The following is a 115,343-nucleotide window of genomic DNA, read 5'->3' as shown; positions in this document are numbered from 1 at the left end:
AGCCGCAGCAGCAGCTCGATGACCTGCGCCTGCACGGTGACGTCCAGCGCGGTGGTCGGCTCGTCGGCCACGATCAGCCGCGGGTTACGGGACAGCGCCATGGCGATCAGCACGCGCTGCCGCTGCCCGCCGGAGAGCTCGTGCGGATAGCTCCGGAGCGTGCGGCGCGGGTCGAGGCCGACCAGCTCCAGCAACTCGGCCGGGCTCCGCCTGCCGCCGCGCCGCACCAGCTGCCTGAGCTGGGCGCGGATGGTCATGGCCGGGTTCAACGAGGACAGCGCGTCCTGGTAGACCATCGCCATCTCGTGACCGAGCAACCGCCGCCTGGCCCTCCGGGAGATGCCCAGCAGCTCGCGGCCGGCGAAGCTGACGCTGCCGCGGATCCGGGCGCCGCGCGGCTGCAGGCCCATGATGGTGAGCGCGGTGAGCGACTTGCCGCAGCCGGACTCGCCGACCAGACCGAGCACCTCGCCGGGCCGGGCGTCGAAGCTGATGCCGTCCACGATGTCGGTGCCGTGGTGGTGCCGGTCGAACCCGATCCGCAGGTCCCGCACCGCCAGCACGGGGTCGCCTTCGGCGACGGGGCGCGCTCGCTCGCGCAGCCGCGTGGCCGCTTCCCGCAGGGCTGCCTCCGGCAGCGGCGTTCGTGCCTCCGGCACGGTTGCCGGCGCCTCCGGTGCCGCTTCCGGCGGCTCCGCCGCCGCGCCTCCGGCGCCCACAGCGTCGTTCCGCGCCTCCGGCGCGGTGGCGGGGACCTCGCCGTCCTTGGCGAGCACCGACGCCTCCGGCGCGGTGGAGCCGGGGTCGGTGGGCACAGCGGGGGTGGGGATCTTGGCCAGGGGTTGGGCGGCGGGGGCGTGGGCCGTGCCCGGGGTGAGGGGGCGGGCGGCGGGGGCGGCCCAGGCGTCGGAGATGCCCTCGGAGAGCACGTTGAGCGACAGCACCGTGATCATGATCAGCAGGCCGGGGAAGATGGTCGCCCACCAGCCGCCGAGCAGCACCATGTTCTTGCCGTCGGCGATGACGCTGCCCCAGGACGGGTCGGGCGGCCGCACGCCCGCGCCGATGAACGACAGGGACGCCTCGAAGACGATCGCCTCGGCGACCTGCACGGTGCAGAACACCAGGATGGGCGCGGCGCAGTTGATCGCCACGTGCCGGATCACGATATGCGGCGTGCGCGCGCCGATGACGCGCTCCGCCGTGACGTAGTCCTCCCCGTACTGCGCCATCACGTTCGCGCGCACCACGCGCGCGATGGGCGGCGTGTAGAGGAAGGCGATGGCGCAGATCAGCACCGGGAGGCCGCCGCCGAAAACCGACACCAGGACGGCGGCCAGCGCGATGCCGGGGAACGCCATCACCACGTCGAGGCAGCGCATCAGCCCCTCGTCGATCGCCCGGCGGGAGGTGGCCGCGATCGCCCCGAGCACGCCGCCGACCAGCAGCGCGAGCAGCGTCGCGCCCAGGCCGATGGCGAGCGACCAGCGCGCGCCGTGCATCAGCCGGCTGAGGATGTCCCGGCCGAGGCTGTCCTGGCCCATCCAGTGGCTGCCGGAGGGCCCGTCCGACTCGCCGGACTGCTCGTAGGGGTCGTGCGGCGCCAGCAGCGGGGCGAGCAGCGCCAGCAGCACGACGAGCAGCAGCACGCCCAGCGCCACCTTGGACAGCAGGGGGAGGCGGCGCAGCGAGCGCAGCCGCACGCCGGGCCGGGCCAGCCGCTCCGTCAGCTGTTTCCGCGTCAGCAGCGAGGCCATCAGTCAGCGCTCCTCAGCCGGGGGTTGACCAGCAGGTAGAGGACGTCGATCACGAGGTTGACGACGACGAACCCGAGGGCGATGGTCAGCACCACGCCCTGGACGACGGCCGGATCGCCGTTGCGCACCGCGTCGATCATCAGCTTGCCCATGCCCGGCAGGTTGAACATGGTCTCGATGACGACGGCGCCGCCGAGCAGGTAGCCGACCCGCAGGCCGAGCACCGTGAGCGGGTTGATCAGCGCGTTGCGCAGCACGTTGCGGCCGACCACGACGACCGGCGGCAGGCCGCTGCCGATCGCCGTGCGCACGTAGTCCTTGTCCAGTTCCTCCACCACCGCGGTGCGCACGATGCGGGCGAGTTGCGCGGCGACGGGCGCGGAGAGCGCCAGGGCGGGCATGGTCATGGTCTCCAGCCAGCCCGTGAACGAGTCGTTCGGGTTGGTGTAGCCGCTGGTGGGGAACCAGCCGAGCTCCACCGCCAGGTACTGGATCATCAGCAGCGCGATCCAGAAGCTGGGCGCGGCCACCCCGGTGACCGAGACCACCCGGATGATCTGGTCGGGCAGCCGGTCCCGGTAGATCGCGGCGGTGACGCCGAGCAGCAGCGCCAGCAGCACGCCGACGGCCAGACCCAGGAAGGTCAGCTGCATGGTGAGCGGCAGCGCCGTGGTGACCTGGTCGAGCACGGGCGAGCGGGTGAGCACGCTGGTGCCCATGTCGCCCTGGACCAGGTCACCGACGAAGGCGAAGTACCGCACGGGCAGGGGGTCGAGCAGGCCGTTCTCCTCCCGGAACTGGTGCAGCTGGTCCTGGGTGGGGTTGCCACCCATGAAGTACGCGGCGGCGGGGTCCGTGTCCGAGAACTCCATGACCAGGAAGACGAACAGGACGATGCCGAGCGTCAGCGGGATCAACAGGAGAACGCGGCGGACGAGCATTCTGACGACGACGGCCACGGTGGGGCTTCCGAATCTGACGGGATCTGGGGAGCGCTGGCGAGAGCTTGGTGGCTAGGCGGGATCGGCCTTGAGCAGGTTGATACCCGGGTAGGGCAGGGACTCGACACCGGAGAGCCGTTCGGGGTCCCAGGCCGTCAGCAGTTCGTTGTGCACGGTCGGGTAGAGCACCGCCTGCTCGGCGATGACGTCCAGGTACTCGTGGGTCAGCTGGAGCTTGCGCTCGGGGTCCTGCTCCTCGGTCGCCTCGTCCATCATGGCGAAGAGGTCCTGCGCCTCGGGGGTGCCGTCCCATCCGGTGTACGCCATCCAGCCGCCGCCGGCCGTGTAGTTGTAGCGCAGGATCAGGTCGGCGTCGAGGCCGAACTGGTTGGGGTTCGAGGCGGCGGCGACCACCTGGTAGTCCTGGTCCTGGTCCATCTTGGTGAAGAGCGCGGAGGTGTCCTGCGGCTCCAGCGTCGTGGTGACGCCGATGGCGTCCCAGGACTCCTTGATGGTGGGCAGGCAGTCCACGATCCAGCTGACGTTGACGGCCATCAGGTTGACCCGCAGGTCGGTCACGCCGGCCTCGGCCAGCAGGTCGCGGGCGCGGTCCGGGTCGTAGGTGTAGACCGTGCCGGCCTCCTGGTGCGCCTCGTTGCCCTCGTTGAGGAACGAGGTGGGCGCCTTGCCGTAGCCGCGCAGCCCGACCTCGATCATCTGGTCGGTGTCGATGGCGTAGAACAGCGCCTGCCGGACTCGGACGTCGTCGAACGGCGGGTTCTCCGTGTTGAACATCAGGAACATGTGGTTCATGCCGGCGCCGCCCTCGACCGTGAGGCCGTCGCCCTCCAGCTGCTCCACGTTGTCGTACGGGATGTTGTCGGCGATCTGCGCGTCCGCGCTGTCACCGGAGATCGCGGCGACGCGCGGCGCGGCCTCGACGACGGTCAGCCAGTTCATCTCCTTGAAGGAGGCCGGGCGGGGCCCGTTGTACTCGGGGAACTCCTCCATGGAGCTGTTCGACTTGGGCTGGTGCGAGACCAGCCGGTACGGGCCCGAGCCCAGCACCAGGCGTCCCGCGGTGGCCTCGTCCCAGGCGCCGTCCGCGCTGTACGCGTGCCGGGGCAGGATCTTCGCGATGGTCAGCCGCTGCAGCGCGTCGGGGAAGGGGAACCTGAAGTCCAGCTCGACGGACCGATCGCCGGTCTTGCGCACCCCGTCGAGCCAGGTGACGAAGAAGCTCCGGACCAGCACCTGGGCTTCCGGGTCGAGGATCCGCTCGAAGGTGAACACCACGTCGTCCGCGGTGACCGGCTCCCCGTCGTGGAAGGTGGCGCCGTCCCGCAGGGTGAAGGCCCACGTGGTGGCGTTGGTGTCCTCGGGCAGCGCGGTGGCCAGCGCGGGGTAGGGCTCGCGGGTCACCGGGTCGGTGTCCACCAGCCCTTCGAAGATGTGCTGGATCGCGGCCATCGAGAACGCCGAGGCCGTCATCGTCGGGTCCCAGCTCTGGTCGTTGCCGTACCCGATGACGGCGGTCAACGAGTCCAGCGACCCGCCGCCGTTGTCGCTGGTCGTGGACTCCGGGCCGCCCGAACAGGCGCTCAGGCCGCCGGTGACCGCCCCGGCGAGGCCGAGGGCCCCGGAGTACTTCAGGAATCCCCTACGACCGAAGCCGCCGTTCGCCTCGCTCACGCTGCCGCCTCCACAACTGGGCCCGTCCCGTGCCGTCCTCCCCATCCCCCGGCGGGCACTTCTCGTGCACACTGGGGAGGGAGGTCCTACGTTCTACGTCCTATGTGCTGGAACCGTAAGAGTCACCCTCCGCACTGGTCAATACCTGTGCGACGGACTATCCGGGATAGTGGGACATCCCATGTCCTATCTCCGCTGGCAGAATGTGAACTCGAGGTCAAGAGACGGTGCAGGCGGTAGCTGACGGCCGGTGTCCGCACGGGTCCTTACAGGAAGGGGCAGCGATGGCACGCCGCATGATGTCCGACGAGGTGCAGGAGCGGATCAAGCAACTGATACTCCGTCGACGTCTGGCCCCCGGCGACCCGCTGCCCACGGAGAGTGAGTTGATGCGGCTTTTCGGCGTCAGCAGGAACTCGGTCAGGGAGGCGCTGAAGGCGCTCCAGGCGGTGAACGTCGTCGACATCCGGCACGGCTTCGGCACCTACGTCGGCTCGCTGAGCCTGGACTCCTTCGTCGAGGGCGTGGTGTTCCGCGCGGCGGTGCGGCACCGGCGCGGCGAGGCCAGCCTGTACGAGCTGCTGGAGGTCAGGGAGGCGCTGGAGGGCGGGCTGATCGGCAGCGTCGCCGGCAAGGTGCCGGAGGCGGATCTGGAGACGCTGCGCGAGCTGGTGCGGCAGATGGAACGGGAGGCCGCCGAGGTGGGCCGGGTGACCGCGGCCACCGACCGGGCCTTCCACCTCGCGCTCTACCGCTCGCTCGGCAACCATCTGCTCAGCGAGGTGCTCGACGCCTTCTGGGCGGCGCTGCACCGGGTCCGGGAGGAGCTCAAGGAGGGCCATCTGGACCCGCACGTCACCTGCGCCCGGCACCAGGACATCCTGGCCGCCCTGGCGGCCGGCGACGGGCCCCGGGCGGCCGCCGCCATGCACCGGCACTTCGCCGGCATCCGCCAGGTCCTCAGCCCGGCGCCCGCCGCCACGGAGCCGGCGGACGGGACCCCGAACGGGTCCGGCGCGGACGAGACCGGCCCCGGCGGGGCGGACTCGCCGTCCGGCGCCTCGGCAGCCTCCGGGACCAGCCGCGGCACCGGCACCGGCGGCGCCTGACGCGGGGCCGTTCGACGGGCCGAATTCGGTCAGGCGTTCGGCAGGCCATCCGTCCGTCAACACTTATCCATGAATCACTCTTTTGGGCTAAGTGTTACTACTTTGGCCAAATAAGGTGACGATGAGTCATATTCTCGCCTCAGCGAGCGGCCCGTGGGTGGTCGCATGAGGCCGGGAGGGGACCCCGTGGCTCTCCGACAGTGTGAGTCCGCGCACTGCAGCGGCGCGGACGCCGAGATCGACGAGATCTGCAGGCAGGAGGGGTGGGCGGTCGGCCATCCCGTGCTCACCCGGGACAGCCAGGGGGCGTGCGTCTGCACCTGCTCCTGCCTCGCCTTCGGGACGCCGGTCGAGGACGGCTCGGGTCAGGCGAAGGCCGTCGAGGCGTACGTCGTCGGCGACGAGGTGATGACCGCGGGATCGGACCTCGACTGGACACCGGGTCCGGTCGTCTACAGTGACGGCACGCCGGGGGCGTCACTGCAGAAGTTCGCCGTCCTGGTGACGTATCTGGACACCGCGCTCGTGGTGACGAGCGACCACCTCTTCCTGCTGGCCGGCGAGGCCGGGGCGTTGCGGCGAGCGGACCGGCTGACCACCGGGGACCGGCTCGTGGCCCGCGACGGCAGCCCGGTGGAGATCACCGGCGTACACGTCGGCGACTACGTGGCGGGCTTCCACCACATCGCGGCGACCGCCAAGAACCGCGTCGGCGACGACCTCACCGGCCACCTGCTGAACACCAACGGAGTCGTCAGCGCCGACTACGCGGCGCAGCTCTCGGCCCGGACGGATGGGGTGGCGGGCCGCGGTGTCCCGGCGGCCGACGACCTGCCGGCGGTCGGATCCGCGGAGTACGTGCAGCGGCACGGCGCCGCCTGCCTCGGCGCGCCCACCCTGTCGGCCACCCTCGACTCCGCGCTGTCCGTGCGGTCCACCGCCGCCGGCGCCGCGGAGGCGGTGCGGGACCTCACGGGGCACACGTTCATCCCGGTCACCGCGACCAAGCGCCGCATCCCGCCGGATGCGTGCGCCTTCCTGCCCCCCGACCTCGCCGAGGCGAAGCTGGCCCGCGCTCGCCCGGTGGGCGCGCTCCGGCTTCGTCCGGGTTCCGGACGACGACTACCGGGCGCGGCTGGCGACCTGTCAGGGCTGCCCGCACCTGACCGGAGCAGGGCGGGGCGCGCTGCACCGGCTCACGGGCACCGGCCAGCGCGCCGGCGTCTGCGGCCTGTGCGGCTGCGACGTCGCGCGCAAGGCACGCCTCGCCACGGAGGAGTGCCCGGACGGGAGATAGGAGACAATCGAGCCATGACCGACGGCACGGTGGAGCGGCCGGTACGCGTCGTCGACAACGGCAGGCGCAGCTTCATCCCGCCCACCTTCTGCTTCGAGCTTCGGGACGCCGAGTCCGACGTCGTGGTGACGACCGTCTCGCACGTCATCCTCGCCTCCCCGCCGCGCGGCGACTTCGACGCCGTCCGGCACCTCGCCGACGCGGGTCTGGCCGCCACGGGGGAGCTCTCCCGCTACGACGCCGGCCCGCAGGCCCGCGAACCGGGTCTCCGCTTCGTCATCCGGACCACCACCCCGGCCTGACCGGACGACCCGGACCCGACCGCACCGGCGCCGGCGGCCGACGGCTCGCCGGGCCGCCCTCGCGGAGGCCCTCTGTGTTTCGGCGGGGAATCGCGAAACAATAGGTCATCTGCCGTACACATGCCCGAGGCGCGTGCCCCGGGACGAGGCCGGAGGGCGAATGGACGAGCACGGGCCGCCAGGTGACGAGGTTCTCCCAGAGCCCGGAGGTCCGGGGAAGCCGGCGACGGTCCCCGGGCGGGCCCGCGTCCCCATGTCCCCTCCCCCACGCCGGGGAGCCCAACGGCCGGTCTCCGTCGTTCACATGCCCCGGACCGCCGGCCTCCCGCGGGCTTCGCGCGCTCCGGCGGCCGACCGGGCGCTGAACCAGGGACGTGAGGTTCGACACACGGCACGGCCCGGACGACGCCCGTCGGACACTTCGTGACACCTCGTCAGACTGGCGGAATCCGGACGTAGTTGGTGGCTCCTCCCCGAATCCGCGGATCCGGCGCTCTTCGGACCATCGAGCGCCGGCGCGGGAGGGCGAACGGGCCCCCGGCAGTCCCCCAACGCGAGCACCCACACGCCGATTCGAACGTTTTTCACCACCGCACGCCGAGTGCGTTCAGAACGCGGACGCCGAACGCCGCCTCTCGTTCGCCGTCTGTTTGCCGCGAAAGACATGAACCCGCCGGTCAGGGAGGTGATCACGACCACGTCCGAGCATGGTCAGGGGTGTCCACCCCGGCAATGTGCGGGGCCCTTCGCCCGCTGCTAACCGCATTGCAAGGCCACGGTCACGGCGATACCGTAAGGTGCGGATCGGTTCGAATGTGAGAACTTCGGATCATTCGCGGATGACTGCAGGAGGCAGGGACGACCAGCGAGCGAGCGCCGGTAGAATCCTGCAGTCGACATGTGACGTGACCAAGGAAGACGTCCCCGGCAGATCTCCCAGAGGGGCGAGGGGAGAAGCAGGAAGCAGGAAAAGAGGAAGCGGACGATCCCATTCCGGCTGGACCAACCGGAACAGGTCACTCAGGGACATCACCCAGGCTCGGTCGACGACACGGGGTGTGTGATGTCCTGCCCCAGACCGAGTTCGGCACGAGGCGGACCGAACTCGCCCTGGTGGCATTACCGAGCCTGACCGAAGGGGTAACGCGCGCGAGCGCCTGCGTGAGCGTGCCCAAAAGCGGGGATGGGGCCACACCTGATTCGTTAAGGAGCTGGAGTGGAACCAGGACGAGGGGAAATCGACGACCAGCCGATCTTAGAGGTCGATGTCAGTGCGCTTTCGGCAACTGACTCGCCGCGGTCTTCGGGGGAGGACGCGGAGCACGTACAGGCGCTCGCTGCCGCGGATACGGAGCTGCCGCCCATCATCGTGCACCGAGCGACCATGCGCGTGATCGACGGCATGCACCGGTTACGAGTAGCGAAAATCAGGGGCCAGAAAAGGATCGCGGTCAGGTTCTACGAGGGGGACGAGGCCAACGCCTTCGTACTGGCTGTGAAAGCAAATGTCACGCACGGTCTGCCGCTTTCACTCGCGGACCGTAAACGAGCGGCGGGACGCATTACTCTGTCACATCCCGAGTGGTCGGACCGCATGGTGGCGGCGGTCACCGGATTATCCGGTGGAACGGTTGCGGAGATCCGGCAACGAGTCGCAGGGAAACCGAGTGCGACCAGCATCAGGATCGGTCAGGACGGTCGGGTTCGCCCTCTCGACCGCACCAAGGGCCGGCTCCTGGCGTCGGAACTGATCTCCGAGGATCCCACGCTCTCGCTGCGGGAGATCTCCCGGGCGGCGGGCATCTCGCCCGAGACGGCCCGGGATGTCAGGAACCGCCTCCGCCGGGGCGAGGATCCGCTGCCGAACGGGCGGAAGACGCCGAAGGACCTGGTCACGGAGCTGCGGCCGAGCCAGGAGTGGTCCCAGCAGAGCGCCGCGATCGTCGAACGGCTCAAGGCCGACCCCGCCCTGAGGTTCAGTGAGACCGGACGGAACCTGCTCCGACTCCTCACCGTCGCCACCCTGCGGGCGGAGGAATGGGACGAGATCATCGAGAACGTCCCCCCGCACTGCAGCAGCATCGTCGCGCAACTGGCGAAGGTGTGCGCCGGGGTCTGGGAGGAGATCGCGGCCCGCACCGAGCGCCGAGCGGCCGACGCCGCCTGCACGGTGTAGCGGGCGACGGCCGCCGGGACCGTCGAGGTCAGCGCCTGGTCGAGCCCCGCGACGGGCTCGACCAGGCGTGACGGTGGCGCGTCCGGGCCGCACCGGGCAAGCTGATGACGAGCGATCCGCCGGCCCGTGTGGGCGCCCGCGATCGCCGCCGTCCAAGTGTGGAAAACCGACACTTGGACATCCGCTCGCGGCCCGCGCGGCGGCACTCGCGCATTCCCCTCCGTCCGCTCCCTTTGTTCCTCTGTTCCGGCCGCGCGAATGGCCCCGTTGGCGGGCCCCTGCCGCCGTCGGTAGAGCCGGCCACAACCCGGTCGACGAGCTGCCGCCGCGTAGTCCCCGGGCAGGTGTCGCGCGTCACACTTCTTCGTCGCCGAGGAAAGCCACTGTCACCAGGTATGGCTTCCCTTTATGCGGATCAGATGCCATGTTGATAGGTGGCGGATGCACGCCTGCCGGGAATCCCGAGCGGGCCGGACGGCAGACCCGCCGACTTCGCCGTGCGTGAACGACGGGGCGCTCGGTTATCCATGGAGAGGGGAACATGAACAACCACGCCAACGACGCTCTGCCCCTTTCCGAAAGCCAGCGGGACATCTGGCTGGCGCAGCGCATCGAGGGCGCCGGCAGCAGTTACAACATAAGCAAGCGCGTGGAGATTCTGGGCCCCGTCGACACGAATCTCCTCCAACGCGCGCTGCGGCAGGTCGTCGCCGAAACCGAGATTCTGCACGTGCATTTCGAGGACGGGCCGGACGGCGCGTCACAGGTTTTCGGACCGGTACCGGAATGGGATCTGCCGGTCCTGGACGTGAGCGCCGAGGACGAGCCTTTGTCCGCGGCGCAGGCGCGCATCCTGGCCGAGTTGGCGCGGCCGGTGGATCCCGCCAGGGATCGGCTGTTCACCTTCCTCCTCTTCCGCCTGGCTCCCGACCGTTTCGTGTGGTTTCAGCAGTTCAACCACCTGCTGATGGATGGCGTGGGACAGGCGCTTTTCAGCCACCGACTGGCGGCGGTCTACACCGCGCTGGTGGCCGGTCAGGCTCCCCCGCCCTCGGGGTACGCGCCGCTGCGGGTGTTGTTCGAGCAGCAGGCCGCGTACCGGGGTTCGCCGCGGTACGCCGACGACCGGGACTACTGGCACGAGCGGTTCGCTGACCGGCCCAACCTCCCGGCCGTTCCCGGCTACCGCTCCGCCGCGGCCGCGGCCGCGGGGCCCGGTGGGGGGATGCTGTCCGGGACCGGTCACCTCCCGGCCGACGTCGCGGCGGCGCTGCGGGCGACGGCCCGCGAGGTGGGCACCAGCGCCTCCCGCCTGATGATCGGCGCGTTCGCGGCGTTCGTGGCGCGGCTGACCGGGGCGCGGGAGACGGTCCTGAGCCTTCCGGTGACCGGGCGGGTCACGGAGGAGGAGCGCGGCACGCCCTTCGTGTTGTCGAACGTGCTGCCGGTCCGGTTGCGCGTCGACGCCGGCACGACGGTGGCGGAGTTGGCGGAGCGGGCGCACGGCGAGGTGGCGGGCCTGCTGGGCCGTCAGCGGTTCCGGGGCGAGCAGCTGCGCCGCGATCTCGGCTGGCCGGGCGGGCAGCGGCGGTTGTTCGGTCCCGACGTGAACATCATCCCCACCGGCGGCGATCTGGACTTCGCCGGGCACCGCGGGATCGTGGCCGACTTCGCCAACCGGCACGTCGATGACCTGGGGTTGATGGTCAACGGCTGGTCGGGGGCGGGTGAGCTGCGGGTCGCGGTGGAGGCCAACCCGGCGCTCTACGACCAGGACTGGGCCACGGGCGCCGGGCGTTCCTTCCACACCCTGCTGACGCGGATCGCGGAGGACCCGGCCGTCCGGCTGGGCGAGATCGACGTCCTGGCGGAATCCGACCACGGCCGGGTCGTCCAGGGCTGGAACGCGCCCGCCTCAGCGACCTCCTCGTCGCTCGCCTCGCCGGTCGCCTCGTCGCTCGCCTCGTCGGCCCAGGACGACCCGCACGACCCGTGGTTGGGGGTGTTCCGGGCCCGCGCCGGCCGGTCTCCCGAAGCGGTGGCCGTGCGCTGCGGTGACCGCGCCCTGTCCTACGGGGAGTTGGACGCCCGCTCCAGCCGGCTGGCCCGTCACCTGGCCGGCCTGGGAGTGGGCGTCGAGTCCCGGGTGGGCCTGTGCCTGCCGCGCGGCGTGGACATGATCGTCGCGATGCTGGCGGTGTGGAAGGCCGGGGCCGGCTTCGTGCCGCTGGACCCGGAGTACCCGGCCGAGCGGCTGGCCTACATGGTCGCCGACAGCGCGGCCACCGTGGTGCTGGGCGACGCGGACAGTCTGGCCCCACTGCCGGTGGACCCGTCCCGGCTGGTGGTGCTGGCGGAGGCCGAACACGCGGCGGTCGACGAGCCGGCCGAGCCCTCGGACGTGGCGGTCCGGCCGGACCAGTTGGCGTATGTGATCTACACCTCGGGCTCCACCGGGCGTCCGAAGGGCGTGGCGGTCTCGCACCGGGGTGTCGTGCGTCTGGCCGAAACCATGCGCCCGGTGCTGGGGATGGACGAGGGCGTCACCGCGCTGCAGTTCGCCTCGTTCAGCTTCGACGCCTCGATCCTCGACGTCGCCACGACGCTGGCGGCCGGCGGCACCCTGGCCATCGCCACCAGCGAGGAACGCGGCGACGCCGAGGCGTTGGCCCGGATGATCCGCGACGCGGGCGTTTCGGTGGCCAGCGTCGTGCCCTCCCTCCTCGGCGTCCTGGACCCGGAGTCGGTGCCGGGGATCACCAACTGGGTCCTCGGGGCCGAGCGGTTGACCGCCGACCTGGCGTCCCGCTGGGTCGGACGGGCGCGGGTGTGGAACACCTACGGCCCGACCGAGGCCACCGTCATCACCACCGCCGTACCGGTGGAGTCCGGCATCACCCCGCGGGACGCGGCCCCGGCGATCGGCCGGCCCCTGGATCACGCCCGGGTCTACGTCCTCGACGAGTTCCTGCGGCCGGTCGCCCCCGGTGTGGTGGGCGAGTTGTACGTGGCCGGTGCCGGGCTGGCGCGCGGTTATGTCGCCCGTCCCGGCCTGACCGCGGAGCGGTTCGTCGCCTGCCCCTTCGCCCCCGGCGAGCCGATGTACCGGTCCGGGGACCTGGCCCGGTGGACCGAGGCGGGAGCGCTGGAGTTCGCCGGCCGGGCCGACGCCCAGGTCAAGGTCCGCGGCTTCCGTATCGAACTGGGCGAGGTCGAGGCCGTCCTGGCCGCCCACCCGGCCGTGCGCGAGGCGGTGGTGGTCGTCTCCCACGGCAGCCTGGTCGCGTACCTCGTCGCGGACGTGACGGACGTCGACACCCAGGAGATCCAGGGCCACGTCGGGGAGTCGCTGCCCGAGTACATGGTCCCGGCGACGATGGTGGTGCTGGACGCGCTGCCGCTGACCCCCAACGGGAAGGTCGACCGGGCGGCGCTGCCCGCACCCGAGTCGGGCGACCGCCGCGCCGCCGGACGCGCGCCGGCGACGCCGACCGAGGCGGCGGTCTGCGGACTGTTCGCCGAGGTGCTGGGCCTGGACGAGGTGGGCGCGGACGAGTCGTTCTTCGCGCTCGGCGGCGACTCGATCATGTCGATGCTGCTGGTGTCGAAGGCCCACCGGGCCGGGCTGGCGATCGCCACCCACCAGGTGTTCCAGCTCCGCACCCCCGCCGCGCTGGCGGCCGTGGCGGTCGCGGCCGACGACACCGCCGCCGCGGCCGGCGAGTCGGGCGTCGGCGTGGTCCCGTTGACGCCGGTGATGCACGAGGTCCTCGACCGGGTCGGGCCCGACCGGGTGGGCGAGGTGGTCCAGCCCACCCTCGTCGCCACCCCCGCCGGCCTGACGGCCGACGCCCTGATCCGCGCGGTGCGGGCCGTGCTGGACCGCCACGACATCCTGCGCGCCCGCCTCGACACCCGGGCCACGCCCCCCGTCCTCGTCGTCGACGAGCCGGGCACGGTGGACGCCGCCGGCCTGGTCACCCACGTCACGACGACGGATCTCACCGGCCAGCACCTCGACCAGGCCACCCGCGAGGCCGTGGACCGGCTGGACCCGCGAGCGGGCTCGATGCTCCAGGCGGTGTGGTTCGACCACGGGCCCGAGCGGCCGGGCCGGCTGTTGCTGGTCGCCAACCACCTGGTCGTCGACACCGTCTCCTGGCACGCCATGCTCGCCGACCTCGCCCAGGCCCACGACGATCTGGTCGCCGGACGGGACGTCGAGCTGGACCCGGTCCCGACGTCGTTCCGGCACTGGGCCCGCGAACTGGCCGCGCAGGCCGGCAGCGAGGAACGCCTGGCCGAACTCCCGGCCTGGCGTCGGATGCTGGAGGATCCCGAACCCCTGCTGACCGACGCGCCCGTCGATCCGACCAGGGATCGGGGCGACACCCTCGGCCGGCTGTCGGTCACCGTCCCCGCCGACGTGACCGCCGCCCTGCTCACCGAGGTGCCCGCCGCGTTCCACGCCGGCATGGACGACGTCCTCCTCGCCGGGCTGGCCGCCGCCGTCACCACCTGGACCGGCCAGAGGACGGATCGGGGCTTCCTGGTCGATGTCGAGGGCCACGGCCGGCAGCCGCTGAGCGACACCGACGACCTGACCCGCACGGTCGGCTGGTTCACCGACGTCCACCCCGTCCGGCTCGACGCCGGCGGGATCGACCCGACGGAGGTCGGGGCCGGCGGCCCGGACGCCGGACGGGCGTTGAAGCGCATCAAGGAACAGCTCCGTTCGGTTCCCGCTGACGGTCTGGGCTACGGCATGCTGCGCCGCCTGAACCCCGACACCGCCGCCACCCTGGCCGCCCTGCCCGGCGCCCAGATCGGGTTCAACTACCTCGGCCGCGGCGCGGCCGCCCGGGCGGGCGACTGGCAGCCGGCCAGCGACGCCGGACTGGGCGAGGGCGTGGCCAACGCCCTCCCCGTGATGCACGCCCTGGAGGTCATGGGCTTCGTCAGCGAGCGGTCCGAAGGCCCGCGCCTGGTCCTGAGCCTGGCCTGGCCCGAGCGGCTGCTCGACGCGGAGCGGGCGCGGGAGTTGCTGGACGGCTGGGCGACGATGCTGGCCGGTCTGGCCGGCCACGCGGCCCGCCCCGGCGCCGGCGGCCACACCCCCTCCGACTTCCCGCTCGTCGCCCTCGACCAGCACCACGTGGCGGAGTTGGAGGCCCAGCCCGCCGGGCTGGCGGACGTGCTGCCCGTCGCGCCGCTCCAGGAGGGCTTCCTCTTCCACTCCCTCTACGACGAGGACGGCACCGACGTCTACGTCGAACAGCTGGTCCTGGACATCGAGGGCTCGCTGGACGCGGCGACGCTGCGCGCCTCCTGGCAGACGATGCTCGACCGGCACCCCAGCCTCCGGGCCGGGTTCCGGCAGCTGCCCGGGGTGGACCAGCCCGTCCAGGTCGTTTCCGCGACCGCGGAGCTGCCCTGGCGCGAGGTGGACCTCGCCGGGCCGGACCGGGAAGCCGCCGCCCCGGAGGCCGAACGCCTCGGCGGCGAGGAGCGTGCGCGGCGGTTCGACCTGGCCCGGCCGCCGCTGCTGCGGGTGATGCTGCTGCGGCTTGGCGCGCGCCGGCACCAGATGGTGGTGACGCTGCACCACATCCTGCTGGACGGCTGGTCGCTGCCGATCCTGCTGCGCGAGCTGTGGACCTGCTACGAGGCGGGTGGCGTCGGGCACGGTCTGCCCGCGGTGGTCGGACACCGGGACTATCTGGCGTGGCTGGGCCGCCAGGACGCCGATGCCGCGCGCCAGGCCTGGCAGGCGGCGCTGGCCGACGCGGAGGAGCCGACCCTGGTCGCGCCGCAGGCGCCGAGCGCCGCGTCGGTCCTGGCCAGGACGGTGGTCGCGGAGCCGGGTGAACGGCTGGCCGAGGCGCTGCGGGAGGTCGCGCGGCGGCAGGACGTGACGTTGAACACCGTGTTCCAGGTGGCCTGGTCGGTGGTGGTCGGTCAGCTGACCGGGCGCCGCGACGTGGTCTTCGGGGCGACCGTGGCCGGACGGCCGGCGGAACTGCCCGGTGTGGAGGAGATGCTCGGGCTGTTCATCAACACCGTCCCGGTGCGGGCGCGGCTGAACCCGGCGCGGACCGTCGCCGAGATGCTGGCCGAGGTCCAGGCCGAGCAGTCGGCGCTGCTGGACCACCAGCATCTGGGGTTGAGCGACATCCAGCGGCTCGCCGGTCCTGGCGCGACGTTCGACACGCTGGTGGCGTTCGAGAGTTTCCCCGTGGCGCCGCAGGAGGCGCTGGGCGCCGGCGCGGACGGGCTGCGTTTCTCCCAGGCCCCGATGCGGGAGTCGACCAACTTCGCGTTGGCGTTGGGCGTCGACCCGGCGCACGGCCTGCGGCTGCGGGTGGACTACCGGCCCGACGTGTTCGACGACGATGCCGTGCGGGCGCTGTCCCAGCGGCTGGTGCGGGTGCTGGAGCAGATCGCGGCCGAGCCGTCGCTGCCGATGAGCCGGATCGCCACGGTGGACGCGGTGCAGCACCGGCGGCTGGTGGAGGGTTGGAACGACACCGCCCACCCGGTCCCGGCGGGCACGCTGCCCGAGGCGATCCGGGCGCAGGCCGCGCGGATCCCGGCGGCGGTCGCGGTCCGCTCCGGCGGGCACGCGGCGTTGACCTACGCCGAGTTGACCGAGCGCGCCGACCGGCTGGGCCGGCACCTCGCCGCGCTGGGCGTGGGCCCGGAGTCGCGGGTGGGCCTGCTGCTGCCCCGCGGCGTGGACGTGGTCGTCGGGATGCTCGCGGTCTGGCAGGCCGGCGGCGCGTTCGTGCCGCTCGACCCGGACCATCCGGCCGACCGGCTCGCCTACGTGCTGGACGACAGCGACGCCACGGTCGTGCTCGGCACCGACGCGACGCTGTCGGCGCTCGCGACCGTGGACGTACCGATGGTGTCGCTGGACGCCCCGGCGACCCGGGCCGCGGTCGCGGCCGAGCCGGCCGCTCCCCTGGGCATACCGGCGGATCCGGAACGACTGGCGTACGTCATCTACACGTCGGGATCGACCGGCCGCCCGAAGGGCGTCGCGGTCTCGCACCGTGGCCTGGTGAACCTGGCCGAGGCCATGAAGCCGGTGCTCGGCATGGACGAGGGCGTCACCGCCCTGCAGTTCGCCTCGTTCAGCTTCGACGCCGCCATCCTCGACGTCGCCACCACCCTCGCCGCCGGCGGCACCCTCGCCATCGCCAGCGAGGAGGAACGCACCGAACCCGACAGGCTGGCCGGCATGATCCGCGACGCGGGCGTGTCCGTGGCCAGCGTCGTGCCGTCGCTGCTCGGCGTGCTCGACCCGCGGACCGTGCCGGGGATCGCGAACTGGGTGCTGGGCGCGGAGCGGCTGACCGCCGACCTCGCCTCCCGCTGGGCCGGCCAGGCCAGGGTGTGGAACACCTACGGCCCGACCGAGGCCACCGTCATCACCACCGCCATGTCCGCCCCCATCAGCCCGACCATCACGCCGGGCGACCAGGCGCCCGCCATCGGTCGCCCCCTCGCCAACACCCGGGTCTACGTGCTGGACGGCTTCCTGCGGCCGGTGCCGGAGGGCGTGACCGGCGAGATCTACGTGGCCGGTCCCGGCCTGGCCCGCGGCTACGTGGGGCGCCCCGACCTGACCGCCGAACGGTTCGTCGCCTGCCCGTTCGGCGGCGAGCCGGGCCTGCGGATGTACCGTTCCGGCGACCTGGCGCACTGGGACGCCGAGGGGCAGCTGCACTTCGCCGGCCGGGCCGACGCCCAGGTCAAGATCCGCGGCCACCGCATCGAACTGGGCGAGATCGAGGCCGTGCTGACCGCCCACGAGGCCGTGCGCGAGGCCGTCGTCGTCGCCCGCGAGGACCGGCCCGGCGACAAGCGGCTCGTCGCCTACCTCGTCCCCGAGAGCACGGACGGGGCCGCCCTCGACACCGGCCGGGTGGTCGACCAGGTGGCCGCGGCCCTGCCCGAGTACATGGTCCCGTCGGCCGTGGTCGTGCTGGACGCGATGCCGCTGACGGTCAACGGGAAGGTGGACCGGGCCGCGCTGCCGGCCCCCGACCTGTCGGGACAGGTCACCGGACGGGAACCCCGCACCGAGGCCGAGGCCACGCTGTGCGCCCTGTTCGCCGACGTGCTGGGCCTTGGGGGCACCTCCCAGGCCGGCAAGGCCTGGGGGAAGGTCGGCGCCGAGGACTCGTTCTTCCAGCTCGGCGGCGACTCCATCATGTCCATGCAGCTGGCGTCCCGGGCCCGGCACGCCGGGCTGGCCATCACGCCGCGGCAGGTGTTCGAGGAGAAGACCCCCGAGCGGCTGGCCCTGGTCGCCGAGCCGGTCGAGACGGACCTCGCCGCCCCCGTCGACGGCGAGGGCGACGCGGTGGGCGTGGTGTCCCACACCCCGACCCTGCTGGCGGCGGGCCCGTCGGCCACCGCTCCCGGTTTCGCGCAGTGGGTCGTCGCCGGCGCCCCGGCCGACCTCGAACGGGAGACCCTCGCCCGGGCCGTGGGCGCGCTGCTGGACACCCACGCCATGCTCCGGGCCCGCGTCCAGGACGCCGAGGACGTCCAGGACACCGACGACGCGCGGCCGTCGTTGGTCGTCGGCGAGGCCGGCAGCGTGGACGCCGCCAGCCTGATCGCCCGGGTGGAGGCCTCGCACGTTCCGGACGAGGGTCTGGACGAGTTCGCCGGGCGGGCCGCCCGCGAGGCCGCCGAGCGTCTGGACCCGCGGGCCGGCGCGATGCTGAACGTGGTCTGGGTGGACGCCGGGCCCTCCCGGGTCGGACGGGTGGCGCTGGTCGCGCACCACCTGGTCACCGACGGCGTGTCCTGGCGCATCCTGCTCCCCGACCTGGCCGCCGCCTACGACGCCGCCGCGGCCGGCCGGCAGCCCGCGCTGGACCCGGCGGGCACCTCGTTCCGCCGCTGGGCCGAGCTGCTCACGAGCCACGCCTACGGCCCCGAGCGGCTCACCGAACTCGAGGCCTGGACCGAACTGCTCGGCCAGCCGGAGGAGCCGCTGGGCGGCCGGGCCCTGGACCCGGCCCGCGACACCGCGCGCACGGTCGTCACGCGTTCCTGGACCCTGCCGGCGGCCCAGGCGGCCACCCTGGTCAACGCGACGCCGGCGGCGTTCCACTGCGGCGTGCACGAGGTGCTGCTGGCCACCCTGACCGGCGCCGTCGCGCGGTGGCGCCCGGCGACCGCCGAAACCGGCGTACTGGTCGACATCGAGGGCCACGGCCGCGAGGCCCTCGACGGCGCCGACCTCTCCCGCACCGTCGGCTGGTTCACCAACGTCCACCCCCTCCGCCTCACCGCCGCCACCACCGACCTCGACGACGCCCGCACCGGCGGACCCGCCGCCGGACACCTCCTCAAGACCATCAAGGAGCAGTCCGGACACATCCCCGGCGACGGCCTCGGCTACGGCCTGCTCCGCCACCTCAACCCCGACACCGCCCCCCGCCTCGCCGCGCTCCCCACCCCCCAGATCGGGTTCAACTACCTGGGCCGGTTCCCCGGCGGCCTCGGCCAGCAGGCCGTCGCCCCGTGGGAGATGGCCGGCGACACCGCCGTCGGCGGGTCCGCCCACCCCGACATGCCGGCCACCCACCCGCTGGCCGCGAACGCCGTCGTCCAGGACACCCCCGACGGGCCCCAACTCACCCTGACCCTCGCCTGGCCCGGCGGCCTGTTCGACGCCGCCGACATCGCCGGTCTGGGCGCCGGCTGGCTGGAGACCCTGGCCGGCCTCGCCGCCCACACCGCCCGGCCCGGCGCCGGCGGCCACACCCCCTCCGACTTCCCCCTGGTCGGCCTCACCCAGGAGGCCGTCGAGGAACTCGAGGCCGCCGTCCCCGGCCTGGTCGACGTCTGGCCGCTGTCGCCGCTCCAGGAGGGCCTGCTGTTCCACGCGGCGTTCGACGCCGAGGACGTCGACGTCTACGAAGGCCAGCGCACCCTTGCCCTGGACGGGCCGCTGGACGCCGCGCGGCTCCGGGCCGCGTGGCAGACGCTGCTGGTCCGGCACCCGATCCTGCGGGCCAGCTACCACCAACGGCCCTCCGGCGAGGCCGTGCAGGTGCTCGCCGGCAGCGTGGAGCTGCCCTGGCGCGAGGCCGACCTGTCCGAGCTCCACGCCCGAGACAAGGCGGAGGCGCGGGCCGAGATGGCGCGCCTGGCCCGCGCGGAGATGGCCGACCGGTTCGACGTCACCCGGGCGCCGCTGCTGCGGCTGCTGCTGGTCCGGCTCGGCGCGAACGAGCACCGCCTGTTCTTCACCAGCCACCACCTGCTGATGGACGGCTGGTCCCTGCCGGTCCTGATCAACGACCTGTCCGCCGTCTACGCGGCGGGCGACGATCCCCGCGGCCTGCCCCCGACCACCTCATACCGGGACTACCTGGCCTGGCTGGGCCGGCAGGACAAGGCCGCGGCCCGCGCCGCCTGGCGCGCGGAACTGGCCGGGGCCGACGAACCCACCGTGGTCGCCTCGGCGGACCTCACCCGGGCGGCGACCCGGCCGCAGTCGGTCCAGGTCGAGCTGACCGAGGAGCGGACCCGGGCCCTGGCCGATCTGGCCCGCGCGCACGGGCTGACCACCAACACCCTGGTGCAGGGCGCCTGGGGCCTGGTGTTGGCCCGGCTGGTCGGGCGCCGGGACGTGGTCTTCGGCGCCACCGTGGCCGGCCGGCCCACCGATCTGCCCGGCGCGGAGTCCACGATCGGCCTGTTCATCAACACCCTCCCGGTCCGGGTGACGTTGGACGCCGACCGGCCGATCATCGAGCTGCTCACCGACCTGCAACGCCGCCAGGTCGCGCTGATGAGCCACCAACACCTGGGCCTGTCCGAGGTCCAACACCTCGCCGGCCCGGGCGGCACCTTCGACTCCCTCGTCGTCTACGAGAACTACCCCCGCCCGGCGGGCCGTTCGGGCCCGGAAGCGGTGTCGATCCGCTTCGCCGGAACGCCGGACGACGCCAGCCACTACCCGTTGAGCCTGATCTTCAGCCCGGGCGACCGGCTGCACGGCGAACTCGCCTACCAGCCGGACGTGGTGGCACGCCCGCTGGCCGACGAGATGCTCACCTCCCTGGTCCGGGTGCTGGACCAGATCGCCGCCGACCCCACCCAGCCGACCGCACGCGTCGACATCACGGACGCCGCGCGCCGCGCCCGGGTGATCGAGCGGTGGAACGACACGGCGCGGCCGGTGCCGGCCGGCACGCTGCCCGAGGTGATCCGGGCCCAGGCGGCGCGGATCCCGGCGGCCGTTGCGGTCCGGTGCGGCGGCGAGGCCCTGTCCTACGGCGAGTTGGCCGAGCGGGCCCACCGGCTCGCCCGGCACCTGACCGGCCTCGGCGTGGGCGTCGAGTCCCGGGTCGGCCTGCTGCTACCGCGCGGGGCGGACATGATCGTCGCGATGCTGGCCGTCTGGCAGGCCGGCGGCGCGTTCGTCCCGCTCGACCCCGACTATCCGGCCGACCGGCTCGCCTACGTCCTGGACAGCAGCGACGCGGCCGTCCTCGTCGGCACCACCGAGACCCTGTCCCAGCTGACGCCGGGAACCACCCGCGCGGTGGCCCTGGACGACGCGGAGACCCGGGACGCCATCGCCGCCCAGCCGGCCACCTCCCCCGAGCTGACCACCGACCCCGCTCAGCTGGCGTACGTCATCTACACCTCCGGATCCACCGGCCGCCCCAAGGGCGTCGCCGTCTCGCACCGGGGTCTGGTGAACCTGGCCGAGGCCATGAGGCCCGCGTTGGGCATGGACGAGGGCGTCACCGCGCTGCAGTTCGCCTCGTTCAGCTTCGACGCCTCGATTCTCGACGTCGCCACCACGCTGGCCGCCGGCGGCACCCTCGCCATCGCCACCGCCGAGGAGCGCACGGAGTCCGAGGCCCTCGCCCGCATGATCCGCGAGGCCGACGTCACCGTCGCCAGCGTCGTCCCGTCACTGCTCGGCGTGCTCGACCCCGACACCGTTCCCGGCGTCACCACCTGGGTGCTGGGCGCCGAGCGGCTCACCGCCGACCTCGCCTCCCGCTGGGCCGGCCGGGCCGAGGTCGTGAACACCTACGGGCCCACCGAGTCGACCGTCATCACCACCGCCATGCCCGCCCCGATCAGCGCGGACATCACGCCGCAGCACCCGGCGCCGCCGATCGGCCGGCCCATCGGCAACACCCGCGTCTACCTGCTGGACACCTTCCTCCGCCCGGTGCCTCCCGGCATCACCGGCGAGATCTACCTCACCGGACCCGGCCTGGCCCGCGGCTACGTCGGCCAGCCGGGCCTGACCGCCGAACGCTTCGTCGCCTGCCCGTTCGGCGACGAGCCGGCGGGCGGCACGAGGATGTACCGCTCCGGCGACCTCGCCCACTGGGACGCCGAGGGACAGCTGCACTTCGACGGCCGCGCCGACGCCCAGGTCAAGATCCGCGGCTTCCGCATCGAGCTGGGCGAGATCGAGGCCGTCCTCACCGCCCACGACGCCGTGCATCAGGCCGCCGTCATCGTCCGCGACGAGCCGCTGAGGGGCGATATGGGGGCACCTCCCGGGCGCCCTGGCGCCCGGGGGAGGCTGGTCGCCTACGTCGTGCCGGAGGGCGCCGGCGTCGACCAGGTCCGGCTGCGCGACCACGCCGCCGCCGAACTGCCCGACTACATGGTGCCCGCCGTCTTCATGGTCGTGGACGCGCTGCCGTTGACCGTGAACGGGAAGGTGGACCGGGCGGCGCTGCCGGCCCCGGACCTGGCCGCCCAGACCACGGGACGCGAGCCCCGCACCGAGGCCGAGGCCACCCTGTCTGGCCTGTTCGCCGAGGTGCTCGGCCTGGAGAAGGTCGGCGCCGACGACTCGTTCTTCGAACTCGGCGGCGACTCCATCATGTCCATGCAGCTCGCCTCCCGGGCCCGCCGCGCCGGCCTGGTCATCACCCCCCGCCAGATCTTCGAGGAGAAGAGCCCCGAACGGCTGGCCCTGGTCGCCGACGCGGCCGGGGCGGCGGAGGCCGGCGCCGCCGCCGCCGACGTGCCGGTCGGCGAGGTGGCCTGGACCCCGGCGCTGCTGGCGACCGGCCGGCAGGCGACCCGGATCGCCTTCGCGCAGTGGGTGGTCGCCGGCACGCCGGCCGGGCTGGTCCCGGACGCCCTGATCGCGGCCGTCCGCGCGCTGCTGGACACGCACGCCATGCTCCGGGCCCGCGTCCAGGACGCCGAGGACGTCGAGGACACCGACGACGCGCGGCCGTCGTTGGTGGTCGGGGAGCCCGGCAGCGTGGACGCCGCCGGGCTGATCACCCGCGTCGACGCGGCACACGTCCCGGACGAGGGCCTGGACGAGATCGCCGACCAGGCCGCCCGCCAGGTCGTGGAGCGGCTCGACCCGAGGACCGCGATGCTGCGCGCGGTGTGGCTCGACGCCGGCCCCGACCGGGTCGGACGGGTGATGCTGCTCGCGCACCACCTGGTCATCGACGGCGTGTCCTGGCGCATCCTGCTCCCCGACCTGGCCGCCGCCTACGACGCGGCCGCGGCCGGCCGGCAGCCCGCGCTGGACCCGGCGGGCACCTCGTTCCGCCGCTGGGCCGAGCTGCTCACGGCCCAGGCACGGAGCGCCGAGCGGCTCGCGGAACTCGACGCCTGGACCGAACTGCTGGGCCAGCCGGAGGCCCCGCTGGGCCGCCGGGCCCTGGACCCGGCCCGCGACACGGTGGCCACCCTCCGGGCGCTGGACTGGACGGTGCCCGCCGACCAGGCCGCCGTCCTCACCGGCACGACGCCGGCGGCGTTCCACTGCGGCGTGCACGAGGTGCTGCTGGCCACCCTGACCGGCGCCGTCGCGCGGTGGCGCCCGGCGACCGCCGAAACCGGCGTACTGGTCGACATCGAGGGCCACGGCCGCGAGGCCCTCGACGGCGCCGACCTCTCCCGCACCGTCGGCTGGTTCACCAACGTCCACCCCCTCCGCCTCACCGCCGCCACCACCGACCTCGACGACGCCCGCACCGGCGGACCCGCCGCCGGACACCTCCTCAAGACCATCAAGGAGCAGTCCGGACACATCCCCGGCGACGGCCTCGGCTACGGCCTGCTCCGCCACCTCAACCCCGACACCGCGGCCGTGCTCGAACAACTGCCGTCGGCGGAGATCGGGTTCAACTACCTCGGCCGGTTCGCGACCGGGCCGGCGGAGACCGCGGTGGCGGCCTGGCAGATGGCCGGGCAGACCGCCGTCGGTGGCTCCGCCCACCCCGACATGCCGGCCACTCACCCGCTGGCCGCCAACGTCGTCGTCCAGGACACCCCCGACGGGCCCCAGCTGTCCCTGACCCTGGCCTGGCCCGGCGGCCTGTTCGACGAGGCCGACATCGAACGCCTCGGCAGCGCCTGGCTGGAGAACCTGGCCGGCCTCGCCGCCCACACCGCCCAGCCCGGCGCCGGCGGCCACACCCCCTCCGACTTCCCGCTGGTGCGGGTGGCGCAGGAGCACGTGGACGAGCTGGAGGAGCAGGTCCCGGGCCTGGCGGAGGTGCTGCCGGTCTCGCCGCTCCAGCAGGGCATGCTCTTCCACGCCCTCTACGACGAGGCGGGCACCGACGTCTACGTCGAGCAGCTGAACCTGGCCCTGGACGGGCCGCTGGACGCCGCGCGGCTGCGCGCCTCCTGGCAGGCGATGCTGGACCGGCACGGCAGCCTGCGCGCCGGCTTCCGGCAGCTGGCCGGCCTGGAGCAGCCGCTCCAGATCGTTCCGGGGACCGTGGAGCTGCCCTGGCGCGAGGAGGACCTCTCCGGGCTCGACGAGGACGAGGCCAGGGAGCGGGCGGAGGCCCTGGAGACCGGGGAGCGCTCGCGGTTCGACCTGGCCCGGCCGCCGTTGCTGAAGGTCCTCCTCCTCAGGCTCGGCGAGCGCCGGCACCGGATGGCGGTCACCGTCCACCACCTGCTGATGGACGGCTGGTCGCTGCCCATCCTGATGCGCGAGCTGGAGCTCTGCTACCGGGCCGGCGGGACCGCGCACGGCCTCCCGGCCGTGACCCCGCACCGGGAGTACCTGGCCTGGTTGGCCCGGCAGGACACCGAGGCGGCGCACCAGGCCTGGCGGCTCGCCCTGGCCGGGGCGGAGGAGCCCACCCTGGTCGCGCCGCAGACGGTCAGCGCCGAGGCGGTTCTGGCCGACTCGGTCACCGCCGAGTCCGGCCACCACCTGGCCAACGCGGTGCGGCAGACGGCCCGCGCGCACGGCGTGACGGTCAACACCGTCATCCAGGCCGCCTGGGCCACCGTGGTCGGCCAGCTGACCGGCCGCCGGGACGTCGTCTTCGGCGCGACCGTCGCCGGCCGGCCCGCCGACCTGCCCGGCGTGGAGAACATGCTGGGGCTGTTCCTCAACACCCTGCCGGTCCGGGTGACCCTCGATCCGGCACGGACCGTCGCCGAGTTGCTGGAGCGGCTCCAGGCCGAGCAGACGGCGCTGCTGGACCACCAGCACGTGGGCCTGTCCGACATCCAGCGGCTGGCCGGCGCCGGCGCCACCTTCGACACCCTGATCGCGTTCGAGAACTTCCCCACCGGGCCCCCCGAGCCGGAGCCCTCGGACCTGCGGATCACCCCGGCCGGGATCCGGGAGTCGACCAACTTCGCCCTGGCCCTCGGCGTGAACCCGGACGGCGACCTCAGCCTCCGCCTGGACTACCGGCCCGACGTCTTCGACGCGGCCAGCGCCCGCGCCCTGTCCGGGCGGCTGCTGCGGGTCCTGGAGCAGTTCACGGCGGATCCGTCGCTGCCCGTGGGCCGGATCGAGCTGCTGGACGACGCCGCCAGGGCGCGCGTCGTCGAACGGTTCAACGACACCGCCCGACCGGTCGGGACCGGGTCGTGGATGGACGCCTTCCAGGCCCGGACGGACGCCACACCGGACGCGCCGGCGGTGTGCTCCGGCCCGGACGACGCCCTGACCTACCGGGAGCTGGAGTGGCGCGCCGACCGGCTGGGCCGCTACCTCGTCTCCCAGGGCGTGCACGCCGAGTCGCGGGTGGGCCTGCTGCTGCCGCGCGGCGTGGACATGGTCACCGCGATGCTGGCGGTGTGGATGGCCGGCGGCGCGTTCGTGCCGCTGGACCCCGACCACCCGGCCGACCGGCTCGCCTACGTGCTGGACGACAGCGCGGCCACGGTGGTGCTGGGCGTGTCCGAGACGCTGGCCCAGCTGCCGGCCGACAGCGGCACGCCGGTGGTCGCGCTGGACGACCCCGAGGTGCGCGACGCCGTGTGGCGGCGCTACTACCCGGGTCTTGACCGCCTGACGGACCTGTCCCGGCTGGCGTACGTCATCTACACCTCGGGATCCACCGGGCGCCCGAAGGGCGTCGCGGTGTCGCACCGGGGTCTGGTGAACCTGGCCGAGGCGATGCGCCCGGTGCTGGGCGTGGACGAGGGCGTGACGGCGCTGCAGTTCGCCTCGTTCAGCTTCGACGCCTCGATCCTCGACGTCGCCACCACCCTGGCGGCCGGCGGCACCCTGGCCGTCGCGACCGCCGACGAACGCACGGAGCCCGACGCGCTCGCCGCGCTGCTCCGGCGCCGGAACGTGTCGGTGGCCAGCGTCGTCCCGTCGCTGCTGAACGTGCTGGACCCGGACGAGGTGCCGGGCGTCACCAACTGGGTGCTGGGCGCCGAGCGGTTGACCGCCGACCTGGCGTCCCGCTGGGCTGGACACGCCGCGGTGTGGAACACCTACGGGCCGACCGAGGCCACCGTCATCACCACCGCCGCGCCCGCCCCCATCAGCGCGGTCCTCTCCCCCGCCGACCCGGCCCCGGCCATCGGCCGACCGATCGGCAACACCCGGGTCTACCTGCTGGACAGCTTCCTGCGGCCGGTGCCCGAGGGCGTGACCGGCGAGATCTACGTGGCCGGTCCCGGCCTGGCCCGCGGCTACGTGGGCCGTCCCGACCTGACCGCGGAACGGTTCGTCGCCTGCCCGTTCGGCGACGAGCCGGCGGGCGGCACGAGGATGTACCGCTCCGGCGACCTGGCGCGGTGGACGGCGGACGGCGAGTTGGACTTCGTCGGCCGCGCCGACGCGCAGGTCAAGATCCGCGGCCACCGCATCGAACTGGGCGAGATCGAGGCCGTGCTGACCGCGCACGAGGCGGTCCGCGAGGCCGTGGTCGTCGCCCGCGAGGACCGGCCGGGTGACCGCCGCCTGGTCGCCTATCTGGTCCCCGAGGGCACGGACGGCACCGAGGTCGACACCCGGGCGGTCCAGGACCACGTGGGCGCGTCGCTGCCGGACTACATGGTGCCGGCCGCCGTGCTGGTGTTGGACGCGCTGCCGTTGACCGTGAACGGGAAGGTGGACCGGGCCGCGCTGCCGGCTCCCGACCTCTCGGCGCAGGTCTCCGGACGCGAGCCCCGCACCGAGACCGAGGCGACCCTGTGCGCCCTGTTCGGCGAGGTGCTGGGCCTTGGGGGCACCTCCCAGGCCGGCAAGGCCTGGGGGAAGGTCGGCGCCGAGGACTCGTTCTTCGAGCTCGGCGGCGACTCCATCATGTCCATGCAGCTCGCCGCGCGGGCCCGTCGTGCCGGCCTGGTCATCACGCCCCGCCAGATCTTCGAGGAGAAGACCCCCGAGCGGCTGGCCCTGGTCGCCGAGTCCGCCGAGGGCACCGAGCGGGAGGCGGACGCGGGCGTCGGTGACGTGCCCCGGACGCCGGTGATGCGGGAGATGGGCCGGGAGGCGGTCGCCGCTGGCTTCGCGCAGTGGGTGATCGCCGGCGCCCCGGCCGGACTCGGCCTGGACGTGCTGGCCACCGGGCTCGGCGCGCTGCTGGACACCCACGCCATGCTCCGCACCCGCGTGGCCGGCACCGACGACGAGCCGACGCTCGCCGTTCCGGAGCCCGGCGCGGTGGCCGCGGCGGACCTGGTCATCCGCGTCGACGCCGGGGACGTTCCGGACGACGCGCTGGACGAGACCGCCGACGCGGCGGCCCGCCGCGAGGTCGAGCGCCTGGACCCCGGCGCGGGCGTCATGGTGCGGGCGGTCTGGGTGGACGCCGGACCCGACCGGGTCGGCCGGGTCGCCCTGGTGGCCCACCACCTCGTCATCGACGGCGTGTCCTGGCGCATCCTGCTCCCCGACCTCGCCGCCGCCTGCCAGGCCGCGGCCGTCGGCGAGCAGCCGGCGCTCGACCCCACGGGCACCTCGTTCAAGCGGTGGGCCGACACGCTGGCCGCGCAGGCCACGGCCCCCGAACGGATCGCGGAACTGGACGCGTGGACCGCGCTCCTGGGGCGGCACCGGCCGCCGCTGGGCAACCGAGCCCTGGACCCGGCCAGGGACACCGCGCGGACGGTCCGGGTCCGCTCCTGGACGGTGCCCGCCGCCGAGGCGGTGACCCTGACCGGCGCGACGCCGGCGGCGTTCCACTGCGGCGTGCACGAGGTGCTGCTGGCGACCCTCACCGGCGCCGTCGCGCACTGGCGCCCCGGCACCGCCGCCGACGGCGTGCTGGTCGACATCGAGGGCCACGGCCGGGAGCCGCTGGGCGACGGCGACGACCTGTCCCGCACGGTGGGCTGGTTCACCGGCGTCCACCCCGTGCGGCTCTCGGCGGCCGACGCCGGCCCCGAGCAGCTCGACGACCCGCTGAGCGGCGGCCCAGCCGCCGGGCGGCTGCTGAAGGCCGTCAAGGAACAGCTCCAGGCCATCCCCGGCGACGGGCTCGGCTACGGCCTGCTGCGCCACCTCAACCCCGACACCGCGGCCGTTCTGGAACAACTGCCGTCGGCGGAGATCGGGTTCAACTACCTCGGCCGGTTCACGGCCGGTCCCGCGGAGGCGGCGGTCACCCCCTGGGAGCTGGCCGGCCGGACCGCGGTCGGCGGCTCCGCCAACCCCGACGCGCCCGCCACCCACGTGCTGGAGGCCGGCGCCGTCGTCCAGGACACCCCCGACGGGCCGCAGCTGACCCTCACCCTCGGCTGGCCCGGCCAACTGCTGGACGAGGCGGACGCCGAAGGTCTGGGCCACGCCTGGCTCGCGGCGCTGACCGGCCTCGCCGCGCACACCGCGGACCCGGACGCCGGCGGCCACACCCCGTCCGACTTCCCCCTGGTCGACCTCACCCAGCAGTCCGTGGACCAGCTGGAGGCGGCGGTGCCCGGCCTGGTGGACGTCTGGCCGGTGTCCCCGCTCCAGGAGGGCATGCTCTTCCACGCCGCCTTCGACGACGAGAGCCCCGACGTCTACGAGAGCCAGCGGTCGGTCTCCCTGGACGGGCCGCTGGACGCCGCGCGGCTCCGGGCCTCCTGGGAGGCGCTGCTGGCCCGGCACCCCATCCTGCGGGCCAGCTATCACCAGCTCCCCTCCGGGCAGACCGTGCAGGCCGTCGCCGACACGGTGGACCTGCCGTGGCGCGAGGCCGACCTGGCCGAACTGCACGCGAGCGACGAGACAGCGGCGTTGGCCGAGACCGCGCGCCTGGCGCGGCAGGACACGGCGGGACGCTTCACCCTCACCGAGGCGCCGCTGCTGCGCCTGCTGCTGGTCCGGTACGGCCCGGACCGGCACCGCCTGGTCCTCACCAGCCACCACATCCTGATCGACGGCTGGTCCCTGCCCGTGCTGTTCGGCGACCTGTCGGCGATCTACGCCGCGGGCGGCGACGCCCGGGCCCTGCCGGCCGCCGCCACCTACCGGGACTACCTGGCCTGGCTGGGCCGGCAGGACAAGGCCGCGGCCCGCGCCGCCTGGCGCGCCGAACTGGCCGGCCTCGACGAGTCGACGCTGGTGGCCCCGACCGACCACGCCACGGACGCGGCCCGGCCGCGACCGCTGCGCTTCTCGTTCAGCGAGGACCTCACCCGGGCCCTCGTCGAACTGGGCCGGAGCCACGGCCTGACGGTCAACACACTGCTCCAGGGCGCCTGGGCGCTGCTGCTGGCCCGGCTGGCCGGCCGCAACGACGTCGTCTTCGGCAGCACGGTGGCCGGACGGCCCACCGACCTGCCGGGCGCCGAGGCGGCGATCGGCCTCTTCATCAACACCCTCCCGGTGCGGGCCCGCGTCGCCGGCGCGCAGCCCGTCCTGGAGATGCTCACCGACCTGCAGCAGCGCCAGGTCGCGCTGATGAACCACCAGCACCTGGGCCTGCCGGACCTCCAGCAACTCGCTGGCGCGGGCGCCACCTTCGACACGCTGGTGGTCTACGAGAACTACCCGCACAGCCCGGGCGCGGCGGACCCGACCGGGCTGGCCATCCGCCCGGTCGACGCGCCGCAGGACGCCACCCACTACCCGCTGTGCCTGGTCGTGAGCCCGGTCGGCGACCGGCTGGAGGGCGAACTCGCCTACCGGCCCGACGTGTTCGAGCCGGCCCAGGTCGAGACGGTGTGCGCCGCCCTGATCCACGTGCTGGAACAGCTGGTGGCCGACCCGTCGCTGCCGACGGGCCGGATCGACCTGCTGGACGACGTCGAGCGGACCCCGGTCGTCGCGGAGTGGAACGACACCGCCCGGCCGACCGCCACCGAGACGGTGCCCGAGCTGTTCCGCGCCCGCGCGGAGCGGTCCCCCGACGCGGTGGCCGTGATCGACGGCGACCGGAGCTGGACGTACGCCGAACTGCTGCGCGCCGCCGACCTGGTGACGTCAGGACTGGTCGCCCGCGGCGTGCGCCGCGGCGACCTGGTCGGCGTCGTCATGGAGCGCTCGGCCGAGCTGGTGGCCGTGCTGCTGGGCGTGCTCGGCGCCGGGGCCGGCTACCTGCCGGTGGACGCGAGCTGGCCCGCGGCGCGCCGGCAGCTGGTCCTGGAGGGCACCGCGCTGCTCGTCGCCGACCGGGAACTGACCGACCAGCCGGTGGAGGTGCTGTCGGCCCGGGCGATGCTCGCCGGCACCCCGGGCTCCCCGGACACCGCAGCCGTGCGGGTGTCGCTCGACGCCACCGACGCCGCGTACGTGATTTTCACCTCGGGATCCACCGGCCGCCCCAAGGGCGTCCTGGTCTCCCACGGCGACATCGTGGCCCTCGCCCGGGACAGCCGGTTCGCTCGCCGGCACGAGCGCGTGCTGGTGCACTCCCCGCAGACCTTCGACGCCTCGACGTACGAGTGGTGGACGCCGCTGCTGGCCGGCGGCACGGCCGTGGTCGCGCCCCAGGGCGCGCTCACCACCGAGCGGATCCGGGACCTGGTCGGCCGGCACGGCGTCACCGCGGTGTTCATGACGGCCGCGCTGTTCCACCTGTTCGCCCAGGACGACCCCGGCTGCCTCGCCGGGCTGCGCGAGGTGTGGACCGGCGGCGACGCCGTGAGCGCCGACGCCGTGCACCGGGTCCGCCAGGCCTGCCCCGGCCTGGTCGTGGTGGATGTCTACGGCCCCACCGAGGCCACCACCTACGCCACGGCCTACCGCATCGAACCCGACGCGGACGTGCCGGCGTCGGTGCCGATCGGGCGGCCGCTGGACAACATGCGCGCCTACGTCCTCGACGGTTTCCTCCGCCCCGTGCCCCCCGGCGTCACCGGCGAGTTGTACATCGCCGGCGCCGGCCTGGCCCGCGGCTACACCGACCGGCCAGGACTCACCTCGGAACGCTTCGTCGCCTGCCCGTTCGGCGACGCGCCCGGGGAGAGGATGTACCGCACCGGCGACGTGGTCAGTTGGACGGCGGAGGGCCAGCTGGCGTTCGTCGGCCGCGCCGACACCCAGGTCAAGGTGCGCGGTTTCCGCATCGAGCCGGGCGAGATCGAGGCCGTGCTGACCGAGCACCCGCTGGTCGGCCAGGCCGCGGTCGTGGCCCGCGAGGACCGGCCCGGCGACAAGCGCCTGGTCGCCTACGTCGTGCCCGACGGGCAGACGGACGCCCGGGACGTCGGGCCGGACGCGGTGCGCGACCACGTCGCCGAGACGCTGCCGGGCCACATGGTGCCCGCCGCCGTCGTGGTGCTGGACGCGATGCCGCTGACCCCGAACGGCAAGATCGACCGCAGGGCGCTGCCGGCACCGGACTTCGCCGCGCAGACGTCCGGGCGGGAGCCCCGCACCGAGACCGAGACCGCGCTGTGCACCCTCTTCGCCGAGGTGCTGGGGCTCGACCAGGTCGGGGCCGAGGACGGGTTCTTCGACCTCGGCGGCGACTCCCTGCTGGCGATGCGGCTGCTCGCCCGCGTCCGGGCGGTGCTGGGCACCGAGCTGAACATCAGGGAGCTCTTCACCGAGCCCACCGTGGCCGGACTGGCGCAGCGGATCGACGGCGCCCGGCAGGGGGACGGCGAGGACGCCACCGGCGACCCCGCCGCCACCCGGGCCGCGCTGCGGGCCGGGCCGCGACCCGAGTCGCTGCCGCTGTCCTTCGCCCAGCAGCGGATGTGGTTCCTCAACCTCCTGGACGAGGAAAGCACGGACGAGGAAAGCACGGACGAGGAGAGCCCGGAGGAGAACGGGAACGGGGACGGCCCGCGGGACGGCGAGCGGTCGGGACGTGGAGCGGCGGCGGCGTACAACCTGCCGCTGGCGCTGCGGCTGTCCGGCGAGCTGGACGAGGCGGCGCTGGAGGCCGCGCTGGGCGACCTCGCCGACCGGCACGAGACGCTGCGCACCGTCTACCCCGACAACCAGGGCGTCCTGGTCCAGCGGATCCTCCAGGGCGACGACGCCCACCCGGACCTGACGGTGGTCGAGGAAACGGAGCGGGGCCTGCCCGCCAAGCTCGCCGAGCTGGTCGGCCGCGGCTTCGACCTGCGCTCCGAACTGCCCTGGCGCGCCTGGCTGGTGCGGCTCGCGCCGACCGAGTCGGTGCTGCTGGTGGTCACCCACCACGTCGCCTCGGACGGCCTGTCCATGGGCGTACTCGCCCGCGACCTCAGGCTCGCGTACACGGCCCGCTGCCAGGGCCAGCCGCCGGAATGGGCGCCACTGAGCGTGCAGTACGCGGACTTCGCGCTGTGGCAGCGCGAGGTGCTCGGCGAACTCGACGACCCCGACAGCCTGATCAGCACCCAGCTCGCCTACTGGAAGAACGCCCTGGCCGGCATCGCGCCCGAAACGGCGCTGCCCACCGACCGCACCCGCCCCGCGGTGCCCTCGTTCCGCAGCGACAGCGTCTCCGTCGAGGTGGACGCCGCCACCCACGCCCGGCTGACGGACATCGCCGCGGCGGGCGGGGCCACGATGTTCATGCTGGTCCACGCGGCGCTCACCGCGTTGCTGTCCCGGATGGGCGCCGGGGACGACGTCCCCGTCGGCACCGCGATCGCCGGCCGCCCGGACGCGCAGCTGGAGGAGTTGGTCGGGCTCTTCGTCAACACGCTGGTGCTGCGCACCGACCTCGGCGGCAATCCGACCTTCGCCGAACTCCTCGCCCGGGTCCGCGAGGCCGACCTCGCCGCCTACGCCCACCAGGACATCCCGTTCGAACGCCTGGTGGAGGAGATCAATCCGGACCGCTCCCTGTCCCGCAACCCGCTCTTCCAGGTGATGTTCGCCCTGCAGAACATCCCTGAGGCGCGGTGGGAGCTGCCCGGTCTGGACGTGGCCGACCTGCCGCCGATCGACAAGCCGTCCGCCCGCTTCGACCTCTCGGTCGACCTGGGCGAACAGCGGGATCCCGACGGCAACCCGGCCGGGATCGACGGCTCGATCCTCTACGCCACGGACCTGTTCGACCACGACACCGTCGAGAAGCTGTCGGCCCGCCTGACCCGGATGCTGCGCCAGATCGCCGCCGACCCGGACGTCCGACTCGGCGACCTCGACGTGCTGGACGACGCCGAACGCGCGCGGGTGACGCGGGACTGGCACGGCCCGGCGCGGTCCTTCTCCCCCGGCACGCTGCCGGACCTGGTTCGCCGCCAGGCCGAGCGGATCCCGGCGGCGACGGCGGTCCGCTGCGGTGACGACGCGCTGTCCTACGGCGAGGTGGCGGAGCGGGCCAGCCGGCTCGCCCGGCACCTGGTCGGGCTGGGCGTGGGCGTCGAGTCCCGGGTGGGCCTGTGCCTGCCGCGCGGCGTGGACATGGTCGTCGGGATGCTCGCGGTCTGGCAGGCCGGCGGCGCGTTCGTCCCGCTCGACCCGGAGTACCCGGCCGACCGGCTCGCCTACGTCCTGGAGAACAGCGACACGGCCGTTCTGGTGGGCACCACCGCAACGCTGTCCCAGCTGACGGTGGACGGCACCCCCACGGTGGCCCTGGACGACGACCAGACCCGGGCCGCGATCGCCGCACATTCGCCCGCACCTCCCCCAGGCCCTGGCGGCCTGGGAGGTGCCCCCACGGTGGCGACCGACCAGGCGCAGCTTGCCTACGTCATCTACACCTCCGGATCCACCGGCCGCCCGAAGGGCGTCGCGGTCTCGCACCGGGGTCTGATGAACCTGGCCGAGGCCATGAAGCCGGTACTGGGCATGGACGAGGGCGTCACCGCCCTGCAGTTCGCCTCGTTCAGCTTCGACGCCTCGATCCTCGACGTCGCCACGACGCTGGCGGCCGGCGGCACCCTCGCCATCGCCACGCCGGACGAGCGCGCCGAACCGCAGGCGCTGGCGGGAATGATCCGTGACGCGGGCGTTTCGGTGGCCAGCGTGGTGCCGTCGCTGCTCGGGGTGTTGGACCCGGAGACGGTGCCGGGCGTGACGAACTGGGTGCTGGGCGCCGAGCGGTTGACCGCCGACCTGGCGTCCCGGTGGGCCGGCCAGTCGCGGGTGTGGAACACCTACGGCCCGACCGAGGCCACCGTCATCACCACCGCCACCCCGACCCCGCTCGACCCGAACCAGACCCAGGCCCCGCCAATCGGACAACCGCTGCCCAACACCCGGGTGTTCGTACTCGACGGCTTCCTGCGCCCGGTGCCTCCCGGGGTGAGCGGCGAGATCTACATCACCACCCCCGGCCTGGCCCGCGGCTACGTCAACCAACCGGGCCTGACCGCCGAACGGTTCGTCGCCAACCCCTTCGCCGCAGGCGAGAGGATGTACCGCTCCGGCGACCTCGCCCACTGGGACACCGACGGACAGCTCCACTTCGACGGCCGCGCCGACACCCAGGTCAAGATCCGCGGCCACCGCATCGAACTCGGCGAGATCGAAGCCGTCCTCACCACCCACGAGCATGTCCGCCAGGCCACCGTCATCGCCCGCGAAGACCGCCCCGGCGACAGGCGCCTGGTCGCCTACCTGGTGCCACACGGGGAGAGCCTCGACCAGGCACAGGTCCGCGACCACGTCGCCGACGCCCTGCCCGAGTACATGGTCCCCACGGCCCTCGTCGTGCTGGAGACCATGCCGCTGACCCCCAACGGCAAGATCGACCACAAGGCCCTGCCCACCCCCGACACCGCCGGACAGACCACCAGCCGCGAACCGGCCACCGAGACCGAAGCCACCCTCTGCACGCTCTTCGCCGAGGTGCTCGGCCTGGAACAGGTCGGCGCCGAGGACTCGTTCTTCGAACTCGGTGGCGACTCGCTGCTGGCGATGCGGCTGATCGCGCAGGTGCGGTCGGCGCTGGAGGCCGAGCTGAGCATCCGGGAGCTGTTCGCCGAGCCGACCGTCGCCGGACTGGCGCGGCGGATCGACGGCGCCGCCCAGCGCGACGCGGACGAGGACGGCTCCCGAACGGCGTTGCGGGCCGGGCCGCGTCCGGAGACGGTGCCGCTGTCCTTCGCCCAGCAGCGGATGTGGTTCCTCAACCGGCTGGACGAGGACGGTCCGCGGGACGACGCGGAGCGGGCCGGCTCGAACGCGGCCGCGGCGTACAACCTGCCGCTGGCGCTGCGGCTGTCCGGCACGTTGGACGAGGCGGCGTTGGAGGCCGCGCTCAACGACGTCGCCGACCGGCACGAGAGCCTGCGCACCGTCTATCCCGACGTCGACGGCATCGCCCACCAGCGGATCCTGGACGGCGCCGAGGGACGCCCGACGCTGGTCGTGGAGGAGACCAGCGAGGACCGGCTGCAGGCGACGCTGGCCGAGTACGTCGGTCGCGGCTTCGACCTGCGCACCGAACTCCCCTGGCGGGCCTGGCTGCTGCGGCTCGCGCCGACCGAGTCGGTGCTGCTGCTGGTGACCCACCACGTCGCCTCGGACGGCTGGTCGATGGGCGTGCTCGCCCGCGACCTCCGGCTCGCCTACACCGCCCGCTGCCAGAGTGGCGCCCCGGAGTGGCTGCCGCTGAGCGTGCAGTACGCGGACTTCGCGCTGTGGCAGCGCGAGGTACTCGGCGAACTCGACGACCCCGACAGCCTGATCAGCACCCAGCTCGCCTACTGGAAGAACGCCCTGGCCGGCGTCCCGCCGGAGACGGCGCTGCCCACCGACCGCACCCGCCCCGCGGTGCCCTCGTTCCAGGCCGGGGGCGTGCCGCTCCGGGTGGACGCGGCCGTCCACGCGGGACTCGCCGACGTGGCGGGGCAGCGCGGGGCCACGATGTTCATGGTGATCCACGCGGCGCTCACCGCGCTGCTGTCCCGGATGGGCTCCGGCGCCGACATCCCGATCGGCACCGCGATCGCCGGCCGGGGTGACGCGCAACTGGAGGAACTGGCCGGGCTCTTCGTCAACACGCTGGTGCTGCGCACCGATCTCAGCGGCAACCCGACCTTCGCCGAACTCCTCGCCCGGGTCCGCGAGGCCGACCTCGCCGCCTACGCCCACCAGGACATCCCGTTCGAACGTCTGGTGGACGAGATCAGCCCGGACCGCTCCCTGTCCCGCAACCCGCTCTTCCAGGTGATGCTGGGCCTGCAGAACGTCCCCGAGGCGCAGTGGGGACTTCCGGGCCTGGACGTCTCCGAGGTGGCCCCGGTGGAGCAGCCGCCCTCCCGGTTCGACCTGTCGGTGGGGCTGGCCGAGGAGCGGGACGCGGACGGCTCCCCCGCCGGCCTGGGCGGCGGCATCCGCTACGCGACCGACCTGTTCGACCACGACACCGTCGAGAAGCTGGCTGGCCGGCTGATCCGGGTGCTGCGCCAGATCGTCGCCGACCCGGACGTCCGGCTCTCCGACCTCGACGTGCTGGCTGACGGCGAACGGTCGTTGGTGGTCGAGGAGTGGAACGACACGGCCCGGCCGATCCCGGCGGTCACGCTGCCGGAGGCGATCAGCGCGCAGGCCGCGCGGATCCCGGCGGCGCTGGCGGTCCGGTGCGGTGACCAGGTCCTCAGCTACGGCGAGGTGGCGGAGCGGGCCAACCGGCTCGCCCGGCACCTGGTCGGGCTCGGCGTGGGTGTCGAGTCGCGGGTGGGCCTGTGCCTGCCGCGCGGCGTGGACACGATCGTCGGCATGCTGGCCGTCTGGCAGGCGGGCGGCGCGTTCATCCCGCTCGACCCGGACTACCCCGCCGACCGGCTCGCCTACGTCCTCGACAACAGCGGTACGGAGGTCGTCATCGGCGTCGCCGAGACGCTGACCCGCCTGGCGGTGGACGGACCCCGGACGGTCGTCCTGGACGACACCGGGACCCGGGCCGCTATCGACGCCGAACCGGCCACCTCGCCCGACGTGACGACGGATCCGGCGCAGCTGGCCTACGTCATCTACACCTCCGGATCCACCGGCCGCCCGAAGGGCGTGGCGGTCTCGCACCGGGGTCTGGTGAACCTGGCCGAGGCCATGAAGCCGGTACTGGGCATGGACGAGGGCGTCACCGCCCTGCAGTTCGCCTCCTTCAGCTTCGACGCCTCGATCCTCGACGTCGCCACCACCCTGGCGGCCGGCGGAACCCTCGCCATCGCCACGCCGGACGAACGGACCGAACCCGAGGCCCTCGCCCGGATGATCCGCGAGGCGGACGTCACCGTGGCCAGCGTGGTGCCGTCCCTGCTCGGGGTGTTGGACCCGGAGACCGTGCCGGGCGTGACCAACTGGGTGCTGGGCGCGGAGCGGCTCACGGCCGACCTGGCGTCCCGGTGGGCCGGCCAGTCGCGGGTGTGGAACACCTACGGCCCGACCGAGGCCACCGTCATCACCACCGCCACCCCGACCCCGCTCGACCCGAACCAGACCCAGGCCCCGCCAATCGGCCAACCGCTGCCCAACACCCGGGTCTACGTACTCGACGGCTTCCTCCGGCCGGTGCCTCCGGGCGTGAGCGGCGAGATCTACATCACCACCCCGGGGCTGGCCCGCGGCTACGTCAACCAGCCGGCGCTCAGCGCCGAACGGTTCGTCGCCTCCCCGTTCACGGCGGGCGAGCGGATGTACCGCTCCGGCGACCTCGCCCACTGGGACACCAACGGACAGCTCCACTTCGACGGCCGCGCCGACACCCAGGTCAAGATCCGCGGCCACCGCATCGAACTCGGCGAGATCGAAGCCGTCCTGACGACGCACGAGATAGTCCGCCAGGCCACGGTCATGGCGCGCGAGGTGCGGTCCGGCGACAGGAGGCTGGTCGCCTACGTCGTGCCCGACGGCACGGACGGTTCGGACGGCACGGACGGGGTGGACACCGGTGCGCTGCGGGAGTTCGCCTCCTCGCGGCTGCCGGACTACATGGTCCCCGCGGCCGTGGTCGTGCTGGACGCGATGCCGCTGACGCCCAACGGCAAGATCGACCACAACGCGCTGCCCGCACCGGACTTCGCCGGCCAGACCACCAGCCGGGAGCCGGCCACCGAGGCGGAGGCGGCGCTGTGCTCGCTGTTCGCGGAGATGCTCGACCTGGAACAGGTCGGCGCGGAGGACTCGTTCTTCGAGCTCGGCGGCGACTCCATCATGTCGATCCAGCTCGCCACCCGGGCGCGGCAGGCCGGGCTGGAGATCACGCCCCGGCAGATCTTCGAGGAGAAGACGCCCGAGCGCCTGGCGGCGGTCGCGGTCGTCGCCGAGGGCGGGATCCGCGCCGGCGGCGCGGGCGACGGGATCGGCGAGGTGCCCTGGACCCCGGCGATGCTGGACTCGCCGGAGCGGGCGACCGCCGTCGGCGCGGCGCGGTGGGTCGTCCTGGGCGCCCCGGCCGGCCTGGCGCACGACGCGCTGACCACGGCCGTCGGCGCGCTGGTCGACACCCACGACATCCTCCGCGCCCGGGTGACCGACGGCGAGGACGGGGAAGCCGGGCCGACGCTGGCCGTCGGCGAACGCGGTGCGGTGGAGCCAGCCGGCCTGGTCGTCCGGGTCGACGCGGCGGACCTGGCCGACGAGGAGGATCTGGAGCGGGCCGCGAACGAGGCGGCCGGGGAGGCCGCGGAGCGGCTGGACCCGCGGGCCGGCGACGTGCTGCGGGTGGTGTGGCTGGACGCCGGGCCCGACCGCGTCGGGCGGCTGGTCCTGGTGGCGCACCGCCTGGTGGTGGACGAGGAGTCCTGGCCGATCCTGGTGACGGACCTGTTCGCCGCGTACCAGGCGGCGGCCGCGGGCCGGGAGCCCGAGCTCGAACCGGTGCCGACGTCGTTCCGGCGGTGGGCGCAGGCGCTGACCGGCCAGGCCGGCGGCGCGCGGCGGGCGGAGGAGCTGGACGCGTGGACGGCGTTGCTGGGCGAGCCCGAGGCGCCGCTCGGCGAACGGGACCTGGATCCGACCCGGGACACCGCGCGGACGGTGGTGGAGGAGACCTGGACGGTGCCCGCCGAACAGGCGGCCACGCTGACCCGGCGGACTCCGCTGGTCTTCCACTGCGACGTGCGGGAGGTGCTGCTGGCCGGGCTGACCGCCGCGGTCGCGACCTGGCGCCCGGCCGCCGCCGACGGCCTGCTGGTGGATGTGCAGGGACGGCGCGGCGAGTCGGTGGACGCGACCGGGCTCGACCTGTCGCGCACGGTGGGCTGGTGCACCAGCACCCATCCGGTTCGACTGACCGTCGGGGAGCTGGACCTGGACGACGTCCTCGCGGGCGGTCCGGACGCGGGTCTGCTGGTGAAGGCGGTCAAGGAGCAGGCGAGGTCGGTGCCCGGCGACGGGTTCGGCCACGGCCTGCTGCGCCACCTCGACGCCGAGACCACCGCCGCCCTGGCCGACGCCCCCTCGGCGCAGATCGGCTTCAGCTACCTGGGCCGGCCCGAGGACGGCACCGACACCGACGTCGAGGCCCCGACCGAGCCGATCGCCCCCTGGGAGACGGCCGGACAGTCCGCCGCGAGCGGCCGGATCGACCCGGACACGCCGGCCGGCCACCCGGTGGAGGCGGACGTTCGGGTGCGGAACTCCCCGGACGGGCCCGAGCTCACGTTGACGTTGCGCTGGCCCGGCGAGCTGCTGACGGCCGCCGACGTCGAGGAGCTGGGTGAGTGCTGGTTGGAGGCCCTGGAGGGCCTGGCCGGCCACACCACCGACCCCACCGCCGGCGGACACACGCCGTCCGACTTCACCCTCCTCGACCTCGATCAGGACGAGGTCGACGAACTCGACAACTTTTAGCCGACTGGAACCACGTCGCCGTAAGGAGAAGAAACGCGATGACCCGATCCCGTGTCGAGGACGTGTGGCCGCTGTCGCCTCTGCAGGAGGGGCTGCTGTTCCACGCTGACTTCGACGACCAGGGTCCCGACGTCTACCAGCAGCAGCGGACCTACGAGCTGCGCGGGCCACTGGACGCGGAACGGATGCGGGCGTCGTGGCAGGCCCTGCTGTCGCGGCACGCGGCGCTGCGGGCGTGCTTCCGCCGGCGCAAGTCGGGCGAGGCGGTCCAGGTCATCGCGCGCAAGGTGGAGCTGCCGTGGCGGGAGGGGGACGTCTCCGGGCTGCCGGAGGCCGAGGCCCGCGCCGAGATCGACCGGCTCTCCGCGGAGGAGGTGGCGGAGCGGTTCGACCTGGCGGTGCCGCCGCTGATGCGGCTGCTGCTCATCAGGGTCAGCGAGCAGCACCACCGTCTGGTGTTCACCAGCCACCACGTCCTGACGGACGGCTGGTCGCTGCCGGTGCTGACCAACGAGCTGTCGGCGATCTACGAGGCGGGCGGCCACGCCCGCGGGCTGCGCCGGGCGACCTCCTACCGGGAGTACCTGCGGTGGCTGGGGCGGCAGGACAAGGACGCGGCGCGCCAGGCCTGGGAGGAGGAGCTGGCCGGCGTCGAGGAGCCGACGCTCGTGGCGGGTGGTGCCGCGGCCGACGCGGAGCGGACCTTCGGGAATCTGGTCACCGAGTTCCCCGAGGAACTGGCCGAGGGTCTGGTGCGGTTCGCCCGGAGTCGGGATCTGACGGTCAACACGGTGATCCAGGGCGCGTGGGGCATCGTGCTCGCGCAGCTGGTCGGCCGTGACGACGTGATCTTCGGCGCCACCTCCGCGGGCCGGCCTCCCGAGCTGCGGGGCGTGGAGTCGATGGTCGGGCTCTTCATGCACACCCTCCCGGTGCGGGTGGAACTCGACGCGGCCGAACCGGTGTCGCGGATGTTGGCCACGCTGCAGGCGCGCCAGTCGGGTCTGATGGCGCACCAGCACCTCGGGCTGCCGCAGGTGCAGCGGCTCGCCGGCGTGGGGGCGCTGTTCGACACCATCGTGATCTTCGAGTCCGCGCCCAAGCTGCGCACCGGGGACGCGAACCCGGACGCCCTGCGCATCCTTCCCGGCGGCGGGCAGGGCGTCGCGCACTACCCGCTCACGCTGGTGGTGGGCGGCGAACGCCTGATGTGCCGGTTCGACTACCGGTCCGACCTCTTCGGCGAGGACACCGTCCGGGCCCTGGCGCAGCGGCTGCTGTGGGTGCTGGAGCAGGTGATCGCGGACCCCTCGCTGCCCGTGGGCCAGATCGGCGTCGCGAGCGAGGCCGAGCGGTCGCTGGTGGTGTCCGAGTGGAACGCCACCGACCGGCCGATCCCGTCCGACACCCTGCCGGAGGCGATCCGGGCGCAGGCCGCGCGGATCCCGGAGGCGGTGGCGGTTCGTTGCGGTGCCGACGCGCTGTCGTACGGCGAGGTGGCGGAGCGGGCCAACCGGCTGGCCCGGCACCTGGTCGGCCTGGGCGTCGGCGCGGAGTCGCGGGTGGGCCTGTGCCTGCCGCGCGGCGTGGACATGATCGTCGCGATGCTCGCGGTCTGGCAGGCCGGCGGCGCGTTCATACCGCTGGATCCCGACTATCCGGCCGACCGGCTCTCGTACGTGCTGGAGAACAGCGACGCCACCCTGGTGCTGGGCGTCGCCGAGACCCTCGCCGAGATTCCCGCCGACGCCGCGCGCGTGGTGATCCTGGACGACGCCGGGACGCGGGCCGCGATCGCCGCCCAGCCGGCCACCCCTCCCCCAGGCCCTGGCGGCCTGGGAGGTGCCCCCACGGTGGCGACGGATCCGGCGCAGCTGGCGTACGTCATCTACACGTCGGGGTCGACCGGCCGCCCGAAGGGCGTCGCGGTCTCGCACCGGGGTCTGGTGAACCTGGCCGAGGCCATGAAGCCGGTGCTCGGCATGGACGAGGGCGTCACCGCCCTGCAGTTCGCCTCGTTCAGCTTCGACGCCTCGATCCTCGACGTCGCCACCACGCTGGCCGCCGGCGGCACCCTGGCCATCGCCACCGCCGAGGAGCGCACCGAACCGCAGGCGCTGGCGGAGATGATCCGCGAGGGCGACGTCTCCGTCGCCAGCGTCGTCCCGTCCCTGCTCGGCGTGCTGGACCCCGACACCGTTCCCGGCATCACCACCTGGGTGCTGGGCGCCGAGCGGCTCACCGCCGACCTGGCGTCCCGCTGGGCGGGACAGGCCACGGTGCGGAACACCTACGGCCCGACCGAGGCCACCGTCATCACCACCGCCATGTCCGCCCCGATCAGCGCGGACATCACGCCCGCCGACCAGGCCCCGGCCATCGGCCAGCCCCTCCCGAACACCCGGGTGTTCGTGCTGGACGGCTTCCTGCGGCCCGTTCCCCCGGGTGTCACGGGAGAGCTCTACGTGTCGGGCCCCGGCCTGGCCCGCGGCTACGTCAACCAACCGGGCCTGACCGCCGAACGGTTCGTCGCCTCCCCCTTCGACGACGAGCCGGGCCTGCGGATGTACCGCTCCGGCGACCTCGCCCACTGGGACACCGAAGGGCAACTGCACTTCGACGGCCGCGCCGACACCCAGGTCAAGATCCGCGGCCACCGCATCGAACTCGGCGAGATCGAAGCCGTCCTCACCACCCACGAGCATGTCCGCCAGGCCACCGTCATCGCCCGCGAAGACCGCCCCGGCGACAGGCGCCTGGTCGCCTACCTGGTGCCACACGGGGAGAGCCTCGACCAGGCACAGGTCCGCGACCACGTCGCCGACGCCCTGCCCGAGTACATGGTCCCCACGGCCCTCGTCGTGCTGGAGACCATGCCGCTGACCCCCAACGGCAAGATCGACCACAAGGCCCTGCCCGCCCCCGACACCGCCGGACAGACCACCAGCCGCGAACCGGCCACCGAGACCGAAGCCACCCTCTGCACGCTCTTCGCCGAGGTGCTCGGCCTGGAACAGGTCGGCGCCGAGGACTCGTTCTTCGAACTCGGCGGCGACTCCATCATGTCCATGCAGCTGGCCTCCCGCGCCCGCCGCGCCGGCCTGTCCATCACCCCCCGCCAGGTCTTCGAACACCGCACCCCCGCCGCCCTGGCCACCCTGGCCAGCAGCGCCGGCGACGAGCCCGAGACGCAGGGCGAACCCGGGGTCGGCCAGATACCGCTGACCCCGGTGATGCACGAACTGATCGAACGGGTGCGCCCGGACCAGGTGGCCCAGGTCGTCCAGGCCCACGTGGTCACCACCCCGACCGGGACCGACCTCGGCGTGCTCACCCGCGCGCTGCAGTCCGTCGTCGACCACCACGACATCCTCCGCGCCCGCCTCGACATCGACGAGGCGCAGTCCGTCCTGACCGTCGACGAACCGGGCTCGCTGGACGTCGCGACCCTGCTCACCCGCGTCGACGCCTCGGGCGCCGCCTCCGAGGCGGAGGTGCGCACGCTGGTGGAGGACCAGGCCCGGCTGGCCGTGGAACGGCTGGACCCGCGGGCCGGGGTGATGCTGCAGGCCGTCTGGCTCGACCGCGGGCCCGACCTGTCAGGGCGGCTGCTCCTGCTCGCCAACCACCTGGTCGTGGACACCGTCACCTGGCAGGTCCTGCTGCCCGACCTGGCCGACGCCTACGCCGACATCGCCGCCGGCCAGGGCCCCTCGTTCGACCCGGTCCCCACCTCGTTCCGGCACTGGGCGCGCGAGCTGGCCGCCCAGGCCGCCAGCGACCAGCGCCTGGCCGAACTCCCCGACTGGACCCGGCTCATCGACGGGCCCAACCCCCTGCTGACCGCCGAACCGGCCGGTCCCACCCGGGACGTCGGCAACACGGTGCGGCAGCTCACCGTCACCGTGCCGGCCGAGGTCACCGCCAGCCTGCTCACCGAGGTCCCCACCGCGTTCCACGCCGGGATCGACGACGTGCTGCTGACCGGCCTGGCCACCGCCGTCGCCGACTGGACCGACCAGGACACCACCGGTGGGTTCCTCGTCGACATCGAGGGCCACGGCCGCGAACCACTCAGCGAGACCGACGATCTGACCCGGACCGCCGGCTGGTTCACCAACCTCCACCCCGTCCGGATCGACGCCTCGGGCCTCGACCAGGCCGACGTCCGCGCCGGCGGCCAGGCCGCCGGACAGGCCCTCAAGCGGGTCAAGGAACAGCTCCGCGCCGTGCCCGGCGACGGCCTCGGCTACGGCATGCTCCGGCGCCTCAATTCGGAGACGGCCGCCATCCTGGCCGCCCTGCCCACCGCCCAGATCGGCTTCAACTACCTCGGCCGGATGCCCGCACCCGGCGGCGCGGCCCCCGAAGCCCCACCCTCCGATGTCTGGCCACGTTCCGGTGAGCCGGGACCCGACGGTGGGGCCCAGGGCGAACTCCCGGTCATGCACACCCTGGAGGTCATGGGCGTCGTCCGGGACCTGCCCACCGGGCCGGAGCTGACCCTCAGTCTGGCCTGGCCGGAACGGCTCCTCGACGAGGCCCGGGCGCGCGGCCTGCTGGACGGCTGGGCGGCCACGCTGACCGGTCTGGCCACCCACACCGCCCGGCCCGGCAGCGGCGGCTTCACCCCGTCCGACTTCCCCCTCGTCAGCCTCGAACAGCAGCACGTCGACGACTTCGAGGCCCAGGTCCCCGACCTGGAGGAGGTGCTGCCGGTCTCGCCGTTGCAGGAGGGCATGCTCTTCCACGCCCTCTACGACGAGGACGGCACCGACGTCTACGTCGAGCAGCTCGTCCTCTCCGTGGACGGGCCGCTGGACACCCCGGTGATGCGGGCCGCCTGGCAGGCGGTGCTGGACCGGCACGCCAGCCTCCGCGCCGGCTTCCAGCAGGTGGCCGGCACCGATCAGTCGGTGCAGGTCATCGCCCGGCACGCCACCCTGCCCTGGCGCGAGGAGGATCTCTCCGCCCTCGACGAGACCGCCGCGCAGGCCGAGGCCGAGCGGCTGGGCATCGAGGAACGCGCCCGGCGCATGGACATCGCGCGGCCGCCGCTGCTGAAGATCCTGCTGATGAAGCTGGGCGAGAACCGGCACCAGATGGCCGTGACCATGCACCACATCCTTCTGGACGGCTGGTCGCTGCCCATCCTGCTGCGGGAGCTGCGCGCCTGCTACGACGCCGGCGGCAGCGGCCGCGACCTGCCTCCCGTCACCCCGTACCGCGAGTACCTCGCCTGGCTGTCCCGCCAGGACACGAACGCCGCCCACCAGGCGTGGCAGCAGGCGCTGTCGGGGGCGGACGAGCCGACCCTGGTCGCGCCCCAGGCGTCGAGCTCCGCGCCCGTCCTGGCCAACACCGTCACCACGCAGGCGGGCGAGGCGCTCACCGAGGCGCTGCGGGAGGTGGCCCGCCGGCAGGACGTCACGCTGAACACCGTCTTCCAGACGGCGTGGGCCGTCATCGTCGGGCAGCTGACCGGGCGGCACGACGTCGTCTTCGGCGCCACCGTGGCCGGGCGGCCCGCCGACCTGCCGGGCATGGAGGACATGCTCGGCCTGTTCCTCAACACCGTCCCGGTGCGGGTGGCGTTCGACCCGAAGCAGACCGTCGCCGAGACGCTGACCGCGCTGCAGGCGCAGCAGCTGGCCCTGCTGGACCACCAGCACATCGCGCTCAGCGACATCCAGCGGCTCGCCGGCGCCGGCGCCTCGTTCGACACGATGGTCGCCTTCGAGAACATGCCCTCCGCCCCGTTCGCGGCGGCCGACCCCGGCGGGCTGCGGATCACGCCGGTGGGCATGCGGGAGTCGACCAACTTCGTGCTCGCGCTGGGCGTGGCGCCGGCCAGCGACCTGCAACTGCGCCTGGACTACCGGCCCGACCAGTTCGACGAGGCCGCCGCGCGCGTGCTGTCGAGCCGTCTGGTGCGCGTGCTGGAGCAGATCGCCCAGGACGCGGAGATCAGGCTCACCGACATCGACGTGCTGGACGAGGCCGAGCGGTCGCTGGTGCTGTCGGAGTGGAACGACACGGACCAGCCGGTGCCGTCCGGCACGCTGCCGGAGGCGATCCGGGCCCAGGCCGGCCGGACGCCGGAGGCGGTGGCCGTCCGCTCCGGCCCCGACGCGCTGACCTACGGCGAGCTGGAGGAGCGGGCCGACCGGCTCGCCCAGCACCTGGTCGGTCTCGGCGTCGGCGTCGAGTCGCGGGTGGGCCTGTGCCTGCCGCGCGGCGTGGACATGATCGTCGGGATGCTGGCCGTCTGGCAGGCCGGCGGCGCGTTCATCCCGCTCGATCCCGACTACCCGTCGGACCGGCTCTCGTACGTACTGGAGAACAGCAACGCCACCCTGGTGCTCGGCGTCGCGGAGACCCTCGCCGAGATTCCCGCCGGCACGACCCGCGTGGTGCTGGACGACGCCGGGACGCGGGCCGCGATCGCCGCCCAGCCGGCCGGGCCTTTCGGCAGGCGGACGGACCCGGCGCAGCTGGCGTACGTCATCTACACCTCGGGTTCCACCGGCCGCCCCAAGGGCGTCGCCGTCTCCCACCAGGGCCTGGTCAACCTGGCCCAGGCCATGCGCCCGGTCCTGGGGGTCGAGGAGGGCGTGACGGCGCTGCAGTTCGCGTCGTTCAGCTTCGACGCCTCGATCCTCGACGTCGCCACCACGCTCGCCGCCGGCGGCACCCTCGCCATCGCCACCACCGAGGAGCGGACCGAGCCCGACGCGCTGGCGGAGATGATCCGCGACGCCAATGTCACCGTCGCCAGCGTCGTGCCGTCCCTGCTCGGCGTGCTCGACCCGGACGCCGTGCTCGGCGTGGAGAACTGGGTGCTGGGCGCCGAGCGGCTCACCGCCGACCTGGCCTCCCGCTGGACCGCCCAGTCCCGGGTGTGGAACACCTACGGCCCGACCGAGGCCACCGTCATCACCACCACCACGCCCGCGCCGATCAGCGAGTCCATCAACCCCCAGGACCAGGCCCCGGCCATCGGCCGACCGCTGGCCAACACCCGGGTGTTCGTGCTGGACGGCTTCCTGCGACCCGTTCCCCCGGGTGTGACGGGAGAGGTCTACGTGTCGGGCCCCGGCCTGGCCCGCGGCTACGTCAACCAACCGGGCCTGACCGCCGAACGGTTCGTCGCCCGGCCCTTCAACGACGAGCCGGGGCTGCGGATGTACCGCTCCGGAGACCTGGCCCACTGGGACACCGACGGACAGCTGCACTTCGACGGCCGCGCCGACACCCAGGTCAAGATCCGCGGCCACCGCATCGAACTCGGCGAGATCGAGGCCGTGCTCACCACCCACGAGGCGGTGCGCCAGGCCGTCGTCATCGCCCGCGAAGACCGCCCCGGCGACAAGCGACTCGTCGCCTATCTGGTGCCGGACGGGGAGAGCCTCGACCAGGCGCCGGTCCGGGCCCATGTGGCCGGCGCCCTGCCCGAGTACATGGTGCCCGCGGCCTTCGTCGTGCTGGAGACCATGCCGCTGACGCCCAACGGGAAGGTGGACCGCAAGGCGCTGCCCGCGCCCGACACCGCCGGGCAGGTCACCAGCCGGGAGCCGGTCACCGAGACCGAGGCCACCCTCTGCACGCTCTTCGCCGAGGTGCTCGGCCTGGAACAGGTCGGCGCCGAGGACTCGTTCTTCCAGCTCGGCGGCGACTCCATCATGTCCATGCAGCTGGCCTCCCGGGCCCGCCGCGCGGGACTCGCCATCACTCCCCGCCAGGTCTTCGAACACCGCACCCCCGCCGCCCTGGCCGCGCTCGCCGGTATCGCCACCGACGCCGCCGCGGCCCAGGGCGAGCCGGGCGTGGGCGAGGTGCCGCTCACCCCGGTCATGCACGAGATCCTGGAGCGGCTCGGCCCGGACCGGCTCAGCCGCGTCGTCCAGTCCAACGTGGTCGCCACTCCCGCCGACCTGGACGTCGAGATCCTGGTCCAGGCGCTGCGGGCGGTCGTCGACCACCACGACATCCTCCGCGCCCGCCTCGACGCAGAGGCGACGCCGGCCGTCCTGACGGTCGAGGGACCGGGCTCGCTGGACGTCGAGGGACTCGTTCGCCGGGTGGACGCCTCCGCCCTGTCCGACGCGGACCTGCGCGAGGAGACGTTCCGCTCGGCGGGAGACGCGGTCGCCCGGCTGGATCCGCGGGCGGGTGTGATGCTCCAGGCCGTCTGGTTCGACCGCGGCCGCGACGTGCCCGGTCAACTCCTGCTGATCGCCAACCACCTGGTCATCGACACCGTCTCCTGGCAGGCCCTGCTGCCCGATCTGGCCGACGCCTACGCGGCCCTGGCGGCCGGGGGCACCGTCACCCTCGACCCGGTCCCCACCTCCTTCCGGCACTGGGCCCGCGAGCTCACCGCCCACGCCGGCAACGAGGAACGCCGCGCGGAACTGGCGGCGTGGACCGGCATGCTGGACGGCGCCGACCCGCGCCTGACGGACGAGTCGCTGGACGCCGCCCGGGACGTGGGCCGCACGGTGCGGCAGGTCTCGGTCACCGTGCCGGCCGAGGTCACCTCGGCGCTGCTGACCAGCGTGCCGACGGCCTTCCACGCCGGGATCGACGACGTGCTGCTGACCGGCCTGGCCACCGCCGTCGCCGGCTGGAGCCGTCAGGACGCCACCGGTGGGTTCCTGGTGGACATCGAGGGCCACGGCCGGGAGCCGTTGAGCGAGACCGACGATCTGTCCCGCACCTCCGGCTGGTTCACCAACCTGTACCCGGTCCGGATCGACGCCTCGGGCCTCGACCAGGCCGACGTCCGGGCCGGCGGCGACGCCGCCGGACGGGCCCTCAAGCGGGTCAAGGAACAGCTCCGCGCCGTCCCCGGCGACGGCCTCGGCTACGGCATGCTCCGCCACCTCAACCCGGAGACGGCCGCCACCCTCGCCGCCCTGCCCACCGCCCAGATCGGCTTCAACTACCTCGGCCGGATGCCCGCCCCCGGCGGCGCGGGCGGGGCGGCCGACGCGCCGAAGCCGAAGCCCTGGACGCCCGTGGGCGGTCCAGGGCCCGACGGCGGCGCGCAGGAGGAACTGCCCGTCGGCCACGCCCTGGACGTGATGGGCATGGTCCGCGACCTGCCCACCGGACCCGAACTGGTGCTGAGCCTGGCCTGGCCGGAGCGGCTCCTCGACGAGAGCCGCGCCCAGGAGCTGCTGGACGGCTGGGCGGCCACGCTGGCCGGGCTGGCCAGCCACACCGAGCGTCCCGGCAGCGGCGGCCACACCCCGTCCGACTTCCCGCTGGTCGCCCTCGACCAGGCCCAGGTCGAGCAGTTGGAGGCGGCCGTTCCGGCGCTGGAGGAGGTGCTGCCCGTCTCGCCGTTGCAGGAGGGCATGCTCTTCCACGCCCTCTTCGACGACGAGGACGGCACCGACGTCTACGTCGAGCAGCTGATCCTGGCCGTGGACGGGCCGCTGGACCCGGCCAGGCTCCGCGCCTCGTGGCAGGCGGTGCTGGACCGGCACGCCAGCCTCCGCGCCGGCTTCCGCGAGATACCCGGCACGGAGCGGCCGGTCCAGGTGATCGAGCGGAACGTCAGCGTGCCGTGGCGCGAGGAGGACCTCTCCAGCCTGGACGAGGACGCCGCGCTGGCCCAGGCCGAGCGGCTCGGCGCCGAGGAACGCGCCCGACTGGACCTGACCGAGCCCCCGCTGCTGAAGGTGCTGCTGCTCAGGCTCGGCACCGACGAGCACCGGATGGCGGTCACGCTGCACCACATCCTGCTGGACGGCTGGTCGCTGCCGCTCCTGATGCGGGAACTGCAGGCCTGCTACGAGGCCGGCGGCACCGCGCAGGGCCTGCCCCCGGTCACCCACCACCGCGAGTACCTCGCCTGGCTGGCCCGGCAGGACGCCGGCACGGCCCAGCAGGCCTGGCGCGACGCCCTGGCCGGCACCGAGGAGCCGACGTTCGTCGCCCCGCAGGCGTCCAACGCCGGGTCCGTCCTGGCCAAGGCGGTCACCGCCGACGCGGGCGGCGAACTGACCGAGTCGGTACGGGAGATGGCCCGGCGCGTCGGGGTGACGGTCAACACCGTGCTGCAGACCGCGTGGGCGACCGTGGTCGGTCAGCTCTCCGGACACCGGGACGTCGTCTTCGGCGCCACCGTGGCCGGACGGCCCGCCGACCTCCCCGGCGTGGAGGACATGCTCGGCCTGTTCCTCAACACCATCCCGATCCGGGTGACCCTCGACCCGTCCCGGACCGTCGCCCAGACCCTGGAGTGGCTCCAGGCCGAACAGACGGCGCTGCTGGACCACCAGCACGTGGGCCTGGCGGAGATCCAACGCCTGGCCGGTGCCGGAGCGTCCTTCGACACCCTGGTCGCCTTCGAGAACTTCCCCACCGGACCCGAACAGCGCCCCGGCGACTCCTCCGGCCCACGGTTCACGCCCATGGGCATCAGGGAGTCGACCAACTTCGCGCTGGCGCTGGGCGTCAACCCGGCCGGCGAGCTCAAGTTCCGCATGGACTTCCGCCCCGACCTCTTCGACGAGGCCACCGCCCGGACCATCGCCGGGCGCCTGGTCCGGGTCCTGGAGCAGATGACGGCCGACCCGCAGTCCCGGATCAGCGACATCCACGCGCTGGACGAGGCCGAACGGTCGCTGGTGGTCGAGACGTGGAACGCCACCGACCGGCCGATCCCGGCCGGTACCCTGCCGGAGGCCATCCAGGCCCAGGCGGCGCGGATCCCGCAGGCCCTGGCCGTCCGGTGCGGCAGGAACGACGCGCTGTCCTACGGCGAGATGACGGAACGGACCCACCGGCTCGCCCGGCACCTGACCGGGCTGGGCGTGGGCGCCGAATCGCGGGTGGGCCTGTGCCTGCCGCGCGGCGTGGACATGATCGTCGGGATGCTGGCCGTCTGGCAGGCCGGCGGCGCGTTCGTGCCGCTCGACCCGGACTATCCGGCCGACCGGCTCGCCTACGTGCTGGAGAACAGCGACGCGGGCGTCGTCCTCTGCGTCGCCGAGACGCTGACCCGCCTGCCGGCGGACACCATCCGCACGGTGGTCCTGGACGACGCGGAGACGCGGGCCGCGATCGCCGCCCAGCCGGCCGCCCCTCCCCCAGGCCCTGGCGGCCTGGGAGGTGCCCCCACGGTGGCGACGGATCCGGCGCAGCTGGCGTACGTCATCTACACGTCGGGGTCGACCGGCCGCCCGAAGGGCGTCGCGGTCTCGCACCGGGGTCTGGTGAACCTGGCCGAGGCCATGAAGCCGGTGCTCGGCATGGACGAGGGCGTCACCGCCCTGCAGTTCGCCTCGTTCAGCTTCGACGCCTCGATCCTCGACGTCGCCACCACCCTCGCGGCCGGCGGCACCCTGGCCATCGCCACCCCCGACGAGCGGACCGAGCCCCAGGCCCTCGCGGGGATGATCCGCGAGGTGGGCGTTTCGGTGGCCAGCGTGGTGCCGTCGCTGCTGAACGTCCTCGACCCGGAGACGGTGCCCGGGATCACCACCTGGGTGCTGGGCGCGGAGCGGCTGACCGCCGACCTGGCGTCCCGCTGGGCGGGACAGGCCACGGTGCGGAACACCTACGGCCCGACCGAGGCCACCGTCATCACCACCGCCATGTCCGCCCCCATCAGCGCGGACATCACGCCCGCCGACCAGCCCCCGGCCATCGGCCGTCCCCTGGCCAACGTCCGGGTGTTCGTGCTGGACGGCTTCCTGCGGCCCGTTCCCCCGGGTGTCACGGGAGAGCTCTACGTGTCGGGCCCCGGGCTCGCCCGCGGCTACGTCAACCAGCCGGCGCTCAGCGCCGAACGGTTCGTCGCCAACCCGTTCGCCCCGGGTGACCGCATGTACCGCTCCGGCGACCTCGCCCACTGGGACACCGAAGGGCAACTGCACTTCGACGGCCGCGCCGACACCCAGGTCAAGATCCGCGGCTTCCGGATCGAGCTGGGCGAGATCGAGGCCGCGCTCTCCACGCACGAGTCCGTGCGCGAGGCGGCGGTCGTGGTCCGGGAGGACCGGCCCGGCGACCGGCGACTCGTCGCCTACGTCGTCCCGAACAGTCCGGACGGCGCGTCCGGTGCGGAAGGCGCGGCCGGTGCGGAGATCGACGCCGAACCGCTCCGCGCCCATGTCGCGCTGACGCTGCCCGAGCACATGGTCCCGACCGCGATCGTGTCGCTGGAGACCATGCCGCTGACGCCCAACGGCAAGGTGGACCGCAAGGCCCTGCCCGCGCCGGCCCTCACCGGCCAGGTCATCAGCCGCGAACCGGTCACCGAGACCGAGGCCACCATCGTCACCCTCTTCGCCGAGGTGCTCGGCCTGGAGCAGGTCGGGGCGGAGGACTCGTTCTTCCAGCTCGGCGGCGACTCCATCATGTCCATGCAGCTGGCCTCCCGGGCCCGCCGCGCGGGACTCGCCATCACTCCCCGCCAGGTCTTCGAACACCGCACCCCCGCCGCCCTCGCCCTCGTGGCCGGCGTCGCCACCGGCGAGGCCCAGGGCGAGCCGGGCGTGGGCGAGGTGCCGCTCACCCCGGTGATGCACGACGTGCTGGAGCGGGTCGGCGAGGACCGGATGGGCCTGGTCCTCCAGTCCAACGTGGTCACCACCCCCGCCGGCATGGAGCGCGACCATCTGGACCGCGCGCTGCAGGCCGTGGTCGACCACCACGACATCCTCCGCGCCCGCCTCGACGCCGAGGCCGAACAGCCGGTCCTCCAGGTCGGCGAACCGGGTTCGGTGAACGCCGCCGACCTGGTCACCCGCGTCGACACGACCGGGCTCACCGGACAGGACCTCGACCAGGCCATGGAGCGGGCGGCACACGAAGCCGTGCGCCGGCTCGACCCGCGGGCCGGGGTCATGCTGCAGGCCGTCTGGCTCGACCACGGGCCCGACGCCCTCGGCCGGCTGCTGCTGATCGCCAACCACCTGGTCATCGACACCGTCTCCTGGCAGGCCGTGCTCCCCGACCTGGCGCAGGCCTACGCGGCCGCGGCGCAGAACGCCGAGGACGCGGCGCTGGATCCGGTCCCCACCTCCTACCGGCACTGGGCGCGCGAACTCGCCGCGCAGGCCGGCAGCGAGGAGCGGGTGGCCGAACTGGCGGCGTGGACCGGGCTCATCGAGGGCAGCGACCCGCTGCTGACCGCGCAGCCGGTGGATCCGGGCCGGGACGTGGGCGCGACGCTGCGTCAGGTCGCGGTCACCGTGCCGGCCGAGGTCACCGCCGCCCTGCTCACCGAGGTCCCCACCGCGTTCCACGCCGGGATCGACGACGTGTTGCTGACCGGCCTGGCCACCGCCGTCGCCGGCTGGACCGACCAGGACACCACCGGTGGGTTCCTCGTCGACATCGAGGGCCACGGCCGCGAACCACTCAGCGAGACCGACGACCTGTCCCGCACCGCCGGCTGGTTCACCAACCTCTATCCGGTCCGGATCGACGCCTCCGGGATCGGCCTGGCCGAGGTCCGCGCCGGCGGCGACGCCGCCGGACGGGCCCTCAAGCGGGTCAAGGAACAGCTCCGCGCCGTCCCCGGCGACGGCCTCGGCTACGGCATGCTCCGCCACCTCAACCAGGAGACGGCCGCCACCCTCGCCGCGCTTCCGACGGCCCAGATCGGCTTCAACTACCTGGGCCGGATGCCGGCCCCGGGCGGGCAGGCCGGCGCGCCCGAGCCGAAGCCGTGGACGCCGGCCGGCGGTCCAGGCCCGGACGGCGGCGCGCAGGCCGAGCTCCCGGTCGCGCACGCGCTGGAGGTCATGGGCATGGTCCGCGACCTGCCCACCGGACCCGAACTCGTGCTCAGCGTCGCGTTCCCGGGGCGCCTCCTCGACGAGGACAGGGCGCGGGAGCTGCTGGACGGTTGGGCGGCCATGCTCACCGGGCTGGCCAGCCACACCGCCCGGCCCGGCAGCGGCGGCTTCACCCCGTCCGACTTCTCCCTCGTCACCCTGGACCAGGGGCAGGTCGACCAGTTGGAGGCGGCCGTTCCGACGCTGGAGGACCTGCTTCCGGTGTCGCCGTTGCAGGAGGGCATGCTCTTCCACGCCCTCTACGACGAGGAGGGCACCGACGTCTACGTCGAGCAGTTGCTCCTCGCCGTGGACGGGCCGCTGGACCCGGCCCAACTGCGCGCCTCGTGGCAGGCGGTGCTGGACCGGCACGCCAGCCTCCGCGCCGGCTTCCGCGAGATACCCGGCACGGAGAAGCGGGTGCAGGTCATCGCGCGGGACGTCGTGCTGCCCTGGCAGGAGGAGGACCTCTCCGGGCTCGACCAGGCCGCGGCGGAGGAGCGGGCGGAGCAACTGGGCGTCGAGGAGCGCGCGCGGCGCCTGGACATCGCGCAGCCCCCGCTGATCCGGGTCCTGCTGATGAAGCTGGGCGAGGACCGGCACCAGATGGCCGTGACCATGCATCACATCCTGATGGACGGTTGGTCGCTGCCGCTCCTGATGCGCGAGCTGCAGGGTTGCTACGAGGCCGGCGGCACCGCGCAGGGCCTGCCCCCGGTCACCCCGCACCGCGAGTACCTGGCGTGGCTGGCCCGGCAGGACGCGGACTCGGCGCAGCAGGCCTGGCGGGACGCCCTGGCCGGCACCGAGGAGCCGACCCTGGTCGCGCCGCAGGCCGCGCGGACCGCGCCGGTCCTGGCCGAGACCATCAGCGGCGAGGGCGGACAGCAACTCGCCGAGGCGATGCGGCGGATGGCCCGCCGGCACAGCGTGACGGTGAACACCATCATGCAGACCGCCTGGGCGACGGTGATCGGCCAGCTGACCGGACACCGGGACGTCGTGTTCGGCGCGACGGTCTCCGGCCGGCCCGCCGACCTCCCGGGCGTCGAGGAGATGCTCGGCCTGTTCCTCAACACCGTCCCGGTCCGGGTGAGCCTCGACCCGTCCCAGGAGATCGCGCAGACGCTGGAGGCGCTCCAGGCGCAGCAGACCACGCTGTTGGACCACCAGTACCTCGGTCTGGCCGACATCCAGCGGCTCGCCGGCCCCGGCGCCACCTTCGACACCCTGGTCGCGTTCGAGAACTTCCCCACCGGACCCGAACCGCGTCCCGGCGACTCCTCGGGCCCACGGTTCCGGCCGATGGGCATCAGGGAGTCGACCAACTTCGCGCTCGCCCTGGGCGTGAACCCGGGCGGCGAGCTCCGGTTCCGGCTGGACTACCGCCCCGACCTCTTCGACGAGGCCACCGCGCGGTCGATCGCCGACCGCCTGGTCCGCGTCCTGGAGCAGATGACGACCCAACCGCAGGCGCGGAACAGCGACATCGAGGTGCTGGACGCCGCCGAGCGGTCCCTGGTGGTCGAGACGTGGAACGCCACCGACCGGCCGATCCCGGCCGGCACGCTTCCGGAGGCCATCCGGTCGTGGGCCGAACGGACCCCCAGGGCGGTGGCCGTCCGCTGCGGCAGGGACAACGCGCTGTCCTACGGCGAGGTGGCGGAACGGGCCAACCGGCTCGCCCGGCACCTGGTCGGGCTCGGCGTGGGCGTCGAGTCCCGGGTGGGGCTGTGCCTGCCGCGCGGCGTGGACATGGTCGTCGGGATGCTCGCGGTCTGGCAGGCCGGCGGCGCGTTCATACCGCTCGACCCGGAGTACCCGGCCGACCGGCTCGCCTACGTCCTGGAGAACAGCGACACGGCCGTCCTCGTCGGCACCACCGCAACGCTGTCCCAGCTGACACCAGGAACCACCCGCACGGTGGCCCTGGACGACGCCGGGACCCGGGACGCCATCGCCGCCCAGCCGGCCACCTCCCCCGAGCTGACCACCGACCCCGCTCAGCTGGCGTACGTCATCTACACCTCCGGATCCACCGGCCGCCCGAAGGGCGTCGCCGTCTCGCACCGGGGTCTGATGAACCTGGCCGAGGCCATGAAGCCGGTGCTCGGGATGGACGAGGGCGTCATCGCCCTGCAGTTCGCCTCCTTCAGCTTCGACGCCTCGATCCTCGACGTCGCCACGACGCTGGCGGCCGGCGGAACCCTGGCCATCGCCACGCCGGACGAGCGCGCCGAACCCGAGCGGCTGGCCGCCATGGTCAACGACGTGGGCGTCAGCGTCGCCAGCGTCGTGCCGTCCCTGTTGGGCGTCCTGGACCCCGACACCGTTCCGGGGATCACCAACTGGGTGCTGGGCGCGGAGCGCCTGACCGCCGACCTGGCGTCCCGCTGGGCCGGACGGGCCAGGGTGTGGAACACCTACGGCCCGACCGAGGCCACCGTCATCACCACCGCCACCCCGACCCCGCTCGACCCGAACCAGACCCAGGCCCCGGCCATCGGACAACCGCTGCCCAACACCCGGGTCTACGTGCTCGACGGCTTCCTGCGGCCCGTTCCCCCGGGTGTGACGGGAGAGCTCTACGTGTCGGGCCCCGGCCTGGCGCGCGGCTACGTCAACCAGCCGGCGCTCAGCGCCGAACGGTTCGTCGCCAACCCGTTCGCCCCGGGTGACCGCATGTACCGCTCCGGCGACCTCGCCCACTGGGACACCGAAGGGCAGCTGCACTTCGACGGCCGCGCCGACACCCAGGTCAAGGTCCGCGGCTTCCGGATCGAGCTGGGCGAGATCGAAGCCGTCCTCACCACCCACGAGTCCGTGCGCGAGGCCGTGGTCATCGCCCGCGAGGGCCGGCCCGGCGACAAGAGGCTCGTCGCCTACGTCGTGCCCGACGGCACCGCCGGCACGGACGGCACGGACGGCACGGACGGCACCGACACCTCAGACGCGTCCGAGGACGTGGACACCGGCGCGCTGCGGGAGTTCGCGGCCGGCCGGCTCCCCGAGCACATGGTCCCCGCCACGATCGTGTCTCTGGCGGCCATGCCGCTGACCCCGAACGGCAAGGTGGACCGCAAGGCCCTGCCCGTTCCCGACACGGCCGGGCAGGTCACCAGCCGGGAGCCGGTCACCGAGACCGAGGCCACCCTGTGCGACCTGTTCGCCCAGGTGCTCGGACGGGAGAGGGTCGGCGCCGAGGACTCGTTCTTCGAGCTCGGCGGCGACTCCATCATGTCCATGCAGCTGGCGTCCCGGGCCCGCCGGGCCGGGCTGGTCATCAGCCCGCGCCAGGTTTTCGAGCTCCGCACCCCGGCCGCCCTGGCGGCCGCGGCCGGCACCGCCGCCGACGCGCTCGTGCAGGGCGAGCCGGGTGTGGGCGAGGTGCCGCTGACCCCGGTGATGCACGAGGTGCTGGAGCGGCTCGGGCCGGACCGGCTGGGCCGCGTCGTCCAGTCCAGCCTGGTGGCCACGCCGGCCGGGATGGACCAGGACGCCTTCACCCGCGCGTTCCAGGCCCTGCTCGACCACCACGACATCCTCCGCGCCCGCCTCGACGTCGAGGCGGAACAGCCGATCCTCCAGGTCGACGAGCCGGGTTCGGTGAACGCCGCCGACCTGATCACCCGCGTCGACGTCGCCGCCGCACTCGGTGCCGCCGAGGGCGGGGCGGCCGGCGACGGTGCGGGCGAGGACGTGCGGCGGCTGGTCGAGGACCAGGCGCGGCAGGCCGTGCGCCGGCTGGATCCGCGGGGCGGCGTGATGCTCCAGGCCGTCTGGCTCGACCACGGGCCCGACGATCCGGGTCAACTCCTGCTGATCGCCAACCACCTGGTCATCGACACCGTCTCCTGGCAGGCCCTGCTGCCCGATCTGGCGCAGGCGTACACCGCCCTGGCCGCCGGGCAGGAGGAGGCCGTCCTCGACGTGGTTCCGACCTCGTTCCGGCACTGGGCCCGCGAGCTCGCCGCCGAGGCGAGCAGCGAGAAGCGGCTGGCCGAACTGCCGGCCTGGACCGGGATCCTGGAGGGTGCGGACCCGGCGCTGACGCCGGAACCGCTCGACCCCGGCCGGGACCTGGGCGCCTCGCTGCGGCAGGCGTCGGTGACGGTGCCGGCCGAGGTCACCTCGGCGCTGCTCACCGAGGTTCCCACCGCGTTCCACGCCGGGATCGACGACGTGCTGCTGACCGGCCTGGCGGTGGCCGCCGCCGGCTGGGTCGAGCAGGACGCGGACGACGGCTTCCTCGTGGACCTGGAGGGCCACGGCCGGGAGCCGTTGAGCGATTCCGACGACCTGTCCCGTACGTCCGGCTGGTTCACCAACCTCCACCCGGTGCGCGTCAACGCCGCGGGGCTCGACGCCGCCGACGTCAGGTCCGGCGGCGACGCCGCCGGGCAGGCGCTCAAGCGGGTCAAGGAACAGCTGAGGGCGATCCCGGGAGACGGGTTGGGCTACGGCGTGCTCCGCCGCCTCAACCAGGAGACGGCCGCCACCCTCGCCGCCCTGCCCACCGCCCAGATCGGCTTCAACTACCTGGGCCGGATGCCCGCCCCGGGTGCGGGTGCCGCGGCCGACGCGCCCAAGCCGAAGCCGTGGGCGCCGGCGGGCGGTCCCGGGCCTGACGGCGGCGCGCAGGCCGAACTGCCCGTCGCGCACGCGCTGGAGGTCATGGGCATGGTCCGCGACCTGCCCAGCGGACCCGAGCTGGTGCTGAACCTGGCCTGGCCGGAACGCCTGCTGGACGAGGCCGCGGCCCAGCGGCTGCTCGAGGAGTGGGCGGCGGTGCTGTCCGGGCTGGCCAGGCATGCCGCCCAGCCGGGCGCCGGCGGCCACACGCCCTCCGACTTCCCGCTGGTGGAACTCGGCCAGGGGCACGTGGAGCAGCTGGAGGAGGCCATGCCGGGCCTGGAGGAGGTGCTGCCCGTCTCGCCGTTGCAGGAGGGCATGCTCTTCCACGCCCTGTTCGACCAGGACGGCACCGACGTCTACGTCGAGCAGCTGGTGCTCGCCGTGGACGGGCCGCTGGACCCGGCCCGGATGCGCGCCTCGTGGCAGGCGGTGCTGGACCGGCACGCCGGCCTGCGCGCCGGGTTCCGCGAGATCCCCGGCACCCAGCAGCCGATCCAGATCGTGGCGCGGGACGTCGTGCTGCCCTGGCGGGAGGAGGACCTCTCCGGGCTGGACGAGGAGGCCGCGCTGGCCGAGGCCGAGCGGCTGGGCGTGGAGGACCGCGCCCGGGGCCTGGACCTGGGTCAGCCGCCGCTGCTGCGGGTGCTGCTGATGAAGCTGGGCGAGGACCGGCACCAGATGGCCGTGACCATGCACCACATCCTGCTGGACGGCTGGTCGCTGCCCCTGCTGATGCGGGACCTCCAGGGCAGTTACGAGGCGGGCGGCAGCGGCCAGGGCCTGCCCCCGGTCACCCACCACCGCGAGTACCTGGCCTGGCTGGCCCGGCAGGAGAAGGACGCCGCCCAACGGGCCTGGCAGGAGGCGCTGGCCGGCACCGAGGAGCCGACGCTCGTCGCGCCGCAGGCCGCGCGGACCGCGCCGGTCCTGGCCGAGACCATCAACGGCGAGGGCGGCGAGCGGCTGGCCGGTGCGCTGCGCGAGGTCGCCAGGAACGCCGGTGTGACGGTCAACACCCTGTTCCAGACCGCCTGGGCGACGGTGATCGGCCAGCTGACCGGGCACCGCGAGGTGGTGTTCGGCGCGACGGTCTCCGGCCGGCCCGCCGACCTCCCGGGTGTGGAGGACATGCTGGGCCTGTTCCTCAACACGGTCCCGGTCCGGGTGAGCCTCGACCCGTCGCTGGACATCACGCGGACGCTGGAACGGCTGCAGGAGCAGCAGACCACCCTGCTGGACCACCAGCACCTGGGCCTGGCCGACATCCAGCGGCTCGCCGGTCCCGGCGCCACCTTCGACACCCTGGTCGCGTTCGAGAACATGCCGACCGCGCCGCAGGGACCGCCGAAGCCGGAGGGCCTGCGGATCAGCCCGGTGGGCATCAGGGAGTCGACGAACTTCGCGCTCGCGCTGGGCGTGAACCCGGGCGGCGAGCTGCGGTTCCGGCTGGACTACCGCCCCGACCTGTTCGACGAGGCCACCGCGCGGTCGATCGCCGACCGCCTGGTGCGGGTCCTGGAACAGATCGCCGAGGCGCCCGAACGCCGGCTGCCCGCCGTCGTCCTGTCGGACGACGGCGAGCGGACGCTGGTGGTCGAGACGTGGAACGACACCGACCGGCCGGTCCCGGCGGGCACGCTGCCGGAGGTGATCCGGGCCCGGGCGGCGCGGATTCCGGCGGCGCTGGCGGTCCGGTGCGGCGACGAGGCGCTGTCCTACGGCGAGGTGGCGGAGCGGGCCAACCGGCTCGCCCGGCACCTGGTCGGCCAGGGCGTGGGCGTCGAGTCCCGGGTCGGCCTGCTGCTGCCGCGCGGCGTGGACATGATCGTCGGAATGCTGGCGACCTGGCAGGCGGGCGGCGCGTTCGTGCCGCTGGACCCGGACTATCCGGCCGACCGGATCGGTTACGTGCTGGACAGCAGCGACGCGGCCGTCCTCGTCGGCACCGCCGAGACGCTGTCGCGGCTGACGGTGGACGGCCCCCGCACGGTGGTGCTGGACGACGCCGGGACCCGGGCCGCGATCGCGGCCCAGCCGGCCACCTTCCCCGAGGTGACCATCGATCCGGCGCAGCTGGCGTACCTCATCTACACCTCGGGCTCGACGGGTCGCCCCAAGGGCGTGGCCGTCTCGCACCGGGGTCTGGTGAACCTGGCCGAGGCGATGAAGCCGGTGCTCGGGATGGACGAGGGCGTGACGGCGCTGCAGTTCGCGTCGTTCAGCTTCGACGCGTCCATCCTCGACGTCGCCACGACGCTGGCGGCCGGCGGCGCCCTCGCCATCGCCACGGCGGACGAGCGGACCGAGCCCGAGGCGTTGGCGGAGACGATCCGCGACGCGGGCGTTTCGGTGGCCAGCGTGGTGCCGTCGCTGCTCGGGGTGTTGGACCCGGAGACGGTGCCGGGCGTGACGAACTGGGTGCTGGGCGCCGAGCGGCTCACGGCCGACCTGGCGTCCCGCTGGGTCGGACAGTCGAAGGTGTGGAACACCTACGGCCCGACCGAGGCCACCGTCATCACCACGGCGACGCCGACCCCGATCAGCGAGTACATCAACCCGCGGGACGAGGCGCCGGCCATCGGCCAGCCGCTGGCCAACACCCGGGTCTACGTGTTGGACGGCTTCCTGCGGCCCGTTCCCCCCGGCGTGACGGGAGAGCTCTACGTGGCGGGCCCGGGGCTCGCCCGCGGCTACGCCGGCCAGCCGGGCCTGACGGCGGAGCGCTTCGTCGCCTCGCCGTTCGTCGAGGGCGACCGGATGTACCGCTCCGGCGACCTCGCGCACTGGGACGCCGAAGGGCAGCTGCACTTCGACGGCCGGGTCGACGCCCAGGTCAAGATCCGCGGCCACCGCATCGAACTCGGCGAGGTGGAGGCGGTCCTGGCCGCCCACGAGACGGTCCGCCAGGTCGCCGTCGTGGCCCGGGAGGACCGGCCGGGCGCCAGGCGGCTGGTCGCCTACGTCGTGCCGGAGGGCGGCGACGGCGCCGAGGCCGACACCGGCGCCCTGCGGGAGTTCACGGCCGGCCAGCTGCCCGACTACATGGTGCCGACCGCGATCGTGTCGCTGGAGACCATGCCGCTGACCCCCAACGGCAAGGTCAACCACCGGGCGCTGCCCGCGCCCGATCTGGCGGGGCACGTCATCAGCCGGGAGCCGGCCACCGAGACCGAGGCCACGCTGTGCACCCTGTTCGCCGACGTTCTGGGCCTGGAACGGGTGGGCGCGGAGGACTCGTTCTTCGACCTCGGCGGCGACTCGCTGCTGGCGATGCGGCTGATCGGCCGGGTGCGGTCGGCGCTGAACGCCGACGTCAGCATCCGGGAGCTGTTCGCCGAGCCGACCGTGGCCGGGCTGGCGCGCCGGGTCGAGGAGGCCGGGAGCGGCGGCCGGGTGCCGTTGCGGCCCCGGCCCCGGCCCCAGCGGGTGCCGCTGTCGTACGCGCAGCAGCGGATGTGGTTCCTCAACCGCCTGGACGGGGACGGCAAGGAGGGCGCCGGCGCCGGTCCCGGTGGCGGCGGCAAGCAGCGCAGCACCGCCTCGTCGGCGTACAACCTGCCGTTGGCGCTGCGGCTGACGGGCGAGCTGGACGTGGCGGCCATGAAGGCGGCGATCCACGACGTGGCCAACCGGCACGAGAGCCTGCGCACGGTCTACCCCGACGTGGAGGGCACGCCGTACCAGCGGATCATCCAGGGCGACGCCGGCCGACCGGCGGTGCCGGTGGTGGACGTGCCGGACGAGGCCCGGTTGCGGCGGCGGCTGGCCGAGTTCGGCGGTCGCGGGTTCGACCTGGCCAAGGACCTGCCGTGGCGGGTGTGGCTGCTGCGACTGTCCCGGTCGGAGTACGTGCTGCTGGTGGTGATGCATCACATCGCCTCCGACGGCACGTCGATGGGCGTGCTGGCGCGCGATCTGGCCACCGCCTACACGGCCCGGCGGCAGGGCCGGGTGCCCGGCTGGCCGCCGCTGCCCGTCCAGTACGCGGACTTCGCGCTGTGGCAGCGGGAGGTGCTGGGCGAGCTGGACGATCCGGACAGCCTCGTCAGCACCCAGGTGGCGTACTGGAAGGACACGCTGGCCGGTCTCGAACCGGAGACGCGGCTGCCCGCGGACCGGCCGCGGCCGGCGACCTCGTCCTTCCGCAGTGGCGAGGCGGCGGTCCGGGTGGACGCCGAGACGCACGTCCGGCTGGCGGAGCTGGCCGGGCGGGGCAGGGCGACGATGTTCATGGTCGTCCACGCCGCGCTGGGCGTGCTGCTGTCCCGGATGGGCGCCGGGGCCGACGTTACGGTCGGCACGGCGATCGCCGGCCGCGCGGACAGCCAGCTGGAGGACATGGCGGGCTTCTTCGCCAACACCCTGGTGCTGCGCACCGATCTGAGCGGCAACCCCACCTTCGAGGAGTTGCTCGCCCGGGTGCGGGAGGCGGACCTGGCGGCGTACGCCCACCAGGACGTGCCGTTCGAGCGGCTGGTGGACGAGATCAACCCGCCGCGCTCGCTGGCCCGCAACCCGCTATTCCAGGTGATGCTGTCGCTGGCCAGCGCGCCGCAGGTGCAGCGCTGGGACCTGCCGGGACTGCGGGTGGATCCGGTGCCGCCGGCGGAGGAGCTGCCGGCGCGGTTCGACCTGTCGGTGGACCTGGCCGAACAGCGGGGCCAGGAGGGCGCGCTGACCGGCATGGACGGCGTCATCCGGTACGCCACCGACCTGTTCGACCAGGGGACCGCCGAGAAGCTGGCCGTGCGGCTGGCCCGGGTGCTGGAGCAGGTGGCCGGCGATCCGGGGGTGCGGCTGCGGGACGTCGAGGTGCTGGAGGACGCCGAGCGTTCGCTGGTGGTCGACGAGTGGAACGACACCGCCCGGGCGCTGCCGCCCGGGACGTGGCTGGCGGCCTTCGAGGAACGGGCCGAGCGCTCGGGCGACGCGATCGCGGTCCGCTCCGGCGAGGACGGGCTGTCGTACGCCACGCTGGACACGCGGGCGAACCGGCTCGCGCGGTACCTGCGGGGCCTGGGCGTGGGCCCGGAGACCCGGGTCGGCCTGTGCCTGCCGCGGAACGTCGAGATGGTGACCGCGATGCTCGCCGTGTGGAAGGCCGGCGGCGCGTTCGTGCCACTGGACCCCGGCTATCCGGCCGACCGGCTCGGCTACGTGATCGCCAGCAGCGCGCCGAAGGTCGTGCTGGCCAGCACGAGCAGCGCCGACGCCCTGCGGGACGTGCCCGTGGGCGACGCGCGGCTGGTGGTGACCGGGGACCCCGGCACCCGGCGGGAGATCGCCGACCAGTCGGCCGAACCGCTGCACCTGCTCCCGGCGCCGGAGCAGTTGGCGTACGTGATCTACACCTCGGGTTCGACCGGGCGCCCGAAGGGCGTCGCGGTGTCGCACCGCGGTCTGGTGAACCTCGCCGAGGCCATGCGTCCGGTGCTGGGCGTGGCCGAGGGCGTGACGGCGCTGCAGTTCGCGTCGTTCAGCTTCGACGCGTCCATCCTCGACGTGGCCACGACGCTGCTGGCCGGCGGCACGCTGGCCATCGCCGACGGGCCGGAGCGCGAGGATCCGCAGGCGATGGCGGATCTGATCCGCGACGCCGGGGTGTCGGTGGCCAGCGTGGTGCCGTCCCTGCTGAGCGTCCTGGACCCCGACGCGGTGCCCGGGATGACGACCTGGGTGCTGGGCGCGGAGCGGCTCACGGCGGACCTGGCGGCCCGGTGGGCCGGCCGGGCGCGGCTGTGGAACACCTACGGCCCCACCGAGGCCACCGTCATCAGCACCGCGACGCCCGCCCCGATCAGCGGGGACATCACGCCGCAGGACCAGGCGCCGGCGATCGGCCGGCCCCTCGCGAACACCCGGGTGTTCGTGCTGGACGAGCTGCTGCGGCCGGTGGCCCCCGGCGTGACGGGCGAGGTGTACGTGACGGGTCCGGGCCTGGCCCGCGGGTACGTCGGCCAGCCGGGCCTGACGGCCGAGCGGTTCGTGGCCTGCCCGTTCGCCCCGGGTGACCGCATGTACCGCTCCGGCGACCTGGCCCGCTGGGCCGCCGACGGGCAGCTGCACTTCGTCGGCCGGGCCGACGCCCAGGTGAAGCTCCGCGGCTTCCGGATCGAGCTCGGCGAGATCGAGGCCGTGCTCACCGGGCACGAGGCGGTGCGTCAGGCGGCGGTCGTGGCCCGCCAGGAGGCGAGCGGCGACGGCCGGCTCTACGCCTACGTCGTCTTCGACGACCCCGACGGCGGCGACCCGCAGGCGCTGCGCGACTGGGCCACCAGGGCGCTGCCGCACTACATGGTTCCGTCCGTCGTCGAACCGGTGGAGGAGCTGCCGCTCACGCCGAACGGGAAGGTGGACCGCGCGGCGCTGCTCGCCAGGAGCGGGTCGCCGGAGGACACCGGCCGGGAGCCGGTCGGCGAGACCGAGACGACGCTGGCCGCGGTGTTCGCCGAGGTGCTGGGCCTGGAGCGAGTCAGCGCCGAGGCCAACTTCTTCGACGCGGGCGGCAACTCGGTGCTGGCCATGCGGCTGGGCGGCCGGATCCGCACGGAGCTGGGCGTCGAGCTGAGCATGCGGGACTTCTTCAGCGCGCCCACCCCGGCCGGGGTGGCCAGCCTGCTGGTGTCGAAGGCCCGCCCGGCGCTGCGGGCGCTGGACCGGCCCGAGGGCGCGCCGCTCCCGCTCACCACGGGGCAGCGCGCCGTCTGGCGGCAGGCGCGGCGCGATCCGGACGCGGCGCCGTACCACACGGCGCTCGCGGTCCGGCTGGGCGGCGAGTTGGACCGGGCGGCGTTGGAGGCCGCGCTGGGCGACCTCGTCACCCGGCAGGCCGTGCTGCGGATCTCGTTCCCCGAGGTGGACGGCGTGCCGACGCAGCATCTGCGGTCCGTGACGGCCGGCCGGCCCGCGTTGCGGGTGGCGGACGCGACCGAGGCGGAACTGCCGGGGCTGCTGGCCGAGCGCGCGGCGCGGCCGTTCGACCTGGCGCGGCAGTCGCCGTGGGCGCCGTACCTGTTCGTGCTGTCCGAGACGGAGCAGGTGCTGCTGCTGGTGGTGCACCAGATCCTCGCGGACGAGGACTCGGTGAACCTGCTGCTCCGCGACCTGGCCGCCGCCTACGCCGCCCGGCGCGAGGGACGGGAGCCGCGACGGCAGTCGCTGCCGCTGGAGTTCCCCGACTACGCGCTGTGGGAGGAGGAGCTGCTGCGCGGCGAGGAGCGCCCGGACAGCCTGGTCAACGACCAGCTCGGCTACTGGAAGGACACCCTGTCGGGCATCGCCCCGGAGACGGCGCTGCCGACCGACCGGCCGCGGCCGCCCGCGGCGGTCGAGGGCGCGCCGGTGCCGGCCGGGTCGGTCCCGCTGCGGCTGGACGCGGAGACGCACCAGCGGCTGTGGACGCTGGCCAGGGCCAACGAGGCCAGCCCGTACCTGGTGGTGCACGCCGCGCTGGCGCTGTTGCTGACGCGGCTCGGCTCCGGGGACGACCTGGTCATCGGCACCACCATGCCGGCCGCGGACCCGGAGCTGCTGCTGGACATGGTGGCGGGCCCGTTCGGCGGGCGGGTGCCGCTGCGCACCGACACCTCGGGTGACCCGACCTTCCTCGAACTGCTGGGGCGGGTGCGGGAGGCACAGGACGAGGCGCTGCTGCGCCGGGACGTGCCGTTCGCCCGGGTGCTGGAGCTGCTGGAGCTGCCGGAGTCGGCGGCCCGGCACCCGGTCTTCCAGGTGCTGCTGGACGTGCGGGACGAGGTCGGCGAGGACTGGGACGTCGCGGACTTCGCGGGACTGGCCACCCGGGCCTGGAACGCGGGGACCCGGACCAGCGAGCTGGACCTGGTGTTCCGCCTCACCGAACGCCACCTGGACGACGGCGGTCCGGCCGGCGTGGACGGGTTCCTGAGCTACGCCACGGACCTGTTCGAGCCGTCGACCGCCACGGCGCTGGCCAACCGGCTGGTCCGGGTCCTCACCCAGGTGGTGGCGGATCCGGAACTGCGCGTCGGCCAGGTGGACGTGCTGCTGGACGCCGCGGAGCGGAACCGGCTGCTGGCGGACGCGGCCGGGGCCGTCGCGCCGCTCCCGCGGGGCACGGTCGTGGAGCTGCTGGCCGAACAGGCGGGCCGCGACCCCGAAGCGGTGGCCGTCACGGACCGGTCGGGCCGCCTCACCTACGGGGCGCTGGACGCCGCGGCGGGTCAGCTCGCCTGGCGACTGGCGCGGCGCGGGGTGGGCCAGGAGGACGTGGTCGTGGTGGCGTTGCCGCCGACCGCCGCGGTCGTGGTGGCGCTGCTGGGCGTGCTCAAGGCCGGAGCGGCCTGCCACCTCGCGCGGCCCGACCGGCTCGCGCAGACCCTGGACGGCTATCCGCGCGGCGCGCGGCCGGCGGCGCTGGTCTGCACGTCGGCCTCCGCCGACGGGCTGCCCGCCGACGGTCCGGTGCCGGTGCTGACGCTCGACGGGTCGGCGCCGACCGAGGCGGACGACGCGCTGGTGACCGTGCCGGGCACCCGTCCGCTGGCCGGGCACGCCGCGGTGGTGCTGGACGGCCCGGCGCCGGACGGAGCCACGGTGAGCACCGTCATCGAGCACGGCACGCTGGTGAACAGCGCCGCGCACCTGATGCGGGGCTCGCTGGCCGGCCACGGCGTCACGCTCGACGCGCGGGCTCCCATGGCCTCGTTGCTCTCCTCGCTGTTCGCGGCGCTGTGCGCCGGGGGCGACGTCCACCTCGGGACGCCGGGCGAGGAGACGGGGGCGGAGCCGCGGCTGCTGGTCACCACCGGCGAGCTGCTGCCGGCCGGCGCCGAACCACCGGCCGGCGCGGCGCCGTACGCGCAGGTCATGGTGGTGGCGGGGCACGGCGGTCCGGAGACCGCGGGTCCGTGGTTGGACAACCACCACGCCAGGCCCGCCCAGGCGCTGCCCGAGGACGTCGCCACGGGCCGGCCGTTCGCCAACACCCGGGCGTTCGTGCTGGACGACATGCTGCGCCCGCTGCCGGCCGGCGTGGTCGGCGACCTGTACGTGGCCGGCCCCTCGGTGGCCCGCGGCTACGCGAACCAGCCGGGACTGACCGGTCAGAAGTTCGTCGCGTGCCCGTTCGGTCCCGACGGGGAGCGGATGCTCCGCACCGGTCAACGGGCCGCGCGCACCGCCACGGGCCTGCTCACGGTCAGCGAACCGTCCCTGGAGCGCCGCCGGGCGCAGTCGGGCCCGTCCCGGTCCGCCAGCAGCCGCGATCTGGGCGTGCTGCTGCCGCTGCGTCCCGAGGGCGGCCGGGCCCCGCTGTTCTGCGTGCACCACAGCTCGGGGCTCAGCTGGAGCTACGCGTTCCTGCTCCCGTACCTGCCGGCCGACCTGCCGGTCTACGGGCTGCAGGCGCGCGGGCTCGCGACACCGGAGCCGCTGCCGCAGAGCGTCGGGGAGATGGCCGCGGACTACGTGGAGCAGATCCGGACCGTCCAGCCGGCCGGCCCCTACCACCTGCTGGGCTGGTCGCTCGGCGCGGTGGTCGCGCAGGAGATCGCGGCACGGCTGGAGGAGCTGGGCGAGGAGGTGGCGCTGCTCGCCGCGCTCGACGGCTACCCCAACGACCCCGGTACGCCCGGCGGCTCCGGCGCGGTCGCGCCCCCGTCGGACGCCCCGCGGTCGGACGTTCCGCCGTCGGACACGGCGCCGGACGGCCGGCACGGGACGCCCCCGGAGGCGGGCCGCGGCGGGACCGCGGGCGCCGGGACCCGGCGGGCCCCCGAGGGCCCGCGGCTGCCCGAGGAGGGCGGCGCCGTGTCGCCGGCGCAGCAGGCGGTGTCGAGCAACGCGATGGCGCTGGTCCGGGACCACACCACGCGTCGCTTCGGGGGTGACCTCCTGCTCTTCGTCGCCACCCGGGAGCGGCCGGCCAACCTGCCCGTGGCCGAGGCCAGGACGGTCTGGGCGCCCCACGTCGCGGGGAACGTCGAGACGCACGAGATCCCGGTCGACCACCACAACATGCTGGTGCCGCCCCACGTCTCGCGGGTCGGACGCGTCGTCACCGAGAAACTCCAGCGGGACGCCGACAACCAGTAGGCAACGACACCGGGAAGTCAGAGCTCCTCGGGCCGGCACGGAAATGGGAAAAAATCCGTGCCGGCCCGCGCCCAGGAAAGGAATCCGCGCATGGTGACGCAAACGGAAACTCACGACACGGTAAAAGATCTGTTGGGTGGACACCGCGACGGGGTGAACATCTCGGCCAAATTGCTGCAGGCAAAGACGGAATCGCCGATCATCGAGGTCCCGAACGGGCCGGTGAACTGGATCGTGCTCGGCGGCGCCGAGGTCCGGGCGGTGCTTTCCGACACGGAACGGTTCTCCAACGCGCCGGCCGAGGGGCCGCTCCCCGGCAACGTGCTCCAGTACGACCCGCCCGACCACACCCGGATGCGGCGGCTGCTGGCGCCGGAGTTCTCACCGCGGCGGATGCGCGTGCTGCGGCCGCGGATCGAGGAGATCGCCCGGGACTGCGTGGCCGACCTGGAACGGGCGGGCTCTCCGGCGGACCTCATGCGGCGCTTCGCGTGGCCCCTCACAGCCCTGGTGAGCTGCGCGCTCTTCGATCTGCCGCGGGACGACGCGCTGGCGCTGACGCGGATCAACACGATCCGGTCCGCCGGGGACGGCCCGAACCAGATGCGGGCGATCATGGCCTACAACAACTACCGGAACCGGCTGGTGGAGCAGATCCGTGCCGAGCCGGGCGACGGCATGATGAGCCGGTTGGCGCGCGAGCACGGCGACGAGCTCACCGACGCCGACCTGGGCGGCATCCTGGACTCCGTGGTGTTCGGCCAACTGGAGGGCACCTCCCAGACGCTGGGGGTGGGGGTGCTGGTCCTGCTGCAGCACCCCGAGCAGCTCGCGCTGCTGCGGTCCCGGCCCGAACTGCTCGACACGGCGGTCGAGGAGCTGCTGCGCTACGCGACGGTCGTCACCAACGCCTCGCCCCGCAAGGCCCTGGAGGACGTGCCGCTGGCCGGCCGGGTGATCAAGAAGGGCCAGCTGGTGCAGTGCTCCCTGCTCGCCGCCAACCACGGCGGACCCGCCGAGGAGGACGGCCTCAACATCGCCCGTGAGCAGGTCTCCCACATGGCCCTGGGCCACGGCATCCACTTCTGCGTCGGCGCCGCGCTGGCCCGGGCCGAGCTGCGGGCCGGCCTCATGGTCCTGCTGGACCGCCTCCCCGAGCTGCGCCTGGCCGTGCCGCTGGAGGAGCTGAGCTACCGCCTCACCTCGCCGCAGTTCGGGGTGAACGCGCTGCCGGTCGCCTGGTAGCCGAGCATCGTCCAAGTGCCCATCTTGGACGGTTGGACATCACGCGCGGGGCCGGGCGGCCCGGTTCGGGTCGCCCGCCTCCGATCCCCTTTTCTCGCCGAGTGCGGCGCCGAGTGCGGCGCCGGGTATGGCGAATGCCACAACATCATTTTCGGCGAACTCCCGGCACCCGTGAACCGCCAGGTAAGCGGCCCGACAAGACCGTCTGTGAAGACTCTCCCCAGACGGTTGGACACCGTTGGTGAGTGCACTGCATTCGTGTGATCCTGAGCGGCGGACACAGACCCACTCCCACACTCGAACCCGCACGGGGGAATTTCCATGGCCGGACGGAGCGTTGACACCGGTAGTGAACCGGCACCCCACGGGTCACTTCGGAAGTCCGAGTTGCACGGCAGCGTCTCCGATCCGCTGCTGGACACGATGAACTTCCTCAACGAGATCACGCTCCGCTACCCCGACGCGATCTCGTTCGCGCCCGGCCGCCCTTACGACGGCTTCTTCGACATCGAGCAGATCTTCGAGCATCTGCGCCGGTACCTGGACCGGCTGGTCGAACAGGGCGTCGGGCCGCAGCAGCTCCGCGCGCAGATGTACCAGTACGGGCCCACCGCCGGGTTCATCCGGCAGGAGCTGGCCGACTGGCTGCGCGACGACGAGGACATCGACGTTCCGGCCGAGTCGATCGTGGTGACCGTCGGGGCCCAGGAGGCCATGCTGCTGGTGCTGCGCGCGCTGGTCGCCGGACCCGACGACGTGGTGCTCGTGGCCAGTCCCTGCTACGTCGGCATCACCGGCGCGGCCCGGGTGTTGGACATCCCGGTGACGCCGGTCGAGGAGCGGGCGGACGGCTTCCACTGCGCCGACCTGGAGGCGGCCATCAAGGCCGAGAAGGCCAACGGGCGCCGCCCGCGCGCCTTCTACGTGGTGCCCGAGCACTCGAACCCGGGCGGCACCACCATGGACCTCGCCGCCCGCAGGGAGCTCCTGGAGGTCGCCGCCCGGCACGACGTGCTGGTGCTGGAGGACACCCCGTACCGGCTGGTCAGCCCCGGCGAGCGGCTGCCCACCCTGAAGTCCCTGGACCGCACCCGCTCCGTGGTGCACCTGGGCTCGTTCTCCAAGACCCTCTTCCCCGGCGCCCGCGGCGGTTTCGCGATCGCCGACCAGGTGGTGGTGGACGACGCGGGCGGCACCGGCCTGCTCGCCGACGAGCTCGCCAAGATCAAGAGCATGGTGACGGTCAACACCCCGTCGCTGAGCCAGGCCGCCGTGGCCGGCGCCCTGCTGGCCGGCAAGCTCTCCGAGCTGAACGCCGAGTCCGCCGACTACTACGGGGACGCCATGCGGTCGGTGCTGGAGCACCTGGACCTGCGGCTGCCCGCCGACCGCCGCGCCGCGCTCGGCGTGTCGTGGAACGCGCCCACCGGCGGGTTCTTCCTGGCCATGCGGGTCCCGTTCCGCGCCGACAACGCGGCCCTCACCAGGTCCGCCCAGGACTTCGGGGTCATCTGGACCCCGATGCAGCACTTCTACCCGGGGGACGGCGGCCACCACGGCATCCGGCTGTCCACCAGCTACCTGACGCCCGCCGAGATCGCGGAGGGCACCACGAGACTCGCCCGGTTCATCGAGGCCGAGAGCGAACGCCACACCGAGAACACCTAGCGCACGAGAGGACGACAGCACAGTGAACGGCACGAGCATCACTCGACCGACGCGCGGCAAGCCGCGAATGTGGGGGTGGACCTTCCGATGACCATGACCATCGAGCCCGTTGACGTGTCGGACATGGCCACTCCGGCGGTCCTGAACCAGCCGTTAGCCCCCCGGATGATCGGGGTGGGCACCGCCGCGTCGCCGACCGCCTACTCGCAGGAGGAGGTCCTCGACGCCTTCGAGATCACCGACCCGAAGATCCGTTCGGTCTTCGTCAACAGCGCCATCGACCGCCGCTTCCTGACCCTCCCGGATCCGGGCCCCGACGGGCACCGGCACCCCGAGGAGCAGGGCCAACTGCTCGACAAGCACAAGGCCATGGCCGTCGAGATGGGCATCAACGCCCTGGACAACTGCCTCAAGGACCTCGGCGCCACCCGCGCGGACGTCCGTCACCTGTGCTGCGTGACCTCGACCGGCTTCCTGACCCCCGGTCTGAGCGCGCTCGTCATCCGCGAAGCCGGGATGGACCCGTTCACCAGCCGCTCCGACATCGTCGGCATGGGCTGCAACGCCGGCCTCAACGCCCTGGGCGTGGTCGCCGGCTGGTCCGCCAACCACCCGGGCGACCTGGCGATCGTGCTGTGCACCGAGGCCTGCTCCGCCGCCTACGCGATGGACTCGACCATGCGCACCGCGGTGGTCAACAGCCTGTTCGGCGACGGCGCCGCCGCCCTGGCCCTGGTCAGCGGCCAGCAGGAGACCGCCGGCAACGGCATCCGCGCCGCCGCCGGCCCGCGGATCCTGAAGTCGGCCAGCTACCTGATCACCGACGCCGTCGAGGCGATGCGCTACGACTGGGACGACCACCTGGGCCGCTTCAGCTTCTTCCTCGACCCGCAGATCCCCTACGTGGTCGGCGCGCACGCCGAGCGCGTGGTGGACCGGCTGCTGGACGGCACCGGGCTGCGGCGCAGCGAGATCGGGCACTGGCTGGTCCACTCCGGTGGCAAGAAGGTCATCGACGCCGTGGTGGTCAACCTCGGCCTCACGTACCACGCGGTCCGCCACACCACCGGTGTGCTGCGCGACTACGGCAACGTCTCCAGCGGCTCGTTCCTCTTCTCCTACGAGCGGCTGACCAACGAAGGCACTGTCCGACCTGGCGACTATGGAGTGCTCATGACGATGGGCCCGGGCTCGACGATCGAAACGACGCTGGTCCAGTGGTGAGCGCGGGAGAGGTGACGAGCGAGCCGATGACGCTTCGCATCGACGGCGGCGAGCCGCTGTCCATGACCACGGTCAAGTCGCTCATCGCGGTCTGCGAGCAGGCCGAGGATCAGGCGGCCAAGGACGAACAGGGCTCCGAGATACTCACGGTGTTCGTCTCCGGCGTCCCGGCCGAGGGCTGGTCCGCCGGCATCGACGTGGCGCTGGTGACGAAGTGGGAGCGCGCGCTGCGCCGGCTGGAACGGCTGCCCGTCGCCACCGTCGCGGTGGCCAACGGCGACTGCGGCGGCCCGGCCCTGGACGCGTTCCTGGTCACGGACATCCGCGTCGCCACCGAGGACACCCGGCTGCTGGTGGCCAGGGAGGGCTCCGCCACCTGGCCCGGCATGGCCGGCTACCGGCTGGTCCAGCAGGCCGGCGCCGCCCGGACCCGCCGCGCGGTGCTCTTCGGCGCGCCGATCGACGCCAGGGCCGCGCTCTCCCACGGCATCGTGGACGAGCTGACCGACGATCCGGTGGTCACCGCGAGCACCGCCGCCGACCTGCTCGGCGGCCTGTCCGGCAAGGAGCTCGCCATCCGGCGGCAGCTGCTGTTCAACGCCACGACGACGAGCTTCGAGGACGCCCTCGGCTCGCACCTCGCGGCGTGCGACCGGTGCCTGCGGCAGGGCGCCGCCAAGGAATCGGTATGACGACGGCGGTACGCGAGGACGCCCGGGGCATGTGGCCGAGCCTGGCCGAGGCCGCGGCGCGCGTCGAGGAGCTGGTGGCGTCGCTGCCGGCGCCCGGCGCGCGCTCCCCGGAGCAGCGGGCGGAGGCGACCAGGGCCCACGACGAGGCCCGCACGCTGCGCGTCCGTTTCCTCGACGAGAACGTCGACGCCGTCTACGACCGGCTCACCGACGAGCGCTCCAGGTATCTCAGGACCGAGGAGCTGGTCGACGCCGCCGCGCACGCCTATCCGGGACTGGTCCCCACCGCGGCCCAGCTCGCGGACGAGCGGACCAAGCCGCAGGCGGCCAAGGAAGGCCACGAGATCGACCAGGGCATCTTCCTGCGGGCGGTGCTGCGTTCGGCTCGGTCGGGATCGCACCTGATGGACGCCATGCTCCGGCCGACCACCCGGGCCCAGCGGCTGCTCCCCCACTTCCAGCGCGTCGGCGCCGTGGAGATGGAGACGCTCCGGCTGGAACGCCGGGACGGCGTGGCGCGGGTGACGATGTGCCGGGGCGACTGCCTGAACGCCGAGGACGACCGGCAGGTCGACGACATGGAGACCGCCGTCGACCTCGCCCTGCTCGACCCGGACGTCCGGGTCGGGCTGGTCCGCGGCGGGGAGATGACCCATCCGCACTACGAGGGCCGGCGGGTGTTCAGCGCCGGCATCAACCTCAAGGCGCTGAGTTCCGGCGGGATCTCGCTGGTCGACTTCCTGCTGCGCCGCGAGATGGGCTACATCCACAAGCTGGTCCGCGGCGTTTTCCACGAAGGGCCGGGGAGCTGGCACTCCCCCCGGATCGAGAAGCCGTGGGTCGCCGCCGTGGACGGCTTCGCCATCGGCGGCGGCTGCCAGCTGATGCTGGTGTTCGACCACGTGATCGCCGCGTCCGACGCCTACTTCAGCCTGCCGGCCGCGCAGGAGGGCATCATCCCGGGCGCGTCGAACTTCCGTCTCGGCCGGGTGACCGGCCCCCGGATCTCCCGCCAGATCATCCTCGGCGGGCGCCGCATCGAGGCGAGCGAGCCGGACGCCCGGCTGCTGGTCGACGAGGTGGTGGAGCCGGACGAGATGGACGCGGCGGTCGAGCGTAGCCTGACGCTGATGGACGGTGAGGCGGTGCTCGCCAACCGGCGCATGCTGAACCACGCGGAGGAGTCCCCGGACGAGTTTCGTAGGTACATGGCGGAGTTCGCGCTCCAGCAGTCCCTCCGGATCTACGGCCAGGACGTGATCAACAAGGTCGGTCGGTTCGCGGCACGCTCCGCGTGACGGGCTGACAAGGAAAAGCGCGGCGGGAAAGGGACGGTCAATGCCGATCGCTCGGATCAACGGAATCAACCTCAGTTTCGACGAACACGGCGCCGGCAAACCGGTCGTCATGGTCACCGGAACCGGTGCTCCGGGGCGAATATGGCGGACCAACCAGGTGCCGGCCCTCACCAGGGCCGGTTACCGGGTGATCACCCTCGACAACCGCGGAATTCCGCCGACCGATCTGTGTCCCGAGGGATTCACCCGCGAGGACATGGCCGCCGACGTGGCCGGTCTCATCGAGCACCTCGGGGTGGGACCGTGCCGCGTCGTCGGTTTCTCGTTGGGCTCGATCGTCGTTCAGGAACTGCTCGTGGCCCGACCGGAACTCGTCGAACGGGCCGTTCTCATGGCGACCACCGGACGCGGCGACACGCTGGTCGCCGCGGCGACGGCCGCGGATATGGAACTCGCCGACAGCGGCGCCAAGATTCCGCCGCGTTTCGCGGCCTACGTGCAGGCGCTGGAGAACCTCTCGGCGGAGACCCTGGACGACGAGGAGGGCCTGCGCGACTGGCTCGACATCTTCGAGATGTCGGCGGTCGACCGCGCCCAGGTGCGGAACCAGCTCACCCTCCAGGTGCTGCCCAACCGACTGCCCGACTACCGCCGCATCACCCGACCCTGCCTGGTCATCGGCTTCGCCGACGACCGGGTGCTGCGTCCGCGGCTCGGCCGCGAGGTCGCCGACGCCATTCCCGGCGCCAGGTACACCGAGATCGCGGGCTGCGGTCACTACGGGTACCTGGAGAAGCCCGAGGCGGTGAATTCCGCAATCATCGACTTCTTCGCGTGACGGGCGTCGTGAACGCCCGTCACGCGGAGTGCACGCGGGGTGCACGCGGCGGCGTCCACCCATCGACGTTGTCGTCGCCCCGTACCCCCCGATAGTGTATTTCGTGTCGTGCCCTGACAAGGTCAACTGACGGGAGTAGTCATGGAAAACCCCTTCGACGACGAGGACGGCTCCTTTCTCGTTCTGGTGAACGACGAGAACCAGCATTCGCTGTGGCCGGCCTTCGCCGAGGTTCCGGCCGGCTGGAAGTCCGTCTTCGGCGAGAGCACCCGTAAGGCGTGCCTCGAGTACATCGAGGAGAACTGGACGGACATGCGTCCGCAGAGCCTCATCGACGCGATGAAGGAACACGAAACCGCCAGTTAGCCCCCGCCCCCCGAGCGCAACAACGAAACTAGAGGTGGTATCCGTGGTCATGGGTGGCCCGGGTCCGGTGATGGTTCGCGGAATGGGGCCTGACGAATCGCTGAAACAGGCCGAGGTCACCCCCGGCACAGCGAAACGCATCATCTCCTATACCAAGCGTTACCGTCGCACGATGCTTTTACTGTTCTTCATCAGCGCGTTGAACGCCGGTAGCGCGGTGGCTCCGCCCCTGATGTTCGCGTACCTGATCGACGAGGGCATCCTGAAGGGCGACACCTCGCTCGTGGTGTGGGTCGCCGTGGGCGTCGCCGCACTGGCCCTCGCCGGTGCCCTTCTGGGCTTCGGCGAGGCGTACTTCTCGGCGAAGCTGAGCGAGGGGCTCATCTACGATCTGCGCACCCAGGTCTTCGACCATGTGCAACGGCAACCGTTGATGTTCTTCACCCGAGCACAGACCGGCGCCCTGATCAGCCGGTTGAACACCGACGTCATGGGCGCGCAGCAGGCGTTGACCTCGCTGTTCTCCACGGTCGTCGGCTCCGGACTGACCATGATCTTCGTCCTGGTCACGATGTTCCTGCTGTCCTGGCAGATCACGCTGGTCTCGCTGGTGCTGCTGCCGTTCTTCATCGTCCCGGCCAGGGTCGTCGGACGCCGGATGCAGCGGCTGATGCGCCGGCACATGCAGATCAACGCCGAGATGGGCTCCATGATGCAGGAGCGCTTCAACGTCACCGGCGCCCTGGTCTCCAAGCTCTACGGCCGGCCGGACACCGAGACCGGTCACTTCTCCGAACTGGCCGGCAGGGGCCGCGACGTCGGCGTCACCACGGCCGTCTACATGAAGATGCTCTTCCTGACCACGCTGCTGGTGAGTTCCGTCGCCGCCGCCGTGGTCTACGGTCTCGGCGGCGCCCTGGTCGTCGACGGCACCATCGGGCTGGGCACCATGGTGGCCATGGGCACGCTGCTGACCCGGCTCACCGGCCCGGTCGGCCAGCTGTCCAACGCGCAGGCGGACGTGATGACCACGCTCGTCAGCTTCGACCGGCTCTTCGAGGTCCTCAACCTCAAGCCGCTGATCGCCGAGAAGGAGACCGCGACACCGCTGCCGGCCACCTCCTCCGAGGACGGGACCGCGCCGGAGATCGAGTTCAGCGGGGTGTCGTTCCGCTACCCCAAGGCATCGGAGGTCTCCCTCGCGTCGCTGGAGTCGATCGCCCTGCCCACGCCGGAGCGCGACGACGACTCCTGGACGCTGAGCAACCTCAGCTTCACCGTTCCCGCGGGCAAACTCACCGCCCTGGTCGGCCCCTCGGGCGCCGGCAAGACGACCATCACCAGCCTCGTGCCGCGGCTCTACGACCCCAACGAGGGCACCGTCAGGATCGGCGGAGTCGACCTCAGGGACGTGACCCTGGACTCGCTGCGCGACACCGTCGGCATGGTCATCCAGGACGCGTACCTCTTCCACACGACCATCCGGGAGAACCTCCTCTACGCCAAGCCGGAGGCCAGCGAACAGGAGCTGATCGCGGCCTGCGAGGCCGCGCAGATCTGGCACCTGCTCAGGTCGCTCCCCGACGGCCTCGACACCGTCGTCGGCGATCGCGGCTACCGGCTCTCCGGCGGCGAGAAGCAGCGGCTGGCCATGGCCCGGCTGCTGCTCAAGGCCCCGCCGGTGGTCGTCCTCGACGAGGCCACCGCCCACCTCGACTCCGAGTCCGAGGCCGCCATCCAGCGCGCGCTGAAGACCGCCCTGACCGGCCGCACGTCCCTGGTGATCGCCCACCGGCTCTCCACCATCAAGGACGCCGACCAGATCCTGGTCCTCGACAAGGGCCAGATCAGGGAACGCGGCACCCACGAGGAGCTGCTCGAACTGGACGGGCTCTACGCCGAGCTGTACCGCACCCAGTTCGCCAACCAGGCCTCGAAGAACGGCGCCAACGGCGCGGTTCCCCCGCACCGGGAGGAACCGCACGGCGAGCCGGTCCACGCCGGCTTCGGCGGTCCGGGAGGCCCCGGCATGGGCACGGGCATGGGCCCAGGACCCGGCGGTCCCGGGATGGGGCCGGGTCCCGGCGGTCCCGGTAGGGGACCCGGACCCGGCGGCCCCGGCATGGGCATGGGCCCCGGACCCGGCCGGATGGGTCCAGGCCCCGGCGGCCCCGGCATGGGCATGGGCCCCGGACCCGGCCGGATGGGTCCAGGCCCCGGCGGCCCCGGCATGGGACCCGGACCCGGCGGCCCCGGCATGCACGGCCCCGGCCCGCGCTGAGGCTCCCGGCCGACGGCGCTGAACGGTACTGAACGGCGCTGAACGGATGGCGGCCCTCGACCCCAACCGTCGGGGCGAGGGCCGCCGTCCGGTTCTCCAGGCGGTCCCCGGGCGTTCTCCCCGGTAAGGGGCTACGTGTCCCGCTCGGTGACGGTCCAGCGCTGGTTGTCGCCCGAGGTGGGACGCCAGACCGAGACCTCCGCGCCGTCGTGCGTCGCGCCGCCGGCCACGTCGAGCAGCTCGCCGGTGGCGGCGTTGACGAAGGTCCAGGAGCCGTCGCCGGTGGTGGACATGATCCACTGGGCGGCCGCGTCGGGCCGGTCCCGCACCGGTTCGAGCACCAACTCCCCGTCCCGCACGGCCAACTGATCATCCGACTCGGTGGCCAGCTGGTAGCGCTGCTCGTTGTCCGTGCCCCGGGTCACCTTCCGCACCGTCCACTGCTGGGCGGCGTCGGCCGGGTCCGTGGTGCGGATGGCGACGCCGTCGCCGTCGGCCGAGGGGGCCAGCGACAGCCCGCTCTGCACACCGGTGAGCTGGTACTCCTGCCCCGGCTGGATCAGCGCGGCGTCCCCGGCCACGCCGCGGACGCCGTCGACCAGGAAGCTGGTGACGGACTCGGCGGGCACCGTGAAGGTGGCCCGCTCGTCGGTCACCCGCACCGGGTCGTGCTCGACGAGGGCGCCGGTGGCGTCCGTGACCACGGGCGTGACCGTGGCCCCGCGGGCGACGTGCCCGAACTTCGACAGGTCGAGCGTGACGGCCCGCGCCTCGGCGGCGTCGTTGACGTGCACCACGGTGGCGCCCCGGCCGTCACCGGTCACCGCGGCCACGCTGTTCGGGTCGTCGGTCCGGGTCAGGCGGTCGCCGGGCTGGATGTAGTGGGTGAAGTTCCGCGCCGTGTCGTACTTGGTGTTGGTGTGGATCGGGCAGGACTCCAGGGTGTCCTCGGCGGTGCAGTCGAACGGGATGTGGATGCTGCCCCAGTTCCCGCCCTCCGGGAACTCACCACCCGGCGCCATGTTGTCGTAGTCCTCGACGGGCTGCCAGAACACCCAGGCGCTCGGCTCCAGTTGGCGCAGGTCGTCGATCACGTGCTGGGCCAGGCCCAGGCCGGGGACCATCGACTCGAAGTCCTGACCCAGCTCGCCACCCCAGTTGCCGCCGACCTCGCTCATCCACAGCGGCGTGTCGGCCGCCTTGGCCAGGTCGCGGGCGGTGGTGCGGCCACTCGTGCCGTAGGTGTGGACGTTCAGCTGCTCGACGAGCTCCCGCACCTCCTCCGGATACGACTGCCAGTTGGTGGCGAACGTCGTCGGGTTCGTCTCGTCCATCGCCGAGATGTCGGCGCCGGTCGACGCGCCCGCGAGCTCCTCGGCGAGCGCCCGGATCACCTGCTCCTGCAGTTCCGGGCCCATGTGGGCGCCCTCCTGCCGGCCGCCGGTCGGCTCGCCGTCCGGGCCCAGCGTGGTCCGCCAGTACGGGGTGTTGGGCTCGTTGAACGGGTCCAGCGTGTCGACGTCGATGCCGTGCGCCCGCTCCAGCCGCTCCACCGCGCCGACCAGGTACGCGGCGAAGTCGGCCACGGACTCGGTCTTCAGCTGGTCGCTCGACCCGTCGAAGCTGCCGGACACGTAGCCGCTCACGGTCATCCACCAGGGCGGCGAGTTGCTGAACGCCTCCCAGTGGTCGATCTCGTCCTTGATGCGGTCCACCCACCAGCGTTGGGTGGCGTCGGCGTCCGGGTTCCAGTCGGCGGGGTCGTCGGCGCTCCACCAGTCGACGTCCTCGCGGGTGGTGCCCTCGGGCGCCTGCCACCAGCCCTCCACCGCGCCGCCGGCGCGCAGGTAGTCGGCGACGTCGGGGGCGTTGCCGCCGCCGACGTTGTAGCGGGCGATGTTCAGGGCCAGGCCCTCGTCGTCGAAGAGCAGGCGGGCCAGCTCCTCGCGGACCTCCTCCGGGTAGTCCCCGGTGGCGTTCGCGAACCAGACCAGGCTGGTGCCCCAGCCCTCGAACTCCTGGCCCTGGTAGGAGGGATCGGGGGTGATGATCAGGTCGCCGGCGGTGGCGGCCGGGGCGGCGCCGGTGCCGGCGGCGGGGGTCGCGACCAGCGCGCCGGTGGCGACGACCACCGCGCTGGCGGCGGCCAGGGCAACTCTTCGCGTCATGGGATCTCCCTCGACGGTGCGGGCGGCAGGGTGAGCGGCGGTGTTGAGCAGCGGTGTTCGGGCGTGATGTTTACGCAAACATTCAATGTTGCAAGTTGTTTACATCTGGTCGCTGCTGAGCGTCAAGGGTCGTGCAGGAGGAGATCCCGGCCATCCCTCCTCACCGGACCGCCAACGCGCATTCCCTCCGTATCCCTTGACGCCTCGACGCCACAGGTCTTTACTCCCGTCCACAACAGTAGACAGCGTCCTCATATGTAAACGGTGAAAGGTTTCAAGGTGGTTGTGCTCCGGAAGAGGTCCCCACTCCTTCCACCGGCCGGAAGCGGTCCCCCGGGCCGGCGGCGGATCGCCGCCCTCGTCGCGGTGAGCGCGGCGCTGCTGGCGAGCGGATGCACCGTCGCCAACTCCGGCGCCGCCGCCGGCGCCGACACCGTCCAGATCGTGCTGCCCGAGGAGCCGCCCACCCTGGAGCCCTGCGACGCCTCGCTGACCGCCACCGGCCGGGTCACCCGCTCGAACATCACCGAACCGCTGACCGAGCGAGTGCCGGAGACCGGCGCGCTGGAGCCCAAGTTGGCCACCGAATGGGCCCAGACCTCGCCCACCACCTGGGAGTTCACCCTCCGCACCGGCGTCACGTTCCACGACGGCACGACGTTCGACGCCGAGGACGCCGCGTTCTCCATCGACCGGACGGTCAACTCCGACATCGGCTGCAACGTCGACGGCTACGTCTTCGGCGACAGCGAGATCACCGCCACCGCCGTGGACGCCACCACGTTGGAGATCACCACGCCCGACCCCGACCCGATCCTCCCGCTGCGCATCTCCTTCGTGGAGATCGTGCCGACCAGCACCGACGCCAACGCCAGGGTGCGCGAGCCGGTCGGCACCGGCCCCTACCGGATCGACACCTGGAACCAGGGCATCAACCTGCGCCTGGACCGGTTCGACGACTACTGGGGCCCGGCCCCCGACTATCCGGCGGCGCTCTACACCTGGCGCGCCGAGGGCAGCATCCGGGCCGCGATGGTCGCCAGCGGCGAGGCCGACATCGCGGTCGGCCTCGCACCGTCGGACGGCGCCGGCGACACCGCCGTGGAGTACCCGAACAACGAGACCTCCTACCTGCGGATCGACGCCACCAGGCCGCCGCTGGACGATCTGCGGGTGCGCCAGGCCATCAACTACGCCATCGACCGGGACGGCCTGGTCGCCTCGGTGTTCGCCGGGCTCGGCGAGCCGGCGGGCCAGGTCGTCCCCGACGGGGTCACCGGATACAACCCGGACATCGAGGCGTGGCCCTACGACATGGACCGGGCCCGGGCGTTGGTGGACGAGGCCCGCGCCGACGGCGTGCCGGTGGACGAGACGATCACCATCATCGGCCGCAACGGCATCTACCCGCGGGCCGCGGAGGCCATGGAGGTGGTGCAGAGCGCGCTGACCGAGGCCGGGCTCACCGTCGAGATCGAGATGCTCGACGTGAACGCCTGGCTGGAGTACCTGCTCCGGCCCTTCCCCGAGGACATCGGGCCCACCCTGCTCCAGGCCCAGCACGGCAACCAGGCTGGCGACGCCGCGTTCACCATGGAGCAGATCTACGGCTCCGAGGGCGCGCAGAGCAGCTACGGCACCGCCGAGCTCGACGCGTTGATCGAGGAGGCCGAGCTGGCGTCCGGCCCCGACCGGGACGCGGCCTTCGCCGGGGCCCTCGCCCACCAGGCCGACGAGGTCGTCAGGGACGCGGTGTTGGCCCATATGACGGGCATCATCGCCCTCTCGCCGAACGTGACGTACGAGCCCAACTCGGCGAGCGGCGACGAGATGCACCTGGCCGAGATCCGGCCGGCGAGCTGAGGGAGACACGCGATGCTCATCTTCCTACGGCGCCGGATCCTCTCCAGCGCCCTCCCGCTGCTGGTCGTGATCCTGGGCGTGTTCTTCCTGGCCCGGCTCACCGGCGACCCGGCCAACCTCTACCTGCCGCTCAGCGCCACCCCGGAGATGCGGGAGGCGTTCTCGGCCCAGCACGGCTTCGACGATCCGCTGGTCGCGCAGTTCGGCGACTATCTCGCGCAGCTCGCCCAGTTCGACTTCGGCGAGTCGCTGCGCACCGCCCAGCCGGCGGACGAGGCGGTGCTGCGGGCGTTCCCGGCGACGCTGCAACTGGCCGCGTTCACCATGCTCTACGCCATCGTCGGCGCGGTGCTCGTCGGCTGCCTGGCCGCCTACCGGCCGAACTCACTGGCCGACCGGATCGCCAGTTTCCTCTCCGCGACGGCCGCGAGCACCCCGGACTTCTGGTTCGCGATCATGGGCGTGCTGATCTTCGCCGTCCAGCTGGAGTGGCTGCCCACCTCGGGCACCATGGGCGCGTCCGCCTGGGTGCTGCCGGTGGTGACGCTGATGATCCGCCCGTTCGGCGTGCTGGTCCAGGTGGTGCGCGGCGCGATGCTCTCCGCGCTGTCCGCGCCCTACATCAAGGTGGCGCGGGCCAAGGGCGCCGGCGAGGCGCGGGTGGTCTTCGGCCACGCGCTGCGCAACGCCGCCGCGCCCGCCCTCACCGTCGCCGGGGACCTCACGGTCGGCCTGGTCAACGGCGCGGTCGTGGTGGAGAGCATCTTCGGCTGGCCGGGCATCGGCAAGCTGATGATCGACTCGATCCTGCAGCGCGACTTCGCGGTGCTGCAGGCGGCGGTGCTGCTGACCGCGCTGACCATCTTCGTGTTGAACATCCTCATCGACATCGGTTACGCGCTGCTCGACGCGCGGGTCAGGCAGGGGGCGTTGGCATGAGCGCGGACAAGAACCCGGACAGGGAGCTGGACAGGGAGCCGGAGACGGAGCCGGACATGGCGCCGGGTGAGCCGGACAACGACGACGGCGGCCGGCTCGGGATGTGGCGGCTGCTCGCCCGGGACCGGGTGGCCGCCGCGGCCTGCGGTGTGCTGGTGCTGGTCGGGCTGTGCGCGCTGCTCGGGCCGCCGCTCCTGGGCGACCTGGCGCGCGAGCAGAACCTGCGGGCGGCCAACCTGCGGCCGCTGAGCACCGACGCGGGCTGGGAGTCCGTGCTCGGCAGCGACTCGCTCGGCCGCAGTGTGCTGGCCCGGCTGGTCGTCGCGGCCGGCACCACGATGGCGGTCGCGGTGCCCGCCGTGCTGTTGTCGCTGCTGGTCGGCTCGGCGTGGGGCATGTGGGCCGGCTTCCACCGCGGCTGGCGGGAGAGCGTGTCGATGCGCGTCGCCGACGTGATCCTCAGCTTCCCCTCGCTGCTGCTGGCCGTGGTGGTGCTGTACGTTTTCGACCCCAGCGCCGCCAACATCGTCGCGGTGCTGGCGATCGCCCGGATACCGGTCTACCTGCGCACCGCGCGGGCGGAGGCGGCGGAGCTGCGCAGCCGGCTGTTCGTGGACGCGGCGCGCACCTTCGGCACCGGGACCTGGGCGACCATCCGGCGGCACGTCGCGCCCATCGTGCTGCCCACCCTGCTCACCGTGGCGGCCGTGGACTTCTGCTTCGTGATGCTGACCGAGTCCTCGCTGAGCTTCCTCGGCATCGGGATCCAACCGCCCGACGTCTCCTGGGGACTGATGGTGGCGCAGGGCCGGCAGGAACTGCACACCGCCTGGTGGACCGCGGTCTTCCCCGGACTCGCGATCATGATCACCACCGTCTCGGCGACCCTGCTCGCCGGCTGGGCCCGGATTGCCGGCGACCCCGCCCAGCGCTGGCGGCTCACCCTGCCGAGGCGCCGCCGCTCCCGCGCGTCCGCGCCGGGCGCGGGGACCGTGGGCGGGGCCATCACCGGGACCGCCGGGCCCGCGGACGCCGCGGATCCCCAGAAAGCCGAGAACGCCAAGAGCTCCGGAAAGGAGCTGACATGACGCAGGACACTGCGCGCCCCGCGCTGGAGGTGCGGGACCTCTCCGTGCGGGTGCACACCCCGCGCGGCGCCACCCGCGTGGTGCGCGAGGTCGGGTTCGCGGTCCACTCCGGGCGGACCCTCGCCCTGCTCGGCGAGTCGGGATGCGGCAAGAGCATGACGGCGCAGGCCGTGGTGGGTCTGCTGGATCCGGTCGCCGAGGTGGTGGGCGGCCAGGTGCTGCTGGACGGGCGGGACGTGCTGCGGCTCGGCGCGCGGGAGCGCCGCCGGCTCGCCGGTCCCGGCCTGGCCGTGGTCTTCCAGGACGCGCTCGCCGCGCTCAACCCCGTGTACCCGGTGGGTACGCAGCTGGCCGAGCCGTTCCGCATCCACGAACGGCTGTCCCGCCGCGCGGCCAGGGAACGGGCGGTGGAGCTGATGGCCCGGGTCGGCATCCCGGAGCCACGGCTGCGGGTGAAGTCGTATCCGCACCAGTTCTCCGGCGGCATGCGGCAGCGGCTGCTGATCGCGATGGCGGTGGCGCTGCGGCCCTCGGTGCTGCTGGCCGACGAGCCGACGACGGCGCTGGACGTCACCGTGCAGGCCCAGATCATGGAGCTGCTCGCGGAGTTGCGGCGGGAGACCCGGATGGCGCTGGTGCTCATCACCCACGACCTGGCCGTCGTCGCCGAACACGCCGACGAGGTCGCCGTGATGTACGCCGGTTCCGTGGTGGAGTCGGGCCCGGTCGCCGAGGTTTTCGGGCGGCCCCGACACCCGTACACCCGGGGCCTGTTGCGTTCGGTGCCGGCCGACCGGCCGCGCGGCACCAGGCTGCTGTCCATCGAGGGCGGCCCACCGCGGCCCGCGGCGCTGCCGTCCGGCTGCGCCTTCCGCACCCGCTGTCCGCTGGCGCGGGAACGCTGCGCCACCGAGGCGCCACCGCTGTCCATCACCGGGCCCGGACGGACGTCGGCCTGTCACTACTGGAAGGAGCTGGCCGATGCCGTCGACGCCTGAGGCCGTGGCCGAGCCTCCGCTGCTGGAGGCGCGCGGCGTGACCAAGAGCTTCCGGATACCGCGGAGCGAGTCGGGCAGCACCCGGCTGCGCGCCCTGGCCGGGGTGGACCTCACCGTGCGCCGCGGCGAGACCCTGGGTCTGGTGGGCGAGTCCGGCTGCGGGAAGTCCACGCTCGCGCGGGTGCTGCTGATGCTGGAACGGCCGGACGGTGGCACGGTCCGGTTTGGCGGCGTGGACCCGTTCACGTTGCGCGGCCGGCCGCTGCTGGCGTGGCGCCGCCGGGTGCAGATGGTCTTCCAGGACCCGTTCGCCTCGCTGAACCCGCGGCTCACCGCGGGCGAGTTGATCGGCGAACCGTGGCTCTCCCACCGCGACCTGGTGCCGCGGGCGAAACGCGCCGCGCGGTTGCGCGAGCTGCTGGAGATGGTGGGCCTGCGGGCCGGCGACGCGGACCGCTATCCGCAGGAGTTCTCCGGCGGCCAGCGCCAACGCATCGGGATCGCGCGGGCGCTGGCGCTGAACCCCGAGCTGATCGTCTGCGACGAGCCGGTGTCGGCGCTCGACCTGTCGGTGCAGGCCCAGGTGCTCAACGTGCTCACCGACCTGCAGGCGGAGTTGGGCGTCGCGTACGTCTTCATCTCGCACGACCTGTCCGTGGTCCGGCACGTGTCGGACCGGATGGCGGTGATGTACCTCGGCAGGGTCGTCGAGTCGGGGGCGGCCGAGGAGGTCTTCACCGCGCCCCGGCATCCGTACACGGCCTCGCTGCTGTCCGCCGTGCCCCGGCTGGAGCCGGCGGCGGAGGGGCGGCCACGGGAGCGCATCGTGCTGGAGGGTGAGGTCCCCTCACCGGCGGACCCGCCCTCGGGATGCGGGTTCCGCACCCGCTGCTGGAAGGCCACGGACGTCTGCGCGGAGGCCTTGCCGGCCAACGACCTGTGGTCCGACCCCCCGGCCTCGGACGGCCGCCAACACGAGGCGGCCTGCCATCACCCCCTCGACCCCGCGGAGGCCCACTGAACGGAGCCGGGGCGCCGGGGTCGGTCCCCAGACGGGAGAACGGGCCCGGTCACCCGGGCACCTGCCGGGCCCGGCAGGTGCCCGGGCCCGGCGGCCCGGCAGGTGAGCCCGAGCCGGGGAGCTGGCCTGGTGCCCGGGCCCGGCCGCGCGGGGCCGGTGATCCGGGCCCGGCGGCCCGGGGCCAGTTGTCTCATGCGGCGGTGGTGGGACGCGTCGCGCACCCGGCCCCGGGTCGGCGTTCGTCGCGTTGGCGGGCGAGCGGGCCGGACGGCGACATCGTGCGCCTCACGTCCCAGCTGGCGGGACTCCACGCGCACGAACTCCGCTCCCCCACGGCCCGCAGCGCGTCCCTTCGGCTCGTGTCGACGTGCGTCGTCGACAACTCCCGTCCGTCGAGGGCTGGAAATCCGGCGGGGAGAAGGTGAACATGAACCATGTTCAACTACCGTCGTCGGGAGGACAAGAGGTGCTACTGAACCGGGAGCGTGAGGAACTGGCCGCCGCGGGCCGCAGGTTGACGGAGGGCGGGCTCGTCATCGGGACGGCCGGCAACCTCTCCGTCCGGGTGGACGATCTGGTCGCCGTCACGCCGACCAGCGCGGTCATCGGCGAGCTGACCGCCGAGATGATGACCGTCCTCGACCTGGACGGCGCCGTCGTGGAGGGCGAACTGGCGCCGACCTCCGAGGTGCCGCTGCATCTGGCCGTCTACCGCGCCACCGGCGCCGGGGCGATCACGCACACCCACGCGGTGGCCTCCACCGCGATCGCCTGCACGCTGGAGGAGATCCCGGTGGTGCACTACGCGATGCTGAGCCTCGGCGGATCCCTCCGGGTCGCGCCCTACGCCACGTACGGCACCGACGAGTTGGCCGAGCGCGTGGTCGCGGCGCTGGACGGCCGGCAGGCCGCGCTGCTCGGCAACCACGGTTCGATCGCGCTCGGCTCGTCCGTCGCCAAGGCCGTCGCCAACCTCGAACTCGTCGAGTGGGTCGCCGAGTTGTACGCCCGCTGCCTGGCCCTCGGCACACCCCGGGTGCTGGACGAGCGGGAGCAGGAGGACGTCATCAGGCAGGCGCTCGCCGGCGACTACGGCACGGTCAGGAGGCTCCAGGAGGGGCGGGGGGCCGAATGAACGCCCCCGTCTCCCGCGCCGTCGCCGGCGCCGCGATATCCGCCTGGCCGGACGTGGACGCGGTGCGCCGGGACCTCGACCGGCTCGTCGCGACCCCGCTCCGGCGGCCCGGCGACGCCGCGCTCGCCGGCTACCGCGCCTGGTACGAGCGGAACGCCCCGGGCTCCCGGGCCACGGCAGCCGAGGCCGCCCGCTACATTCCCGGCGGCGTGCAGCACAACCTCGCGCTCAACGAGCCCTGGCCGCTGGACATCGTCAGGGCCGAGGGCGCGTACCTGTGGGACGTGGACGGGAACCGGTACACCGACTTCCTCCAGGCCGGCGGGCCGACCGTGCTGGGCAGCAACCACCCCGCGGTCCGGGAGCGGGTCGTCGAGCTGCTCGCCGACTGCGGTCCGGTCACCGGCATGCTGCACTCCGCCGAGGTCCGGCTGGCGAAGCTGATCCACGACTTCATGCCGGGCGTGCAGCGGTTCCGGATGCTCGGCAGCGGCACCGAGGGCGTCATGGCCGCGGTGCGCGCGGCCCGCGCGCACACCGGCAAGGCGCATGTGATCAAGATCGGCGGCGCCTACCACGGCTGGTCCGACCAGGTGGTGTACGGCCTGCGCATCCCCGGCACCGGCGGTCTGGAGGCGGCGGGCATCCCGCCGGGCGCGCTGGAGCTCACCCACGAGGTGCCGCCCGGCGACCTCGACCGGCTGCGCGAGACCCTCGCGGCGAACGAGGAGTCCGGCGGCACCGCGGCCGTCCTCGTCGAGCCCGTGGGCCCGGAGAGCGGCACCCACCTGGTGCGGCCCGAGGACCACGCGGCGGTGCGGGAGCTGTGCGACGCGTTCGGCGCGCTGCTGGTCTTCGACGAGGTGGTCACCGCGTTCCGGCTCGGCATGGGCGGCGCCCAGGGCTACTTCGGCGTCCGCCCCGACCTCACCGTCCTCGGCAAGTGCGTCGCCGGAGGCTACCCCGCGGCGGGCGGCGTCGGCGGCAGCGCGGAGGTGATGGCCGCGTTCGAGGGCGGCCTCACCGCCGCCGGCAAACGCGCCCTGGTCGGCGGCACCCTGTCGGCCAACCCGCTGTCCTGCGTCGCCGGCTACCACGCGCTGGTGGAGATGGACCGGACCGGCGCCCCGGCCCTGGCCGGGCGGGCCGGCGACCGGCTGCGCGCCGGCCTGGCGGCGCGGATCGCCGCCCGCGGCCTGCCGTACGTCACGTACAACATCGGCTCGATCGTCCACCTGCACACCTCGGGCGTGCTGCACCTGTCGCTGGACGACCCGGAGCTCTTCGACAAGCTGGGGCCGCGCACGGACATGCTCGGGCAGATGTCGATGGCGTACTCGGCCGAGGGCATGGTCACCATCGCCGGCAGCCGCCTCTACACCAGCATGGCGCACACCGACGAGATCATCGACGACGCGCTGGCCCGCTTCGACCGGGTCCTCGCCACGGTGGATCCCGCGGACCCCGGCCCGGGTGGCCCGTCCGGCGTGGGCGGCTGAGGCCGGTGGCCCCGCGCTGCGTGGTCGGCGTGGACCTGGGCACCTCGGGCCCGAAGGTGGCGCTGGTCACCGTCGACGGCCGGCTGCTCGGACACGAGCGGGAACGCGTCCCCGTTCACCTGCTGCCGGGCGGCGGCGCCGAACAGGACCCGGACGACTGGTGGCGCGCCGTCGTCACCGCGCTGCGGCGGCTCCTGGCGCGCGACCTCGTCCCGTCCCGCGACGTCGTTGCGCTCTGCATGTCCGCCCAGTGGGGCGGCCTGGTGCCGGTGGACGCCGCGGGGCGCCACCTGCACCGGGCGCTGCTGTGGATGGACCGCCGGGGCGCCCCGTACACCCGGCGGCTGGCCGGCGGCGGCCTGCGGGTGCCCGGCACCGGGTACAACGCGCGGCGGCTGCGCGCCTGGCTCAGCCGAACCGGCGGCGCCCCCACCCTCACCGGCAAGGACCCGGTCGGCCAGGCGCAGTTCCTGCGGCACGAGCGCCCCGAGGTGCACGCGGCGGCGCGCTGGCTGCTCGATGTTCCCGAGTACCTCACGATGCGGCTGACCGGTCGCGCGGTCGCCGGGCACGACACGGCGGTGCTGCGCTGGTGCACCGACAACCGCACGCCGGGCGCGGTCCGTTACGACGACCGGCTGGTCCGGATGTCCGGGCTCGACCCCGACAAGCTGCCGCCGCTGGTGCCGCCCGCGTCCGTCGTCGGCACCCTGCGCCCCGACGTGGCGGCCGAGTTGGGCCTGGGCGACCATGTCCGCGTGGTGGCCGGCACCGGGGACACCACCGCGGCGGCGGTCGGCGCCGGCGCCGTCCGGGACCACACGGCGCACCTCTACGTGGGCACGTCCGCCTGGGTGTCCTGCCACGTTCCGCGGAAGAAGACGGACGTGCGCACCTCGGTCGCCTCGTTGCCGTCGGTGGTGCCGGGACGGTACTGGGTCGCGGCCGTGCAGGACGTGGCGGGCCGGGCGATCGACTGGCTGCTGGACACGGTCCCGGACGGAGCTGCCGGAACTGACGGGGCCGACGGAGCCGACGGCGCGCTCGACCGGCTGAACGCGCTGGCCGCCACCGCTCCCCCGGGCAGCAACGGCGTGCTGTTCGCGCCGTGGCTCAACGGCGAGCGCACCCCCGTCGACGATCCCACCGTGCGCGGCGGCTGGTTCAACGTCTCGGTCACCACCACCCGCGCCGACCTGGTGCGCAGCGTCTTCGAGGGGATCGCGCTGAACGCCCGGTGGCTCAACGAGTCCGTGGAGCGCTTCACCGGCCGCCCGTTCCCGCACCTGACCTTCGTCGGCGGCGGCGCCACCTCGCTGCTGTGGTGCCAGGCCATGGCCGACGTCCTGGACCGACCCGTCCGGCAGGTCGCCGACCCGGTGCTCGCCAACGCGCGGGGCGCGGCGCTGCTCGCCGCCGTGGCGCTCGGCGAGCTCGACTGGCGGGACGTCCCCGACACCGTCGAGATCGCACGGGAGTTCACGCCCGACCCGGCCCAACGCCGGGTCCACGACGACGCGTACGCGACGCTCCGCGCGCTCTACCGGCGAACCCGGCGCCTCTACGCGAAGATCAACAGCGCGGAACCCCCCGCTCCGATCCCCGAGAACGACAGGTGACATCAGCGTCGTGAACCACGAGACGACGAACGAACCAGCCGCGCCCACCGACCCCGACCCCGCCGCCGGCCTGCGGAAGGCGCCGCAGCAGGCGCGCAGCCGGGCCCGGGTCGAGGCGGTGCTCGCCGCGGCCGACCGGATCCTCGCCACCGAGGGCGTGGAGGCGGCGACCATCCGCCGGATCGCCACCGACGCGGCCGTGCCGATCGGCACGCTGTACCAGTTCTTCGACGACAAGGACGCCATCCTCGCCGCCGTCGCCCGCCGGCACATGGCCGGGCACGCCGCGGCGATGCGCGCGATCCTGGACGGCGCCCGCGGCGCCCGCTGGTTCGACCTGGTCAACCTCGTCTTCGACCGGTACGTCGAGCTCTACCGGCGCCACCCCGGCTACCTCGCCATCCGCACGGGCCGCTACCTCAGCCGCGAGCTCCTCCAGCTCGACGAGGAGAACAACGCGCTGGTCGCCGCGAGCCTGCGGGAGATCCTGGTCTCCCAGGAGCGCCTGGCGGACGGCCCGGCCCTGGCCGTGGCCTGCCGGGCCGGGGTGGCCGCCGCCGAGGCGCTGCTGCAACTCGCCTTCCGCGACGACCCGGACGGCGACCCCGCCATCCTCGCCGAGGCCCGCCGCATCCAGCGCCTCTACCTCGCCGACGTCGTGGCGTCCATGGCGTCCGCCCGGGGGTAAACCGCTGGCGGCGGGACGTTCCGGCGGGCAGGATGCGCCGGATGTGCGTATTCCTGACGACCGACCGGCTCGTGCTGCGGGCCTTCACCGCCGACGACGCCGACCTGCTGGTGGCCCTCGACGGCGACCCCGAGGTGATGCGCTACCTCACCGGCGGCCGGCCGACCAGCCGCGAGACGATCGTGGCACGCACCCTCCCCCGGCTCCTGCACGACCATCCGTGCACCGGCACCCGGGGCTACTGGGCCGCGGAGACGAGGCCCCGGGGTGAGACCGGCGGCGCGTTCCTCGGCTGGTTCGAGTTCCGGCCGCTGGACGACCACGACGCGTCCGTGGTCGAGCTCGGCTACCGACTCAACCGCACCGCCTGGGGCCGGGGCTACGCCACGGAGGGCTCCCTGGCCCTGATCGACAAGGGCTTCACGGACCTCGGCGTCGAACGGGTGACGGCCAACACCATGACCGTCAACGCGGGCTCCCGCCGGGTGATGGAGAAGGCCGGCCTGTCCCTCGTCCGGCGGTTCACCGAGGACTGGCCGGAGCCCATCCCGGGCTCCGAACACGGCGAGGTCGAGTACGCGCTGACCCGCGCCGAGTGGCGGCGCGGGCCAGCGCGTGGCGAGTAGCGGGCGGCGCGTCCTACTGGAGGATGCCGTCCACGAGTCCGTCGCCGAGCTTGGTGACGCCGTCGACGGTGACGCCGCGGGCGCTGCCGGGCAGCCGCACCGCGGTGGCGTCCCGGCCGTCGACGTACAGGTCGTCGTAGTCGTCCCGGTCGGCGCGCAGCCGCACCTCGTGGCCGAAGGTGTCGTCGGAGTCGACGTGGCCCGGTATCCCGTCGGTGGCGCGGCTGAACGCCTGCGAGTTGCGGCCGGTCAGGCCGTTCACGCCGCCCCGCAGGACGTGCACGATGCCGGCGTACTCCTGGCCGCCGATCTTCTCGCCGGGCACGCCAACGGCGAGATCGGGGTAGCCGTCCCCGTTGACGTCCCCGGCGGAGACGCTGGCGCCGAACTGGTCCTCCGGCTCGCGGCTGCCGGTGACCCCGGTCGTCGCCTGAGTGACGACGGCGGAGGAGCCCGGGCCGCCGGAGGCGCCGCGCCAGACGGTGACCTCGCCGCGGTAGTCGGCCTCGCCGCGTAGTCCGATGGCGATGTCGCCGTACCCGTCCTGGTTGAAGTCGGCGATCACGCCGTCCGGGTCGGTGTCGTCGGCGTGCTGGTTGCCGTCGAGCCGCAGCGTCTCGCCCTCGCGCAGCGGCGAGCCGCCACGGACGAACCACGCGTCGGTGGCCTCGCTGCTGCGCCCGGCGGTCGTGCCGAGGATCACCAGGTCCGTGACGTTGCCCTTGTTGACGTTTCCGGCGATCAGGCTGTGGGAGTAGAAGCCCTCGCCCTCGCGGTCGAGCATGGTCACGCTGCCGGCCACGCCGGAGCGGTTGATGCGGCCCCGGTAGACGTACGTCTCGGAGGAGTTGACCGCGGCGAGGTCGGGTCGGCCGTCACCGTTGAAGTCCCCGACGGCCAGGTCGGAGCCGAAGTGCCCGTACGGCTGGGGATTTCGGTTGGGGATGCTGGTGCCGCCCGACAGGCCGTCGGGGCTGCCCCACAGCACGGTCACCCAGCCCTGCAGCTCGCGTCCGCCCGTCGTCTCCCTCGGGGTGGCCACGGCGAGGTCGCCGTACCCGTCGCCGTTGAAGTCGGCGGCGGCCCGCACCTCGCCGAAGTTGTCGTCGGTCTCGTTCGTGCCCGGCACGCCACGGCTGTTCTGGTGGACGAGCTGCGTCTCGGTCCCCGGCCCCGAGGCGGTGCCGTAGGTGATCCGCACCCCTCCGGCCGAACCGATCTGCTGGGTCCAGTGCACGTAGCTGGCGTAGTCGCGGATGCCGTCGCCGTTGAAGTCGTCGGCGTACCGGGCGGGCGCCGCGAACGCCGGCGTGGCCGGTATCGCGGGCAGCAGCCCGCTCGCGGTGGCCGCGGCGGCGGTCAGGACGATCCCGGCGCGCAGCGCGTGTCTTCGCGTCATCGTGTGTTCTTGTTCTCCCGGAAGAGGTGTGACAGGAGGTGTGCCTGTTGCGGCGTGGGTCAGACCTCCGGGAGAACGACGACGTTGCGCCGATATCGCGCCATCCGCGTCGGCCAGCGGGGCTACGGGAGCGTCAGGGTCGCCTGCACCGGACAGTGATCGCTCGGCCATTGTCCGTTCTCGCGGTAGACGTTGATCGACGCCGTTTCCACGATCACCTTCGGCGTGACCAGGATCCAGTCGATCCTGTCGTCCTTCGGCTGGGGGTCCACCCAGTCGTTCCAGGTGGCGTAGACCGGGCCTCTCGCCTTCGCCGTCATCCAGGCGTCCACCAGCCGGCCGTCCTTGAGCATGGCGTCGTACACCTTCTCCCCTTTGCGGGCGGGCACGTTGAAGTCTCCCGTCACCACGCAGGGCAGGCCCGTGTCGAACTTGGGCAGACCGTTCTCCTGGGTCTTGTTCATCTGCTTCCTGATCAGGTCGACGCTCGCCTGCCGGGAGGCGGCGCTCTGGTCGTCCAGGTGCGTGTTGATGGCGTAGAAGCGCCGCTTGGTCTCCGTGTCGCGGAAGAGGACCCAGGTGACCATCCGCGGCGACCCCGAGGCGTCGTCCCATTTCCTGCCGATGGTCAACGGGTCCTGGTAGATCCAGAAGTGCTCGTACTCCTCCGGCACCAGCCGGTCCCGGTCGTAGAAGACGGCCATGTACTCGTCGTGGCTGCCGCCCCCGCGGCCCTCACCGATCCAGTCGTACCGCCGCTTCTGCTGCTGCGTCGAGAGGTCCTGATGGATCTGCGTGAGCTGGTCGTAGAGCCCCTCCTGGGTGCCGAGCAGGTGCGGGACCTCCTGGGCGAGCAGGCGGGCCATGATCGGTCGCCGCGTAGTCCAGGCGTTGTTGGTGGCGGTGCCCCGGTCGTCGAACTTCAGGTTGTACGTCATGACGTCGAGTCCCATGGCGCCGTGCCTACCAGCCGCGCCGACGACCGCCGGACCGCGCCACGTGCCCCTCGCCCGGTTCACTCCGCTGCCCGTCAGCGGGCCAGGTGGGCGAGGGCGACGAGCCCGGTCTCGTGGACATGGACGACGAGTTGCGCGCGGTCGCGGCCCATGCCGCTCACCCGCATGTGGCGAACGTGCCAGCCCGCTACGACAGGAGTCCGCAGGACCGGGGAGTTCGAGCGGAGCCGGCGCCGAACTTCCTGGTGGAGTCCATGACGGCCACGCCGTGTGACGGGAGGGCGGACTGTCGGGTCCCGGTCGCCGGCAGCGTCGAAAGGTGTGCGGCTTCATCGACATCAGGAGCCGAAACACCGCGAAGCCAAGCACATCGAGTCCCCGAAGCCCGGCTACGTCGCGGGTGAGCCGCCTCCGGGTCCGCGGCTCGGCCGTCGCTCACCGTTCGGCGAGAAGGCCGGCCTCGCCGCGGGACGTCGACTCGGCCGTGGAGCCGGAGGTGGTGTTTCGGGTGAACGCCCACAGGGTGAGGCCGAGGCAGCTGAACGTGGCGCCCAGGGCGCATACGGCACCCCAACCGGCGGCCGCGTACAGGGACGTCGCGGCGATGGCGCCGGTGGCGCTGCCGATCGAGTAGAAGACCATGTACCCGCCGATCAGCCGGCTGCCCGCGTCCGGGTGCAGCGCGTAGATCAGCGTCTGGTTGGTGACGTGGACCGCCTGCACGGCGAGGTCGAGGAGGATCACCCCGACGGCGAGGGCCCAGAGCGAGCCGCGGGTGAAGGCCAGGGGCAACCACGAGGCGGCGAGCAGGGCCAGGGCGATGCCGGTGGTCCGGGTGGCGAGCCCTCGGTCGTTCAGGCGGCCCGCCACGGTCGCGGCCAGGGCGCCGGCGACGCCGATCAGCCCGAACGCCCCGATCGCCCGGTGCGGCAGGAGGTGCGGGGGCTCGCTGAGCGGCAGCGCGACGCTGCTCCACAGGGTGCTGAAGGCGGCGAAGATCAGCAGGCCGAACAGGGCGCGGAGCCGCAGCAGGCGTTCCCGTGCGAAGAGGGTGATCGTGGAGCGCAGGAGCCGCCCGTAGCGCAGGGTCGTCGCCTGGGCGTCCCGGTGGTGCGGCAGCACCCGGTGCAGGACCAGGGCGAGCAGGGCGGTGAGCGACGCCGAGGCCAGGTAGACGGAACGCCAGCCCGCGAGATCGGCCATGAGTCCCGACGCCGTGCGGGCGAGCAGGATGCCGATGACCACGCCGCTGGTGACCAGGCCGACGACTCGTCCACGCCCGGCGGGCGGGGCCAGCGACGTCGCGAAGGCCACCAGCGTCTGCGTGACGACCGCGAGGAACCCCGTCGCGGCCATGCCCGCGAGCAGGACCGCTGCCGTGGGGGCGACGGCCACCACGACCAGCGCCACCACCAGGAGCAGCAGCTGGGCCACGACGAGCCGTCCGCGGTTGGCCACGTCGCCCAGCGGCACGAGGAGGAAGAGTCCCAGCCCGTACCCGACGTGGGTGAGGGTGACCACGCTGCCGACGAGCGCCGGGCTCATGGCGAGGTCGTGGCCCATGGTGACCAGGAGCGGCTGGGAGAAGTAGACGTTGGCCACCGCGGCGCCGCAGGCGACGGCGAACAGCATGACGACGCCACGGGACAACACGAACGCGGGACTCTCCCCGCCTCGGGCCTCGGGCCGTCGTGTCACGACCTCGCCGTTTCCGGGCATCGCACTCCTCGCCTCTTCGGTTTCATCTTGCTACCAGCGAGGACGCTAATCCTTTTGGTAGCATGTTGCAACCATCAAGGAAGCGAGGGACGCCATGGTGAGCAGGACGCGCTTCGACGAGAGCGACTGCCCCGTCGCCCGGTCGGTGGACGCGATCGGCGACTGGTGGTCCCTGCTGATCGTGCGGGACGCCTTCGACGGAAGCCGACGCTTCGGGGAGTTCCAGCGCAGCCTCGGCGTGGCGAAGAACATCCTCGCCGCCCGGCTGCGCACGCTGGTCGCCGGCGGCGTCCTCGCCTCCGTCCCCGCCTCGGACGGCAGCGCCTACCGCGAGTACGCGCTGACCCCGAAGGGCGAGGCGCTCTTCCCCGTCATCGTGGCGCTGCGGCAGTGGGGCGAGCAGAACTTCTTCGCCCCCGACGAACCGCACTCGCAACTGGTCGACCGCCGACAGGGACAACGCCTCCGCGCGCTGGAGGTGCTGTCCGCGGACGGACGACGACTGGGTCCCGACGACGCCATCGTCCACAAGCTCTCCACTCGGTGATCCGATCCGGAGACCCGGCGCCTGTCGGCCAGCCTGCCGGGGATCCCGACATCGGCCGATGGTGAACGTCACGAGAGGCGCGCGCTTGCGCGCGTCATGCCTCCCTTCCACGCTGATGTCCGGGCCTCCGGGGGGACTGGAGGCCGATCAGCGGCCGCCTTCCGACTTCCAGTACGGCGAGGTGCTGATGTACTGCTACGGCGACGCGGTGGACGCCGCGTCGTGGTTGTTCTTCGACGACCGGCTCAAGACGGACTGCGACATGGGAGACGGATCGAGCGGCGGCCCGTTCCTCGTCGACGACGAGGGCATCACCATCGCCGGGGCGAACAGCCACACCGACGGTGACGCGCCTCACGCCCGGAACGTGCGGCGGTAGGCGTCCGGCGGCACGCCGATCGTGCGGTGGAAGTGGCGGCGCAGCGTCGTCGCCGTGCCCATGCCCGTGGCCGAGGCGATGGTGTCGACGCTGTCGTCCGTGCTCTCCAGCAGCTCCTGCGCGCGGCGGATCCGCTGCGTCAGCAGCCACTGCAACGGGGTGGTGCCGGTCACCGAGCGGAAGTGGCGGCCCAGGTGGCGCGAGCTCATGTTCGCCTGGCGAGCCAGGTCCTCGACGGTGAGCGGCTGGTCCAGCCGCCGCATCACCCAGGGGAGCAGCTCGGCCAGCGGATGGCCGTCCCGGGCCGGCACCGGCGTGGTGACGAACTGGGCCTGGCCACCGGCCCGATGCGGCGGCACGACCAGGCGGCGGGCGACCACGTTGGCGATCACCGAGCCGTGGTCGCGGCGGACCAGGTGCAGGCACAGGTCCATGGCCGCGGCCTTGCCCGCGGACGTGAGCACGCTGCCGTTGTCGACGTAGAGAACGTCCGGGTCGACCCTCACCCGGGGATAGCGCGCGGCCAGTTCCTCGGTGTGGGCCCAGTGCGTCGTCGCGGACAGCCCGTCCAGCAGGCCGGCGGCGGCGAGCACGAACGCGCCCGTGCACAGGGACACCACCCGCGCGCCCGACGCGTGGGCCGCCCGCACCGCCTCGACCAGATCGGCCGGCGGGTCCTCGTCGATGTCGGCCAGGGCGGGGACGATCACCGTGTCGGCGCCCACCAGCCGGTCCAGCCCGCTGTCCGGTTCCAACAGGAACCGGCCGACCCGCACGGCGTGCGTGCCACACACGCTGACGTCGTACCACGGGCCCGGCACCGCCGCCGGTGCGGAGCCGAAGACCTCGTAGGCGAGGGCCAGCTCGAAGTGCAGCATCCCGTCGGTGGCGGCGACCGCGACGGAGCGCGGGACAGAGCTCATGTCGGGAATTGTACGGGTCATGTCGTTCCGGACACTGGGCGCGGGTGGCCAGGGGCGACAGGATTGCCGCGGTGGATCACTTCGAGCACGCGGGAGCTGGCATGGCTGGCAGGGAACGGGAACGGACTGTGGCGGTGTTCGGCGCCTACGGGCACACCGGGCGGTTCGTGGTCGCGGAGCTGTGCGAACGCGGGTACGTCCCGCTGCTCCTCGGCCGCGACGGGGACAAGCTGCTGGCGCTGGCGCGGACCCGGCCGGGGCTCGAGACGCGGCAGGCGTCGGTCGACGATCCGGCCTCCCTCGACCGCGCGTTGCGCGGCGCCGCCGCCGTGATCAACTGCGCCGGCCCGTTCGCCACGACCGCCGCCCCGCTGATCGAGGCGGCGCTGCGCGCCGGCATCCCGTACGTCGACGTGGCGGCCGAGATCGAGGCGAACCTCGACACGTTCGCGCACTTCGCGGAGCGCGCCAGAGCCGCGGGCACCGTGGTGGTGCCGGCGATGGCCTTCTACGGCGGCCTCGGCGACCTGTTGGTCACCACCGCGATGGGCGACTGGACGGCGGCGGACGAGGTGCACGTCGCCTACGGCCTCAGCAGTTGGCACCCCACGGCCGGAACGCTCGCCGCGGGCGCGGTCTCGGCGCGGCGACGGGGTGGCCGCCGGGTCCGCTACACCGGCGGAAAGCTGGAGTACCACGACGACGCCCTGCCGACCCTGGAGTGGCCCTTCCCCGCTCCCCTCGGCACCCGGAGCGTCATCGGCGAGTTCTCCATGGCCGACGTCGTCACCGTTCCCAGCCACCTGGCGGTCCCGGAGGTGCGCACCTACATGACCGCCGACGCGGCGGCGGACCTGTCCGCTCCCGGCGCCCCGGCGCCCACCGCCGTAGACGAGCGCGGCCGTTCCGCGCAGACCTTCGTGGTCGACGTCCTCGCCCGCTCCGGCTCCACGGAACGCCGCGTGGCCGCCGCCGGTCAGGACATCTACGCCGTCAGCGCGCCGCTCGCGGTGGAGGCCGTCGACCGTGTCCTCACCGGCCGGACCAGGACCACCGGCGTCGCCTCCGCGGGCGCGGCCTTCGACGCCCCGGACTTCCTCCGCGCCCTGTCCTCGCACCTGTCGCTGCACGTGCCAGCACCGTGATCGCCCGCCTCCCGCCACGACGGGCCGCGCGAGCCCGACGACCGCGCGGGGGGCGGGGCGGGGCTGGCGGGATCAGGGCAGGTGCGCCAGCACGTTCACGACGGTGCCGCCCGGGTCCTCCACGAAGAAGCGGCGCACCCCCCACGGCTCCTCGGTGAGCGGGTACACGACCCGCAACCCGCGCCGCACCGCCTCCTCGTGCGCCGCGTCGACCGCCTCCGGACTGCCCAGATCCACGCCGAACCGTGGCTGCGGATCCTCCATGCCCGGCGGGAGAACGAGCACCTGCGCGCTCGGATTATCCGGCGACCGCAGCCCGAGCACGGGATCCCGCATCGCGACCTCAAGCCCCAGCACGCCGACGTAGAACTCCCGCGACGCGCTCGTGTCCCCGTTCCCGTCTCCGTCCCCGTCTGCGTACGGAATGATCCTGGTGACGGACATGGCGTTCTCCCTGCTGAGTGGACGTTTCCGCTCAGGTTAGGAACCCACTCCCGCACCGTCTTGGAGAAATCGGAAGCGGGTCGACCCGTCCGGTTCAGCCTTCCGGCTCAGCCGTCCGCCGGACGCAGCACCAGGCAGACGAAGCCGAAGGCGTCCCGGTAGACCCGCAGCCACTCGTCCCGGTGGGTGGCCGCGGCCGCCAGCGCCTGGTCACGGTCCGGGTGGTCGGGGTGGTCCAGGGCCCATTCGGTCAGGGATCCGGTCCAGGACCACTCGTAGTCGTCGAGCTCGTGCCGCGTGCTGGCATGCCCGTACACCGGCAGCCACCCGTCGGCGACCACCCGGTCCACGGTGCCCGCCAGGTCGGTGAAGTCCCCGAGCATCTCGACGGCCTCGGGCGACGGCTCGTCCGCCCAGTACCCGTCGCCGACCAGCACCCGCCCACCCGGAGCCAGATGCCTGCGCGCCGCGTCGAGCGTGGGCAGCAGCCCGCCGAACGCGTGCGCGGCGCCGACGCTGAGCACCAGGTCGAACGCGTGCGGGGCGGTGAAGCTGGTGGCGTCGTGCCGGTGCAGCACGAGGCGGTCCCGCACGCCGAGCTCCTCCGCGGCCACCCGGGCGGCGGCCAACGCACTCTCGGATAGGTCCACGCCCTCCGCCCGCGCCCCGGGGTGCGCGGTCAGCGCGCGCAGCAGCCACTCCCCACCACCGCATCCGAGGTCGAGCAGCCGCGCCTCCCCCTCCCCGGCCGGAACGCCGCGCTCCAACAACCGCCGCACGCTCTCGTCGCCGAGCGGCGAGGAGATCGGATGATGAGCATGGGCCAGGGTGGAGATCTCTTCGCGCTTCATCCGCGCAGCGTCACACGATCACGGGTGGCCCGCATCCCACTTTCCCCACCCGCCCCGGTCAGGGGTCGCCGCGCATGGCCGGATGACGAACCCCCGCGTCGGCCCCTGCCACCCTCGCCACATGCGCGTCGCCACCGTCCGCCAGCCGACGCAACTCGTCGACGCGCCCCGCCCGCGCCAGCGACTTCGCGGAGCCCCGCAGATCACCGTGGATGTGCACGCCCCCGATTGTGCCGCCGGCGCGGTTGGTAGCCCCCGCCCGGTCCTCGTACGTCAGTCCTGGTGGACCTCGTCGTCGTCCGGGCCGCCTGAGAGGAAGTCGACGCCCGGGCCGCCGTGGAGCAGGTCGTCGCCGCTGTTGCCGTACAGGTTGTCGCCGTTGACGCCGCCGTACAGCCTGTCGTTGCCGGGCCCGCCCCTCAGACGGTCCTGGTCGTCCTCGCCGCGCAGCACGTCGTCGCCGTCGCCGCCTTTGAGCAGGTCGCGGCCCGAGGAGCCGACGAGGGTATCGTCGCCGCCCTCGCCGAAGATGTTGTCCGGCCCGGTGCCTCCGTCGAGGTGGTCGGCGCCCTCGTCGCCGATGAGGGCGTCGAAGTCGTGCCCTCCGTACTGGTGGCCGGCGTTGTACAGATAGTCCTCACCTCCGCCGCCGTAGAGCGTGTCCTCACCGGTGCCGTCAAGGTGGTCGTTGCCGCTCTGGCCCCACGCGATGTCGGGGCCGGGGAGGTCGATGTTCACGCTGTCCTCGCCGTCCCCGGCTCTCACCTGAACGCCGCCGGTCGGGATGTCGCAGAGGACCACCGTGTCGTCGTTCGGGTACATGTAGGAACAGCCAGGCCCGGGCTCGATCGGGACGAAATCAGTGATGTAGACACGCGAGGGCCTGTCGAAGATCGCGCCATCTATGACGGTCACGCCGTTCTCCTGCCCGGGCGCCGCCGTGAACAGCAGGACGTCCCCACTGAGCCGGGCGTACGACGCCGTGTCCCGGCTCTCACGCTCCTCCGCGCTGGCGGCTCCCACCGCTCCCACCAGGGCACCCACGCCCACCATCGCCCCCACCAACACCATCCCGCGCATCACGCGCCCCCTCAGCATCAGAGATCTCTCGCGCGTGTTCGACTGTCGTGGTGATGTGGCGGTTGTGTCGCTTTCACGCCACACCTACTTCCGGCTACCCCTGGAACAGCCTGAACGGCACCGGTCCGCGGTGGAGGACGTGCGGCACGTCGCCGAACAGCAGGAGCGGGTCGTGCGGGCCGAGGGTGCGGAGTCGTTCCAGGGCGCGGTCGGTCACCTCGCGGACGGCTCGCAGTGTGGCGGTGCTGAGCGGCAGATAGTCGTCCTCGGTGCCGGGGTCGGCCGTCGCGGCGCCCGGGGTGACGCGCATGAGGCGTACGCAGCACCGCTCCGGGTCGAGCCGGGCCGCGTCGAGCGTCCGGATCGGGCCGTGCGCCACCTGCCGGCCGGCGGCCCGCGCCGCGGCGAACAGCACCGTGGGGTCGAGGGGCGTGAAGAAGACGACGTCGGACCACGCACAGTCGAGGGGAAGGACGCGTTCGCGCAGGCGATGCTCGCGGCCCGCGTACTTGGCGACGTGACGTGCGTGGAGATCCGGGTGGCGCTCGCGGAGCATCCCTAGGGGCAGTAACTGGTCGCCCCGCGGCTCCGTGGTCTGCGTGTGGAAGAGGGCGCCTTGGGCGCGGCGAGGGGTGAGGTCGAGGCTGGGCATGGAAAAAGCGTCGAACCCATCGGAGCGGGTCGACGCCGTCCCCGAATTCTACCGGGCGATCCCCGAGGCCGGCCAATTCGCTCGCCAGTCCCGTCTGAGGGCTGGCAGGGTCGGGGTATGTCGACAGATCCGTTGCTGGCCGGGGCCCGAGGGCTGTGGGAGGGCTGGGCGGGGGCGTCGGTGTCGTTTTCTGGTGCGGGGAGCCTGAGCGTGGTCGTCTCGCCGGAGTCGGGCATCTGTCCGGGTGGCTGGGTCGGGGTGGTCGCGCTGGGCGGATCGGCGATCGCGACCGCGCCGAACGAGCGGGCGGCCGGGATCGTGCGAGACGCTCTGGCTCCGTTGCCCGTAGGCGCCGTCGTGGACGCGGACGCGATACGCCGGGTGCTGCCGGTGGCCGAGGTGCTCGGCCCGGCGGCGTTGGCGTACGTGTCGCCCGACCACTTCCGGCCCGTGCGGGACGGCGGTGCCATGACCGTGGAACGGCTGCCCGGTGGCCACGCGGACCTGCGGGAGCTGGAGGAGTCCGTGGGCGCGGAGGAGGCGGGCGAGGCGAGCCTGGGCGCGATCAGCTCGCCGGCGTTCGTGGTCCGGGAGGACGAACGGGTGGTCGCCGCTGCCGGGTACGAGCTGTGGCCGGGCCGGGCGGCCCACGTCAGCGTGCTCACCGGGCGCGAGTGGCGAGGGCGAGGGCTGGCCCGGTTGACGGCTTCGGCGGCGGTCGCGCACGCCCTCGCGGCCGGCCTCCTGCCGCAGTGGCGAGCCCGGGTCCCCGCATCCCGGCGGGTGGCGGCCGCCCTGGGCTTCCGGGAACTGGGCGCGCAACTCAGCCTCAGCATCACCTGGCCCGCTTCCCCGCACGCGGATCCCGCTGCAAACGGACGGTAAGGTCAACGACGACCGCACACCCATCGAGATCGTCTCTCGTAAGGCACGGCCGTGCTGATCTCCCTTGAGGACTACGAAGCGCTCCAGGGAGACCGACTATCTGCTGCGGTCCCCTGCGAACGCCCGCCACCTGCTTGAGTCGATCGCCGAGGCGGAGAGCGGAGCCGTCGAGCGCCACGAGCTGGTGGATGACGGAGAAGGAGAAGACGGCGAGCGCGGGACCCCGGCGGCGTGCCACTATGAATGACCCGCCGGCTCGTGCATCCCCCGTACCTGGGCCCGTGTACCGGCCGAGCGCGCTGTTCCGGCGGACCGCGGCGGAGCGGCGGGATCAGTTGTTGTCCTGGCGGCGGGAGGACACCGCGTTCTTCGCGGCCGGCGCGTGCCACATCCTCGCCTTCGCGTTTCTGGAGGCGCATCCCGCCGCGGCGGCGGCCGGCTTCGGTCCCGTCGGGTTGTGGGCGCGGGGTGCGAGGGATCCGAGCCACGTGTTCGTGAGCGACGGGGCCTGGGCGTTCGACCACGACGGGTGGACCCCGACGTCCGAACTGCTGGCCGTCACGCGCGCCGCCGAGCCCGAGGCCGGGTACACGACGCGACCGATCGTCCTCGACCTGGATGCGTTCTGCGCCGGTCACTGGCACCGGCCCCGGCACCTCTTCGCCCACGATCCGTGGCCGCGGGCCCTGCGGTACGTCGCCCGGCTCCCCGGGCCTCCCGGCCGGCCGTAGGGTCTGCGGCATGGAGCAGAGGGACATGCGGGAGCCGGTGGTTCGGGAGCTGTACAACGTCCGGACGCCGCAGCCGGCGGAGGGCGGGTCCACGCCGTTGACCGACGAGGAGGAGCGGCGCGTGCGGGCGGTGTTCTTCCACGATCTGGGCAACGCCATCGCCGACCGCGGCTGGGTCCGGTTCCCCGCGTACTCGCCGGAGGAGCGCCGCCGGCTGGTCGACGTGGCGCACCGGCTCAGCGCCTACTGGGGGCGGCAGGTGTTCGTCGAGGCCGAGGACCCGTGCTCGTTGCGGCTCTACCTCGCGGGCCACGCGACGGCCTCGTAGCAGACCGACGGTGTGGCGGCGCCCGCGTGGGAGGATCGGCGGGTGCCGATATCGCCGCCCGCCCGGGCCCGTCTGTCCGCGTTGGCCGCCGTTGGGTGCGTCGTGGCCGGATGCGGCGACGCGGTCACGGTGGCGGACGTTCCGATGCCCGACCACCGGCCGGACAGGGACGATGACCAGTACGGGCTGTCGGTTGAGCAGCCGCGGAGCGGGCCGCGGCCGTGTGGCGCCAAGTCGGGCCTGGCCGTCAGTCCCGGCCTGGCGGACGCCGCGATGGGGCTCCGGGTGATGACCCTCTACGTGACGAACTGCGGCGTCGACCCTCTCACCGTGGAGGGCTACCCCGCCGTCACCCTCCTCGACGACGAATGGCGGGCCCTGGACGTCGAGGTGCGGCACGGCTCCGCGTCGATCGCCACGATCGAGGGCTTCGACGACCCGCCCCAGCCGGTGACCCTGGCGCCCGAGGAGTCGGCGGTGGCGAGCGTGCTGTGGCGCAACACCGTCGACGATCTGGCCGGCACCCCGGTCGTCGGGGCCCACCTCGACGTCGTCCCCATGCCGGACGAGCCCGCACAGCGGGTGCGGCCGCACGGCGACGTCGACCTCGGCACCACCGGACGCCTCGGCGTCAGCGCCTGGAAGTCCTACGAGGCGACCGAGCCCGACCCCACGGCCGATAACCCGGAATGACGGACGAGCGCCTGCTCGACGCCGCCAGGGAGGCCGGGCGTCGAGCAGGCGCTGGATCAACGCGTGCGGTAGGCGTCGATGATGGTCTGGGTCAGGGTGTTGCCGTCCTGGTCCGTGACCTCGGCGCGGAACGAGACGCTGCCGCCGGCCGGCGGGTTGTCGACGGTGATCCGCCCGTCGTGGACGGGCGTTTCCGTCCACGTCGCGCCGCCGTCGAGGGACACGGAGACGGTGACGTCCAGCGAGGCCGGGTCCGCGCCGGCGGCCGAGCCCTGGACGGTGACCGGGACCTCGACGCTCTCGCCGGCGGGCGAGGTGTTGTCCGACGCCAGTTCGGGTGCGTACCTGACGGCGTACGCCGGCACGGAACCGTCCTGGCCGGCCGCGGAGGTGAAGGTGTACTCGGCGACGACCTCGGTGCTCACCGAGGAGACGGTGCTGTCCCGGGCGATCGAGGTGACCAGCCGGTACTCCGCCTCCTCGGCCGGCACCTCGAACTCCACGAAATCGATGGGACCCTCGGCCGTGGCGTACTCCTGGCCGTCGCGGTAGAGCGTGGTCACGGCGCCGTCGTAGAGCGCCTCGCCCTCACCCGAGGGGTCCCAGGTGCGGTGCCCGGCGCCGTCGGCGAGCAGGCTGACCGCGCCGTGGAGGGTGTTCCCCGACCGGAACAGGCCGTCGTCCGCCGTGGAGATCACCGGTCCGAAGACACCGGTGTTGAACGTCTCCCGGCGCTCCTCGCCCGGACGGTGGCGCATCTCGCCCGTGGTGTACGCCCCGTGGGCACCGTTAGTGGCACGGAAGCTGTGCTCCCAGAGGATGTCGTCCGCCCGGACGTACACCTCGCTGGCGATCGGCAACAGCGTGTCCTCGGACCAGACGGAGAAGTTGACGGACGGCGTGGTGAGCAGGAAGCCCCTGTCGCCCTTGAGGGTCTTCCCCGCCTCGACGGTGATCCTGGCCATGTCCTGCCAGTCGGTGTGCAGGGTCAGGCCGGTGTAGAACCCCTCCGACCGGGCGTCGGCGGCGTGGAACTCGCGCTCGCCGTCCATCACGCGCTTGTAGACCGAACTGTTGAGCTCGTACGCCTCGGAGGGCTCGCCGAGTTGCGCGGTCCCGATCCCGCCCGGCAGTTGGCCGGGCGTACTCAACGAGGCGCCGAACCCCGTGTCGGCGCCCGGCGGCAGCATCTCCCAGGCGATCGTCATCGACGACGACGCGGAAGGCTCGTCCTCGAAGGTGAGGTCGATGTCCTTCGCGGCGGCGGCCGGAAGGTCCAGCGTGGTGTCCCCGGTGACCGACGCGTGCGGCATCAGCAACCAGTCGCCCCCAACGGCCTCACCGCCCTCCAGACGGTCGACCAGGGCGTACACCGCGTACTCCCCGACGGGAAGCTCGATGTCGACCGTGACGTCGTCCGGGCCCGTGGGCTCCACGTAGGTCCGCTCCCACGTCTCCAGATCCATGACCCTGGCGTACCAGGACGCGGTCGCCTCGCCCGCGCGGTCGGTGGGCGCGACGGTCACCGTCGCCGTCTCCGCCGCGTCCCGCCCCGCCGGAGACGACAGGTCATGGCCAGGATTGGTGACGTTGAACGCGCCCGGGTCCAGCGTCCCGTCCTCGATACCCGCCCGGGCCGAGTGCGGGATGACCTGGGTTTCCCCGTCGCGGGTGAGGGTGTCGTACCCGTCGACACTCAACTCCTGGCCACCGGCGCGGTCCGTGCCGGAACCCGCATCGCTGATCACGCCAGCGACCCCGCCCCGCTCGTCCAACACCACACGCTCACCCGTCGGCAGGGTGACCTGCCGCGCCACCGTCGCCACGTCCGCCGCGCCCGCCGCGCCCGACTCGCTCGGGACGGCCTGGGCGGTCTGGGCCCCGGCCGGGCTCCAGGCCGTCACCGCCGTCACCGCCGTCAACGTCGTCAACGTCGCGCAGACCGCGACGCCGGCCATCCCGCGCCGCCTTCGCCTCGTTCGCGTTCCTCGTAGTGCCACGTGCGCTCCCTTCGATGGGACGGCCGGGCGGCCGCCTCACCGAACAGACGTGTCGAGCGCCCAGGAACTATTCCGGCCCTACCCGGGCGGTGGCCCGGGGAGGTCCAGCGACGCGAGGTGGGCCGGGTCGGCCAGGACCGTGATCTCGGTGATCCGGTCAACGACGACGGTGAACGCGACGATCGCGAGCGGGGAGCCGTCCGCCCTCCACGACACGACGCCCGGACGGCCGTTGACGAGCACCGCCCGGCCCCGCGGGCCAGCGCCGCCGGCTCGCCGTGCCCCGGCGGCGACCTCGGTCGCGCCGAGGGTGACGACCACGCCGCCCGCGGTGTGGACGGTCCGCCTCACCTCGGGGTCGAGCACCCGCAACAACCCCTCGAAGTCGCCGCGACGGGCCGCCGCCAGGAAGGCCTCGACCACCTCGCGCCGCTCCCGCGCCCCCTCCGGCGGCCGTTCGTTCGCCCGTACCTTCCTGCGGGCTCGGCTGGCGAGCATCTTGGCGGCGTCGGTGGACTTGCCGAGGATCTGGCCGATCTCGTGGAACGGCACCGCGAACAGGTCGTGCAGCACGAACGCCAGCCGTTCGCTCGGCCCGAGCGAGTCGAGGACGACGAGGAGCGCGAGCCCGACCGAGTCGGCGAGCGCCACGTCGTCCTCGGGCGCGGGCCCGTCGTCGACCGTGACCACGAGTTCGGGCAGCCGGTCGTCGTAGGACGCCTCGGGGTGGGCCTGACGGGTCCGCAGGACGTCGAGGCTGATCCGGCCGACCACCGTGGTGAGCCAGCCGGCGAGGTTGTGGATGGACGCCGCGTCCTGGCGGGAGAGCCGCAGCCAGGCCTCCTGGACCACGTCCTCGGCGTCGGCGTGCGAACCGAGCATCCGGTGCGCGACCGCGCGCAGCCGGTCGCGCTGGGCCTCGAACGCCTCGACCACCGGGTCCGTCGGACCGTCCGTCGGGCCGAGCGTCGGGTCGTCCGTCGGGCTGCTGTCGGACATGTCGTTACCTTCCTCGGCGCTGCTCCGTCATGGGGATGACGAGCCCGGACCCGCACAGGTAACCGAGGCACCAGCGAGCATCACCGACGAAGGAGCACGACCGATGGAAGCACGCATGACGAGTCCGCCACATCCCGACGTGACCACGGCGGTCCAGCACCTCCTCAAGGCGATCCACGCCAGCGGGGTCGACCCGTCCGTACTCGAACTGGTCCACCTGCGCGCCAGCCAGATCAACGGCTGCAGCCCGTGCGTGTTCGGCGGGGTCGCGGCGGCGAAGAAGCGGGGAGAGACCGACGAGCGGCTGCACAACGTGGTCACGTGGCGCCACACGCCGTTCTTCACCGAACGGGAACGGGCGGCGCTCGCGCTGGCCGAGGCCGCCACCCGGATCCAGGACAACGCGCCGGGCGTGACCGACGAGGTCTGGGAGGCCGCCACCGCCCACTTCGACGAGAAGCAGTTGGGCGCGATCGCCCTGCACATCGCGATGACCAACTTCTTCAACCGGATCAACCACGTCACCCGGGAGCAGGCCGGCAAGACCTGGTAGCCCCCACACTCCCGTCCCCGGCCTCCGCACCGTCGCCGGAGGCCGGGGACGGGGAGGGGACGGGGAGGGGACGGGAACGGCGTTGTTTCGAGCACTTCCGTTGGTCATAGAATCGGCGGATGACTGCCGAGGATTCCGCGTTCGCGGCGCTGGGCGCGTTGAGTGATCCCGTGCGCCGCCGGCTCTATCGACACGTCGCCGCCGCTCCGGACGACGTGGGGCGCGACGCGGCCGCGGAGGCGGTCGGGGTCTCCCGGTCGCTGGCCGCCTTCCACCTGGACAAGCTGGTCGAGGCGGGGCTGCTGGACGTGTCCTTCCGACGGCTGTCCGGGCGGACGGGACCCGGGGCGGGGCGGCCGGCGAAGGTGTACCGGCGTGCCGACGGTGAGCACGCCGTTTCCCTGCCGCCTCGGTCCTACGACACGGCCGGCCGGCTGCTCGCCGAGGTGGTGGAGAACGCCGGCCTGGACCGCGAGCTGATGGCGGCGGCCCGCGCCGCGGGCGCGGCGCATCCGGACGCGACCGCCGGCGACCTGGTCGAGGTGCTGCGGGACCGGGGCTACGAGCCCTACTGGGACGGCGAGACGCTGCGCCTGCGCAACTGCCCCTTCCACGCGCTGGCCGACGAGTTCCCGGCCCTGGTCTGCGGGATGAACCTCGCGCTGCTGGAGGGCCTGGCACCCGGGCAGTGGGCGCCGACGATGGATCCGCGTCCCGACAGGTGCTGCGTGACACTCTCTAAAAACAAGAAGCATTGACTATAGAAGCGAGTCGGGCCAAGCTGAGCGCATGACTGGCTTTCACCTCGCACAGGTCAACGTGGGCCGCATCGTCGCCCCCCTGGACGGCCCCGAGTTGGCCGACTTCGTCGCCCAGCTGCCCGAGATCAACGAGCTTGCCGATCGCAGCCCCGGGTTCGTGTGGCGCATGGTCGACGACGCGGGTGCGGACGCGACCGGGTTCCGTCCCGACGAGCAGGACGACCTGTTCCTGATCAACTGCTCGGTCTGGGAAACGGTCGAGGCTCTGCGGAACTTCACCTACCACTCCGATCACCTACGCGTGCTGAGTCGCCGCCGCGAGTGGTTCCAGCGCCTGGCCGAGGCGCACCAGGCCCTGTGGTGGATCCCGGCCGGTCACCGCCCGAGCGTCGCCGAGGCGATGGAGCGGGTCGCGCTCATCCGGGAACACGGCTCCGGCCCTGACGCGTTCACCTTCCGCGACCCCCACCCGGCGCCGGCCAGGGCCCTGCCCTGAGCCCAACTCCCCCGTCGTCGGGGGAACGGGCGGGGCTGGTGTCCGCCCTCGTCGTCGTCAGGGGGTCGTGGCGGTGCTGGTGGCCGCCTTGGCGGCCATGCGCTCGTCGAACGTCGCCGCGTCGATGACGTGCCGCTCGTGGTGGCCGCTGCTGATCACGTCCTGGGCGTCCCGGCATTCGACGGCGAAGCGCAGCCTCCGCCGGTCGACCTCCACGAGTTCGACGAACGCCGTGACCTCCATGCCCACCGGGGTCGCGGCGCTGTGGCTGAGCTCCACATGCGTCCCGACCGTCTTGTTCCCCTCCGGAAGCAGCGGAGCGACCGCCTCGATGCAGGTGTTCTCCACGAACGCGACGAGATACGCCGTGGCGAAGACGCGCGGCATGTCGGCGAAGCCCCGCAGCGCGTCCGACACCGCGGGAACGGTCAGGCCCTCGTCGACCAGCAGCCGGGAGGTGTGCCTGAGGCCGGCCCTCAGCTCGATCCGTGTCATCGTCAGGTCCCCCCGCTTGTCCGTTCGTCGGTCGCCAGGGGTCTGGTTGTACCAGCGGTCCGGTCGTGTCGACAACGGGGCGTCGGGCGTTCACGCCGCCCGCGCCGACCCCGCCGCCGCACCCCACGTCGCGCGGCCCCGGGACCACCACGCCCGGCCAGGGCGCGGTTCAGAAGCCCGTCTGTCCGTCGATGCGTTCGCGGATGAGGTCGGCGTGGCCGTTGTGCTGGGCGTACTCCTCGATGACGTGGAGGTAGACGAAGCGCAGGTTGACCAGGCCGGTGGGCGCCTCGGGGTCGTCCACGGGTTCGTCGAGGTCCCGGCCGGCGACGGCCGCGTCGGCCAGGTCCATCTCGGCGAGCAGGGTGGCGTGGTCGGCCGCGGCGTCGGCGTCCGCGACCAGGTCGATTTCCCCGTCCACGCCCTCGTCGGCCGGGTACGGGTCGCCGGGCCGCTGCCCGGCGTACTTCTCCCGGAACCAGAAGCGCTCCACCCCGGTCATGTGCCGGACCAGGCCCAGCAGCGTCAGCTTGGACGGCTCCACGGAGGCGGTCCTGAGCTGTTCGGCGGTGAGGCCGGCGCACTTCCTCAGCAGATAGGTGCGGTGCCGGTAGAGGAACTCCTCCAGCAGGGCGCGCTCGCCGGCCGCCAGGTCCGCGCGGGGTCGCCGCTCAACGTCGGGTGCGATCCATGTCATCCGGACATGCTGGCAACGGCGGCGCCGGACGGCCAACGGATTTCGCGCGCTCGCTCGGCCCGTGCGGCGCGCCGGCAGGGCGTGGGCCCGGGCCGGCCTGATCGGACCGGGCCGGGCCTCAGGGAATGTGGCGGCCGGAGATGGCGCGGGCGATGACGAGGCGTTGGATCTCGCTGGTGCCCTCGAAGATGGTGTAGATCTTCGCGTCCCGGTACATCCGCTCCACCGGGTGCTCCCGGCTGTAGCCGGCGCCGCCCAGGATCTGGATGGCCTTCTCCGTGGCGGTGACCGCCAGTTCGCCGGCCCGCAGCTTGGCCATCGAGCCCTCGCCCGCCGTGAACGGGCGCTCGTTACGGCCCATCCAGGCGGCGCGCCAGATCAGCAGCCGCACCACGTCGATCTCGGTGCGCAGGTCGGCGAGGGCGAAGGCGATCGCCTGGTTGTCGATGATCGGGCGGCCGAACGCGACGCGCTGGCCCGCGTACTCCAGGGCGTACTCGTAGGCGGCGCGGGCGATGCCCAGCGCCTGGGCGCCGACGGTGGGGCGGGACACCTCGAACGTGGCCATCGCCGCCTGGCCCCTGCCCCCGGCTCCCTTCTCGCCCTCGCCGCCCTTCCCGCCCTGACGGGCCTCCTGGGCCTCCCGGGCCTCGCGGGCGCGTTCCCGGGCCCGGGCCAGCCGGGCGTCCAGCCGTTCCCGGCCGCCGAGCAGGCAGTGTCCCGGCACCCGCACGTCGTCGAGGAAGACGTCGGCGGTGTGCGAGGCGCGCAGTCCGAGCTTCCTGATCTTGCGGTTGCCGACCAGCCCCGCGGTGCCGGGCGGCACGACGAACGCGGCCTGGCCGCGGGAGCCCAGCTCGGGGTCGACGGAGGCGACGACGACGTGCACGTTCGCGATGCCGCCGTTGGTGCTCCACGCCTTCTGGCCGCTGAGCACCCACTCGTCGCGGGCCTCGTCGTAACGGGCGCGGGTGCGCAGCGCGGACACGTCGGAGCCGGCGTCGGGTTCGGACACGCAGAAGGCCGCCACCTTGGGGTCGTCCGCGTCGCCGAAGCACTGCGGCACCCATTCGGCCAGTTGTTCGGGGGTGCCGGCGGCGAAGATCCCGGCGACGGCGAGCGAGGTGCCGAACAGGGCCATGCCGATGCCGGCGTCGCCCCAGAACAGCTCCTCGTTGGCGATCTGCAGGGACAGGCCGCTCGGGTCGCCGAACATCTCGGCCAGCGACTCGAACCCGTACAGGCCGATCTTGGCCGCCTCCCGGATGACGGGCCAGGGCGTCTCCTCGCGCTCGTCCCATTCGGCGGCGGCCGGCCGGACGACCTCGGCGGCGAAACCGTGCACCCAGTCCCGCAGGTCACGCTGTTCCTCGGTGAGATCCAGAGAGAAGCCGGTCATGTCGTCACGCCTTGGGGATGTCGAAGAGGTGGGTGAGCGAGCTGGCGAGGGCGATGTCGCCGGAGATCTTGATCTTTCGGGTGAGGAACATCGTGACCGGGTTTCCGTTGCCCGAGACGAGCCTGAGGAACTCCGCGTCGGCCAGCACGAAGGTGACGCGCGCCCTGGTGTCGGACCGGCCGGGCGTCACCGCGCACGTCCCGTCCGCGATGGCCGTCTCCCAGACCACGGTGGGCTCGTCGCCGGCGCCGGTGACCTCCCAACGGATCACGGCGTCGAGCGCGCCGGCCGCCTCCGGCCGGAACTGCCGCTCCATCCGGCCGAAGATCTCCCGGAGCACCCGGTCGCGCAGCTCGCCCCGCATCAGCGCGCCGAGCTCCTTCCCGGACAGCCGCTTGACCAGGGTGGCGAACTCCGTGGGGGTCACGCTCGCGAAGTCCAGATCCGCGATCTCGGCCGGTATCTCGCTCTCGGGCACCGCGCTCACGCCCTTCCTTACCAAAAAGTAGACTTACCGAAGAGTAAGATTACGGGTCGGGTGAGTAGCCTGGCAAGATGACCGACCCCGACAAGCCGAGACGCCGGCTGCCCCGGAGCGTGCGCGAGCAGGAGATCCTCGACGCGGCGCTGCGGGTCTTCGCCAAACGCGGCTACCGCGCCGCCGTGGTGGACGAGATCGCCGACCTCGCGGGGATCTCGAAACCGATGGTGTACCTCTACCTCGGCTCCAAGGAGGGGCTGTTCGTCGCGTGCGTGCGGCGCGAGGCGCAGCGGCTGGTGACGGCGTTCCGGGAGGCCGCCTCGGCCGGCGACGCGCCGCCCGAGGCACGGCTGTGGGCCGGACTGTCCGCGTTCTTCGGCTTCGTCTCCGCGCACCGCGACAGCTGGGTGGTGCTGCTCCGTCAGGCGCCGGGCCAGAGCGAGACGATCGCGGCCGAGTTGGCGGAGGTCAGGCGCTCGGTGATGGCCGAGGTCACCGGCCTGCTCGACGCCGGCATCAGCCAGGCCCGCGCGCCCGGCGTCCGACTCGGCGCCGGCGACGCCGACTTCGTGGCCCACGCCCTGGTCGGCGCGGCCGACTCGCTCACCGACTGGATGGAACGCAACCCCGACCAGTCGCCCGAACGCGTCACGGCCTCCCTGATGAACATGCTCTGGATCGGCATGCGCAACGTCCTCGCCGGCGAGATCTGGACCCCACCGGACAGGACCTAGTGCCGTAAACGGTTCGACGGCCTCGCGGACCCCCTGACACAGTGCGCACCATGGCGAACGTCGAGCTCGTGACGGCCGCGGACGTGCGGCTCATGCAGGGTCTGGCGCAGCGTGTCACGGCCATCCGCCCGGACCTGATGAACGCCGACGCGTCGTTCGGCGCGCTGGCCTGGAACTGGGGCAAGGGGCACGCCAGCGACGGCGCGAGCTGGCGGCGTCGGCTGTGGTTCTCCGACGGGGATCTGGTGGCGTGGGGCTGGGCCCATCTGCCGCGGCGGGTGCGGCTGAGCGACGGGTCGGTCAAGGACGTCACCCGCGCCTATCTGGCGTACCAGGTCCATCCCGACCACGCCGGGCTGGTCGACCAGGTGATCGCCTGGTACGAGGGCACGGCGGCGGGCCTCAGGCGTACGGTGCTGCCGAGCGCCACCGACGCGTTCGGCCTGCGGCGGTGGGCGGCGCACGGCTACGAGGGCGACCCGGCCGCGCTCGGCGACACGGGGTTCTGGACCCAGCGCAACGAGCGGGACCTCACCGACGTGGAACAGCCGGCCCTGCCGGACGGATTCCGGTTCCGTACCGCCGACGAGGCCGGGCCGGAGGCCGCGGTCCGGGCCCATCTGGACGCCTGGACTCTCTCGACGTACACGGCCGAGGGCTACCGGGGCGTCCGGCGGGCGGCGGGGTATCGCGGCGACCTGCACGTTCTGGTGGAAGCGCCGGACGGGACGATGGCGGCCTCGACGATCATGTGGCTCGACGAAGCGAACCAGACCGCCGAGTTCGAGCCGGTCGGGACGCATCGGGACTACCGGCGTCGAGGGTTGGGCAGGGCGATGCTCCTGCACGGGATGCGCCTGGCGCGGGCGGCCGGGGCCACTCACATGACGGTCGCCTGCCTGGGAGCGCCGGGGCATCCGGAGGCGCGCGGGCTGTACTACGGCGTCGGGTTCCGGAAGTTCACGTGGGACGCGCCGCTCGTCAGGACCGGCGCCGCGGGCTGAGTCGGGGCCGCCGCGCGCGGCGTCAGCGGACCAGGCGTTCGATCAGGGTCTGCCAGGCGTCGCCGAGGAAGTCGGCGGTCTCCGCCGCCTGGTTCGCGTCGGTTTCGGGGCGCGACAGGTACAGCAGCAGGGGGCCCGCCAGCGCGGCGGTGAGCTGGATCGTGACGCCGTCCAGGTTCGGCATACTCGGCACGGCCTGGGCGAGCAGCACGCGGAGATGCGGCTGGGTGATCGACGGGTCGCCGGCCGGGACGGGCTGGTTGCGCTCGAGGGAGGCCCGCGCGATGGCGTGGCGGTCCACGAGGAAGGCGATCCGGGCGCGGCCGTAGGCGACGAGGCGTTCCACGGGCTCGGCGCCGGGCCCCAGCGGCGGCGGCCCGGACAGCACCTGCTCCTGGAACCGGCGCTCGTCCGCGTCGAGCAGCGCCCGGAAGATGCCGGCCCGGCTGCCGAACCGGCGGAAGACGGTGCCCTTGCCGAGGCCGGCGCGTTCGGCGAGGCCGTCCATCGTGACCCGCTCCACGCCGTGCTCCGCGATCATCTCGCGGGCGGTCCGCAGCAGGTGCTCCCGGTTACGCACCGCGTCGGCCCGCTCGGCGCGCGGCTTCCCGAAGGGCACTACGGAGCGATCCACGGGACCAACCTACCGGCAGGAATATAAGCGGGGTGAAGTCCGTTTATGCTGGCGTGCGGCGACCCCGCCGTGACCCCACCCCCGGACCACCAGCGCCTTTGAGGAATCACGACCATGAACCTGTTCCGCCTGGACGCCAGCATCCTGCCCGGCTCCTCCGCCAGCTCCGAGATCGCCGACATCGCCCAGGCCGAGTGGACCTCGGCCCACCCCGGCGCCACGGTCACCCGGCGTCACCTCGGCACCGACGCGCTACCCGCCGACGCCTGGACCCTCGCCACCACCGGCGGCTTCACCCCGGAGGCGGACCGCACCCCGGCCCAGCGCGAGGCGCTGGCCCTGGGCGCGGCCCTGGCCGAGGAGGTGCAGAACGCGGACGCCGCGATCCTGGCCGTCCCGCTGTACAACTACGGCGTCTCCCAGCACTTCAAGACCTGGGTGGACCTCGTCATCACCGGCGCGGGCCCCACCACCCCGCTCCTGAAGGGCACCCCCACCGTGCTGGCCACCGCACTCGGCGGCGGCTACGGCCCCGGCACCCCGCGCGAGGGCTGGGACCACTCCACCCCCTACCTGGAGCGGGTCCTCGCCGACATCTGGCAGGCCGACCTGACCGTCATCAAGCGCGAGCTCACCCTCGCCGCCACCACCCCCGGCATGGAACCCCTGCGCGACCTGGCCCAGCAACACCACACCAACGCCCTCACCGCCGCCCACACCGCCGGCCGCACCCTCGCCGGCAGCTGACCGCCACCCGACGGAGGTCCGACGCGCCGAGGGCCGGCGGCATCAGGGGGCGGAGAACCCACACCCCGACATCGTGCGCGGCAGGTCCCGCTCACCGGGACTTCCCGCGCACGATCCGCCCTCCCCGGCACAGCGGCTTCGAGCGCTTTCCGCCCGCCGGCTCACGATGGTGTGACGTGGCCGCGGAGATGGGGGCGGGGGGC

General features: G+C 73.3%; 56 protein-coding genes and 1 pseudogene (1 of these 57 running past the window's edge). 37 read left to right on the top strand and 20 right to left on the bottom strand.

Annotated elements, in window-relative coordinates; genetic code table 11:
• The 3 genes in view from ABGB06_RS29635 to ABGB06_RS29625 are tightly spaced (at most 54 nt apart) and all read right to left on the bottom strand, a layout consistent with a single transcriptional unit that may run on beyond the window.
• On the bottom strand, positions 1–1,757 hold the 5' portion of the coding sequence (locus tag ABGB06_RS29635) for an oligopeptide/dipeptide ABC transporter ATP-binding protein (protein WP_347595004.1). It extends 457 nt beyond the left edge of the window; 1,757 of the gene's 2,214 nt are visible here — the first part of the coding sequence; it begins with the start codon at positions 1,755–1,757; its stop codon lies beyond the left edge, outside the window.
• A complete protein-coding gene (locus ABGB06_RS29630) occupies positions 1,757–2,716 on the bottom strand; it encodes an ABC transporter permease (RefSeq protein ID WP_347595001.1) in 960 nt (319 codons plus the stop codon). The genes ABGB06_RS29635 and ABGB06_RS29630 overlap by 1 nt, the downstream gene beginning before the upstream one ends.
• Positions 2,717–2,770: 54 nt before the next feature.
• Positions 2,771–4,390, bottom strand: coding sequence for an ABC transporter substrate-binding protein (locus ABGB06_RS29625; RefSeq protein ID WP_347594998.1), 1,620 nt, complete (start codon positions 4,388–4,390; stop codon positions 2,771–2,773).
• Between the two features lie 284 nt (positions 4,391–4,674).
• Here ABGB06_RS29625 and ABGB06_RS29620 point away from each other — a divergent pair.
• From ABGB06_RS29620 to ABGB06_RS29560, 13 genes and pseudogenes are all read left to right on the top strand, one after another.
• Positions 4,675–5,343, top strand: a pseudogene (locus tag ABGB06_RS29620) (FadR/GntR family transcriptional regulator); the annotation flags it as partial.
• A 342-nt stretch (positions 5,344–5,685) separates the two neighbouring features.
• Entirely contained in the window at positions 5,686–7,098 is a 1,413-nt protein-coding gene (locus ABGB06_RS29615; protein ID WP_347594995.1) for a hypothetical protein, read from the top strand.
• A 1,216-nt stretch (positions 7,099–8,314) separates the two neighbouring features.
• Positions 8,315–9,274 carry a ParB N-terminal domain-containing protein gene (locus ABGB06_RS29610; protein ID WP_347594992.1) on the top strand — a complete coding sequence of 320 codons (960 nt, stop codon included), beginning with the start codon at positions 8,315–8,317 and terminating at the stop codon, positions 9,272–9,274.
• Positions 9,275–9,815: 541 nt separating this feature from the next.
• On the top strand, positions 9,816–39,644 hold the full coding sequence (locus ABGB06_RS29605) for a non-ribosomal peptide synthase/polyketide synthase (protein ID WP_347594989.1): 29,829 nt from the start codon (positions 9,816–9,818) through the stop codon (positions 39,642–39,644).
• A gap of 38 nt (positions 39,645–39,682) precedes the next feature.
• The gene (locus ABGB06_RS29600) at positions 39,683–68,152 is read left to right on the top strand and encodes a non-ribosomal peptide synthase/polyketide synthase (RefSeq protein WP_347594986.1); all 28,470 of its coding nucleotides are present in this window, start codon (positions 39,683–39,685) and stop codon (positions 68,150–68,152) included.
• 90 nt (positions 68,153–68,242) lie between these two features.
• Positions 68,243–69,397 (top strand): cytochrome P450, encoded by a 1,155-nt coding sequence (locus ABGB06_RS29595; protein ID WP_347594983.1) that lies wholly within the window; start codon positions 68,243–68,245, stop codon positions 69,395–69,397.
• Between the two features lie 387 nt (positions 69,398–69,784).
• A complete protein-coding gene (locus ABGB06_RS29590) occupies positions 69,785–71,065 on the top strand; it encodes a PLP-dependent aminotransferase family protein (protein WP_347594980.1) in 1,281 nt (426 codons plus the stop codon).
• Positions 71,066–71,152: 87 nt separating this feature from the next.
• On the top strand, positions 71,153–72,289 hold the full coding sequence (gene dpgA / locus ABGB06_RS29585) for a 3,5-dihydroxyphenylacetyl-CoA synthase DpgA (protein ID WP_347594977.1): 1,137 nt from the start codon (positions 71,153–71,155) through the stop codon (positions 72,287–72,289).
• Positions 72,290–72,315: 26 nt separating this feature from the next.
• A complete protein-coding gene (dpgB, locus tag ABGB06_RS29580) occupies positions 72,316–72,981 on the top strand; it encodes an enoyl-CoA-hydratase DpgB (RefSeq protein WP_347594975.1) in 666 nt (221 codons plus the stop codon).
• Positions 72,978–74,279: a (3,5-dihydroxyphenyl)acetyl-CoA 1,2-dioxygenase DpgC gene (gene dpgC, locus ABGB06_RS29575; RefSeq protein ID WP_347594973.1), complete on the top strand. Its 1,302-nt coding sequence runs from the start codon at positions 72,978–72,980 to the stop codon at positions 74,277–74,279. Before dpgB ends, dpgC begins: the two co-directional genes overlap by 4 nt.
• Positions 74,280–74,319: 40 nt before the next feature.
• The gene (locus tag ABGB06_RS29570) at positions 74,320–75,117 is read left to right on the top strand and encodes an alpha/beta hydrolase (protein WP_347594970.1); all 798 of its coding nucleotides are present in this window, start codon (positions 74,320–74,322) and stop codon (positions 75,115–75,117) included.
• Positions 75,118–75,258: 141 nt separating this feature from the next.
• The gene (locus ABGB06_RS29565; RefSeq protein ID WP_347594968.1) at positions 75,259–75,483 is read left to right on the top strand and encodes an MbtH family protein; all 225 of its coding nucleotides are present in this window, start codon (positions 75,259–75,261) and stop codon (positions 75,481–75,483) included.
• A gap of 172 nt (positions 75,484–75,655) precedes the next feature.
• Positions 75,656–77,764: an ABC transporter ATP-binding protein gene (locus ABGB06_RS29560; RefSeq protein WP_347594966.1), complete on the top strand. Its 2,109-nt coding sequence runs from the start codon at positions 75,656–75,658 to the stop codon at positions 77,762–77,764.
• 131 nt (positions 77,765–77,895) lie between these two features.
• Here ABGB06_RS29560 and ABGB06_RS29555 read toward each other — a convergent pair whose 3' ends face one another.
• The gene (locus tag ABGB06_RS29555; RefSeq protein WP_347594964.1) at positions 77,896–79,932 is read right to left on the bottom strand and encodes a glycoside hydrolase; all 2,037 of its coding nucleotides are present in this window, start codon (positions 79,930–79,932) and stop codon (positions 77,896–77,898) included.
• Positions 79,933–80,298: 366 nt separating this feature from the next.
• Between ABGB06_RS29555 and ABGB06_RS29550 the strand changes: the two genes are divergently transcribed.
• The 10 genes from ABGB06_RS29550 (at position 80,299) to ABGB06_RS29505 (ending at position 91,408) form a co-directional block, all read left to right on the top strand.
• Positions 80,299–81,795 (top strand): ABC transporter substrate-binding protein, encoded by a 1,497-nt coding sequence (locus ABGB06_RS29550; RefSeq protein WP_347594962.1) that lies wholly within the window; start codon positions 80,299–80,301, stop codon positions 81,793–81,795.
• Positions 81,796–81,807: 12 nt separating this feature from the next.
• The gene (locus tag ABGB06_RS29545; RefSeq protein WP_347594960.1) at positions 81,808–82,734 is read left to right on the top strand and encodes an ABC transporter permease; all 927 of its coding nucleotides are present in this window, start codon (positions 81,808–81,810) and stop codon (positions 82,732–82,734) included.
• The gene (locus ABGB06_RS29540; protein WP_347594958.1) at positions 82,731–83,822 is read left to right on the top strand and encodes an ABC transporter permease; all 1,092 of its coding nucleotides are present in this window, start codon (positions 82,731–82,733) and stop codon (positions 83,820–83,822) included. The genes ABGB06_RS29545 and ABGB06_RS29540 overlap by 4 nt, the downstream gene beginning before the upstream one ends.
• Positions 83,819–84,820: an ABC transporter ATP-binding protein gene (locus tag ABGB06_RS29535; protein ID WP_347594956.1), complete on the top strand. Its 1,002-nt coding sequence runs from the start codon at positions 83,819–83,821 to the stop codon at positions 84,818–84,820. The genes ABGB06_RS29540 and ABGB06_RS29535 overlap by 4 nt, the downstream gene beginning before the upstream one ends.
• Positions 84,804–85,841 carry an oligopeptide/dipeptide ABC transporter ATP-binding protein gene (locus tag ABGB06_RS29530; RefSeq protein ID WP_347594954.1) on the top strand — a complete coding sequence of 346 codons (1,038 nt, stop codon included), beginning with the start codon at positions 84,804–84,806 and terminating at the stop codon, positions 85,839–85,841. Before ABGB06_RS29535 ends, ABGB06_RS29530 begins: the two co-directional genes overlap by 17 nt.
• Before the next feature lie 466 nt (positions 85,842–86,307).
• On the top strand, positions 86,308–86,976 hold the full coding sequence (locus ABGB06_RS29525) for a class II aldolase/adducin family protein (RefSeq protein WP_347594952.1): 669 nt from the start codon (positions 86,308–86,310) through the stop codon (positions 86,974–86,976).
• A complete protein-coding gene (locus ABGB06_RS29520) occupies positions 86,973–88,475 on the top strand; it encodes an aminotransferase class III-fold pyridoxal phosphate-dependent enzyme (protein ID WP_347594950.1) in 1,503 nt (500 codons plus the stop codon). The genes ABGB06_RS29525 and ABGB06_RS29520 overlap by 4 nt, the downstream gene beginning before the upstream one ends.
• 5 nt (positions 88,476–88,480) lie before the next feature.
• Complete coding sequence (locus ABGB06_RS29515; protein WP_347594948.1) at positions 88,481–90,094, top strand: FGGY-family carbohydrate kinase; 1,614 nt, start codon at positions 88,481–88,483, stop codon at positions 90,092–90,094.
• A gap of 10 nt (positions 90,095–90,104) precedes the next feature.
• Positions 90,105–90,782 carry a TetR/AcrR family transcriptional regulator gene (locus tag ABGB06_RS29510; protein ID WP_347594946.1) on the top strand — a complete coding sequence of 226 codons (678 nt, stop codon included), beginning with the start codon at positions 90,105–90,107 and terminating at the stop codon, positions 90,780–90,782.
• 41 nt (positions 90,783–90,823) lie between these two features.
• Positions 90,824–91,408: a GNAT family N-acetyltransferase gene (locus ABGB06_RS29505; RefSeq protein ID WP_347594944.1), complete on the top strand. Its 585-nt coding sequence runs from the start codon at positions 90,824–90,826 to the stop codon at positions 91,406–91,408.
• Positions 91,409–91,421: 13 nt separating this feature from the next.
• Here ABGB06_RS29505 and ABGB06_RS29500 read toward each other — a convergent pair whose 3' ends face one another.
• The 3 genes from ABGB06_RS29500 to ABGB06_RS29490 form a co-directional block, all read right to left on the bottom strand.
• Entirely contained in the window at positions 91,422–92,807 is a 1,386-nt protein-coding gene (locus ABGB06_RS29500; protein WP_347594942.1) for an FG-GAP and VCBS repeat-containing protein, read from the bottom strand.
• Positions 92,808–92,929: 122 nt separating this feature from the next.
• Positions 92,930–93,760, bottom strand: coding sequence for an endonuclease/exonuclease/phosphatase family protein (locus ABGB06_RS29495; protein WP_347594940.1), 831 nt, complete (start codon positions 93,758–93,760; stop codon positions 92,930–92,932).
• A 438-nt stretch (positions 93,761–94,198) separates the two neighbouring features.
• Positions 94,199–95,482 carry an MFS transporter gene (locus ABGB06_RS29490; protein ID WP_347594938.1) on the bottom strand — a complete coding sequence of 428 codons (1,284 nt, stop codon included), beginning with the start codon at positions 95,480–95,482 and terminating at the stop codon, positions 94,199–94,201.
• 94 nt (positions 95,483–95,576) lie between these two features.
• Between ABGB06_RS29490 and ABGB06_RS29485 the strand changes: the two genes are divergently transcribed.
• Positions 95,577–96,029 carry a helix-turn-helix domain-containing protein gene (locus ABGB06_RS29485; protein WP_347594936.1) on the top strand — a complete coding sequence of 151 codons (453 nt, stop codon included), beginning with the start codon at positions 95,577–95,579 and terminating at the stop codon, positions 96,027–96,029.
• A 115-nt stretch (positions 96,030–96,144) separates the two neighbouring features.
• Positions 96,145–96,408 carry a hypothetical protein gene (locus ABGB06_RS29480; protein ID WP_347594934.1) on the top strand — a complete coding sequence of 88 codons (264 nt, stop codon included), beginning with the start codon at positions 96,145–96,147 and terminating at the stop codon, positions 96,406–96,408.
• Here the strand turns inward: ABGB06_RS29480 and ABGB06_RS29475 are convergent.
• A complete protein-coding gene (locus ABGB06_RS29475) occupies positions 96,384–97,331 on the bottom strand; it encodes a helix-turn-helix domain-containing protein (protein WP_347594932.1) in 948 nt (315 codons plus the stop codon). The genes ABGB06_RS29480 and ABGB06_RS29475 overlap by 25 nt on opposite strands.
• A gap of 101 nt (positions 97,332–97,432) precedes the next feature.
• Here ABGB06_RS29475 and ABGB06_RS29470 point away from each other — a divergent pair, with 101 nt between their 5' ends.
• A complete protein-coding gene (locus ABGB06_RS29470; RefSeq protein ID WP_347594930.1) occupies positions 97,433–98,476 on the top strand; it encodes a saccharopine dehydrogenase NADP-binding domain-containing protein in 1,044 nt (347 codons plus the stop codon).
• Positions 98,477–98,548: 72 nt separating this feature from the next.
• Here ABGB06_RS29470 and ABGB06_RS29465 read toward each other — a convergent pair whose 3' ends face one another.
• The 5 genes from ABGB06_RS29465 to ABGB06_RS29445 form a co-directional block, all read right to left on the bottom strand.
• A complete protein-coding gene (locus tag ABGB06_RS29465) occupies positions 98,549–98,920 on the bottom strand; it encodes a VOC family protein (RefSeq protein WP_347594928.1) in 372 nt (123 codons plus the stop codon).
• 107 nt (positions 98,921–99,027) lie between these two features.
• A complete protein-coding gene (locus ABGB06_RS29460) occupies positions 99,028–99,771 on the bottom strand; it encodes a class I SAM-dependent methyltransferase (RefSeq protein ID WP_347594926.1) in 744 nt (247 codons plus the stop codon).
• Between the two features lie 58 nt (positions 99,772–99,829).
• The gene (locus ABGB06_RS29455; protein ID WP_347594924.1) at positions 99,830–99,991 is read right to left on the bottom strand and encodes a hypothetical protein; all 162 of its coding nucleotides are present in this window, start codon (positions 99,989–99,991) and stop codon (positions 99,830–99,832) included.
• A gap of 53 nt (positions 99,992–100,044) precedes the next feature.
• Positions 100,045–100,935: a calcium-binding protein gene (locus ABGB06_RS29450; protein ID WP_347594922.1), complete on the bottom strand. Its 891-nt coding sequence runs from the start codon at positions 100,933–100,935 to the stop codon at positions 100,045–100,047.
• Between the two features lie 10 nt (positions 100,936–100,945).
• A complete protein-coding gene (locus tag ABGB06_RS29445) occupies positions 100,946–101,503 on the bottom strand; it encodes a hypothetical protein (RefSeq protein ID WP_347594920.1) in 558 nt (185 codons plus the stop codon).
• A gap of 117 nt (positions 101,504–101,620) precedes the next feature.
• Here ABGB06_RS29445 and ABGB06_RS29440 point away from each other — a divergent pair, with 117 nt between their 5' ends.
• The 5 genes from ABGB06_RS29440 to ABGB06_RS29420 all read left to right on the top strand — a co-directional run bounded on the left by ABGB06_RS29440 (position 101,621) and on the right by ABGB06_RS29420 (position 104,140).
• Positions 101,621–102,388 carry a GNAT family N-acetyltransferase gene (locus ABGB06_RS29440; protein WP_347594918.1) on the top strand — a complete coding sequence of 256 codons (768 nt, stop codon included), beginning with the start codon at positions 101,621–101,623 and terminating at the stop codon, positions 102,386–102,388.
• A 64-nt stretch (positions 102,389–102,452) separates the two neighbouring features.
• Positions 102,453–102,635, top strand: a complete 183-nt coding sequence (locus tag ABGB06_RS29435; protein WP_347594916.1) for a hypothetical protein — start codon at positions 102,453–102,455, stop codon at positions 102,633–102,635.
• A 34-nt stretch (positions 102,636–102,669) separates the two neighbouring features.
• Positions 102,670–103,119, top strand: coding sequence for a hypothetical protein (locus ABGB06_RS29430; RefSeq protein WP_347594914.1), 450 nt, complete (start codon positions 102,670–102,672; stop codon positions 103,117–103,119).
• A 10-nt stretch (positions 103,120–103,129) separates the two neighbouring features.
• Complete coding sequence (locus ABGB06_RS29425) at positions 103,130–103,447, top strand: hypothetical protein (protein ID WP_347594912.1); 318 nt, start codon at positions 103,130–103,132, stop codon at positions 103,445–103,447.
• Between the two features lie 42 nt (positions 103,448–103,489).
• Positions 103,490–104,140: a DUF4232 domain-containing protein gene (locus tag ABGB06_RS29420; RefSeq protein WP_347594910.1), complete on the top strand. Its 651-nt coding sequence runs from the start codon at positions 103,490–103,492 to the stop codon at positions 104,138–104,140.
• Positions 104,141–104,196: 56 nt separating this feature from the next.
• Here the strand turns inward: ABGB06_RS29420 and ABGB06_RS29415 are convergent, their stop codons facing one another.
• Together ABGB06_RS29415 and ABGB06_RS29410 are read right to left on the bottom strand one after the other, a co-directional pair.
• Positions 104,197–106,098: a hypothetical protein gene (locus ABGB06_RS29415; RefSeq protein WP_347594908.1), complete on the bottom strand. Its 1,902-nt coding sequence runs from the start codon at positions 106,096–106,098 to the stop codon at positions 104,197–104,199.
• Between the two features lie 120 nt (positions 106,099–106,218).
• On the bottom strand, positions 106,219–107,139 hold the full coding sequence (locus tag ABGB06_RS29410; RefSeq protein WP_347594906.1) for a sigma-70 family RNA polymerase sigma factor: 921 nt from the start codon (positions 107,137–107,139) through the stop codon (positions 106,219–106,221).
• Between the two features lie 103 nt (positions 107,140–107,242).
• Here ABGB06_RS29410 and ABGB06_RS29405 point away from each other — a divergent pair, with 103 nt between their 5' ends.
• The 3 genes from ABGB06_RS29405 (at position 107,243) to ABGB06_RS29395 (ending at position 108,949) form a co-directional block, all read left to right on the top strand.
• Entirely contained in the window at positions 107,243–107,692 is a 450-nt protein-coding gene (locus ABGB06_RS29405) for a carboxymuconolactone decarboxylase family protein (RefSeq protein ID WP_347594904.1), read from the top strand.
• Between the two features lie 119 nt (positions 107,693–107,811).
• Positions 107,812–108,450, top strand: coding sequence for a helix-turn-helix domain-containing protein (locus ABGB06_RS29400; RefSeq protein WP_347594902.1), 639 nt, complete (start codon positions 107,812–107,814; stop codon positions 108,448–108,450).
• Between the two features lie 31 nt (positions 108,451–108,481).
• Complete coding sequence (locus tag ABGB06_RS29395; RefSeq protein ID WP_347594900.1) at positions 108,482–108,949, top strand: DUF3291 domain-containing protein; 468 nt, start codon at positions 108,482–108,484, stop codon at positions 108,947–108,949.
• 57 nt (positions 108,950–109,006) lie between these two features.
• Here the strand turns inward: ABGB06_RS29395 and ABGB06_RS29390 are convergent, their stop codons facing one another.
• From ABGB06_RS29390 to ABGB06_RS29375, 4 genes are all read right to left on the bottom strand, one after another.
• Positions 109,007–109,444: a thioesterase family protein gene (locus ABGB06_RS29390; RefSeq protein WP_347594898.1), complete on the bottom strand. Its 438-nt coding sequence runs from the start codon at positions 109,442–109,444 to the stop codon at positions 109,007–109,009.
• Between the two features lie 169 nt (positions 109,445–109,613).
• Positions 109,614–110,141 carry a DinB family protein gene (locus ABGB06_RS29385; protein WP_347594895.1) on the bottom strand — a complete coding sequence of 176 codons (528 nt, stop codon included), beginning with the start codon at positions 110,139–110,141 and terminating at the stop codon, positions 109,614–109,616.
• A 118-nt stretch (positions 110,142–110,259) separates the two neighbouring features.
• Positions 110,260–111,540, bottom strand: a complete 1,281-nt coding sequence (locus tag ABGB06_RS29380) for an acyl-CoA dehydrogenase family protein (protein WP_347594893.1) — start codon at positions 111,538–111,540, stop codon at positions 110,260–110,262.
• A gap of 4 nt (positions 111,541–111,544) precedes the next feature.
• Positions 111,545–112,027, bottom strand: a complete 483-nt coding sequence (locus ABGB06_RS29375) for an SCP2 sterol-binding domain-containing protein (protein ID WP_347594891.1) — start codon at positions 112,025–112,027, stop codon at positions 111,545–111,547.
• 68 nt (positions 112,028–112,095) lie between these two features.
• On the opposite strand from ABGB06_RS29375, the gene ABGB06_RS29370 reads away from it, so the two are divergent.
• Both ABGB06_RS29370 and ABGB06_RS29365 read left to right on the top strand, forming a co-directional pair.
• Positions 112,096–112,755 carry a TetR/AcrR family transcriptional regulator gene (locus ABGB06_RS29370; RefSeq protein ID WP_347594889.1) on the top strand — a complete coding sequence of 220 codons (660 nt, stop codon included), beginning with the start codon at positions 112,096–112,098 and terminating at the stop codon, positions 112,753–112,755.
• A gap of 50 nt (positions 112,756–112,805) precedes the next feature.
• The gene (locus ABGB06_RS29365; RefSeq protein ID WP_347594887.1) at positions 112,806–113,759 is read left to right on the top strand and encodes a GNAT family N-acetyltransferase; all 954 of its coding nucleotides are present in this window, start codon (positions 112,806–112,808) and stop codon (positions 113,757–113,759) included.
• A gap of 22 nt (positions 113,760–113,781) precedes the next feature.
• Here the strand turns inward: ABGB06_RS29365 and ABGB06_RS29360 are convergent, their stop codons facing one another.
• Complete coding sequence (locus tag ABGB06_RS29360; RefSeq protein ID WP_347594885.1) at positions 113,782–114,393, bottom strand: helix-turn-helix domain-containing protein; 612 nt, start codon at positions 114,391–114,393, stop codon at positions 113,782–113,784.
• 114 nt (positions 114,394–114,507) lie between these two features.
• Between ABGB06_RS29360 and ABGB06_RS29355 the strand changes: the two genes are divergently transcribed.
• Entirely contained in the window at positions 114,508–115,140 is a 633-nt protein-coding gene (locus ABGB06_RS29355; protein ID WP_347594883.1) for an NAD(P)H-dependent oxidoreductase, read from the top strand.
• The last annotated feature ends 203 nt before the right edge of the window (positions 115,141–115,343 follow it).

Origin of the sequence: Streptomyces sp. B6B3, from assembly GCF_039871525.1 — a bacterium.
Lineage (GTDB): Bacteria > Actinomycetota > Actinomycetes > Streptomycetales > Streptomycetaceae > Streptomyces.
The sequence above is the reverse complement of the archived record's forward strand: the minus strand, read 5'-3'. Positions and strand labels throughout refer to the sequence as shown.

Bases quoted from the DNA above. Each gene is read 5' to 3' on its own strand.
- ABGB06_RS29605 (WP_347594989.1), top strand. From the start codon at position 9,816: ATGAACAACCACGCCAACGACGCTCTGCCCCTTTCCGAAAGCCAGCGG.
- ABGB06_RS29600 (WP_347594986.1), top strand. From the start codon at position 39,683: ATGACCCGATCCCGTGTCGAGGACGTGTGGCCGCTGTCGCCTCTGCAG.
- ABGB06_RS29595 (WP_347594983.1), top strand. From the start codon at position 68,243: ATGGTGACGCAAACGGAAACTCACGACACGGTAAAAGATCTGTTGGGT.
- dpgA (WP_347594977.1), top strand. From the start codon at position 71,153: ATGACCATGACCATCGAGCCCGTTGACGTGTCGGACATGGCCACTCCG.
- dpgB (WP_347594975.1), top strand. From the start codon at position 72,316: ATGACGCTTCGCATCGACGGCGGCGAGCCGCTGTCCATGACCACGGTC.
- dpgC (WP_347594973.1), top strand. From the start codon at position 72,978: ATGACGACGGCGGTACGCGAGGACGCCCGGGGCATGTGGCCGAGCCTG.
- ABGB06_RS29570 (WP_347594970.1), top strand. From the start codon at position 74,320: ATGCCGATCGCTCGGATCAACGGAATCAACCTCAGTTTCGACGAACAC.
- ABGB06_RS29565 (WP_347594968.1), top strand. From the start codon at position 75,259: ATGGAAAACCCCTTCGACGACGAGGACGGCTCCTTTCTCGTTCTGGTG.
- ABGB06_RS29560 (WP_347594966.1), top strand. From the start codon at position 75,656: ATGCTTTTACTGTTCTTCATCAGCGCGTTGAACGCCGGTAGCGCGGTG.
- ABGB06_RS29555 (WP_347594964.1), bottom strand. From the start codon at position 79,932: ATGACGCGAAGAGTTGCCCTGGCCGCCGCCAGCGCGGTGGTCGTCGCC.
- ABGB06_RS29545 (WP_347594960.1), top strand. From the start codon at position 81,808: ATGCTCATCTTCCTACGGCGCCGGATCCTCTCCAGCGCCCTCCCGCTG.
- ABGB06_RS29540 (WP_347594958.1), top strand. From the start codon at position 82,731: ATGAGCGCGGACAAGAACCCGGACAGGGAGCTGGACAGGGAGCCGGAG.
- ABGB06_RS29535 (WP_347594956.1), top strand. From the start codon at position 83,819: ATGACGCAGGACACTGCGCGCCCCGCGCTGGAGGTGCGGGACCTCTCC.
- ABGB06_RS29530 (WP_347594954.1), top strand. From the start codon at position 84,804: ATGCCGTCGACGCCTGAGGCCGTGGCCGAGCCTCCGCTGCTGGAGGCG.
- ABGB06_RS29520 (WP_347594950.1), top strand. From the start codon at position 86,973: ATGAACGCCCCCGTCTCCCGCGCCGTCGCCGGCGCCGCGATATCCGCC.
- ABGB06_RS29505 (WP_347594944.1), top strand. From the start codon at position 90,824: ATGTGCGTATTCCTGACGACCGACCGGCTCGTGCTGCGGGCCTTCACC.
- ABGB06_RS29500 (WP_347594942.1), bottom strand. From the start codon at position 92,807: ATGACGCGAAGACACGCGCTGCGCGCCGGGATCGTCCTGACCGCCGCC.
- ABGB06_RS29495 (WP_347594940.1), bottom strand. From the start codon at position 93,760: ATGGGACTCGACGTCATGACGTACAACCTGAAGTTCGACGACCGGGGC.
- ABGB06_RS29490 (WP_347594938.1), bottom strand. From the start codon at position 95,482: ATGCCCGGAAACGGCGAGGTCGTGACACGACGGCCCGAGGCCCGAGGC.
- ABGB06_RS29485 (WP_347594936.1), top strand. From the start codon at position 95,577: ATGGTGAGCAGGACGCGCTTCGACGAGAGCGACTGCCCCGTCGCCCGG.
- ABGB06_RS29480 (WP_347594934.1), top strand. From the start codon at position 96,145: ATGTCCGGGCCTCCGGGGGGACTGGAGGCCGATCAGCGGCCGCCTTCC.
- ABGB06_RS29475 (WP_347594932.1), bottom strand. From the start codon at position 97,331: ATGAGCTCTGTCCCGCGCTCCGTCGCGGTCGCCGCCACCGACGGGATG.
- ABGB06_RS29470 (WP_347594930.1), top strand. From the start codon at position 97,433: ATGGCTGGCAGGGAACGGGAACGGACTGTGGCGGTGTTCGGCGCCTAC.
- ABGB06_RS29465 (WP_347594928.1), bottom strand. From the start codon at position 98,920: ATGTCCGTCACCAGGATCATTCCGTACGCAGACGGGGACGGAGACGGG.
- ABGB06_RS29460 (WP_347594926.1), bottom strand. From the start codon at position 99,771: ATGAAGCGCGAAGAGATCTCCACCCTGGCCCATGCTCATCATCCGATC.
- ABGB06_RS29445 (WP_347594920.1), bottom strand. From the start codon at position 101,503: ATGCCCAGCCTCGACCTCACCCCTCGCCGCGCCCAAGGCGCCCTCTTC.
- ABGB06_RS29440 (WP_347594918.1), top strand. From the start codon at position 101,621: ATGTCGACAGATCCGTTGCTGGCCGGGGCCCGAGGGCTGTGGGAGGGC.
- ABGB06_RS29425 (WP_347594912.1), top strand. From the start codon at position 103,130: ATGGAGCAGAGGGACATGCGGGAGCCGGTGGTTCGGGAGCTGTACAAC.
- ABGB06_RS29415 (WP_347594908.1), bottom strand. From the start codon at position 106,098: ATGGCCGGCGTCGCGGTCTGCGCGACGTTGACGACGTTGACGGCGGTG.
- ABGB06_RS29410 (WP_347594906.1), bottom strand. From the start codon at position 107,139: ATGTCCGACAGCAGCCCGACGGACGACCCGACGCTCGGCCCGACGGAC.
- ABGB06_RS29405 (WP_347594904.1), top strand. From the start codon at position 107,243: ATGGAAGCACGCATGACGAGTCCGCCACATCCCGACGTGACCACGGCG.
- ABGB06_RS29400 (WP_347594902.1), top strand. From the start codon at position 107,812: ATGACTGCCGAGGATTCCGCGTTCGCGGCGCTGGGCGCGTTGAGTGAT.
- ABGB06_RS29395 (WP_347594900.1), top strand. From the start codon at position 108,482: ATGACTGGCTTTCACCTCGCACAGGTCAACGTGGGCCGCATCGTCGCC.
- ABGB06_RS29390 (WP_347594898.1), bottom strand. From the start codon at position 109,444: ATGACACGGATCGAGCTGAGGGCCGGCCTCAGGCACACCTCCCGGCTG.
- ABGB06_RS29385 (WP_347594895.1), bottom strand. From the start codon at position 110,141: ATGACATGGATCGCACCCGACGTTGAGCGGCGACCCCGCGCGGACCTG.
- ABGB06_RS29380 (WP_347594893.1), bottom strand. From the start codon at position 111,540: ATGACCGGCTTCTCTCTGGATCTCACCGAGGAACAGCGTGACCTGCGG.
- ABGB06_RS29370 (WP_347594889.1), top strand. From the start codon at position 112,096: ATGACCGACCCCGACAAGCCGAGACGCCGGCTGCCCCGGAGCGTGCGC.
- ABGB06_RS29365 (WP_347594887.1), top strand. From the start codon at position 112,806: ATGGCGAACGTCGAGCTCGTGACGGCCGCGGACGTGCGGCTCATGCAG.
- ABGB06_RS29355 (WP_347594883.1), top strand. From the start codon at position 114,508: ATGAACCTGTTCCGCCTGGACGCCAGCATCCTGCCCGGCTCCTCCGCC.